Genomic DNA, 115,343 nt, shown 5'->3' on the forward strand with positions numbered 1-115,343 from the left:
CTCCGAGGAACTGCAGGTCCTCGGCTGGCGGCCCGTCCCGGTCGCCGAGTCCGTGGTGGGCCGGTCCGCGCGGGAGGTCATGCCCTACTTCGTGCAGCTCTTCGTTGCCGAGACCACGCCGGCCCCCGAGGACGAGGCCGCCCGGCGGCGCCTGGACCAGAAGGCGTTCCGGCTGCGCAAGCGCGCCCAGAACCGGTCCGGCGTCTACTTCCCCTCGCTGTCCTCGCGCACGATCGTCTACAAGGGCATGCTGACCACCCAGCAGCTCGAGCCCTTCTACCCGGACCTGTCCGACGAGCGGTTCACCACCGAGCTCGCGATCGTGCACTCCCGGTTCTCCACCAACACCTTCCCCTCGTGGCCGCTGGCCCAGCCCATGCGCACGCTCGCGCACAACGGCGAGATCAACACCGTCAAGGGCAACCGGAACTGGATGCGCGCCCGCCAGTCGCAGCTGAAGTCCCCGCTGCTGGGCCGCAACCCCGAGGAGCTGTTCCCGATCTGCTCGGAGGGCGCCTCCGACTCGCAGTCCCTGGACGAGGTCGCCGAGCTGCTCGTGCTCTCCGGCCGGCCCGTCACCCAGGCCATGATGATGATGATCCCGGAGGCCTGGGAGAACCACGAGACCATGGACCCCGCCCGCAAGGCGTTCTACCGCTACCACGCCTCCTTCATGGAGCCGTGGGACGGGCCCGCCGCGGTGGCCTTCACCGACGGCGTGCAGGTCGGGTCCCTGCTGGACCGCAACGGGCTGCGCCCCGGCCGGTTCTGGGTCACGGACGACGGCCTGGTCGTCTTCGCCTCGGAGGTCGGCGTCGTCGACGTCGGCGACCGCAAGATCGTGCGCAAGGGCCGCGTGTCCCCGGGCACGATGTTCCTCGTGGACACCGCGCAGGGCCGGATCGTGGAGGACGCCGAGATCAAGGCCCAGATCGCCTCCGCCGCCCCGTGGGAGGAGTGGGCCGACAGCAACATCGTCGACATCACGGACCTCCCCGAGCGCGAGCACATGATCCACCCGCGCTCCTCCATCACCCTGCGCCAGAAGACCTTCGGGTACACGCAGGAGGAGCTGAAGATGATCGTCGGGCCCATGGCGGCCAAGGGCGCCGAGCCGATCTACGCGATGGGCACCGACACCCCGATCGCCGTGCTCTCCGAGAAGTCCCGCACCCTGTTCGACTACTTCGTGCAGTCCTTCGCCCAGGTCACCAATCCCCCGCTGGACGCCATCCGCGAGGAGCTCGTCACGAGCCTGCGCGGCTCCGTGGGCCCCTCCGGCAACCTACTGACCACCGAGCGGGTGCGCACCCGCCAGGTCGCGGTGGACTTCCCGGTCATCGACAACGACCAGCTGGACCAGTTCCTGCACCTGGAGGGCGAGGACGGGATGCCCGCGGCCCTCAAGGTGCGGGGCCTGTACCGCCCCGACGGCGGCGCGGAGTCCCTGCGCGCCCGGATCGCGGAGATCTGCGAGAAGGTCTCCGCGGCCGTGGCCCGCGGCGTCGAGTACGTGATAGTCTCCGACCGCGACTCCAACGGCGCGTGGGCCCCGATCCCGTCGCTGCTGCTCACATCGGCCGTGCACCACCACCTCCTGCGCTCCGCGACCCGCACCAAGGTGGCGCTCGTCGTGGAGGCGGGCGACGTGCGCGAGGTCCACCACGTGGCGCTGCTCATCGGCTACGGCGCGTCCGCGGTGAACCCCTACCTGGCGATGGAGTCCGCGGAGGAGCTGGTCCGCTCGGGCGACCTCACCGGGATCACCACCGAGCACGCGGTGCACAACCTGATCAAGGCCCTGGGCAAGGGCGTGCAGAAGATCATGTCCAAGATGGGCATCTCCACGGTCTCCTCCTACTGCGGCGCCCAGGTCTTCGAGGCCCTCGGCCTGTCGCGGGAGCTCGTGGACGACTACTTCACCGGCACCCACACCCAGATCGGCGGCATCGGCCTCGACGTGATCGCGGAGGAGACGGCCTCCCGCCACCGCCGGGCGTACCCGGCGGACGGCGTGACCGAGCCCCACCGGGACCTCGAGACCGGCGGCGAGTACGACTGGCGCCGGGACGGCCCGCCGCACCTGTTCAACCCCCAGACCGTCTTCCGGCTGCAGCACGCCACCCGTACCGGCCGCTACGACATCTTCAAGTCCTACACGAAGCTCGTGGACGACCAGACGAAGAAGCTGCTGACCCTGCGCGGGCTGCTCGGCTTCACCGCGGACCGCAAGCCGGTGCCGCTCGAGGAGGTCGAGCCCGTCAGCTCGATCGTCAAGCGCTTCCAGACCGGGGCGATGAGCTACGGCTCCATCTCCCAGGAGGCGCACGAGACCCTGGCGATCGCGATGAACCGGCTCGGCGCGAAGTCCAACACCGGGGAGGGCGGCGAGGACGTCGACCGGCTGCTCGACCCGCAGCGGCGCTCGGCGATCAAGCAGGTGGCCTCCGGCCGGTTCGGCGTCACGAGCCTGTACCTGACCAACGCCGACGACATCCAGATCAAGATGGCCCAGGGCGCCAAGCCCGGCGAGGGCGGCCAGCTCATGGCCCAGAAGCTGTACCCGTGGATCGCCCGCACGCGCCACTCCACCCCGGGAGTGTCCCTGATCTCGCCGCCGCCGCACCACGACATCTACTCGATCGAGGACCTGGCGCAGCTGATCTACGACCTCAAGCGCTCCAACCCGCAGGCCCGGGTGCACGTCAAGCTGGTCTCCGAGATCGGCATCGGCACCGTGGCCTCGGGCGTCACCAAGGCCAAGGCGGACGTGGTGCTCGTCTCCGGGCACGACGGCGGCACGGGCGCGGCCCCGCTGAACTCCCTCAAGCACGCCGGCGCCCCCTGGGAGCTTGGCCTCGCCGAGACCCAGCAGACGCTGATGCTCAACGGGCTGCGGGACCGCGTGGTCGTCCAGGCGGACGGGCAGATGAAGACCGGCCGGGACGTGATCGTCGCCGCGTTGCTCGGGGCGGAGGAGTTCGGCTTCGCCACGGCGCCGCTGATCGTCGAGGGCTGCATCATGATGCGCAAGTGCCACCTGGACACCTGCCCGGTGGGCGTGGCCACCCAGAACCCGGAGCTGCGCAAGCGGTTCACGGGGCGGGCCGAGCACGTGGTGAACTTCTTCGAGTTCATCGCCGAGGAGGTCCGGGAGTACCTGGCCCAGCTCGGGTTCCGCTCGATCGAGGAGGCCGTCGGGCACGCCGAGGTCCTCGAGACCAAGGACGCCATCGACCACTGGAAGGCGCACGGGCTGGACCTCTCGCCGATCCTGCACTCCACGGTGCTCGAGCACCGGGGCGCGGCGGTGCGCAACATGCGCGGCCAGGACCACGAGCTGGAGAAGCACTTCGACAACGAGCTGATCCGGCTCTCCCGGGCCGCCCTCGAGAAGCGCGAGCCCGTGCGGATCCAGCAGCACATCATCAACACGGACCGCGCGGTCGGCACGATGCTCGGCCACGTGGTGACGCGGACGTTCGGCACGGACGTCCTGGCCCACGACACCATCGACGTGACGCTCATGGGCCAGGCCGGCCAGTCCCTCGGCGCGTTCCTCCCGCAGGGCATCACCCTGCGGCTCGAGGGCGACGCCAACGACTACAGCGGCAAGGGCCTGTCCGGGGGGCGGATCATCGTGCGCCCCGAGCGGGACGCGGTGTTCGAGGCCTCCGAGAACGTCATCGCGGGCAACGTGATCGGCTACGGCGCCACGAGCGGGGAGATCTTCCTGCGCGGCACCGTGGGCGAGCGGTTCCTGGTGCGCAACTCGGGCGCCACGGCGGTGGTCGAGGGCATCGGCGACCACGGCTGCGAGTACATGACCGGCGGCACCGCCCTGGTGCTCGGCCGTACCGGGCGCAACTTCGGCGCCGGCATGTCCGGCGGCGTGGCCTACGTCATCGACCTCGCCGAGACCTCGGTCAACAAGCAGGCGCGCGACAGCGGCGAGCTGCAGCTGCTGCCCCTGGACGAGGCGGACGCCGAGGTCGTGCTGGCTCTCATCACGAAGCACGCCGAGGAGACGGGCTCCGAGCTCGCGGACCGGCTCCTGGCCGACCCCGTGGCCACGCTCGGACGTTTCACCAAGGTCCTGCCGCGGGAGTACGCCGCCGTGCAGGGCATCCGCGAAGAGGCCCGGACCCAGGGGCAGGACCCCGACGGCGACGAGGCCTGGCACAAGATCCTGGAGGTGACGACCCGTGGCTGATCCGCGCGGTTTCATGAAGGTGACCGAGCGCGTCGACCGCCCCAAGCGGCCGGTGCCCGTCCGGATCATGGACTGGAAGGAGGTCCAGGAGGCCCAGGACCGGGGGGTCCTGCAGAAGCAGGCCGGCCGGTGCATGGACTGCGGGATCCCCTTCTGCCACGAGGGCTGCCCCCTCGGCAACCTGATCCCCGAGTGGAACGACCTCGTGTGGCGGGGCCTCGACGCCGAGGCGGTCGAGCGCATGCACGCCACCAACAACTTCCCGGAGTTCACCGGGCGGGTCTGCCCGGCCCCGTGCGAGTCCTCGTGCGTGCTCGGCATCAACCAGCCGGCGGTGACCATCAAGCAGATCGAGTACTCGATCGGGGAGATGGGCTTCGACGAGGGCATCGTCAAGCCGTACGTGCCCCAGCGCCTGGTCGGCAAGACCGTGGCGGTCGTGGGCTCCGGTCCCGGCGGCCTCGCGGTCGCCCAGCAGCTGACCCAGGCCGGGTTCACGGTGGCGGTCTACGAGCGCGACGACCGCATCGGCGGGCTGCTGCGCTACGGCATTCCCGACTTCAAGATGGAGAAGGAGGTCCTCGACCGGCGCCTCGACGTCATGCGCGCCGAGGGCACCCGCTTCCGCCCCGGGGTGGAGATCGGCAAGGACATCACCTGGGACCAGCTCAAGCGCCGCTACGACGCCGTGGTGGTCGCCACCGGCGCCACCCGGCCGCGGGATCTCGAGATCCCGGGCCGGGACCTGGACGGCGTCCACTTCGCGATGGACTACCTGGTGCAGGGCAACCGCGTGGTGGCCGGGGACGAGGTCGAGGACCAGATCTCCGCGGCGGGCAAGCACGTCATCGTCCTGGGCGGCGGCGACACCGGCTCGGACTGCATCGGCACCGCCAACCGCCAGGGCGCGGCGTCGATCACGTCCCTGGCGATCGGGCGCAAGCCCGCCGCGGACCGCTCCGACGCCGACCCGTGGCCCATGATGCCCAAGGTCTTCGAGGTGTCGAGCTCCCACGAGGAGGGCGGCGACCGCACCTACATGGCCTCCACCGTGGAGTTCGTGGGCGAGAACGGGAAGCTCACCGGCCTGAAGGTCGCCGAGACCGAGTACCTGCCCGACGGCCGGCGCGCCCCCAAGGGCGGCACCGAGCGGGTGATCCCGGCGGACCTCGTCTTCCTGGCCCTGGGCTTCACCGGCAACGAGTCCGAGGACATCACCGAGCAGATCGGCGCCGAGCTGGACGGCCGGACCAACCTGGCCCGGGACGACCGGTACATGACCAGCGTGGACGGCGTCTTCGCGTGCGGCGACGCCGGCCGCGGCCAGTCCCTCGTCGTCTGGGCGATCGCCGAGGGCCGGGCCTGCGCGGCCGCCGTCGAACGGTTCCTCATGGGCTCGACCCGTCTGCCGGAGCCCGTGGCCCCGACCGACCGGGCCATCGACCTCACCCTGTAGGACGGCACCGGGCCCGACGGTCCCACGGCGCGGGCCGCCCCCTTCCGAGAGGGGGGCGGCACGCGCCGTCGCACGTCCGGGGCGGGCGGACGGGCCGGGCGCCTCGACACCGGCGGCGGCGTTGGTAGGCTGGGAACGACCTCCCGCCCCAGGGCGGACATCCAGGCAGTGCGGCCGGGAGCTGCGTCGTGTCCTGCGCGACGGAGCCCCCGGCCGCAGTGCTGTGCACGTCCTCCCCGGTGGCACCCCTCGACCCAAGGCGGCACACATGCGACGAGCAAAGATCGTGGCCACGATCGGTCCGGCCATCTCCTCGTACGAGAACCTCTCCCAGGCGATCCGGTCCGGCATGAACGTGGCCCGGCTCAACATGAGCCACGGCGACCACTCCGTGCACGACGCGTCCTACGAGAACCTGCGGCGCGCCTCGGCGGACGCCGGGCAGACGGTCGCGATCCTCGCGGACCTGCAGGGACCGAAGATCCGGCTCGGCCGCTTCGCGGACGGCCCGCACGAGCTGCTCCCCGGCGACGTGTTCTCCATCACCGTCGACGACGTCGAGGGCACCGCGAGCCTGTGCTCCACCACGCACAAGGCCCTGCCGGGCGACGTCAACGTGGGCGACCCGCTGCTCATCGACGACGGCCGGGTGGCGCTGCGCGCCACCGCCGTCTCGGACACCACCGTCACGACCGAGGTGGTCGTGGGCGGGGCGGTGTCCAACAACAAGGGCATCAACCTGCCCGGCGTGGCCGTGAACGTCCCGGCCCTGTCCGACAAGGACGAGGACGACCTGCGCTGGGCCCTGCGCCGCGGTGTGGACCTGATCGCCCTGTCCTTCGTGCGCGACGCCAAGGACATCGTGCGGGTGCACGAGATCATGGACGAGGAGGGCCGGCGGCTGCCGGTGATCGCCAAGATCGAGAAGCCGCAGGCGGTGGACTCCCTGCACGAGATCATCGACGCCTTCGACGGCATCATGGTGGCCCGCGGTGACCTGGGCGTGGAGCTGCCGCTGGAGCAGGTCCCGATCGTGCAGAAGCGCGCCATCGAGCTCGCCCGGCGCTGGGCCAAGCCCGTGATCGTCGCCACCCCGTTGCTCGAGTCGATGATCGACAGCCCCCGCCCCACCCGGGCCGAGGCCTCCGACTGCGCCAACGCGGTGCTCGACGGCGCCGACGCGGTCATGCTCTCCGGGGAGACCTCGGTGGGCAAGTACCCGATCGAGACGATCGAGACGATGGCCCGCATCATCGAGGCCATCGAGAGCCAGGCGCTGGAGCGCGTCCCGGCCCTCGGCACGGAGCCGCGCACCCGGGGTGGTGCGGTGACGCGGGCGGCGGTGACCATCGCCCGGCAGCTCGACGTCAGCTACCTCTGCACGTTCACCCAGTCCGGGGACTCCGCCCGCCGGCTGTCCCGGCTGCGCCCGGCCCACCCGATCCTGGCGTTCACCCCGGAGCCCCTCGTCACGGCGCTCATGTCCCTGCTCTGGGGCGTGCAGCCCATCCAGGTCGCGAAGGTCGACCACACGGACGAGATGACCCGGCAGGTCGACCTGCACCTGCAGGAGCAGGGCCTGGCGGGCAAGGACGACCTCGTGGTGATCTGCGCCGGCTCGCCCCCCGGGGTCGCCGGCACCACGAACCTCGTCAAGGTGCACCGCGTGGGCGACGTCGCCGACGCCGGGGAGCTGCTGGGCAGCGGGCAGCGGCGCGAGCGCGTGGGACCGTGGCGGGAGGGGTGAGCAACCCCCCGGCCATGACCCCCGAGGAGCACTCCCGGGACCTGCGCGAGCACGGGGTCCCCGAGGAGCTGCACGCCGCCTTCCCCGGTCACGGGATGGGCGGTCTGGCCCGGGCGATGGGCATCCGGTTCACGGAGCTCACGCCCGGGCGGGCGGTCGCCACGATGCCGGTCGAGCCGAACACGCAGCCGGGCGGGATCCTGCACGGGGGAGCGCACTGCGTCCTCGCCGAGACGCTCGCCTCGACCGCGGCGAGCGTGCACGCCGGCCCCGGGCGGTACGCGGTGGGTGTCGACGTCAACGCGACGCACCAGCGCGGCGTGGCCTCCGGGACGGTCACCGGCACGTGCACGGCGCTGCACCTGGGCGCCACGCTCACCGTCCACGAGGTCGTGATGACCGACGAGCGGGGGCGGCGGCTGTCCACCGCCCGGGTCACCAACCTGGTGCGGGAGCGGGGCGCCGCGGGCTGACGGCACGGGGGTGGGACGAGAAGACCCCGGACCGGGAGGTCCGGGGTGCTGGTGCCCAAGGTGGGACTCGAACCCACACTCCAGGGGAACCGCATTTTGAGTGCGGCGCGTCTGCCAATTCCGCCACTTGGGCCTGCGGTCGCAGTCCGCGCCGCCTCGGGAGGGCGGCTCCTGCGCTCGACCACTCTACAACAGTTATAGGCTGGGGCTGATCGGACGGAACGCGCGGCGCCGGGCAGTCGGGCGCCGCCGGCCCCGTTGCCCGCGCGGCGCGGGCAACGACGCACCAGCAGCCAAGGAGTCAGCGTGACGGAGCAGCCGAACCCCTCCCCGGCGGAGGAGCCCGAGACCCGCGACGACCCGTCCGGCGAGGCGGCGGAGCGCGACCTGCGCCCGGCCCGTCGGGTGGTGGTCGCCGAGGACGAGACCCTGATCCGCCTGGACATCGTGGAGATGCTCCAGGACGCGGGCTACGAGGTGGTCGCGGAGGCCGACAACGGCCAGCGCGCCGTGGAGCTCGCCCGCGAGCACCGCCCCGACCTCGTGCTCATGGACGTGAAGATGCCCGTCCTGGACGGGATCACCGCGGCGGAGCAGATCGCCTCGGACCGGATCGCCCCGGTGGTCCTGCTGACGGCCTTCAGCCAGCGGGAGCTCGTGGAGCGGGCCCGCGAGGCGGGGGCCATGGCCTACGTGGTCAAGCCGTTCACGGTGGACGACCTCGTGCCCGCGATCGAGATCGCGATCTCCCGCGCCGAGGAGATCGCCGCGCTCGAGCGCGAGGTCTCGGACATGAAGGAGCAGTTCGCCACCCGCAAGCTCGTGGAGCGCGCGAAGTCGCTGCTGACCACCAAGATGGGGCTCACCGAGCCCGAGGCGTTCCGCTGGATCCAGAAGACCTCCATGGACCGCCGGCTGTCCATGCGGGAGGTCGCCGAGGCCATCATCAACCAGGTCGCCTGAGCGCACCGTCCGGCCGCGCGGGCTGACCCGCCGGGCCCCGGCAAACCGCCCGCCCCGGCTCCCGCCCGGCCCTAGGATGGGTCCGTGGAGAAAACGACGCAGCACACGCAGACCGACCCGAGCCCCGAGACCGCTGTCCGCACGGTGACCGTCGGGACCGACACCGACCACCCCGTCGACGTCGAGATCCCCCACCCGGTCTCCCGGCCCGAGCGGAAGCTGCTGCTGGTCGACGGCCACTCCCTGGCCTTCCGCGCGTTCTTCGCGCTGTCCCGCGCCGCGGAGTACGGCGGCGGGCCCGCCTTCGTGACCTCCGACGGCCGGCACACCGAGGCGGTCTACGGCTTCGTGAACACGCTCGTGAAGCTGATCCGCGAGCAGAAGCCCACCCACCTGGTGGTCTCCTTCGACCTCGACGGCCCCACCCTGCGCTCCCAGGAGTACGAGGAGTACAAGGGCGGGCGGGACGAGACGCCCGAGGAGTTCCACGGGCAGGTCCCGCAGATCCGCCGGATCCTCGACGCCCTGGGCGTGCCCGTGGTCACCGCCGAGGGCCACGAGGCCGACGACGTCCTCGCCACCCTCGCCCGCCGCGGCGCCGAGCAGGACTACGAGGTGCTGGTCTTCTCCGGGGACCGGGACGCCTTCCAGATGATCGACGAGCACGTCACGGTGGTCTACCCCGGGCGCACCCCGTCCGACCTCAAGCACATGGACGCCGCCGCCGTGGTGGAGAAGTACAAGGTGCCGCCCCAGCACTACCCGGACCTCGCGGCCCTGACCGGGGAGCAGGCCGACAACCTCCCCGGGATCCCCGGCGTGGGTGCGGGGTTCGCGGCCAAGTGGATCCTCGCCTACGGCGGCGTCGACGCGATCCTCGCGCACGCGGACCGCGTCAAGGGCAAGAAGGGCGAGGCGCTGCGCGAGCACCGCGCCGACGTCGAGCGCAACCGCCGGCTCAACCGCCTGATCACCGATCTCGCGCTGGACGTCGACCTCGCCGACGCCGGCCTGCCCGTGCCCGACGCCCAGGCGGTGGGGGAGGTCTTCGACGACCTCGAGTTCGGCGACGGCCTGCGCAACCGGCTCTTCGACGCCTTCGGGCGCCCCGCGGAGGAGGCGGCCCCGCCGGCCGACCTCGGCCTGGGCGAGGTCGAGCGCCCCGGCACCGCCGAGGACCTCGAGCAGTGGCTGGCCGGCGGGGAGGGTCCCGTGGTGCTGCACGCCCTGCACCGCGACGACGACCCCGTGCTGCCGGGCGCCCGCGAGCTCTCCGGGGCGGTCCTCGCCCGCGGCGGCCACCAGCCGTCCGCGCTGTTCCTGGACCTCGCGGCCGCCGACTCCGGCCTCGAGTCCGCGCTGGCCCGCTGGCTGGGCGACGCGGACCGGCCCAAGATCGTGGACGGGCTCAAGGACGTCTGGAAGTCCCTCGCGGTGCGGGGCCTACCGCTGGCAGGGGTCGTGGACGACCCCCAGCTCTCGGCCTACCTGCTGCAGCCGGCGCGGCGCAGCTACGAGCTCCCCGCGCTGCTCGAGGACCGGCTGGGCCTGGCGGTGGCGCCCGCCGCGGACGGCCCCGCCGCCGAGGGGCAGCAGCAGCTCGCCCTGGACGCCGAGCCCTGGCCCGCCCCGGCGGTGCTGCGGCGGGAGGCGGAGCTGGCGGTCGCCACCGTCCAGCTCTCCGAGCACCTGCTGGAGAAGCTGGCCGAGACCCACCAGACCGCCCTCCTCACGGACCTCGAGCTGCCCCTGGCCGTGGTGCTGGGCCGGATGGAGCTCGCCGGGATCGCCGTGGACCCCGAGGGGGTGCAGGTCCTGCTCGACGACTTCGCCCGGGTGATCGAGCAGGCGCAGCAGGAAGCGCACGCCCAGATCGCGGAGCCCGTGAACCTCGGCTCCACCAAGCAGCTGCAGCAGGTGATGTTCGAGGAGCTGGGGCTGCCGAAGACCAAGAAGATCAAGTCCGGCTTCACGACCGACGCCGACGCCGTGGCGGAGCTGCTCACCCGCACCGACCCGGACTCCAAGGGGCACCGCTTCCTCGCCGGCCTGCTGGCCTACCGGGACGCCAACAAGCTCCGCCAGACCGTCGAGGGCCTGCAGAAGGCCATCGCCGAGGACGGCCGCGTGCACACCACCTACATGCAGAACGTCGCCGCCACCGGCCGGCTGTCCTCCACCAACCCCAACCTGCAGAACATCCCCGTGCGCACCGAAGAGGGCCGCCGCATCCGCGGGCTGTTCGTGGTCGGGCGCCCGGAGGACGGGCGGGCCTACGAGCAGCTGCTCACCGCCGACTACTCCCAGATCGAGATGCGCATCATGGCGCACCTGTCCGGGGACGAGGCGCTGATCGAGGCGTTCCGCAGCGGCGAGGACCTGCACCGCTTCGTCGGCTCGAAGATCTTCGGCGTGGCCCCGGAGGAGGTCACCGCGCCCATGCGCTCCAAGGTCAAGGCCATGAGCTACGGGCTGGTCTACGGGCTGAGCTCCTTCGGGCTCTCCAAGCAGCTGCGGATCCCCGTGGACGAGGCCCGCACCCTGATGAGCGACTACTTCACCCGGTTCGGGGCGGTGCGCGACTACCTGCGCGGCGTCGTGGAGCAGGCCCGCGAGGACGGCTACACGGCCACGATCGACGGACGCCGCCGGTACCTCCCGGACCTCTCCAGCGACAACCGGCAGCTGCGCTCCATGGCCGAGCGCGCCGCCCTCAACGCCCCCATCCAGGGCTCGGCCGCCGACATCATCAAAAAGGCGATGCTCGGGGTGGACCGGCGCTTCGCCGACGAGGGCCTCGGCTCCCGGATGCTCCTGCAGGTCCACGACGAGCTCGTGGTGGAGGTCGTGCGCGGGGAGCGCGAGACCGTGGAGCGGGTGCTGCGCGAGGAGATGGGCGGCGCCGCCGAGCTGTCCGTGCCGCTGGAGGTCAACGTCGGCGCGGGCCGCTCCTGGCACGAGGCAGCCCACTGACCGGCCGGACCGGCGCCCCGGCCGGCCCGCTCCCCGACCCCACCGCGAACGAGGAACCCACCATGGACCCCCAGCACGACGCTCCGACGACACCGTCCACCCCCGGCACCGTGACCGAGTCCTACTCGGCCGGCGGGCACGACTACACCTTCGCGGAGTTCGGCGTGGGCCCCGGCGGCGTCGCGGCCAACCCCGCCGCCGTGGAGTGGGTGCGGGCCATCCGGCAGGGCTTCCACCAGGCGGAGCCGACCGACGAGACCCTCGAGCGCACCCTGTCCTGGATGCACGCCGAGCGGGTGCGGCTGCGGGCGGCGTACCCGCACGCCGTGCCGGAGGCGGCGCTCCCCACCCGGCGGCCCGTGGCGACCTTCACCTCCTGGGAGGGCTCGCTCAACGCGGGCCGCGGCCGGCTGCTGCGGGCCCGGCTCATCTCCGAGGTCACCGTGCGGCCCACGCACAGCCGCCGCGGGCTGCTGCGCCGGCTCATGACGGGGGAGCTCGACCGCGCCCGGCGGGACGGCTACCCCGTGGCGCTGCTGACCGCGACCGAGGCCACCATCTACGGCCGGTTCGGCTTCGGCGCGGCCACGTTCAACCGCGAGGTCACCGTGGACGCCACGACCCGCCTCCAGCTCAAGGCGCCGACCGTGGGCAGCGTGGAGATGGCCGACGGCGAGGCGGTGCGCCAGCTCGCCCCCGTGCTCTTCCAGCGCTTCCACGAGAGCTCCCACGGATCGGTGAGCCGGGTGGCCTACCACTGGCCCGAGTACACGGGGGAGTACGCCATCACCCCGCAGAAGGCGGACCCCGAGGTGCGCTGCGCCGTGCACTACGACGACGCGATGCGCCCGGACGGCTACGTGACCTACCGGTTCGAGCCGAACACCTCCTACCCGCTGACCCTGACGGTGCTCGACCTCGTGGGCGCCTCCCCGGACGTGTCGATCGCCCTGTGGGAGTTCGTGACCTCCCTGGACCTCGTGGACCAGGTCCGCTTCGGCCGCGCCCCCGTGGAGGACCCGCTGGTGTGGGCGATGGCGGACCGGGCCAAGTACCGCGTCACCGCGGAGTCCGACAAGGTGTGGGTGCGGGTCCTGGACCCCGCCGCCGCGCTGGAGGCCCGCCCGTACACCTTCCGCGGGCGGATCGTCATCTCCCTCGTGGACTCGATGGGCTACGCCGACGGCGTCTGGGCGCTGGACACCAGCGGCGGGACGCCCGTGGTCGAGCGGCTGGGCGACCGGCCCCGCACCGCCGACGACGACGCCGGGCGCTCGGTCCCCGCGGTGGAGCTGCCCGACGGGGCCGACGTGGCGATGCGGGTGGACGTGCTCGGGTCCCTGTACCTCGGGGCGGTGAAGGCGAGCACCCTCGCGCAGGCGGGGCTGATCGTGGCCCGGGACGAGGACGCGCTGCGGGACCTGCAGGACTTCATGGAGACCCCGACCGCCCCGTACGGCGTCACACAGTTCTGAGCCCGCACGGCGCGGCGGGTCGCGTGTTGCGCCCCTTTTCCTCCGTCCGTAGAATGACCCGGTGCGTGCTCTGCACGTGCCCTGTCCAGCAATCCTTCGGAACGGCCGCGGTCCGGCCGGACAATCTCCGTTCCGACTGATCACAAACTATCCCCATCGGAGCCCCTACTACATGACCACCACCACCCCGCAGGTTGCCGTCAACGACATCGGGTCCGCCGAGGACTTCCTCGCCGCTGTCGACGCGACCATCAAGTACTTCAACGACGGCGACCTCGTCGAGGGCACCGTCGTCAAGGTCGACCGCGACGAGGTCCTTCTCGACATCGGCTACAAGACCGAGGGCGTCATCCCGTCCCGCGAGCTGTCCATCAAGCACGATGTCGACCCGGACGAGGTCGTGACCGTGGGTGATGAGGTCGAGGCTCTGGTCCTCACCAAGGAGGACAAGGAAGGCCGCCTGATCCTGTCCAAGAAGCGGGCTCAGTACGAGCGCGCCTGGGGCGACATCGAGAAGATCAAGGAGGACGACGGCGTCGTCACCGGCACCGTCATCGAGGTCGTCAAGGGTGGCCTCATCCTCGACATCGGCCTGCGCGGCTTCCTCCCGGCCTCCCTCGTCGAGATGCGCCGCGTGCGCGACCTCGCGCCGTACATCGGCCAGCAGATCGAGGCGAAGATCATCGAGCTGGACAAGAACCGCAACAACGTGGTCCTGTCCCGCCGTGCCTGGCTCGAGCAGACCCAGTCCGAGGTCCGCTCCAACTTCCTGCACAAGCTCGAGAAGGGCCAGGTCCGCACGGGCACGGTCTCCTCGATCGTCAACTTCGGTGCCTTCGTGGACCTGGGCGGCGTCGACGGCCTCGTGCACGTCTCCGAGCTGTCCTGGAAGCACATCGACCACCCCTCCGAGGTCGTCGAGGTCGGCCAGGAGGTCACCGTCGAGGTCCTGGACGTCGACATGGACCGCGAGCGCGTCTCCCTGTCGCTGAAGGCGACCCAGGAGGACCCGTGGCAGCTGTTCGCCCGCACCCACGCCCTCGGGCAGGTCGTGCCGGGCAAGGTCACCAAGCTCGTCCCCTTCGGCGCGTTCGTGCGCGTCGAGGACGGCATCGAGGGCCTGGTGCACATCTCCGAGCTGGCCCAGCGCCACGTGGACATGGCCGAGCAGGTCGTCTCCGTGGGCGACGAGCTGTTCGTCAAGGTCATCGACATCGACCTGGACCGCCGCCGCATCTCGCTGTCGCTCAAGCAGGCCAACGAGGGCGTGGACCCGGACTCCACCGAATTCGACCCGGCCCAGTACGGCATGGCCGCCGAGTACGACGACCAGGGCAACTACAAGTACCCCGAGGGCTTCGATCCCGAGACCAACGAGTGGATCGAGGGCTACGAGACCCAGCGCGCCGCCTGGGAGCAGCAGTACGCCGACGCCCAGTCGCGCTGGGAGGCGCACAAGGAGCAGGTCCGGAAGTCGATCGCCGAGGACGCCGAGGCCGCCGCCGGCGGCACGACGAGCTCCTCGTCCTCCTCGTCCTCCTCCTCGTCCGCGCCGGCCCCGACCAGCTACTCCTCCGAGGCCCCGGCCGCCGACTCCGGCACCCTGGCCTCCGACGAGGCCCTGGCCGCTCTGCGCGAGAAGCTGACCGGAGCCTGATCCGACAGGCACCGCCAGGCCGTCCCGCACGGCGCTGACCACGACGGCCCCCACCCTTCGCAGGGCGGGGGCCGTCGTGCTGTCCCCGGGGCCGCCGGACCGGCCGGGCGCCGCTCAGGGCCGGCTGCCGGCGGGGGTGTCCACCCAGTCCGTGCCGACGGGCCGCAGGAGACCGGCGCCGGAGGTCAGCGAGGCCACGCGGGAGTGCAGCGCGGCGACGGCCGCGTCGTCGTCGGGCAGGGCGAGGCCCAGCTCCGCGCCTGCCGCCCCGTAGTCGGTGTCCAGGACCGTGGTCCCGGCCGCGCGCAGCTCGTTCTCGATCCGGCCCGCGTCCGCGTGGGAGGCGGGGAGCCGGTAGAGGCGCTGCCGCCGGCGGACCACCAGGGACACGCCGTCGAGGGCCTGGGACACCGCCTCGGAGTAGGCCCGGACCAGCCCGCCGGCGCCGAGCAGGGTGCCGCCGAACCAGCGGACCACCACGGCGCTCACGTCCGAGAGGTCGGTGACGTCCCGGCCCGCCGCGTCCGTGGCGGTGCGCCGCAGCACGAGGGCCTCGAGCATCGGCAGGCCCGCGGTGCCGGCGGGTTCGCCGTCGTCGGAGGAGCGTTGCACGTCCCGGTCCGGGCCCAGGACGAACGCCGAGCAGTGGTGGCGGGCGTCGTGGAATTCGCGCCGCAGCTCCTCGACCAGGGTCCGGGCCTCGGCCTCCGTGGACGCCCGCCGCAGCACCGCCAGGAAGCGGGAGCGCTTGATCTCCAGCTCGGCCACCGCCTCTGTGCCCGCGGCGAGCGTCGTGTACCGGGTCGCGCGGCTGAGCAGGGGGTCCGGGTCCATGCTCCCCACTCTAGGCCGGGCCCCGCGCGCCCTCGACGGGACCGGGACGGGGTGCTAGACAGGAGAGCAGCCGCGACGGAGGGAGCAGACATGCGCATCGCCGACACCTCCGACCTCTGGTGGAAGCAGGCGGTGGTGTACTGCGTGGACGTCGAGCGGTTCCTGGACACGGACGGCAACGGCGTCGGCGACATCGCCGGGCTGGCCGAGCGGGTGGACTACCTGGCGGAGCTCGGCGTCACCTGCCTGTGGCTCATGCCGTTCTACCCGACGCCGAACCGGGACGACGGCTACGACATCACCGACTTCTACGGCGTCGACCAGCGGCTGGGCAGCTTCGGCGACCTCGTGGAGCTCGTCCGCACCGCCCAGGACCGCGGTCTGCGGGTCATCGCCGACCTCGTGGTCAACCACACCTCCGACCAGCACCCGTGGTTCCAGGCCGCCCGCTCGAGCACGGACAGCCCGTACCGCGACTACTACGTGTGGCGGACCGACGAGCCGCCGGACACCTCCGGGAAGGCCGTGTTCCCCGACCGGGAGGGCGGCATCTGGACCCGGGACGAGATCACCGGGCACTGGTACCTGCACCGCTTCTACCGCCACCAGCCCGACCTCAACCTCTCCCACCCCAAGGTGCGGGACGAGATCGCGAAGATCGTCGGGTTCTGGTTGCACCTGGGCCTCGACGGCTTCCGCGTGGACGGGATCCCCCAGCTGCTCACGCTGGCGCAGGGCGACGACTTCGAGAATCAGGGCGGGTTCACGGACCCGCACGGGTTCCTGCGCTTGCTGCGCAGGTTCGTCAACCGCCGCAACGGCCGGGCCGCCCTGCTGGGCGAGGTCAACCTGCCCTACCAGCAGCAGCTCGAGCTGTTCGGCACCGAGGACGCGGGGGAGCTGACCATGATCTTCGACTTCGTGGCCATGCAGAACCTCTACCTCTCGCTGGCCCGCCGGGACGCCGGGCCGCTGGCGACCGCCCTGAAGAACCAGCCCCGCATCCCGCAGGACGCCCAGTGGGCCAACTTTGTGCGCAACCACGACGAGCTCACCCTCGACCAGCTCTCCGCGTCCGAGCGGGAGGAGGTCTTCGCCGCCTTCGGGCCCGAGGAGCGCATGCAGATCTACGGCCGGGGCCTCACCCGGCGGCTGCCGCCCATGCTGGACGGGGACCGGCAGCGCATCCGGATGGTCTACTCGCTGCTCTTCTCCCTGCCGGGCACCCCGGTGCTGTACTACGGCGAGGAGATCGGCATGGGCGAGAACCTCGCCGCCGAGGGCCGCATGGCCGTCCGCACGCCCATGCAGTGGACCTCCGGGCGCAACGGGGGGTTCTCCTCCGCCGGCGCCGAGGACCTCTCCGGTCCCGTCGTCGAGGGAGAGTTCGGCCCCGCGGCCGTGAACGTGGCCGACGCCAAGCGGGACCCGGACTCCCTGCTGAACTTCGTCACCGCCCTGGCCCGCCGCTACCGCGAGTGCACCGAGCTGGCCTGGGGGCCCGCCGAGGTCCTGGACCAGCCGCGGCGGGAGGTGCTCGCCCACCGGTGCTCGTGGGAGGGCTCCGGCATCGTGGCGCTGCACAACTTCTCCGCCGAGCCCACCACGGTGCCGCTGCTGCTGCCGGACGAGGAGGAGGGCACCGAGCTGCTGGACCTGCTGGGCAACGGGACGTGCACCCTCGACGCCGACTCCTCGGCGGAGCTGGCCCTGGAGGGCTACGGGTACCGCTGGCTGCGGGTGCAGCGGGCGCACGGGCCCGGCACGCTGCCGGACGTCATGACCACCGTGGCCGGGGCCGGAGAGGCGTGAGCGCCCGGCGGGGCGCGGCCGGGACCGGCCGATAGCATGGTCCCATGCTGACCATCGGACTCACCGGCGGGATCGCCTCGGGCAAGTCCACGGTCTCCCGGCGGCTCATGGAGCTCGGGGCCACCGTGGTCGACGCCGACGCGATCGCGCGGGCCCTGCAGGAGCCGGACCGACCCGGTCTCGACGGGATCGTAGAGGAGTTCGGACCCTCCGTGCTGACCCCGGACGGCCGCCTGGACCGGGCCGCGCTCGGCGCCCGCGTGTTCGCGGACCCGGAGGCGCGCGCCCGGCTCAACGCGATCATCCACCCCCTCGTCCGGGCGGAGGCGGAACGGCTCGCGGCCGCGGCCGGGGAGGACGCCGTCCTGGTCGAGGACATCCCCCTGCTCGTGGAGACCGGCCAGCACGGGCGCTTCGACCTCGTCCTCACGGTCCAGGCCCCGGCGGAGGAGCGCGTGCGGCGGATGATCGAGGACCGCGGCATGACGGAGGCCGACGCCCGCGCCCGGATCGCCGCCCAGGCCACCGACGAGGAGCGGGCCGCCGTCTCCAGCACCGTGCTGGTCAACGACGGCACCGTGCAGCGCCTGCTCGACCGCGTGGACGCGTGGTGGGAGTGGCACGTGGAGCCGCGCCTGCCGTCCACGCCGTCCCCGGAGTGAGCCTCCACCTCGGGACGACCACGCGGTAGGGTCTTAGCAACCAGAACGCACCACCGACGCACACGACCGACGCACACAACCGAGACACGGCGGCCGTCCGCTCGTCCGAGGCCGAGGGCAGCCGGGGAAGCACGGCGATGCTGAACAGACTGCACGACTCCCTGCGACTGCGGACCAGTCCCACCATCTTCTTCGGCTCCGCGCTGGTGATCGCCGCGTTCGTGGTCCTGACGCTGGTGTTCACGGAATTCATGGACGCTGTCTTCGCGGACGGCTCCACCTGGGTGATCGAACAGCTCGGCTGGTTCTACATCCTGGGTGTGACCGTCTTCCTGCTGTTCCTGATCTACCTCATGGTCAGCCGCTTCGGTCAGGTCCGGCTCGGGGCCGACGACGAACGGCCCCAGCACACCAACCTGTCCTGGTTCTCGATGCTCTTCGCCGCGGGCATCGGCACGATCCTGATGTTCTGGGCCGTCGCCGAACCGGTGAACCACTTTGCGAACCCGCCCCGGCAGGGCGTCGAGCCAGCCTCCATGGCGGCCGCCACCGAGGCGATGGGCTTCACGCTCTACCACTTCGGGCTGCACACCTGGACGATCTTCACCCTCCCGGCACTGGCCTTCGGCTACTTCATGTACAAGCGCAACCTCCCGCCGCGGGTGAGCTCCATGTTCCAGCCGCTGCTGGGGGAGCGCATCCACGGGCCGGTCGGACGGCTCATCGACATCCTGGCCATCGTCGGCACCCTGTTCGGCGTGGCCGTCTCGATCGGGCTCGGCACGATGCAGATCAACAGCGGCCTGGCACGGCTCTTCGGCATCTCCGAGTCGGCGCTGTCGCAGATCCTCATCATCGCCGCCGTCAGCCTCGTCGCCTCGGTCTCCGTGGCCCTGGGCCTCGACCGGGGCATCAAGCGGCTGTCCAACACCAACATCCTCATCGCGATCGGCCTGCTGGTCTTCATCCTCATCTCTGGACCCACCGTGCTGATGCTCAAGGGCATGGTCGAGTCCGCCGGCACGTACCTGTCGATGCTCCCGGCGCTCGCCTTCTGGAACGACTCGCTCGCGGACACCGGGTGGCAGAGCGGGTGGACCGTCTTCTACTGGGCGTGGACCATCACGTGGTCCCCGTTCGTGGGCATCTTCATCGCCCGCATCTCGCGCGGCCGCACCATCCGCCAGTTCGTCTCCGGGGTGCTCGCGTTCCCCACGCTGTTCTCCGTCATCTGGTTCGGGATCTTCGGCATGGGCGTGTTCGACATCGAGCTCAACGGCGGGGGCGGGCTCGTGGAGGCGGTCGTCGACGAGGGCGACATCCCCGGCGCGATGTTCGTCTTCCTCGAGAACTTCCCGTTCTCCACCGTCACCTCCGCCGTGGGCGTGCTCATCGTGGTGCTGTTCTTCATCACCTCGATCGACTCGGCCGCCCTGGTCATGGACACGATGGGCAGCGGCCACGAGGAGGAGTCCCCGGTGCACCAGCGCGTGTTCTGGGTCGTCGCCATCGGCCTCATCGCCGCGATCCTGCTGACCGCCACCGGCGCCACCGGGCTCGCCGCGTTGCAGAACGTGGCGATCCTCATCGGCCTGCCGTTCTTCGTGCTCGGGTACGTGATGATCTACTCGCTGCTCCGGGCCCTGCGCGAGGACGCCGGGGAGGTGGGTGTCCTGCCCACCCGCCAGTGGCGCCGGGTGCTGCCGCCCGAGGAGTTCCACCGCCGCACCTCCACCGGCGCCGAGGTGGACGAGGAGATCGTCGTGGCCCCGGACTACGTGCACGGCTCGGAGCCGGCCAACGCCCCGGCCATCGAGCACCCGGAGCAGCCCGACTACGTGCGGGAGTACCGCACGAGCACCGGCTCCCTCAAGCAGATCCGCGACGTCGAGTAGCCGCCCGGACAGCTGGGACCGTACGGGCCCACCGGCGTCACACCCGCCGGTGGGCCCGGTTCGTGCCGGCACCCGGGCGCTAGACTGGTGATCACCATCACAGTCGGCAACGGGGGACGTCATGGCGCGGAACAGGCAGAACACCAACCGGGACGGCGAGCAGCAGCACCGCATCCTCGACCGGCTCAACGCCATCGCGATGCGCGTCTACGGGCCGGGGGACCGGCTGGCCCAGGCGCAGGAGGGCGAGAAGATGAGCGAGGCCGCCCAGACCTGGTACCAGGAGGTCCAGGAGCACTTCTACGTGGAGAAGGACGAGCACGGCAACGAGTACCTCTACCACCGGGACGACTCCGGCGAGGGCACGAACACCGGCAGCTCGCGCAACTAGAACTCTCGCGAAGGGCGGGGAGCCCTCCGGAGGCCCCCCCCGCCCTTCTGCGTGCGCTCTCCGGACGGACGGGCGGAGGCGACAGGGTGGCGCCGTGTCGTGACACCGGACCCCCACCCCGTCTCCCGGACCGCCGTGACCGACAGTCCGGTCGTCCACGTCCAGCAGGAGCAGACGGCGGACCTGTTCTGGCGCGGCGCCACGGTGGTCGGCCTGTTCTTCGTCGCGGTCGTCGTCGCGGTGCTCGTCGGCACGCCGGTCCTGCTGATGGTGGAGTTCTGGAACCCCTGGTTGCTGTTCACCCTGGTCTTCGCCGCGGCCGGGGTGCTGCTCCTAGTGAAGACGGTGGTGGCGGTGCGGAGGATGGCCTGGCACGCGCGCCACCGCTCGAGCTACGTCCTGCGCGAGGCCGCCATCGAGACGACCGAGTGGAACACCGTGGGCGCCGAGGCCCCGGTGCGCCGGGTCATCCCCTTGGAGGCGATGGCCTCGGTCGTGGCCTCCTACCGGATCCTGCGCCGCATCATCCTGACCGAGAACGGCGGCGGAACGCTGACCGAGACGGCCCCCGTCCTGCACATCCTGTTCGACCAGGACGGGAGCCGCCGGATCGTCAGCGTCCCCTTCTCCTCGCACCGGGACCCCGCGATTGACGCCCGGATCGCGGCGCTGCGCAAGCACGGCGTGGAACTGGGCTACACCGCCCGGGCGCTCTCGTGGAAGGGCGAGGCCTACCTCGGTCCCGAGGCTCAGCTCGAGTACCTCGCGACCACCGAAGAGGTCATCCCCTTTCCCGCCACCGGCGGCTGGCTGGACAACACGATCCGGCTGGAGAACCAATGGCATCAGAACGCCACGCGGGTCCAGGAGCAGGCGGAGCGCCGGGACCCCGCGCTGCGGGAGGCGCGTCAGAGGCCCACCGGCCGGCACTGGATCCTCGGTGCATGGTTCGCCGGCATGTACGCCCTGGGCGCCGGCTTCCTGCTGCCCTACCTCGTGCAGCACGGGTGGTTGCCCGCCGCCGTCCGGCCGCTGGAGATCCTCGTGGTCCTGCGGGCGGCCGCGCTCTTCTTCCTGCCGCTGCGCCGTGGCCTGCGCTGGTTCCACGGGCTGGTGTGCTGGCTTCTGCTGGTGGTCATCTCCTTCTCCGTCCTGGTGGGCAGCGTGGAGATGGGGCCGGCTGCCGAGCGGACCGCGATGATCGGCTTCGGGCTGACCGTCCTCTCCGCGGCCCTGCTGTGGGCCCCGTACCTGCTCGTGAAGCGCAGCGTGCCCCGGCACGAGCTCGTCAGGGGCTCCGTGTAGTCCGCACGGTGCGCCCGAGCCGGTGCGACAGGGCCGTGGGCGCTCTCCAGGAGGGGGACACCATGGTCACCACCAGGCTGGAACGGCTGGGGCGGTCGACCCGGATCATGCTCGCCTCGGCCGAAGCACGACGAGGCTGAGGACGCCCGGTGGCGAGTGCTGAACCCGGGTGGGGGAGACGTGGACACTTGCATCCCGATGGGTTCGATGGTGTTCACCGCCATGGCTGTCCCGGCGCAGAGGGAGCTGCCGGCAGTCACCGGCTAAGGGGTGGTCGTGGGGTCGATCCTGTGGTCGGCTCCGGGCTGCAGGTAGACGGCCAGATTCGCCAGCGACGAGGCGAATCCTGCGGCGTGATCGTCGGCAGAAATCCCATCGGGGACGTTCTCGGCGCGGACCTCCACGCGGGTGCCGCCCTCGACCCGGGTGAGCTCCCAGGTCATAATCATGGTGCCGGCATAGGCTGGGTCGTCGGAGACGAAGTCCCCGGCCTGCACGACGCGCACCCCCGGAACGAGGTCCACGAAGTGTGCTTCCACGACGTCGGCTGCGGCGGTGGTCTTGCCGGGGGCGCCCGCGGCGTCCTCATAGGTGAGAACCATGCGGTAGGACCCGCCCGGGCGGGCGTCGAAGTGCTCGAAGCGGGCCGTCATTCCCTCCGGTGGCAACCAGGCCGTGAGCGCGTCCGGGTCGATCAGGGCGGCGTAGACCCGTTCGGGGGAGGCGGGGACCACCCGTGCGGCGGTGTCCGTGCGGGCCATGCCGCCATCGTAGACCCCGGCTCTTCCCCGGCTCCAGAGATCGGAGGTCCCCGGGACCAGGCATTCAACCGCGAAACCTCTCGCGGCGAGGCGCGGCTCGACCAGGTGCTGTTCGTGCGCGAGTCGGGCGGCACCGTGGTCGCCACCTCGGTGGGGCGTGTCATCGAGGGAGCGGCAGGGGTCCTGACCGGGGCGAAAGGATCCCGTCCCGCGAGGTGCCGCTTGCCCGGTCCTGGGCCGGCGTGGCGAGGGAGCCGCCTCAGGGGGCAGCGGGGACGGGTGTGGTGCTGGTGCGGGTGACCAGCTGGGCGGGGAGCACCACGTGCTCGCCGCTCACGGCGGTGTCCTCAGCCGTCGCATCCAAGCGGCGCAGCGCCAGGTCCACGGCGGTGTGCGCGAGCAGGCAGGGGTCCTGGGCCAGGGTGGTGAGGTCGAGGTAGGGCAGGGACGCCTGCTCGGAGTCGTCGAAGCCGACCACCGACAGGTCCTCGGGCACGCACCGGCCCAGGACGCGGGCCTGGCTGATCACCCCGACGGCGCAGCGGTCGTTGAAGGCGATGACGGCGGTCGGCGCGGGGTCCTGGGCCAGGAGCCCGGTGATGGCGGTGGCGCCGCCGGCCTCCGAGGCGCCGCCGCGCACGATCAGCATGTCGTCGCCCAGGCCCGCGGCGGCCATGGTGTCCTGGTAGCCGGCCCGGCGCCGCGCCCCGCCGGCCTCGCGGTCGGCGTCGATGTAGGCGATCCGCCGGTGCCCCAGGCCGAGGAGGTGCTCCACGGCCAGCACCGCGCCGCGGTGGTCGTCGGTGGCCACGCTGTCGAAGGCCGCCGCGTCGAAAGCTCGGGTGACGGAGACGACCGGCAGGGTCGCACTGATCTGCTCGAGGCGGGCCTGTGGCAGGGCGCTGCCCAGCAGGACCAGGGCCTCGCACCGGTCGCGCAGCAGGGCCTCCACCGCGGCGTCCTCCGCCCGGTGCGGTGTGACGGCCGATAGCACGACGTCGTAGCCCCGCTGCTGGGCGGCGGTGTGGATACCGTCGAGGATCTCTCCGTGGAAGGGCTGCACCGGCTCGAAGGCCACCCCCAGCAGCCGGGAGCGGCCCTGGCGCAGCAGCCGGGCTCGTTCGTCGCGGCGGTAGCCCAGCTCGGCGGCGACCCGCAGGACGTGGGCCCGGGTCTCCGCGCTGGCGCCGGGGGCGTCGCGGAAGACGATCGAGACCAGGGGCTGGGAGACCCCGGCAGCCCGGGCGACGTCGCGCATGGTGACGCGGCGCCCGGACGGGCGGCCGGGGGCTTCCCGGCCCGGGGCGTCCTGGCTCACGGGCAGGGAACGGTGAAGGCGTCCCGGAATCGTCTCAGCGCCAGCTCGGGGTCGGCGGCGGCAAAGGCCTCCATCGCGATCACTCCTTCGTATCCGGTCTCCGCCAGGGCGGCGGCGATGCGGGGGTAGTGGATCTCCCCGGTGCCCGGCTCGCACCGCCCGGGGACGTCGGCCACCTGGACCTCTCCCACGTACGGGAGGGCTCTCCGGCACAGTTCTACCAGGTTCCCCTCCCCGATCTGCGCGTGGTAGAGGTCCAGGTTCAGCCGCAGGTGCGGGCTGTCCACCGCCGCGACCAGCGCCAGGGTGTCCTCGGCCGCCCCGAAGGGCACCCCCGGGTGGTCGACGGCGCGGTTGAGGTTCTCCAGGGTGAAGACCCGCCCGTGGCGCTCGCCCAGGACGGCCAGCCGCTCCAGGGTGCGGGCCGCTGCCAGCCAGTCCGCCCCGGTGACCACCTCGTGCGGCACCACGGGCAGCCCCTGGGGGTCCAGGCCGGTGCCGTGGACGTTGAGCCGGGGGCAGTCGAGGACCTCGGCGGCGGCCAGGGAGTCCTCGGCGGTGCGCAACAGTTCCGCCGCCCCGTCCGGGTCCACGAGGGCCCCGCGCACGTAGCCGGTCATCGACCCGAACCGGGCCCCGGTGGCGGCCAGGGCGGGCAGGTCCTTGGTGGTCCAGTCCCAGATCTCCACCTCGAACCCGGCCTCGTGCAGCCGGCGCACCCGCTGCTCGAACGGCAGGTCGACGAACAGCATCTCCGCACTCGCTGCCAGGACGAAGCCGCTCATCGGGTCGCTCCCACCGGGTCCAGGCTCACCGGGGCGCCGGTGCGGCAGGACTCGACGCACCCCAGGGCGATCCGCAGCGCGTCCCGGGCGGCCTCCACCCCCGGACCCGGCGAGAGGTGCCCGAGGGCGGTGTCGGTGAAGGCCTGCAGCTCCGCGGTGTAGGCGCCGCGCATGGACTGGGTGTCGGCGCGCACCGTGTCGGCGGCGAGGCCCTCGGGGCCGTAGTAGCGCATGCTCGAGGCCGCCAGGTCCCCGGCGGTGACCATGCCGGCCGAGCCGAAGGCCTCCGCCCGGGTGTCGTAGCCGTAGGCGGCAGCGAAGTTGGCCTCGGCGGTGGCGATCGCCCCGTTGTCGTAGCGGATCGTGACCACGGCGGTGTCCAGCAGCCCGGCGTCCTTGAAGTCCGGGGCCACCAGCGCATCGGCCACCGCGTACACCTGCACGGCCCGGGCGGCGGGGTTGAGGAAGTTAAGGGTGTCGAAGTCGTGGATCAGCGTCTCGAGGAAGATCGTCCACGGGGCCACCGCGCCGGGGTTCGCCAGCCCGGGGTCCCGGGTGATGGAGCGCAGCAGCTGCGGGGTGCCGATTCGCCCGGCCTCGATGGCCGCGCGGGCCTGCGGGAACCCGTCGGCGAAGCGGCGGTTGAACCCGATCCGGAACAGCACTCCGTGGCTCTCGACGGCCTGGTGGACCCGGTCGATCTCCTCCAGGGTCATCCCGGCCGGCTTCTCGCAGAAGATCGCCTTGCCGGCCGCGGCGACCTGCTCCACCAGCTCGGTGTGGAACCGGGCCGGGGCGGTGATCACCACCGCCTCCACCTCCGGGTCGGCCAGCAGCTCCGCGATGTCGGTGTGGGCCGCCGGCACGTGCAACGCCTCCGCCAGGCGCGCCGCGGCGCCCTCGACGGGATCGGCGATCGCGACCAGCCGGGCGTTGGGCACGGTGCGGGTGATCAGGTCGGCATGGCTGGAACCGATGCGGCCGGCGCCGATCAGGCCGATGTTCAAGGTACGGGGGTCCGACACGGGATTCTCCTTCAGATCAGGGATGGAGCGCGGAAGGGGATGCCCGGGAACGGTGTCGTGAACATGTCCTGACAAACCCTTGGCAGAAACACTAGTACGTATTAGTGTGATCGCCAACACCTCTGTCGAACGAATTTGCGGCAGTGCGTCGAAGGGCCGAGGCCCGGCCAGAAGAGGAGACCTTTCATGACTGAAACGCTGTCCCTGCCGATCGACAGGAACTCCCCGGTGCCCCTCTACCACCAACTCGCTCTCCTCCTGGAGGGGGCTGTCCACAGCGGGGCTCTGGCGCCGGGCACCAAGCTGGACAACGAGCTCGAGCTCGCGTCCCGATTGCGCATTGCCCGCGTCACCGTGCGCAGCGCTCTGCAGCATCTGGTCGAGGCCGGCCTGGTGGTACGCACCCCCGGATTCGGCACGCACGTCACCCCGCCCCACCGGTGGGCGCGCCCTCCGGCGCACTCCACGTCGCAGCAGTCGCTGTAGACGTTTCGCGACCGTCGCACCGGATGTCGGGTGCGGCAACCGACCGGAGGAGCCACGAGCCCGTCCGGGCGGCGAAGCGCATTCCGCCTGCACGCCCGCCGGCCCCGAGCGGAGTCCTGCCTTCTCGGCCGATCCCCGATCCACCCGCACGAACAACCCACCATCCGACCGGTGCCGCACACGGTTCGACCGTGCTTCATCAGGTCACCAACAAAGGAATTCCCATGTCACACAACACTACGGGCACCAACCGGGCCGTCCTCCCGCCGTTGACCCAGGGGCCGCATCGGAAGCGGCTCGGACTGATCTCGGTCGTGGCCTGCCTGGGCGGGCTGCTGTTCGGCTACGACACCGGCGTGACCAACGGCGCCGAGGGGCCGATGGCCCAGGACCTGGGGCTGAGTCTGCTCCAGTTGGGCGTGGTGATCAGCTCGCTCATCTTCGCCGCAGCCGTCGGCGCCCTGGTCTGGGGCCGGGTCTCGGATGCCTGGGGCTGGCGCAAGACGATCATCCTGCTGGCCGTGCTGTTCTTCCTCGGCACCGCGCTGGTGGTCCTCACCCCGACGCCTCCGGAGGAGGGAACGTTCTCCCTGACCGGGTACACGGTCCTGGTCTGCGGGCGGATCATGATCGGCCTCGCCGTCGGTGGAGCCTCGACGGTGGTGCCGGTGTACCTGGCCGAGCTCGCCCCCTACGAGATCCGCGGATCGATCACCGGCCGCAACGAGCTGGCGATCGTGTTCGGCCAGCTCTCCGCCTTCGTGATGAACGCGGTCATCGCCGTCACGCTCGGCGACGTCGTGGACGGGGTGTGGCGGATCATGTTCGCCGTCTCCGCGCTGCCGGCGATCGGTTTGTTCATCGGGATGTTGCGCATGCCCGAGTCCCCGCGCTGGCTCACCGAGAAGGGCCGGTACGACGAGGCTCTGGCGGTGCTGGAGACGGTCCGTCCGTCCGACCGGGCCAAGGCCGAGCTGCAGGAGATCGAGCGCATCGCCGCCATCGAGGTCAAGACGCACCAGGTCGGGCTGAAAGCGGTCATGACGAACAAGTGGCTGCTGCGGATCATCCTGATCGGCATCGGGGTGTCCATGACCCAGCAGCTGACCGGCATCAACTCCGTCATGTACTACGGCACCCGCATCCTGGAGGAGTCCGGGATGACAGCGCAGCAGGCCGTGCTGGCCAACATCGCCTTCGGTGCCGTGGCCGTGATCGGCGGACTCATCGCCCTGTACAACATGGACCGGCTCGACCGGCGCAAGACGTTCATCATCGGCCTGAGCCTCACCACGACCTGCCACCTGCTGATCGGGATCGCCGGCAATCTTCATCCCGAAGGCAACCCGGCCCGCCCGATCGTGATCCTGGTCCTCGTGGTCGCCTTCGTGCTCTCGATGCAGACGTTCCTGAACATCGCCGTCTGGGTGTGGCTGGCAGAGATCTTCCCGCTGCACATGCGCGGACTGGGCATCGGCATCTCGGTGTTCTTCGGCTGGACCATGAACGGTTTCCTGGCCCTGTACTTCCCGACCCTGGTGGGCACGGTCGGCATCTCGGGCACGTTCTTCCTCTTCGCCGGCATCGGCGTGTTGGCCCTGATCTTCGTTGCCACCCAGGTCCCCGAGACCCGCAACCGCTCCCTCGAAGACCTCGAGGAAGACGTCTCCACCGGAGCCATCTACCAGGTCGCCAAGCCCGCCGACGCCCACAGGTCCTGAATCCCGCAGCGTGACCCCTCGCAAGCCGGGGGCAGGTGTCCGAGACAGGACAGGTCGCCGTTCTGCTGCCCGTCCAGGAACACCAGCGGGGTTGTGGCGCCGGTGCGGTGCATGCCGGCGATCTCCAGTCGGGGTCCGCACCGTCGATGATCGGTCCGGCGGTCCCGCGCTGGGGGCGGCCGTTCCGCTGTCGGTGCTCGACCGGGCCCGCGACCTCGTGGACGGGTCGCTGTCGTGCGGCATCTTCGCGAGGTGCCATGGGGATCGGGAGCCATTTTCCGCATGATGCCTGGTCTGCCGGAGCTGCTTGTGGTTAGGGTGAGGTGTGGTCGAGCAGCCGGCCCGCAGTGCGCTGCTGTCGATGGAGGAAGCTCCTGTGGACCACACCCTGCTCGTGCCGGCCCAGGCCGCCCGCCGCGATGATGCCTCTGCTGAGGCGACTCCGGGCCGCCTCCGCAGGAGCACTCCTGTTTCCGGCCTCTTGGCCGATGCCCGGTACGTCCTGCCGCTGAAGTGGTCCGACGACACCGGTCTGGCCGATCTCGCCCGCTACCTGGCCGAGGTTGTGACGTGGATCCCCGTCACCGTCGTCGACGGCTCCGCCGAGAAGCTCTTCGCAGACCATCGCGAGGCGCTGCCGGAGACGGTCGAGCACGTGCGCCCCGACCGGTGGCAGGGGGCCAACGGCAAGGTGGCGGGGGTGATGACCGGTGTCCGCCGGGCGGCCGAGGAACGGATCGTGGTGGCCGACGACGACGTGCGCCACACCCGGTGCACCCTGGAACGGATCGTGGGGCTGCTGGGGGAGGCCCAGGTGGTCCGCCCGCAGAACTACTACCTGCAACTGCCCTGGCAGGCCCGCTGGGACACCGGGCGGACCCTGCTCAACCGGGCCCTGGGCGGGGACTGGCCCGGCACCCTGGGAGTGCGCCGGTCGGCCCTGCTGGACGCGGGTGGCTACGACGGGGACGTCCTGTTCGAGAACCTCGAGCTCGTGCGCACCGTGCGGGCGGCCGGTGGGAGAGAGATCGTGGCCCTGGACGTGCTGGTGGGTCGGGTGCCTCCCTCGGTGTCCCACTTCCTCGGCCAGCGCGTCCGTCAGGCCTACGACGACTTCGCCCAGCCCGCCCGTCTGCTCGTCGAGCTGTCGCTGCTGCCCCTGCTGAGCTGGGCTGTGCGGCGCCCGGGGCGGTGGGCGGCCGGAGCCCTGGCCGTGTGCGGGGTGGCCGAGTTCGGCCGACGCCGGGGCGGGGGGGCTGCGGTCTACCCGGGGAGCACGTTGCTGTGGGTTCCGCTGTGGGTGCTGGAGCGGTCGGTGTGCGTGTGGGCGGCCGTGGCCGTCCGGGCGCGCGGCGGGGTGTCCTACGCGGGGTCCCGGCTGCGCACCGCCGGGCACTCCCGGGCCGCCCTGCACCGGCGCCTGAGCCGCCCGGGCGAGAACTCGCTGGTGGTCGACGCCGGCACCGGACGGGCGAGGAGGCGGCGGTGAGCGTGGGGACGGGGGCGGCGGGTGCGGGTCCGGTCATCGAGATCGCCGAGGACGACCTGTACGGGCTGATCGCGGCCCTGACCCACAACGACTGGCAGCCCTCGGGCGGGAGCCTGCGGATCAATGTGGTCTACCGCGGCCACGCGGTGGCCGACCGGGACCTGGACACCAGTCTCTTCCGGCTCCGGGGTGCCTCGAGTGAGCAGATCGAGCCCCACATCCTGCGGAACTTCCGCAAGTACGCCGCCCGGGACACCTCCCCGGGGGACTCGGACTGGAACTGGCTGTCCGTCGCCCAGCACCACGGGCTGCCCACAAGACTGCTGGACTGGTCGAACTCTCCCTATGTGGCGCTGCACTTCGCCACCGCGGACCCGCGCTGCTACGAGGTGCCCGGAGCGGTGTGGTGCGTGGACTACGCGGCAGTCCACGAACTCCTCCCCGACGAGTTGGGCCGCGAGATCACCGCCCACGCCGCGGGTCTGTTCACCACCGGCATGCTGGAGCGGGTCGCGTACGCCATGGCCGACTTCGACCGGTTCCGGGACGCCCACGGGCGGGCGGTGCCGCTGTTCTTCGAGCCTCCGTCGCTGGACGAGCGGATCGTGAACCAGGCCGCGGTGTTCTCCGCCATGTCCGCGGCCACGGGCTCCCTGCACGAGTGGCTCGGCGAGCATCCCGAGCTCTACCGGAAGGTCGTCATCCCGGCGGGTCTCAAGTGGCGGATCCGCGACCATCTCGACCAGGCGAACATGACCGAGCGCGTCCTCTTCCCCGGCCTCGACGGACTGTCCCGCTGGCTGACCCGCTACTACGGGCCGCGCCCGGAGCAGGGCCGCTGGGCGGATCCGGCCTCACCGGCGATGGGCGATGAGCCTGGCCCTCTCCCGGGCTCTGCCCCGGCCGGCTGAGGGCGGACCTCTCGAGTGGTGGTGAGGGCGGTCCAGGGTGTGTACTGGTGCCATGGCTACCGACCCCACCCCCGCGAACCACCCGCTGGTGCTCCAGGACGACGACCGCCCGGTCGACGGCTGGCACGACGAGCGGGGGCGCCTCACGTGGCGCACCCTGTTCTCCGCCGGCGCGACTCCCAGCGACACCCTGGTGACCGGGGTGGCCGAGATTCCCGAGGGTGGTTTCCTCGCCCTGCACCGTCACGACCAGGCCGAGACCTACTACGTCCTCTCCGGGGAGGGCGTGGTCACCCTCGACGGCGTCGAGCACCCGATCCGTCCCGGGTCCAACGTCTTCATCCCGGGCGGCCGCGAGCACGGCGCCCGGAACACCAGTCCTGGGGTGCTGCGCGTGTTCTACGTCCTCGCCGCCGACGACTTCACCGAGGTCGAGTACGTCTTCTCCTGACCACACCCCTGTGACGACGGGGAACGGAGCCCGGCCACCGGGCCTCGTGGGGAGCGGCTCCCCGCCGTCGGTGGAGGGCGCTCCCCACGGAGCGCGGACACGTCCGATGCTCAGCGGTTGACCTCAGGTGCGGGTCCTGCCGGCAGTCGGGGCGTGGGTGCTGCGGTCCAGGAAGGACAGTCCGACCATGGTCAGGCCCAGGAGCAGGTGCAGCCAGTCGTCGGCGGTGTTCAGCGGTACGAAGTTGGCCCCTGAGTCCTTGTCGATGAGCAGGCCGTAGAGCCACAGCAGCAGGTACACGGCCCCGCCCCAGCGCAGGTAGTTCCGCGCCCCGGGAACGGTCCGGGCCAGGGCGATGCCGGCGATGCCGTAGAGCAGGTGGACGAGGTTGTGCAGGATCGAGACCTGGAACAGGCCCATGAGCATGGCCTCGGACTCGTGGCCGGCGACCATGAGCTGGTCGTAGTTCGTGGTGAGGCCGGGGATGAATCCGGCCGCGCCCACGAGCAGGAAGACGGCCCCGTAGAGCAGGGCTGCCGTGCGGACGGGTGAGCGGCGGGTCGTGCGGTCGCCGGGTCGGGCGGCGGGGGTGGTCATGGTCTTGCCTCTGGTTAGCTTGGAGCGGGCAACGAGCGAGAGTCGCCCGGGTCCGTTGTGCCGGTGGATCGTGGTGGCGGAAGTCGTTGCGACGGCCGGTCGTGTCCAGGCGGTGGATCCGGTGCGGTGCACCTGGCAGGCCGGGGACAGGAAGGGCCTGTCGGGCTGTGGTGGTTCGGCCAGGGCGAAACGTACCGGGTGGGGGGAGCAGATCGTGTCCTCGTGCTCGACCTCCCAGCACAGCAGGTCCAGGGCGGCGTCCTCGAGGTGATCGACCGCGGTGAGATCGACGAGGACCTCGGTGTCCCGGGTGAGAGCCCGCAGGCGGTGGATCAACGGGTACAGAATCTGTTGATTCGTTTCCGTCAGCCACCCGGCGGTGATCAGGTGCACGCGTCGTCGGTCCGGGTCGACCCGGACGAGAACGGACAGTTGGCGATCCACGGCAGGACTCCCTGGCCACGAAAGGGGAGGCGCGGCCGGCTGCTGGACCCGTGCTCTCAGGCTAGGCGCGCTTCCTCGGGCCCACCAGAGTTTTCTCCGCCTGATTCCTTTTGATTCCTCGACGCGCGGCGGGACACCTGGTGCCGGTGACTGCGCCGTCGTGCGGCGGCGACCGGCGCACAGGGCAGGTCTCCGGAGGAGGGTCCCGGGTCGTTGCCAGGTTGATCCCATGCGGCAGCGCCGATCCGGTGGAGATGATCCGTGGCCGGCCGGGCCGATGGTGGCCCGGCCCTGGCTGATGGAGCAGACCTGGTCCGAGGCGGTGACCCTGCACTGGCGCCTTCCCGTCCCTGCAGCCGCCCGATTCATGCCGCCGGGGCGGGCAAGCGGCATCGCGTTTCGTCGTCCGCCCGGACCTGTCCGTGCAGGCTGAGGACGAGCTGTCATGGGAACTCACCGCTCGTCTCGGCATGCACACCCGGTGCACCAGGCGGAGCTTCTTCCTGCCCGTCTCACACCGGCCCTGGCCACTGCACCCGGCGGGGCTGGTGCACCTCGAGGACGGGCTGCTGGGCGCGGCCGGCCTGGAGACAGCGGGCCAGCCGGAGTCGGTGCTGTTCTGCCCGGGGGTGGACACCGTGTTCGGCGAACCCTGGAGCTTGCCAGCACCCTGAGCCACTTTGCCTCAGACTCCTCTTCCTCACTGATCCCAGAGGAAATCTGGCCTCAAACGTTCCCGGGACGGACCTGCCCCGTCCCGGCACTCGAGCACTAGCGGAACAGACGGAGCGGGTCTCCCCGGCCCGGTCGCGGAAAGCGTCGTCGAGGTGCTGGTGGGGACCGAGGTTGCGGTGCTGCAGCCGGGCGATGTGGTCGGTGCAGTAACCGATCGCGTGAGCGGCGGTGATCGGGTCGTTGATCCCCGGGGCGCACCCCGAGCAGGAAGGGCACCCCGTGCTCGGCGCAGCCCTCGACCGGGACCCCGGGACGCACGGCCTGGACGAACCCGCTGCGATCCGAGCGCAACAGGGTCCCGCCCTGTGGCCCCGGCAAACCCGGCGCCGGGTCCTTCGAGTGGTCGTCGTAGTCGGGGTAGGCCCGAGCCACGGTCGCGGCGGCCTCCTGGTGGACGGCAACCATCATCGAATCCACCCGCAACGACCGGACGATATGACCCAGGAACATCACCAGCGCGCCCACCGAGGCCAATCCCATGACCATCACCAGGGCCGGCACCAGCACTGGCAACGGCGCCTCCGACCCCATTCCGCGCAACCCGGTCGACGAGATCACGAAGGTGGAGATCAGAGTGGCCAGCACCACCTGGGTCTCGGTGTCCCGGGCGAACTCCCTCTGCACTCTCGGGGAGAACTGCTGGGAAGCCGGCTGAAGGGCCACCACGGTCAGGGAGAAGGTCGAGGTCGTGGCAGTCATGATCGAGGTCGCCACCACCTGCAGCATCGTGACCACCAGGGACGCAGCCGCGGCCACGGCCGGCCAGAATCACAAGCTCGCTCTCAACGCCTCATCCCTGCCACCTCTGCTGGCGCTCATTGCACGCTTCTCCACTCACTCGTTGCACAGACAGCCGCCGGCGGCCCGGCGGTGATTTCTGACTCAGTAGGCTTACTATGACACGGAAGAAACTGGCCGGGGACGGAGTGCTGCCCCGGCGTCGTCCGCCGGCACCGCACTGTGCGTTCACCGGACTCCGGGCCGGTGGCTTTTCGAGAGGACATCATGATGCGATCCATTGCTGAACAGAAGGTCCACGAGCTCGGCGGGCGGTTGAGCGTACTGACCCGGCAGAGACGGGACCACGTGAAGCTGGAGAACCTGCTGGAGGACCTCGAGGACACCACCGGTGAGGACCAAAGGCAGGTGCTGCTGCGGATCTACCGGCTGGTCTTCCCCCACGCCTTCGCCGAGGAGGCCGTGCTGTGGCCGGTGATCCGCCGGGTCCTGCCGGACGGACACGAGCTGACCCTGGAAGTGGAGCGCGAGCACCAGGAGGTCAACGAGCTCGTCACCGCCCTGGAGACCTTGGAGGAGGCCGATCCGGCGCGGAAGCCGGTGCTGGCCCGGTTGATCGACGTGCTGCGGGAAGACGTGCGCGACGAGGAAGACGTGCTGCTCCCGCGGCTGCAGGAGAAGCTGGGCCGGACCCGGCTGCGCGGACTGGGCCTGGCGTGGGAGGTGGTCCGGCGGACCGCGCCCACCAGGGCTCATCCGGTGGTGGCCCGCAGGCCACCGGGCAACGCCGTGGCGGCCCTGCCGCTGTCGGTGCTCGACCGGGTCCGGGACCTGGTGGACGCCGCGGTCCTGCGCGGCCCCGGGCGCGGGGCGCCGGTCTTGCGCTCGGTCAGCACCCACCTCGGTGGCCTCGCCCACCGGATCGAGCAGCTGCCAGTGATGCGCCGAGGAGAGGACCCCTCCACGAAGTCCCACAGCGCCTGATCTCCCGTCGACCCGCAGACGAGGAACGAGGCCACTGAACCGACGCGGAGGAGGAGATCCGAGTTCCCTTCGGTGCACCTGGTCGTTTCTCCGCGGGGATGGTTCTGGCTCTCGTGCGGCTCGTGGCGGGGATCCTTGCCGGGTGGCAGAGCTTCGGCTTCGTCGACTCCGGCGGGCAGTCCAGCGCAGCGGCTTGCCGAAGGCGGCGCAGAGGGGGTGGGCCGTGTGGCCGGCCAGTCGGCGGGCGGTGGGCAGCAGGGCGCGTCTGTTCTTGGGCACGGCTCGCGGCACTTCGTCCGCTGGCAGGACTGACGCGTCGGCGCGGGGAACGCCGAGGGTGGATGCGACCTGGTGGGGCCCAGCCGGGGTCGGTGTGATCTCGAAGTCGAAGATCGCGGTCGGGAGGGAGACGGTCGTGCACGCGTTGAGGATGGCGACGACGCTGGAGAGATGTCCCTCGACGGGTGCGGCCCTCAGCAGCAGGTAGGCCTGTTCGGGGGAGTAGCCGAAGGTGCTGAGGTAGTCGATGGCGTGCAGGCACGCCCGCTGGTAGGCCAGGTAGGGGTCCAGGTATGTCTGGTGATCGTCGACGGTGACCGAGATGCCGGAGAAGGAGATCCGTTCCTCGGAGCGGGGTGCTTCGTTCCCGGGCAGGAAGATCGCATTCTCCCGCACCCGATAGGTGGCCATGCGTCCGGGGATGCGGTCGAGGGGCAGATCCAGGCAACCGCCCATCTCGATCGCTCCGCAGAAGGTGATCTTTCCGTCGCCCTGACAGAAGTGCAGGTCCCCGACCGAGAGGTTCGCGCCGTCGACGAACACCGGGCAGAACACCCGGCTGCCCCGGGCGAGGTCCTTGATGTCCTGGTTGCCGCCGTTCTCCCTCGGTGGGGTGGTCTGGGCGGCCTCCAGCGCCACGCGGGGGAGGTCCGCCTGAGGGACGCTTCCCAGGATTGGGGGCTCATGCAGCCACCCGGACACGACAAGTCGGAACCGGGGCAGTGAAGTGACCCCCATCGTCCCGGACTCCTTGCCTCGGGACTGACTGCGGCCGGCCTCAGCGCTGTGGGTCGCTCCACTGGTGACTGCCGGTGATCATTCTGTGGTGAACCGGTGGGTGGGTGGGGCCGGATCGGGCGCCTGGTCGGTGGTGCCGTGACCACGCAGGGAGGTGGCGCAGGCGACTCCGGCGGCTACGCCCTGGGCCATGGCAATGGGCACGAGTTGCAGGCCCGGGGTGATGTCCCCGGCCGCATAGACCCCTTCAACACTGCTGTGCTGGCACACGTTGACGACGACGTGGCCCTCGTCGTCGAGTTCGCACCCCAGACGGGCGGCGAGGCTGTTGGTGGGGTGGTGGGCGTAGGAGAAGAACACCGTGGTGCCCTCCACCAGGCTCCCGTCGGCCAGCCGGAGGCCCTCCAACGCCCCCGGCGCCCCGAGCAGGGCTTCGGCCACGCCGTCCACGACCTCGATCCCGTGCTCGTGCAGAGACGCGCGCTGGTCCTCGGCGAAGGCCCGGTCGGTGGTGTCGGTGACGACCCGCACGGTGTCGGTCCAATCCAACATCTCAGAGGCATAGGCGGGCATGTGGCTACCCATGCCCAGCGCGATCACCGCCTGGCCCCGGACGTCGAATCCGTCGCAGGCCGGGCAGTGGTAGACATCCGTGCCGTAATGGTCCTCGAAGCCGGCAATGCGCGGGAACTGGTCCCGCACCCCGGTGGCCAGTACGACTCGCTGGGCAGTGATCTCCTCGCTGTCGACGGTGGCCAGGAATCGGCCGTCCTCGGTGCGCTCCAGGGCGGCCACCGTTCCGTCGTGGAGGATCACGTGGGGGTACTGGTCCAGTCCGGCGCGGGCCTGGGCCAGCAGCGTGTGCGGGCTGATGGGGTCCCGGCCCAGCAGGCCGTGGGTGTGGTTGGTGAAGCGGCTGCGGTGCTGCCCGGCATCGATCACCAGGGTGGAGCGCTGGTACCGGCCCAGCCAGGTCGCCGCAGACAGGCCGGCGACACCACCACCGACGACCAGGGCATCCACAGCGGACGGCAGATCATGGCTCATCGTTTCTCCTCAGTATGCAGCCGGGCGCCGGTCGGGCGCTGGTCTTCTTCTGGCCGGTTGCGGCCGTGCCGCGCGGCCAGGAAGTCTTGACGGGTGTCGAGTTCGCCGGCCGGATCGACGTACACGGACTCGATCTGACGGGTGATCCTCGAGTGCAGCGCGTGCAGTCCCACCAGGTCCGGTTCCGCCAGGGCGGAGGAAAACGGGTCATCCGGGGCCGGATCGGTGCTCGAGGTCTCCAGGCCCTGCGGTACCGGGGCCGGCAAAGGACGGGCTGATCCGTCCGCGCGAGCCGTCGTGAGCAGAATCATGCGCCCGGCCCCACCGAGGTGGTGATGTTGTACGGGCCGATGCCGGCCGGCACAAACGATTCATTGTTCATGGGAGCAGCTCCTTGCCACAAGGATGTTCGTGGCCGGCTGCTGGACCTCGCCCTCAGGCTGGAGAGATGAAACGGCCTCTGACCAGGGCTTTGGCTTTGCACGGTTTGCACCCGCCGGGGCCGGGAGCGGGAAGGCGGCCCTGCCCCTGGGGGGCTGTCGGCGTCTCGGCAGGCACCGATCTCACCGGCGCCGCTTGTCCTGCCGAGGGTCATGGGGTCGCCCCCGGGACCGCCCGGGGACGGTCCGGCGTGGCGGTGGGCATGGGTGGGGAGACGCTGGATCTCGGCGTCGGTGACTTCGGCTGCGATCTCGGCCACGGGCCGGTGGGAGTCCTGGGCGGCAGTGCGCAACATGTCCAGGGCCTCCGGGCGGGGGATCCCGTAGCGAGCCATCAGCACGCCCACCGCGGTGCCGATCTCTCCGGCCGGGGCGAGGGCGCGATCCAGGTGCTGGGCTCGCCGGCGGTGCAGCTGGGCCGACACGGCCAAGACCCCGTGGGCGGCCAGCAGGCCCCCGGTGGTCAGGGCGTCGTCGCCGAAGGCCTTCGGGGCGTCGGAGTAGAGGTGCAGGGCCGCGACCGTCTCCGGCTCCCCGACCAGGTGCAGCCGGAAGCTCATCGGGCCGGTCAGTCCCAGCCGCTGGTGCAACCGGGCGCCCAGCACCGGCCAGTGGCACCGGTCCGCCAGGTCCCCGCAGCGGTAGACGTCCTCCCCGGGTCCTGCACCGAGCTCGCGCTGGAGAGCGTCGGCGTGCTGGGCCACCGGGGCGGTGGCGGCCAGGGTGCGGAAGTGCCCGTGGTGGGTCACAGTCACGCTGGCCCACCGGGCGCCGCGGACGTGGTGGGCGCCGGCCCGGGCCACCGCCACCAGCACCGACCCGTCGGTGCCGGTGCGCATCCGCCGACCCAGGCCGATCAGCACCTCGGCGATCTCGGACAGCCCGGCAGAGCTGCTGACCTCAGGGTGCGGCATGAGCGGACACCACCTGGTGGTACCTCGGCGACGTCAGTTCACCGAGGGCACCCGAGACAGGATCGGGGAACAGGAACTCGACCGGGCGCAGCATCTCCGCGCCTGCGTCGTGGTCGGTGGCCTCGCGCAACAGCTCCACCCCGGCAAGCTCCACGTGATGGGCCCCGGTGCAGTCCACGGTGACGTGGATGCCGGGGGTCAGCGTCCGCGCCCGGCGGATCAGCGGGTGCAGCGCCCGCTGGCTGGCTGCCGTCAGGCACCCGGTGGCGAGAACCCGGAGGGCTTGACCGTCCAGATCGACCTGGACGGTCACGGAGAGCTTGTGGGTCACAACAGTAGCTTTCGGCGCGAAGGGGGTCGCGGCCTGTTGCTGGACCGAAGCTCCAGAATAGCTGATCCGCGCACAGATCACCAGCAGGCTTATTATGCGACGGGTCGTCCTTCCGCTGCTCCTCCGGGGCACGAGCCGTGGCGGCCCGAGACGAACCCCGCACCGATCGTGCGCGCCGCCCTCGGGTCTTCCCGCAGGTCACAGCGCTGTCCCGGGGTGGACGCCGGGCCTCGGCGGGCACGACTGCGGGGATGGGCACGCTCTTGGAGGACACCACTGATCCGGCCGGTCAGAACGGAACGGGGCAGCGCGGGAGTCTGGCCGGGCGGCTAAGACCTGGTCTCAGAACCTGATCCGTCGTTGCCACCCGCCGGGGAGCGGTTCACAGTGCCTGCATGACGACGAGGACGCAGTCGTGGATGGTCGATGACCGTCTGTGGGAGCTGATCGTCCCGCTGATCCCTCCCCAGCCACCGCCCCGAGGCCCCGGTGGCAGACCCAGGATCGAGGACAGGGCGGCCCTGGAGGGGATCCTGTTCGTGCTCCACACCGGGTGCCGGTGGCGGGATCTGCCCCCGGCTCTGGGGTGCGGATCCGGGCACACCGCCTGGCGCCGGCTGCGCCACGGGCAGGAAGCCGGGGTGTGGGAGAAGCTGCACCGCGCCGTGCTCGAGGAGCTCTCCGAGCAGGAGATCCTCGACTGGTCGCGGACCAGCATCGACGCGGTCTCCGTACAAGCCAAAAGGGGGGCGAGCTGACCGGCCCGAACCTCACCGACCGCGGAAAACCGGGCACCAAGTACCACTTGCTCACCGACCGGAACGGCCTGCCGCTGCACGTGCTGGCCTCAGCAGCCAACGTCCACTTTCAGCTCGCTCTTCGAGCCGCTGCTGGAGACCAACCCGGCGGTGCGCGGTCGCCGCGGTCGTCGAGGGCGACCGCGCCGCCGGCCGGAGAAGCTGCATGCGGTCAAGGGCTACGACTACCCGAGGTGCCGCCGCTACCTGCACCGGCGGGGCATCAAGGTCCGGATCGCCCGGCGCGGGATCGAGGCCAAGACCCACCCGGGTCGGCACCGCTGGGTCGTGGAGCGCACCATCTCCTGGGTGTTGCGCTTCAAGCGCCTGGAATTGCGCTACGACCGCACCGCAGCCATGCTGCTGCCGTTGCTCCTGCTCGCCGTGACCCTCATCGGCCTCCGCCGACTGCACCAGGCGACCGAGTTATGAGACCAGGTCTTACTGGATCGAAGAGGGGCGCCGTCCTGCCGGAATTCAGGGGGTTGACCCCGACGGGGCGCGGTGGGACGCTGTCGTGCATCGGAAGTCCACTGATGAACCAGGTCGACGAGCCGAGGTGGCGCGGATGCGAGCGATGGTCTATCGGGGGCCGTACAAGATCCGGGTGGAGGAGAAGGACATCCCGCGGATCGAGCACCCCAACGACGCGATCGTGCGGGTCACGCTCGCGGCGATCTGCGGGTCGGACCTGCACCTCTACCACGGGATGATGCCGGACACCCGGGTCGGGATGACCTTCGGCCACGAGTTCGTCGGGGTGGTCCACGAGGTCGGCCCCTCCGTGGAACACCTGAAGCCCGGGGACCGGGTCATGGTGCCGTTCAACGTGTACTGCGGCTCCTGCTGGTTCTGCGCCCGGGGCCTGTACTCCAACTGCCACAACGTCAACCCCAACGCCACCGCGGTAGGCGGGATCTACGGCTACTCGCACACCTGCGGAGGCTACGACGGAGGTCAGGCCGAGTACGTGCGGGTGCCCTTCGCCGACGTCGGGCCCTCGATCATCCCCGACTGGATGGACGAGGAGGACGCGGTGCTGCTCACCGACGCCGTGGCCACCGGCTACTTCGGTGCCCAGCTCGGGGACATCGTCGAAGGCGACACCGTCGTCGTGCTGGGGGCGGGCCCGGTGGGGCTGTACGCCGCGAAGTCGGCGTGGCTGATGGGTGCAGGACGGGTGATCGTGATCGACCATCTGGAGTACCGGCTCGAGAAGGCCCGCCGGTTCGCCCACGCCGAGACGTTGAACTTCGCCGAGCACGACGACATCGTGGTGGAGCTGAAAAGAACCACCGACTACCTGGGCGCGGACGTCGTCATCGAGGCGGTCGGCGCCGAGGCGGACGGCAACTTCATCCAGCACGTGAGCGCGGCCAAGCTCAAGCTGCAGGGCGGGTCGCCGATCGCGCTGAACTGGGCCATCGACTCCGTGCGCAAGGGCGGGACGATCTCGGTGATGGGGGCCTACGGGCCGATGTTCAGCGCCGTGAAGTTCGGCGACGCCCTCAACAAGGGCTTGACCCTGCGGATGAACCAGTGCCCGGTGAAGCGGCAGTGGCCGCGGCTGTTCGAGCACATCCGCAACGGCTACCTCACCCCCAGAGACATCGTCACCCACCGGATCCCCCTGGAGCACATCGCCGAGGGGTACCACATGTTCTCGTCCAAGCTCGACGGCTGCATCAAGACACTCGTCGTCCCCGGCACCGGGTGAGACGGCCAAGGAGGGGAACCGAGACCATGGCGAGCACACCTGAGCACACCCCGTACATCGCTGGTGAGGCCCGGCGCACCGTCTCGCGCGAGGCGCTGCGGGCGCGCATCCCCGGTTGGGGCGCGGACCTGGACCCGGCCGACCGCCCCTCGGTGCCGAAGTTGCGTTACGATCCGGCGGGCACAGGAGCGCATTGGGAGTACCCGGAGGCGCAGCCCGAGAACCGGCCGCGCGAACGGTCGATCGAGCACGCGCACCTGACCCCCGTCTTCGGCACCGCGTGCCCGTCGAAGGGCCTGCCGGGTGCACTGCGCCGGCACGCCTACCAGCGCTACAGCGAGGCACGGGCGGCGCACTGGCTCGTCCTCCTCGCCGCCGACCGCGTCGACGCCTGGCAGAGCCACTTCACCTCATGGGTCACCTTGCGCCCGGACAACCCGGTCACCGAGACCGGAGTGCTGGCCGAGCCCGTCCGGCGCGGCTTGTCTTCACGGATCGAGACCCACCGCGCTGATCTCTCCCACCAATGGCTGGACCCGATCATCGTGGGAGGCCCCTGGGTGTTGAGCGCTGGAGCGGCCGTTGCAGTGATCAGGACGCTGATCCACCGCGGGCGAGGGAGCTGATGGAACCGGGACGGTCGTCCGCCGATCGGCACCAGCAGCATGGGTATGGTCACCGGCTTGCCCTCAGCCAGCGCCCGGCGGTCACGGTGCGGGGGTCTCCGCCGGTGGCCAGGCACTTGAGGACGATGTCGCGATCGGTCACCACGTCACTGAGCCGGTTGTCCTCCCCGCAGATCGGCAGGGCACCGACGTCGAGTACACCTCCTCCTGACAACGTGCCTGGACCCAGGGGGTGTGCGGCTCGGTTGCCGGACCGGTGAGAAGCGGCTCCCCGCCCGTGGTGGGAAGCCGCTTCTCGTTGGTTCATGGGCGCGAATGGTGTCCGTCAGTGGGACTCAGGTGCGGGTCCTGCCGGCAGTCGGGGCGTGGGTGCTGCGGTCCAGGAAGGACAGTCCGACCATGGTCAGGCCCAGGAGCAGGTGCAGCCAGTCGTCGGCGGTGTTCAGCGGTACGAAGTTGGCCCCTGAGTCCTTGTCGATGAGCAGGCCGTAGAGCCACAGCAGCAGGTACACGGCCCCGCCCCAGCGCAGGTAGTTCCGCGCCCCGGGAACGGTCCGGGCCAGGGCGATGCCGGCGATGCCGTAGAGCAGGTGGACGAGGTTGTGCAGGATCGAGACCTGGAACAGGCCCATGAGCATGGCCTCGGACTCGTGGCCGGCGACCATGAGCTGGTCGTAGTTCGTGGTGAGGCCGGGGATGAATCCGGCCGCGCCCACGAGCAGGAAGACGGCCCCGTAGAGCAGGGCTGCCGTGCGGACGGGTGAGCGGCGGGTCGTGCGGTCGCCGGGTCGGGCGGCGGGGGTGGTCATGATCGCTCCTCTCCTCGAGGTGGTTCAGGGCCGTGCGGTGGGCGGCCGGCGGCTATTCCTTCTTGAGCTTGTCCTGGATGGTGCCGGCGGCCTTCTCCATGATGTTGGGCTGTTCGGTGGTGCCGTAGAACCGGGCGTCGGGGTGGGTGGGAGGCGGCATCGGCACCCCCGCCATGGGCTGGTCCTGGTAGCCGAACTGCCCGTTGCCGTCCGGCGTCGGCCCGGAGGCCCACGAGCCCTCCGCGGCGGCGGCACCGTCGGAGAAGTTGTAGTAGTCGTAGGAGAACTCGGTGGCCTCCTTGGCCTGCGGGAAGTTCGAGGGCACCGGCATCTGCTCCAGCCCGTCGGCCTGCAGCTCCTTGACCGCGGCCATCCACTGGTTCTGGTGCATGGTGTCCCGCGCCAGCAGGAACGAGAGCATGTCCCGGATGCCCTTGTCGTCGGTCATGTGGTAGAGCCTCGCCACCTGGGTGCGGCCCTGCATCTCGGCGTTGACGTTGGCGGTCATGTCCGCCAGCAGGTTCCCCGAGGCGGTGACGTAGGACCCGGACCAGGGGTTGCCCATCGAGTCCACCGGCCGCGCGCCGGCCCCGGCCACGATCGCGTGCTGCAGGTCGGTGCCGCCGATCACCGCCGCGACCGCCGGGTCGGACTGAACGGCGTCCTCGGTGATGCCCAGCGGGGCCTTCTCCAGCAGCTGGGCGACCATCGTGGCCAACATCTCGATGTGGCCGAACTCCTCGGCGGCGGTGCCGAAGAGCAGGTCCCGGTACTTGCCGGGGATGTGGGCGTTCCAGGCCTGGAAGCTGTACTGCATGGCCACGGTGATCTCTCCGTACTGGCCGCCGATCACCTCCTGGAGCTTGCGCGCGTAGACCGCGTCCGGGGCCTCCGGGGTGGACTTGTACTGGAGTTTCTGCTGGTGCAAGAACATGCTGACCTCCGTCATCGACTGCTGTGGCCGGTAGCGGCGCGGCACTCCGCGCCCGTGGTCCCCGGCTCTGTACTCCACGCTAGTGATCCGGTCCCCAAAAGGGAAGGCTGCTTATCGAATGAACGGGGCATCAGATGAGCTGAGGCCGGGCGCTCCGGGTCGTCCCGCCCCGGGGTCTGCTGGCGGTGCAGGGCGGGAGCGGGGTAGGCCCGTGGGTCGGCATGCCATCGGGGATCAGCAGTTCGACCGGGCTGCCCCCGTCCAAGGTCTCGTCGTGGTCGATCGCCCAGCGCAACAGGTCCACCGCGTTCGGCTCCACGTGGCCTGCGGTGGCGAGATCAACGCTGACGGTCACCGGGGGCATCAGCGCCCGAGCACGGCGCACCAGCGGATACAGGACGTGCTGGTTGGCCTCGGTCAAACACCCGGTGACGATCAGTCGCACATAGGCGCCGTCCAGGTCGATCTGAACGAGCACGGAGAGCTTGTGGTCCATGAGAGCATCCTTCGTCGCATGCAATCTGTCTCATGGCCATCTTCTTGACCTCTTCCCACGGTACTCGCGTCGTTGCAGGTGGGCCAGGGATCCGTTGAATTAGCACTGTCAGTTCAGGCGTCCCGCGTGCTGCAGGGAGCTCCCCGTCCGCTCCCGTGGGTCGGGGTGCCGGCGCCACGAGAGCCCTTGTCAGGCCTCGAAGTGGGTGGTGGCGGGGCTCTTGCCGACCGTCCCGACGAGCTCGGCGGCCAGATCGCGCAGCTTGACGTTGCGATTGCTGGAGGCCGCCCGCAGGATCTCGAACGCTTTTTCCTGGCTGCAGCGGTTCTGGGCCATGAGGATTCCCACGGCCAGGTCGATGGTGGTGCGGGACTCCATCGCGGACCGCAGATCGGCCTCGGCATCGCGGTGCCGGGCCAGGCGCACGGCCAGCCGCAGGACGGTGGAGGCCTCGGCCACCTGGCGCTCCACGACCTGACGGACCGCCTGGTCGAAGGCATCGGGGACATCGGCGTAGACGTTCAGTCCTGCCGAAGCCTCCTTGCCGAGATCGAAGAGCACCCCCCAGGACCGAGAAGACCCCGTTGGCGGCAGCGGTCTGCCCGTAGGCCGACCACCGGCCATCGCTGCGGGTGTCCCGGAGGTGGCCACCCGGCGCTCCCGGGCTGCGGGCAGGCGGGGGCCGTCACCGTAGTGGTACTGGATCTCGTCCAGGACCTCGGCCCGGGGGCTGCAGGCGGCCACGGTGACGGAGCGCCTGCGGCGCAGCAGCGTCACCGCGCACCACACCTCCTCGTCGTCGGTGGACAGGGCCTGGGCGAGGGTGGTGGTGAAGGCGTCGAGGAAACCGCTGATGTCCTCGGAGACTGGGCCACCGCGGCACTGGTGTCGACCTTGACCCGGGAGCATGCCGTACGGCTGAGCGACGACGGTGCTCGGCCCGCCGAAAGCAGGTTCAGAAGACACGTGGTGCGCCGTTCGGCCGGGACGGTCGGGCAGGCACGATGGCCGCTGCCGAGTCCGTCAGCGAAGAAGCGCTTCGTCTCCCCGACTCCCTCTCGAGGACCAGACTACTGCCCTGCCGGAAGGGCAGGATCGGCCACTGGCCGGCTGCGTCTCGACCCGGGGCGGGCGGGAGAAGGAGGGCCGGTGGGCACCGGGCCGGTGATCGATGTCGTGCTCAGCACGCTGCCGCTCAGGTCTGCTGCGGGGCGGCCCCGGGGGTGTCGCAACCGTCCGGTGCCCTTTCCTCGGTGTCCCCGGTCTGCTCGGCGGGGAGCGTCCTCCCGTCCTGTCCACCGGTCGCGGTCGAACAGATCAGACCGGCCAATGCCTCGGAGGCAGAGGGGGCTCGCGGTGGTGCGGCCTGATCCAGGATCTCATTGGCCGCATGGGCCAACAGGTCCCGTTGGAGCTGAGGCAGCAACAGGGCATGGTGCACGTAGGCGTCGATCTCGAACTCTTCGACGTTCCCACCGAGGCTGAAGGATCCTGGCGGTTGATGAAGGCTGCGGTCGTTGTGGCCCGCAGTCCGCCGGCCTGCTCGTGACCCGTCGCGGCGTCGACCACGGCGGCGGCGATCTCGGCCAGGCCGCGCCCCTGGGTGCCCGCTGCCTCCAGCAGTGTCGCCCGGGCCGTCTCAGGGCTCAGCCGGCCGCGATCCATCAGCACACCGGCGGCGAGTCCGATGAGCCCGTCGGGGTCCGGGGCGTCCTTGCCCGGGGTGCCCCGGTGCACCGGGGTGTCGGGATCCTGGGCCGTCCTCAGCACGGTGGCCGCCGCATCGGCCAGCAGGCCCAGCAGCCGCTCCTCGGCGTCCCCGAAGGCGTCCGGGGTGGTGGCGTACACCGTCAGCGACCCCAGGCGACGGTCGAGACAGGGCAGCGGGACGCTGAGCACCGAGCGGATCCCGGTCGTGGCCGCGCCCGCCTGCCACGGCCCCCATCGGGGGTCGGCTGCGGTGTCGTCGATGCGCTGGACCTGCCCGGTGGTCCACGCGCTCCGGGACAGGCCCATCCCGAGCCGATGATGCAGGGTGTCGGCGACCTCCACGGCCGTGCCGGTGGAGGCGACGGTGCTGCCGGTGCCGTTCTCGTCCAGCAGCGAGATCCCGGCCGCCGACCGCGGTGGGAATCATCTGCTGGGCGGCGCGGACCAGGTGGTGCACCGCGGTGGTGGCGTCCTGGGCGGACACTGTCCTGCGGGTCAGGGGGGTGGAAGCGGTGGGCAGCTCACCGGAAGTGGAATCGGAGGACATGGGGCGCCGTTCGGCAGGGATGGTCAGGTTGGCACAACGGCCGCTGCCGAGTCCGTCAGCAAAGAAAGCGCCATATCCTCACGACTCCTCTTGTGATCAGCTTGCTGCCGTTTCGGCTCCGGGATCCCAGGCGGGCGCCAACTCCCTGGTGGATGGTCCGCGCGCGGGAAGGGGCACGACAACTCCGCCCCCAGCACCTAAAGTGAGCAGTGTGCTGATCATCGGGGGAGCTCGGTGAGCAGCGCCTGCACCGTCCGGAACCCTCGACCACGGAAGGACCACGCCATGAGCCAGCCGAAGCAGCAGCAGGAGGTCCCCGGCGTCCAGGCCGCGATGACCCCCGTCCCGGACTGCGGCGAGCACAGCTACCGCGGCTCAGGCAAGCTCGCGGGCAAGGCAGCCATCATCACCGGCGGGGACAGCGGCATCGGCCGTGCCGCCGCGATCGCCTACGCCCGCGAGGGTGCCGACGTCCTGATCGCCTACCTCGAGGAGGACGACGACGCCCGGGACACCGCCCGCTGGATCGAGGAGGCCGGGCGTCGCGCCGTCCTTGTCCGCGGAGACCTCTCGGACCCGGCCCACTGCCGGGCTGTCGTCGACAGGGCCGTGCAGGAGTTCGGCCGGATCGACGTGCTCGTGTCCAACGCCGCCTACCAGATGAGCCGCGACAGCCTCGACGAGATCAGCGACGAGGAGTGGGACTACACGTTCCGGCTCAACATCGGCGCCATGTTCCACCTCACCAAGGCCGCCGTGCCGCACATGGCACCGGGCTCGGCGATCATCGGCAGCTCCTCGGTCCAGTCCGACCAGCCGTCCCCGCAACTGGCGCCCTACGCGGCCACCAAGGCGGCGATCGCGAACTTCTCCGCCGGGCTCGCGCAGATGCTGGGGGAGAAGGGCATCCGGGTCAACAGCGTGGCCCCGGGCCCGATCTGGACGCCGCTGATCCCGGCGACCATGCCCGCGGAGAAGGTGGGGGCCTTCGGCGACGACGTCCCCCTGGGCCGTGCCGGCCAGCCCGCCGAGCTCGCGCCCGTCTACGTCCTGCTGGCCTCGGACGACGGCAGCTACATCTCCGGCTCGCGGGTCGCCGTCACCGGCGGCAAGCCGATCCTCTGAACCCGGGTCCACCGCGGAGCGGACGGCGCACCTGTCCCGCCGGACCTCAGCGGAAGGACAGGGTTTCCGCCCAGGACGGGGGCGGAGCTGATCACTCGTCGTCCACGATCTCGCGCGCGGTGTCCTCGACGTCCTGGCCGCTTTGCCTGGCATGGCCCACGGCGTTCTGTGCCCGACCTTCGGCGTGCAGATCAGGCTTGTCGATGGCGGCACCGGCGGCCTTGTCCGCGGCGGCACCGACCTGGTTCCCGAGGAAGGGTGGGTCGGATGCGGTGCCCGGCAGAAGAACTCCTCGTCATCACCGAACCGATCCGACCCGCCCCGGGGGCGCTACTGCTCGTTGTCCGGACGGGGGGCGCGTTCGCGCTCCTCCACCGCGGAGCGCACCTCCGGGTCGTCGGTGTCGTCGACCCAGGGCTCGGTCTGGCGGTGCTCCTCCACGTGGTCGGGTTGGATGCCGGCCACCTCGCCGGCGACCTCGTGCTTCATCTGGTCGTCCAGTTCCGCACTGTGCTTGGTGTTGCCTCGCTCGGCCATGTCGTTCTCCTTGTAGGGCTGGGACAGCGTACGTCGGTGGGACGGCCCGTCAGGCGGTCCCATCCTCCTCGAGCAGACCCCGCTGGGCGCGGTCGGCTGCTTCGGAGGCGTCTTCCGGCAGCGGGTCGGTGGCCGGTGGGACCTGGCCGGGCGCGTAGTCGGTCAGCCCGGCGGCCACCCGCTCCTGTTCGGTGGCTGCGGCCAGTGCCTCGTCGTCGAGATGCTCGGGCATCCCGGCGTGGCCCTGGTAGATGGGGTCGGGCAGGGCGTCGCCCTCGGGCTCGATGACGTCGTCGAGGTCCGGGGCGTCGTCGTTGTTCGGGGTGGTCATGCAGAACCTCCTGTGCTGAGCCGTTCTTCCCACCTTAGTGACCTGGCTCACGCAGCGGAACCACCCTGGGACCTGGGTGCACAGACCACGAACAAGCAAAATGCCGTCCACCGGAACAGGGACAGTCCCTCATCCGTGGAACCTGCGGACGCGATCGGTGCCGCTGAGGACATGGTCCCGACTCCCCGAGGAGCGGGAGCTGTCGAGGTCCCGCCCGTGCTCCTCCCGGGCTGCGTTGAGCAGTCGATCGTAGGCTGTTCGTGCGCATCGCCTGCGTGTTTCGAGGCCGCAGGTGCCGATGGGTTCCCCGACATGAGGACAGCCTGATGACTGACGTCGCTCCGGACCGACCAGCGGTTCTGCACCCCGTACCAGCCCAGCGTTCGATCGTCGTGATTCCACGGGTGCACGACGGCTCCGGGGCCCGGACCCGCTACGGGCTGGTCCGGGCCGAACTGGACCCGGGAGGGCAGGCGCTGATCTTCCCGCAGGGCCCGGTGGTCGACCCCGACGAACTGCGCGCCGGGGCCGCGCTGCTGTTGGAGGAGGAGTTCGGGGAGGGCATGTCCGCGGCAGTGATCGCTCCGCTGGGGATCCTGTACGCCGATCAGCGCAGAGAAGAGCGGATCGACGTGATGCTCGCAGTGGCGCGACGGACCGATGCTGAGTACGGCGAGGCGCTGGAGCCGGCCGGCATCCCCGGGGTGGAGTGGGCCGATGAGCAGCAGCTGCTCCAGCACCTGTGCTCCGGGCGGATCACGGACACCACCACCGCCTCAGCCCTGGCTCTGCTGCAGGCCTGTGGTGAGTTCACCCGCTGACCGGCTTACCGCCCCAGAGCCGCCGTGATACGACCGGGACCGACACGGTGCTGCCGCACCCGCCCTCGTCCTCCGGGCCCGGCGGCATCAGGGAAGGAGGATTCCCGGAAGAAGTTGCCGCAGGATGTCGAGATCCCGCCGACCGCTCCGTCCCCGGGGTGAGCACGGCCACCATGGGCCGTACCTCAGCAAGGAGAAGACGATGACCAAGTACCTGCTGCTCAAGCACTACCGGGGCGCTCCGGCACCGGTCAACGACGTGCCGATGGACCGGTGGACGCCGGACGAGGTGTCGGCGCACCTGCAGTACATGTCGGACTTCGCCGCCCGGCTCGAGGGCACCGGCGAGTTCGTCGACGCGCAGGCGCTGTCCCCGGAGGGCACGTTCGTCCGCGACGGCGGCGAGGGGCGGCCGCCGGTCACCGACGGCCCGTTCCCCGAGACCAAGGACCTGGTCGCCGGCTGGATGGTGATCGACGTCGATTGCTACGACCGGGCGCTCGAGCTGGCCGCCGAGCTGTCCGCGGCCCCGGGGGCGGGCGGGAAGCCGATCCACGAGTGGCTCGAGCTCCGCCCGTTCCTGACCGCGCCGCCGATCGTCACGGAGTGACGCCCGGTGGACGAGACCCTGCTGCGGACCCCCATCCCCACCGTGATCGCGATCCTGGACCGCCGTGGAGTCGACTTCACGGCGGCGGCCGAGGACGCAGTGCAGGACGCCCTGCCCGACGCGGTGCGGGTGTGGCCGGATCACACGCCGAGGGACCCGCAGGCCTGGCTGGTCGCCGTGGCCTGGCGCCGGTTCCTCGACACCACCCGCGCCGACACGTCCCGGCGGCGGCGCGGGATGCGGGTCGAGGACGAACCCGCGCCCGGCCCGGGCGCGGCGGCGGAGGACACGCTCCAGCTGTACTTCCTGTGCGCGCACCCGTTCCTGACCCCGGCCTCGGCGGTCGCGCTCACGCTGCGCGCGGTGGGCGGTCTCAGCACGCGGCAGATCGCGCAGGCCTATCTCGTGCCGGAGGCGACCATGGCGCAGCGGATCAGCCGGGCCAAGCGCACCGTCTCGGGTGTGCGGTTCGACCGGCCGGGCGACGTCGCCACGGTGCTGCGCGTGCTCTACCTGGTCTTCAACGAGGGCTACTCCGGGGACGTCGACCTCGCCGCCGTCGCCGGGCTCCGCGCGGACGCCAGCACGGCTGGGGAGACCGACCGGGTCCAGATCGTCGAGTGGTACGACGAGTTCGTGCGGCTCACCGGCTCACCGGCAACCCGGTGGCACGGCTCAACGCGAGGCCGCCCGGTGGGGCGACCGGGCCGCACCGGTCAGGGGCCCCCCGGACCGGTTGACTCCTCGAGGCGCTCGCCGGTGAGGGCGCCGGTGGTGGTCAGCCGCTCGGCGACGTCCCGTAGCTTGGTGTTCGTCTGGGAGCTGGCGGTCGTGAGGAGGACGAAGGCCTGCTGGGGCGTGATCTTGAACCGCTCCATGAGCACGCCCTTCGCCTGACCGATGAGGTCCCGGGTGGCCAGGGCCTCGTGGAGGTGGCCGACCTGCTGGGCGTCGGCGAAGGCCACCGCGGCGTGGGCCGCCACCAGCAGACCGATCTCCTCGGACTCGTCGGTGAATGCGGCGAAGTCGGCGCCGTAGACGTTGAGCGCCCCGAGGACGTCGCCGTCGGTGTAGAGCTGGAACGCGAGCATCGACGTCGCTCCCGCCTCCAGGGCGGCCGGGGCGAACCGGGGCCACCGGTCCTCGTGGCGGAAGTCGGGGACGTGGACGGTCCGCTCCTCGTGGGCCGCGTCCATGCAGGGTCCTTCCCCGGTGTCCTGCTGCAGGCGGTCCACCCGGCGGGGGAGCGCGCCCGAGGCGGCCCGGGACTCGATGCCGCGGTGCCGCCGGGCAACCGAGATCGAGGCCTCCACCACCCCGGGGATGAGCTCCACCGCCGCGCGGACCGTGGCCTCGAGGGTGCCCTGGACGTCGGTCTCGCCCTGCAGGGTGCGGGCCAGGTCGCTCAGCCGCTGGGACAGGTCCGCGTCCACGGCCCCCGTCCGGTCCCGGCGGGGGTCCGACCTGGTCGTTCGTCCTGTGTCCGTGCCCATTCCCTCAGTCTCCCCCGCAAAAGGCCGTCAGAACCCGGGACCGGAGGAACTCGTTGCGGACGGGAACGTCCCGCCCTGTCAAGGGCGGCGGACGGCCGTCTCCGCACCGGTCCGTGCTGCGTCCCGCACAGGATCCCGGCGGGGGAACCCGCTGCTGCGACGAACGGGCTCAGCCCGCGCTCAGGGCCGCGCACGCGGCCTCGATGGACTCCGGGGACAGGACGTGGTCGATGGCCAGCACCGCCGCCCCCATGACGCCGGCGCGCTCCCCGGCGACCGAGGGCGCCACCCTCAGGTGCTCCGTGGCCAGGGGCAGGGACCGCCGGTAGACGACCTCCCGGATGCCGGCCAGCAGGTGCTCCCCGGCCTGGGCGAGGCTGCCGCCGATCACGATCACGGAGGGGTTGATGAGGTTCACGCAGGTGGCCAGGACGTCCCCGATGTCCCGCCCCGCCTGGCGGATCACCTGCACGGCCAGCGGGTCCCCGGAACGGACGAGGTCGATCACGTCCTGGCTGGTGGACAGCGTGCCGGCGGTCTTCTCGTTGAGCGTCCGCACGAGAGCGGGAGCGCCGGCGAGCGCCTCGAGGCAGCCGGTGTTGCCGCAGCGGCAGAGCAGCTCGTCGCCGCGCGGCACCCGGACGTGGCCGAGGTCTCCCGCGGTGCCCTGGGCGCCGCGCTGGAGCGCGCCGCCGGAGATGATCCCCGCGCCGATGCCCGTGGCCACCTTGACGAACATCAGCTCGGTGGTCCCGGGCCAGAAGAAGCTGCGCTCGCCCAGGGCCATGATGTTGACGTCGTTGTCCACCAGCACGGGCACGTCGTAGTGGGCCTGCACGAGAGCCGGGACGTCGACACGGTCCCACCCCGGCATGATGGGCGGGTTGATCGGCCGGCCCGTCTCGTGCTCCACGGGACCGGGCAGCCCGATGCCGATGGCGGCGAGGTCCGCGGCGGGGCGGTCCGCGCGCTCGAGCAGCGCGGCCACCGTGCGCACGAGCCAGCCCAGGACCGCCTCGGGGCCCTCGCCGATCGCGAGCGCCTGGCGCTCCTCGGCGAGCTCGCGGCCGGAGAGGTCCGCGAGGATGGCCCGGGCGTGCGTCGCCCCGACGTCCGCGCCGACCACCACCCGGGCGCCCGGGTTCAGGGCGAAGAGGGAGGGCGGGCGCCCCCCGGTGGAGGCGGCCCCGCCGTAGGGTGCGACGAGCCCCAGGGACATGAGAGTGTCCACACGGGACGCCACGGTGGAGCGGGCCAGCCCGGTCAGCTGGGCGAGCTCCGCCCGGGTCCTCGGGCGGCCGTCGCGCAGCAGCTGGAAGACTTCGCTCGCCCCCGGGGCGGGCGAGTCCGAGGAGCGCGGCGACGGCGCCGACGGAGGAGTCTGCAGCACCTTTTCAGTAGAGCACGCCCCCTTAGGGGGGTCAAGCACGTCACAAACGCACAGTGAGGGAACAACTTTTGCGAGACTGTCGACAGAAGTCTGTGGTGCGTGTCACAGTGACCGCATGAACGAGCGCACGAGCTCCCCGGTGCTGGACGTCACCGGCCTGTCGAAGTCCTTCTTCGGGGTGCCGGTGCTCGAGGACGTGGACCTGCGGCTGCACGCCGGCGAGGTGCACGGGCTCGTCGGCGAGAACGGCGCCGGCAAGTCCACCCTGATGAAGGTGCTCGCCGGGGTGCACGAGCGGGACGCGGGCACCGTGGAGATCGGCGGCACCCCCGTCGAGTTCCACCACCCCACCCAGGCGCACGTGGCCGGGCTGTCGACGGTGTTCCAGGAGTTCAACCTGCTGCCCGACCGCACCGTGGCCGAGAACGTGTTCCTCGGCCGCGAGCCGCGCCGGGGCCTGCTCGTGGACCGGCGGGCCATGAACGCGAGGACGAGCGAGCTGCTCGAGGACCTGGGCATCACCAGCATCCAGCCGACCACGACCGTGAGCTCGCTGTCCGTGGCCCAGCAGCAGATCGTGGAGATCGCCAAGGCCATCAGCTACGACGCCCGCATCATCTCCATGGACGAGCCGACCGCGGCCCTCGCGGGCCCCGAGGTGGACCTGCTCTACGCGATCGTCCGCCGGCTCCGGGCGCGCGGCACCGCCATCCTGTACGTGTCCCACCGGCTGAAGGAGATCTTCGACCTGTGCGACACCATCACCGTCCTCAAGGACGGCCGCGTGGTGGGCACCGAGCCCGCCTCCGCCATGGACGACGCCGCCCTGGTGCGGATGATGGTGGGCCGCCCGATCTCCGCCTACTTCCCGGAGGCGGTGCCCGGCACCGGGGTGGGGCGGGAGCTCCTGAGGATCGACGGCGGCGGCAACGACCAGCTCGACGGCATCGACCTGACGCTGCGCGCCGGGGAGATCGTGGGGGTCGCCGGGCTGCAGGGCTCCGGGCGGACGGAGCTGGTGGAGGCCGTCTTCGGCGTCCACCCCTTCACCCGCGGGTCCATGGCGCTGGACGGCAGGCCGTACACGGCCACCTCGCCCCGGCAGGCCGTCCGGCAGGGCGTGGCCCTGATCACGGAGGACCGCAAGTCCCAGGGGCTGAGCCTCGACCAGTCCATCCTGGACAATGCCCTGGGCGTGATCCGCTCCGTCTTCCCGCGGCGGACCGCCGCGGCCCGGAAGGACGTTTCCGGGGTCCTCTCCTCGCTGGAGGTCGTGGCCCGGGATCTGGACCAGGAGGTCCAGTACCTCTCGGGTGGGAACCAGCAGAAGGTCGTCCTCGCCAAGTGGCTGGCCGTGGACCCGCGGGTCGTGCTGCTCGACGAGCCCACCCGGGGGATCGACGTGGGCGCCAAGATCGCCGTCTACAACCTCATGCGCATGCTCGCCGCGGAGGGCAGGGCCATCCTCATGGTCTCCAGCGAACTGCCGGAGGTCCTCGGCATGTCCAGCCGGATCCTGGTCCTGCGCGACGGCCGGATCGCCGGTGAGCTCCCGCCGGACAGCACCGAGGAGCAGGTACTGCGGCTGGCCACCGGCGCCCGCACGGAAGGGGCGAGACCGTGAACGCGTTCTCGAGGCTCACGTCCACCCACATCGTCTACCTCGTGGTGCTGCTCACCGTCGTGGTCGGCACGGTGCTCGTGGGCGCCACCGGGCGCAGCTTCGTCAGCGCCGGCAACATCTCCGCGATCCTCACCGGGACCAGCGTCCTCGGCTTCATCGCGATCGGCCAGACGCTCGTGATCCTGGTGGGGAGCCTCGACCTCTCCGTGCCGTACGTCATCAGCCTCGCGAGCCTGCTCTCGGCCGGCCTCATGGCGAACCAGCCCGGGAACATCCTGCCCGGTGTGGCGCTGGCACTGGTCGTCTCCGCGGGCATCGGCCTGGTCAACGGCCTGGTGGTGTCCGGGCTGAAGGTCCACGGGTTCATCGCCACGCTGGGCACCGGACTCGTCGTCAGCGGCTACCTCGCCACCAACTACAAGGGCAGCTCGGGGCAGACACCTGTGGCCTTCCGGCTGGTCGGAGCCACCGGCATCGGTCCTGTCCCGGTCTCCACGCTGATCATGCTGGCCTGCGCGGGCGCGGTGCTGCTCATGCTGACCCGCAGCCGCCTGGGCCACCACATGTACGCGGTCGGCGGAGACATCCGGGTGGCCCGGATGTCCGGGATCCGGACCGGCACCCCGATCGTCGCCGCCCACGTCATCTGCTCCGTCATGGCCGGTCTCGCCGGGCTGCTGCTCGCGGCGCGGCTCGGGGTGGGCAGCCCCACGATCGGGTCCCAGGGCGGGTACGACCTGCTCTCCATCGCCGCCGTGGTCCTGGGCGGGACGCTCCTGGCGGGCGGCAAGGGGTCGCTGGTGGGGACGCTGGGCGGGGTCCTCATCTTCGCGATGATCGACAACATCATGAGCGTGATGCAGATCAACCCGTTCCTGAAGGACGTGGTCCGCGGCATCGTCATCGTCGTCGCCGTGGCCGTCTACGCCCGGCGCCGGGTGGTCAGCCGGCCCGCGCGCTTCGACGACCGGAGCGGGCGGACCGAGCAGGAGGTCACGGCATGAGCGCCACCGTCACGGACCGGACCGCGGTCCTGCAGCAGAACCGGTCACGGTGGCACGAGCGTGTGCTGCGCGGGCTGCGGACGCCCGGCGGGGCCGTCTTCGTGCTCCTCCTGGTGCTGCTGGTCGCGGCCGTCGCCGTCAACCCGTCCTTCGGCGAACCGGGCTCGCTGATCCGGTTCGTCGGCCGCACGGCGCCGATCGCCATCGCGGCCATCGGGCAGTACTTCGTGATCGTCTCCGGGGAGTTCGACCTGTCCATGGGCTCGGTGGTCACCGCCCAGGTGTTCGTGGCCGGCAACCTCATCGGCCAGGACGACAGCCGGACGGTGCCCGTCCTGGTCCTGATGCTCGCCCTCGGCGCCCTCGTGGGCCTGGTCAACGGACTGGTCACCACGCTCCTGAAGGTGCCGAGCTTCATCGTCACCCTCGGCACCATGCTCGCCCTGCTCGGGCTGGTGCTCTACTGGACGGGCGGCGCCGCGACGGGGAACCCCGCGGACAGCTTCCGGCAGATCGGCCGCGGCGGCATCCAGGACGTCCCGGTCCTGGGGATCCTGCCCTACCCGGTGGTCCTAGTGACGGTCGTCGCGCTCGCCGCCCTCTGGCTCATGCGCCGGCCCTACGGCCGCACGCTCGTCGCCGTGGGCGACAACCCCCGGGCCGCCGCGCTGACCGGGGCCCGGGTCTGGTGGGTGCGCACCCGGGCGTTCATGCTCTCCTCCCTGGCCGCCACCGTGGCGGGGATCATCCTCGTGGGCTACGCCGGAGTGCACCCGTCCGTGGGGCGCGGCTACGAGTTCACGGCCATCACCGCCGTGGTCCTCGGCGGGGTCGTGCTGGGCGGCGGGCGCGGCTGGGTGCTCTCCGCGGCCGCCGGCGCCTTCGCCCTCGAGACCCTCTTCGCGCTCCTGAACTTCCTGGGGGTCCAGTCGACCTGGCGGGACACCGTCCAGGGCGCGATCATCATCCTCGCCGTCGCCGCCGGCACCAAGACCTGGAAGCGCCGCCGGCGCGGCCGGACCGCGGCGGCGCAGGAGCCGAGACGTGCCATCGCAGCACCGCCCACCCCGGGCACCGACGAGGAAGGAACATGATGCGCCGAAGCATCCAGTCAAGGATCACCGTGGTGGCAGCGGCAGCGCTGCTGGGACTGACCGCCTGCACCACCGACCAGTCGATGGAGGAGCCGCCGCCCGCCGAGACGGGGGGCGCGGAGGCCGCCGCCACGCCGGCCCCGGAGGGCGGTGACGAGTGGTTCGACCAAGCGGAGTACGACCGGCAGCTCGACCAGCGCTCCGCCTCCTTCGAGGGGGACCCGGAGCAGCCCTGGACGCAGTACATCGACGGGGAGACGACCGCCACCGGGGAGTTCGCCGCCGACGGCCCGCAGAAGGTGTGCTTCTCCAACGCCTCCATCTCCAACCCCTGGCGCCAGACCGGGTGGATCACCATGAACGAGCAGCTGAAGGTGCTCCAGGACTCCGGGGTGATCTCCGAGATGGAGACCCGCGACGCTCAGGACGACGACAACACGCAGATCGCCGACATCGACTACTTCATCGCCGAGGGCGAGTGCGATGGGTTCATCATCTCGCCGAACTCGACCGCCGCCTTGACGCCCGCCGTGGAGCGCGCGTGCGAGACCGGCAAACCGGTGGTGGTCTTCGACCGCGGGGTGGAAACCGACTGCGCGACGACGTTCATCCACCCCATCGGCGGCTTCGCCTGGGGCATCGACTCGGCGAACTTCCTGGTGGACAACCTGCAGGAGGGCGACAAGGTGGTGGCCCTGCGCATCCTCCCTGGCGTCGACGTCCTGGAGCAGCGCTGGGCCGCGGCCGAGCGGATCTTCGAGGAGAACGGGATCGAGGCGACGGACTACTTCACCGGCGCCGACCCCACCGAGATCAAGAAGATCATCTCCGACGAGCTCGCCACCGGGGACGTCCAGGGCGTGTGGATGGACGCCGGCGACGGCGCCGTCGCCGCCATCGAGGCGTTCGAGGACGCCGGCGCGGACTACCCGGTGATGACCGGCGAGGACGAGATGAGCTACCTGCGCAAGTGGGAGGACACCGGCCTGACCGGCCTCGCCCCGGTGTACTCGAACTTCCAGTGGCGCACCCCGCTGCTGGCGCTCGAGCAGATCTTCGCCGGCGAGGAGGTCCCCGCCGAGTGGGTCCTGCCGCAGGAGCCGATCACCGAGGAGCAGCGGGCGGACTTCCTCGCCGACAATGAGGGGATGCCGGACGGCCACTACGCCAAGTTCGGCGGCGAGGACCTGCCGGGCTACCCCGACGTCTGGCGGGACCGCGTCATCCCCTGATCCGCCCGACCGCGCCCTGCCCGCCACCGGCCCGACCCCGGGAGACCCCGGCGGCGGGCGGGGCGCCATCCAGCCCACCGCACCGAGAGGAGGCAGACCCGTGCAGCGCCCGATCGCCGTCAACACCTGGGTGTGGGAGTCCCCCCTCACCGACGCGAACCTGCCCCCGCTCCTGGCGAGGATCGCGGACATGGGCTTCGACGCCGTCGAGCTCCCGCTGGAGAACGTCGGCGACCTCTCGGCCGGGGTGGTGCGGCACGCCCTCGGCGGGCTCAGGCCCCTGCTCGTCGGCGCCATGGCGCGCGGGCGCGACCTCGTCCTGGCGGACGACGCCGTGATCGCCCGCACCCAGCACTATCTCAGCGCCTGCATCCGGCTGGCCCACGACATCGGCGCGCCGGCCGTGTGCGGGCCCTTCTACGCGCACACTGGCCGGGTGTGGCGGATGGACGCGGCGGAGCGCGCGGACGCCTACGCGCAACTGCGGCGCCGTCTCGCCCCGCTGGCCGCCGAGGCCGAGGCCGCCGGGGTGGTCCTCGGCATCGAACCGCTCAACCGCTACGAGACGTCCTTGCTCAACACCACCGCCCAGGCGCTCGAGGCCCTCGGGCCGCTGCTCGGCCACGGCGTGGGGCTGGCCCTGGACACCTACCACCTGAACATCGAGGAGCGCTCCTCCGCCGACGCCGTCCGGGCGGCCGGCCGGCACCTCGTCCACGTCCAGGTCTGCGGCAACGACCGGGGAGCACCCGGCGGGGACCAGACGGACTGGACGGGCATCTTCGACGCCCTGGACGCCGTCGGCTACACCGGCGCCCTCAGCATCGAGAGCTTCACCGCCCGCAACGCCAGCATCGCCACCGCCGCCTCGATCTGGCGGCCCCTGGCGGAGAGCCAGGACCAGCTCGCCGAGGACGGACTGGCGTTCCTGCGCTCGTGCGCCGCCCGGTCCCCAGGAGGACACCCATGACCACCACCGTGCCCGACCCCGCCGTTCCCCCCGGCCACGGGAGCGCCGCCCTGGGCGTCGCCGTGCTCGGCCACTCCTTCATGGGCAAGGCCCACTCCAACGCGTGGCGCAACGTCAACGCCTTCTACCCCACGCCCCGCGTGGCGCAGAAGGTGCTGGTGGGCCGGGACGCCGGGCACGTGGCCGAGGCCGCCCGGCGGTACGGCTGGGAGGAGAGCGGCACCGACTGGCGGTCGGTGCTGGAACGGGACGACGTCCACGTCGTCGACATCTGCACGCCCGGCCACCTGCACGCCGACATGGCCGTGGCCGCCCTCGAGGCCGGCAAGCACGTGCTCGTGGAGAAGCCGCTGGCCAACACGGTGGCCGAGGCCGAGCGGATGGCGGCCGCCGCGGCGGCCGCCCGGACCCGCGGCGTCCACTCCATGGTGGGCTTCAACTACCGCCGGGTGCCGGCCCTGGCACTGGCCCGGCAGCTGATCGCGGACGGCCGGGTGGGCCGGGTCCGCCAGGTCCGGGTCAGCTACCTGCAGGACTGGCTCGCCGACGAGCACGCGCCCATGACCTGGCGCCTGCGCCGGGAGACCGCCGGGTCCGGAGCGCTGGGCGACCTCGCCTCCCACGCCGTCGACCAGGTGCGCTTCCTCCTGGACTCGCCGGTCACGTCCGTCTCCGGGACGCTCACCACGTTCGTCCCCACCCGGGCGGGGGCGGACGGCCCCGAGCCGGTGACGGTCGACGACGCCGCCTGGGCCACTCTGCGCACCGCCTCCGGGGCGGTGGTCGGCCTGGAGGTCTCCCGCTGCGCCACCGGCCGCAAGAACGCCCTCGGGATCGAGGTCTACGGATCGCTGGGCGGGCTGCGCTTCGACCTCGAGCGGCTCAACGAGCTGCACCTGTTCGACGCCACCGCGCCGCCGGACACCCAGGGCAGCAGCCGGATCCTCGTCACCGAGGCCACCCACCCCTACGTGGGGGCGTGGTGGCCGGCCGGGCACGTCCTCGGCTGGGACCACACGTTCACCAGCCAGGCCGCCGAGCTCCTGCGGGCCGTCGACACGGGGGTCCCGGCCGCCCCCGGGTTCGAGGACGGCCTGGAGGTCCAGCGGGTGCTCGCCGCCGTGACGGACAGCGCGGCGCGCTCCGGCGCCACCGTCCACCTCTGACCCCGCACGAGCGGAGCACCGCTCTCCCCGACCCGAAGGACCGACGATGGGACACCACCGCTACACGCTGTTCACCGGCCAGTGGGCCGACCTCCCGCTCGAGGAGGTCGCCGAGCTGGCGGCCGGCTGGGGCTACGACGGCCTGGAGATCGCCGTCTCGGGCGAGCACCTCGACGCCTGGCGGTGGGACGACGACGCCTACGTCCGGGACCGGCTCGACATCCTCGAGCGCCACGGCCTCGGGGTGTGGGCCATCTCCAACCACCTCAAGGGCCAGGCTGTCTGCGACGACCCGATCGACTTCCGGCACGAGTCCATCGTGGGACCCCGGGTCTGGGGCGACGGCACGCCCGAGGGAGTGCGCACCCGCGCCGCCGAGGAGCTGCAGCACACCGCACGGCTCGCGCGGAAGCTGGGCGTGGACACCGTGGTCGGCTTCACCGGGTCCTCCGTCTGGCAGTACGTGGCGATGTTCCCGCCCGTCTCCCAGGACGTGATCGACGCCGGGTACCAGGACTTCGCGGACCGGTGGAACCCCATCCTGGACGTCTTCGACGAGTGCGGGGTGCGCTTCGCCCACGAGGTCCACCCCTCCGAGATCGCCTACGACTACTGGTCCACGCACCGGGCGCTGGAGGCCATCGGCCACCGCGCGGCCTTCGGGCTGAACTGGGACCCCAGCCACTTCCTGTGGCAGCAGATCGACCCGGTGGCGTTCATCTCCGACTTCGCGGACCGGATCTACCACGTGGACTGCAAGGACACGAAGATGCGGACCGGCGGTGGGCGCAACGGCATCCTGTCCTCGCACCTGCCCTGGGGCGACCCCCGCCGCGGCTGGGACTTCGTCTCGACCGGGCGGGGCGACGTGCCGTGGGAGGACAGCTTCCGCGCCCTCACCGCCATCGGCTACGACGGACCGATCTCCGTGGAGTGGGAGGACGCCGGCATGGACCGCCTCCGGGGCGCCCCCGAGGCCCTGGCCTTCCTGAAGCGCTTCGACTTCGCCCCCTCCGGCGCCTCGTTCGACGCCGCCTTCCGGCAGTAGCCGGTCCGGGGCGGCACCCGGTCCCGGGGAGGACCCCGGTGTCAGCCGAACGGCGTCGTGGACACCGGCGGTCCGCAGGCGCACGATGGAGACCCACACCGCAGGAGGAACCATGGGCGAGGTCGGCCGGCAGGCCACGAGGGCGGCCGACGCCGCGGACGACGCGACGGATTCCCGCGGGTTCGTCCTCGCGGCCCGCGCCGGGTACGTGGCGGCGGGCCTGCTGCACGTCATGATCGGGGTCATCGCGCTGCGCGTGGCCACCGGCGGCTCGGGCTCGGCGGACCAGTCGGGGGCGGTCGCCGCGCTCGCCGCCAGCCCGGGCGGCACCGTCCTGCTGTGGGCGTGCTTCCTCGGCTGCGCGGCGCTCGCCGTCTTCCTGTTCAGCGAGATCTTCTTCGGCGCGACGCAGCGCTCGGACCGGGACCGGCTCAAGCACCGCGTCAAGATGGGCGGCCAGGCGGTCGTCTACGGCGCCATCGGCGCCGTGTTCGGGACCTACGCCCTCGGCGGCACGAGCGACAGCAGCGGGTCCACCCAGTCGCTCAGCGCCCGGCTCATGGCGCACCCGGCCGGCACGGTCCTGCTGATCGCCGTGGGACTGGGCCTCGTCGTCGCCGGCGCCTTCTTCGTCCACCGGGGCGTGACGAGGTCCTTCCGGGAGAACCTGAAGAGCCTGCCGCCGGGCACGGCCGGCAGGGCGGTCATGTGGCTGGGCACGGCCGGCTACGCGGCCAAGGGCGTGGCCCTGGCGGTGCTCGGGGTGCTCGTCGTGGTCGCCACGGTGCGCAGCGACCCGGAGCAGTCGTCGGGGCTGGACGGTGCGCTGAAGGCCCTCCAGGAGCAGCCCTTCGGGGCATGGATCCTCGGGGCCGTGGCCCTGGGCCTCATCTGCTACGGGGTCTTCATGGTGGTGCGGGCCAGGTACCAGCGGATGTGACCGCGCCCTCCCGGCGCGCCGCCCGGGGTGACCGGAGCTGCCGGCCGACCGGCCTTCGCGGGGCGCGGCACGAGGAATAGAATGGTCCCATCCGCACCGCGGTCACCTGGGGGACGTCATGTCTGAAGAGCAGCACACCGTCAACGAGGACGCGCCGTCGTCGGGCTACCGCCTCCTGGACCGGTTGAACCAGATCGCGCTCAAGGTCTACGGCGCGGCCGATCGCATCGCGCCGGAGACCCACGGCGCCGGGGAGAGCGAACGGGCCCACGCCTGGTACGAGGAGTGCCAGAAGCACTTCGTGATCGAGCGGGACGAGCACGGCAACGAGTACCTCTACCACCGCGACGACTCCCGCGGCGGCCCCCGGGCCGGGACGTCCCGCAACTGACGGCCCCGCGCGTCAGCGCATCGCGCGCAGCGCGTCCACCAGCGCCGTGGTGCGCCGGCCGAGCAGCCGCGACAGGTCCCCGGTGACGAGGTCCAGCGCGCCGTCCTCGATGTTGGCGTCCAGGGCCACCATGAACCGCGCGGTGCTCTCGTCCACGCCGGTCCGCTCCAGCTCCGCCAGATGCTGTTCGGGCGTGAGCCGCCGGTAGGTCACCTCCCGGTCCAGGACCTCGGTCAGCGCGGCGGCCAGCTCGTCGAAGCTCCACGCCACGTCCCCCGAGAGCTCGTAGGTCTGGCCCGCGTGGCCGTCCTGGGCGAGGGCCGCGGCGATCGCCTCCGCGTAGTCCTCGCGGGTGGCGCTGGCCACCCGGCCGTCCCCGGCACTGGCCAGGACCACGCCGGTGGTCTCCGCGTGCCGCAGGGCCGGCTCGAAGTTCTCGGTGTACCAGCCGTTGCGCAGGATCGTGAACGGGAGCCCGGACGCGGCGATCGCCTCCTCCGTGGCCAGGTGCTCGTCGGCGAGCAGCAGCTTCCCGCGGTCGGCGCCGAGGGCGCTGGTGTAGACGAGGCGGGACACCCCGGCCCGGACGGCGGCCTCGACCGCGTTCTGGTGCTGGGGAACCCGGATCCCCACCTCGCTGCTGGAGGTCAGCAGGACCGTGTCCGCCCCCGCGAACGCCTGGTCGAGGGTCGCGGGCTCGGTGTAGTCCGCCCGGACGGTGGCCAGGCCCAGCTCCCGGAGGGCGCCGAGCTTCTCCTCGTCGCGGCCGGCGGCCACGAGGTCCGGCAGCTGCACGTCCAGGCGCAGCAGGGAGCTGATGACGTGGCGGCCCAGCCGGCCGGTCGCGCCGGTGATGACGATGGACACGGTGTTCCTCCCGGTGGTGGCCCGGCCGCTCCCGGGCGGGTGCCAGCGGGACCCGCCGGCACCCGCCCGGCGCGGCGGTGTGTCCTGTGCAACGGGCGGCGCCCGCGGCGTATTTCCGGCGTGCGGTCCCGGCGGCCGCGGGTCCGATCGCCTCCGGAGGAACCCGGCCTCCGTGTCCGGGGCGGCGCGTAGCCTGGTGCCATGAGCCTCGCCCAGAAGATCAACCGTGTCGTCGCCCCCTTCGAGGTCATCTCCGACTACGTGCCCGCCGGCGACCAGCCCAGGGCCATCGAGGAGCTCGCCGCGAGGATCGAGGCGGGGGAGAAGGACGTCGTGCTGCTCGGCGCCACCGGCACCGGCAAGTCCGCGACCGCCGCGTGGCTCATCGAGCGCGTCCAGCGGCCCACCCTCGTCATGGTGCAGAACAAGACGCTCGCCGCGCAGCTCGCCAACGAGCTGCGGGAGCTGCTGCCCAACAACGCCGTCGAGTACTTCGTCTCCTACTACGACTACTACCAGCCCGAGGCCTACGTGCCGCAGACGGACACCTTCATCGAGAAGGACTCCTCCATCAACGAGGAGGTCGAGCGGCTGCGGCACTCCGCGACCAACGCGCTGCTGACCCGCCGGGACGTCGTCGTGGTCGCCACCGTGTCCTGCATCTACGGCCTGGGCACCCCGGAGGAGTACGTGGCGCAGATGGTCACGCTGCGCCGGGGGGAGGAGATGGACCGCGACGAGCTGCTGCGCCGGTTCGTGAACATGCAGTACGCGCGCAACGACGTCGACTTCCACCGCGGCACGTTCCGCGTGCGCGGGGACACCGTGGAGATCATCCCGATGTACGAGGAGCACGCGGTCCGGGTCGAGTTCTTCGGCGACGAGATCGAGTCGATCTACACCCTGCACCCGCTCACCGGGGAGATCATCCGGGAGGAGACGGAGATGTACGTCTTCCCCGCCTCCCACTACGTGGCCGGCGCGGACCGGATGGCCACGGCCGTGAAGTCCATCGAGGACGAGCTCGCCGCGCGGCTGAAGGAGCTGGAGTCCCAGAACAAGCTCGTCGAGGCCCAGCGGCTGCGGATGCGCACCACGTACGACCTCGAGATGATGGAGCAGATGGGTTACTGCAACGGCATCGAGAACTACTCGCTGCACATCGACGGCCGCCCCCGCGGGTCCGCCCCGCACTGCCTCATCGACTACTTCCCGGACGACTTCCTGCTGGTGGTCGACGAGTCCCACGTGACGATCCCGCAGATCGGCGGCATGTACGAGGGCGACATGTCCCGCAAGCGCACCCTCGTGGAGCACGGCTTCCGGCTGCCCTCGGCGATGGACAACCGCCCGCTGAAGTGGGACGAGTTCCTGGGGCGCATCGGCCAGACCGTCTACCTCTCGGCCACGCCGGGCAAGTACGAGCTGTCCCAGGCGGACGGCTACGTGGAGCAGATCATCCGGCCCACCGGGCTGATCGACCCCGAGGTGGTCGTCAAGCCGACCAAGGGGCAGATCGACGACCTCCTCGACGAGATCAACGCGCGGGTCGAGCGAGACGAGCGCGTGCTCGTCACGACCCTCACCAAGCGCATGGCCGAGGACCTCACCGAGTACCTCATGGAGCACGGGGTCAAGGTCCAGTACCTGCACTCGGACGTGGACACCCTCCGCCGCGTGGAGCTGCTGCGCGAGCTGCGGATGGGCACGTTCGACGTCCTCGTGGGCATCAACCTGCTGCGCGAGGGCCTGGACCTGCCCGAGGTCTCCCTGGTGGCGATCCTCGACGCCGACAAGGAGGGCTTCCTGCGCTCCACGACGTCCCTCATCCAGACGATCGGCCGTGCCGCCCGCAACGTCTCCGGCCAGGTGCACATGTACGCGGACCGGATCACCGACTCGATGGCCACGGCCATCGAGGAGACGAACCGGCGCCGGGAGATCCAGGTCGCCTACAACACGGAGCACGGGATCGACCCCCAGCCCCTGCGGAAGAAGATCGCGGACATCACCGACCAGCTCCAGCGCGAGGAGGAGGACACCCGGGAGCTGCTCGCCCGCCGTGCCGCCGCCGGGAAGAAGACCGCGCCGACCGGGGCGAAGGGCGGGCGGGGCGCCGTGGCGGCCGCGGAGGACAAGCTGCGCCGGGACGGGTTCGCGGCCGCGCCGGCCGAGGACCTCACGGACCTCATCGCGCAGATGACGGAGCAGATGCAGGCCGCGGCCGCCGAGCTGCAGTTCGAGCTCGCCGGGCGGATCCGCGACGAGCTCTCGGACCTCAAGAAGGAGCTGCGGCAGATGCAGCAGGCGGGGCACGCCTGAGCCCGCTCCGGCCGAGACCGGGACCCGGGACCACGTCCGTCCCCGGCGTTCTCCCAGGTTCGGGTAAAGTGCTATCCGCGTAGGGGAGTATCCCTCAGCGCTGCGGTCGTCAGCACGCCGGGCAACGGAGCCGGGCCGGTCGCAGCGACCGCGCCTCGGCACCCGGGCCCCGGGCCCGCCGGGGACGGTGGAGAGACTTGCGGCTCATCGTGATGCCCCGGTCCGCCACGTTCCCCGGACGACGCCGGCCCGCGGGCCCACCCATCTCCAAGCGAAAGAACTCGCGTGCACACACAGCTACCCGCGTGGTTCGAGATCGGCTCCTTCGTCGTTCTCGGCTGCATCCTTCTCTTCGACCTGATCATGGTCGCCAAGCGCCCCCACGAGCCCTCCATGAAGGAGGCCGGCATCTGGGTGGGCGTCTACGTGGCCCTCGCCCTCGTCTTCGGCGCCCTGATGTTCGCCTTCGCGGGCGCCGAGCAGGGCACGCAGTTCGTGGCGGGCTGGATCACGGAGTACAGCCTCAGCATCGACAACCTGTTCGTGTTCATCGTGATCATGACCCGGTTCGCGGTGCCGCGGAAGTACCAGCAGGAGGTGCTGATGGTGGGCATCATCATCGCGCTGGTCCTGCGCGGGATCTTCATCTTGCTGGGCGCCACGATCATCGCGAACTTCTCCTGGGTCTTCTACCTCTTCGGCGTCTTCCTGCTCTGGACGGCGTACCACCAGGCCAAGGACGACGGCGAGGACGAGTCGGAGGAGAACGGCCTCATCCGCCGGCTGCGCACCGTGGTCCCCATGACGGACCGGTACGACGGCAACAAGCTGCGCACCACCGTGGACGGCAAGAAGCTCTTCACCCCGATGCTCGTCGTCTTCGTGACCATCGGCGTGACCGACCTGATGTTCGCCTTCGACTCCATCCCGGCGATCTTCGGACTGACCCAGAGCCCGTTCATCGTCTTCACGGCCAACATCTTCGCCCTCATGGGCCTGCGCCAGCTCTACTTCCTGCTCGGCGGGCTCATGGAGCGGCTCATCTACCTCAAGCACGGACTGTCGCTGATCCTGGCGTTCATCGGTGTCAAGCTCATCCTGCACGCCATGCACGAGAACGAGGTGCCCTTCATCAACGGCGGCGAGCACATCGGGTGGGCCCCCGAGATCCCCACCTTCGTGTCCCTGGGCGTGATCGTGGCCATCATCGTGGTCGCCACGGTCGCGTCGATGGTCAGCCCGAAGGGCCGGTCCGCCCACGCCGTCGCCGAGCTGCACCGGGCCATCGAGGTCTACCGGGGCATCCCGGAGGGCACCCCCACCCGGGAGATCCGCATCGTGCAGGCCGAGCTCGTGCAGAAGCACCGTGCGGCCCGCGGCGCCTCGGAACGCTCCGCCGTGGAGCTGCCCAACCTCCACGAGCACACGGGCAAGTCCGCGGAGGAGCACCACACCGAGAGCCGGCACCTGGAGCACGCGGAGCACGGGGAGGCCCGGCACTGAGCACCACCGCGGGCTGAGCGCCCGGGGCCGTCCTCGACGGCTCGCGCGGCCAGGGGCCCGGTCCGCCACACGGCGGACCGGGCCCCTGGCCGTGCGGGCCGGGACGTCCGTATAGACTGGGCCGAGCCTAGGGGAGTATCCCTCAGCGCTGTGGACGTCAGCACGTCGGGTGCCACAACCCGGCCGGACGCAGCGGTCGAGCCCAGCACTGGACCGGAACGGTCCGGCGGGAACGGCGGAGAGACTTACGGCTGTCCCGTACTCGACCCCGAAAGCAGAACCATGGAAGTCTCACTCACCGTCTGGATCGTCACCATCGCGGCCATCATCGGCCTGCTGCTCTTCGACTACGTGTTCCACGTGCGCAAGGCCCACGAACCGCAGCTCAAGGAAGCCGCGATCTGGTCCGCGATCTACGTGGGCATCGCCCTCCTCTTCGGCCTCTTCGTCCTCGTCCAGTGGGGCGGCCGGTACGCCGGCGAGTACTACGCCGGGTACATCACCGAGAAGGCGCTGTCGGTCGACAACCTCTTCGTCTTCCTCATCATCATCGCGTCCTTCAAGGTCCCGCGCGAGGACCAGCAGAAGGTCCTGCTCTTCGGCATCACGTTCGCCCTGATCGCCCGCACCGCCCTGATCTTCGTGGGCGCCGGGCTGATCAACCAGTTCGCCTGGGTCTTCTACCTGTTCGGCCTCATCCTGCTGCTGACGGCCGGCTCCCTGATCAAGGGCGAGCTGTCCGAGTCCGCCCACGACGAGGCGGACAACTTCATCATCCGCACCGCCAAGCGCTTCATGCACACCTCCGACGAGTACGACGGCGACAAGCTGTTCACCATGGAGAACGGCAAGAAGGTCATGACGCCGATGCTGCTGGTCATGGTGGCCATCGGCGGCACCGACGTGCTCTTCGCGCTGGACTCCATCCCCGCGATCTTCGGCCTGACCCAGCAGACCTACCTGGTGTTCACCGCCGTGGCGTTCTCCCTCATGGGCCTGCGCCAGCTCTACTTCCTCATCGACGGGCTCCTGGACCGGCTCATCTACCTCTCCTGGGGCCTGGCGATCATCCTCGGCTTCATCGGCGTCAAGCTCATCCTGCACGCCCTGCACGAGAACAACCTGGGCTTCATCAACAACGGTGAGCACGTGGAGGTCGTCGAGGTCGGCATCAGCCTCTCGCTGACCGTCATCGTGGGGGTGCTGGTCATCACCGTCCTGGCCTCCCTCTACAGCCCCAAGGGCCGGGCCCTGCGCGTGCTCAACGGCCTGCAGACCGTCGCCGAGCGGTACGTGACCCTGCCGCAGGACGCCCCCGCCGGGGAGCGCCAGAAGCTGGCGGAGAAGGCCGCGAAGTACCAGCGGCAGATGCCGAAGATCTCCGACAAGCACCGCCAGGAGTTGCTGGACTCCGAGAAGCAGTTCCACGAGCTCCTGGACCGCGCCCGCGGCAAGCACCGCGAGTTCGAGCGCACCGGGGTGGGCCCGGAGCCGGACGCCGTCCCGGCCCCGGAGGCCGAGGCCCTCTCCGGTGCCCGGGCCGAGACCCAGGAGGCGGCCGGCACCACGACCCCGGACGCCCCCCGCGGCGGCGGCAGCTCCGCCGTCTGAGCCACCCCTCCCGGTGCCCCGCGCACCGGGAGCAGGAGCCCCCGGTGCGCACCGAGCAGGTGCGCACCGGGGGCTCCGTCGTCGTCGGAGGGACCGCCGGGCGGCCCCGGCTCAGCGGCCCGTCTCGGTGATGGGCCCGACGTTGTCCACGACCACCGCGGGGAAGCCGTCCTCGTCCGAGGTCCGCAGGTCGATGCGGGCGTTGATGCCCCAGTCGTGGTGGCCGTCCGGGTCGTCGAAGACCTGCACCACGGTCCAGAACCCCGGCAGGCCCTCGGGCTGCTCGTCGATCCGGATCAGCCCCGGCCCCCTCGACTGGGGGTCCGTGTAGATGTCCTCGTGCTCGCCGAAGTACGCGTCCATGGCGTCCGCCCACCGGTCCCGGTCCCAGCCGTGCTCGCCGTCGAGGGCGCCCAGGACCTTGTCCTTCTCGTCCGCGAACAGCTCGACGCGCTGGAACAGCGCGTTGCGCACCATGACCCGGAACGCCCGCGGGTTGGACGTGATCACGGGGGGCTGCTCGTCGATGAGCTCCTCGAGGGAGTCCGCGGAGGTGCCCATGGGGGACTCCTCCCCGGCGGCCAGCTTCTCCCACTCGTCGAGCAGCGAGTTGTCGGTCTGCCGGATGAGCTCGCCCAGCCACTCCACGAGGTCCTCGAGGTCCTCCCGGAGCAGATCCAGGGGCACGGTCTGGCGCAGCGCCTTGTAGGCGTCGGAGAGGTAGCGCAGCAGGATGCCCTCGGACCGGGCCAGGCCGTAGAACTGCACGTAGTCGCCGAACGTCATGGCGCGCTCGTACATGTCCCGCACCACGGACTTGGGCGTCAGCTCGAACTGCGCCACCCACGGGGCGCCGGTGCGGTACGTCTCGAACGCCTGGGTCAGCAGCTCCTCGAGCGGCTTGGCGTAGCTGACGTCCTCGAGCTCCTTCATCCGCTCGTCGTAGTCGAGGCCCTCAGCCTTCATCGACGCCACGGCCTCCCCGCGGGCCTTCTTCTCCTGCATGTTCAGCACCTGGCGGGGCTTCTCCAGGGTCGCCTCGATCACGGAGACGACGTCCAGGGCGTAGCCTGGGTCCTCCCGGTCCAGCAGGGTGAGGGCGGCGAGGGCGAAGGGGGACAGCGGCTGGTTGAGGGCGAAGTTCTCCTGCAGCTCCACGGTCAGCCGCCAGGTGCGGCCCTCCTCGTCGGGCTCCGGGAGCTTCTCGACGACGCCGGCGGCGCGCAGCTCCTTGAGGATGCCGATGGCCTGCTTCAGCAGGGCGCGCTGCCGCGGCCGCGTCTCGTGGTTGTGGGTCAGCAGGTGCCACGCCGCGAGCACCGGGTCCCCGGGGCGCTGCAGGAGGTTGAGCAGCATCGAGTGGGTCACCGTGAAGGACGAAGTCAGCGGTTCCGGAGCGGAGGCGACCAGGGTCTCGAACGTCGGCTTCCCCCAGGACACGAAGCCCTGCGGCGGCTTCTTCCGCACCACCTGCCGCAGCTTCTTCTGGTCGTCGCCGAACTTGGCGTGGGCCTTCTTCATGGCCTTGTTGTTCTCGATGACGTGCTCGGGCGCCTGGACCACCACGGTGCCCGCGGTGTCGTAGCCGGCCCGCCCGGCCCGGCCGGCGATCTGGTGGAACTCGCGGGCGTTGAGCCGGCGGGTGCGCTCGCCGTCGAACTTGGACAGCGCCGTGATGACCACGGTGCGGATGGGCACGTTGATGCCCACCCCCAGGGTGTCGGTGCCGCAGATGACCTTGAGCAGCCCCGTCTGGGCGAGCTGCTCCACGAGCCGGCGGTACTTGGGCAGCATCCCGGCATGGTGGACCCCGATGCCGTGGCGGACCAGGCGGTTGAGGGTCTTGCCGAAGCCGGCCGAGAAGCGGAACCCGGCGATGAGCTCGCCGATGCGCTCCTTCTCCTCCTTGGTCAGCACGTTGACGGACATCAGGTTCTGAGCCTGGTCCATGGCCTGCAGCTGGGAGAAGTGCACCACGTAGACCGGGGCCTGGTTGGTGCTCAGCAGCTCCTCGAGGGCCTCGTGGATGGGGTCCTCGGACCAGTAGTGGTGCAGCGGGATGGGCCGCTCCGCGGAGGACACCGTCGTGGTCGGGCGGCCCGTGAGCTCCGTGATCCCCTCCTCGAAGCGGGAGACGTCCCCGAGCGTGGCGCTCATGACCAGGAACTGCGCCTGGGGCAGCTGCAGCAGCGGCACCTGCCACGCCCAGCCGCGCTGCGGGTCGGAGTAGAAGTGGAACTCGTCCATCACCACGGGCCCCACGTCCGCGTCCCGGCCCTCGCGCAGGGCGACGTTGGCGAGGATCTCCGCGGTGCAGCAGATGATGGGGGCCGCGGCGTTGACCGCGGAGTCCCCGGTGACCATGCCGACGTTCTCGGCGCCGAAGATCTCCACGAGCGAGAAGAACTTCTCGGACACGAGCGCCTTGATCGGGGCGGTGTAGTACGAGCGCTGCCCGGCGGCGAGACCCGCGAAGTGCGCCGCGACGGCCACCGTGGACTTCCCGGACCCGGTCGGGGTCGCGAGGATCACGTTGGACCCGCTCGCGAACTCGAGCACGGCCTCGTCCTGGGCGGGGTAGAGCTCCATATCCCGGGAGGCGATCCAGCCGAGGAACCCCTCGTAGACCTCGTCCCCGGACAGGGCGTTGGTGGCGAAGTCGCCGCGGTAGTACGGGTGGCCCGGGGTGCCGAGCTCGGGGGAGAGGGCTTCGAGGAGTTTCATCGTCCTCCACTGTATCGGGACGGCGCGTCCCGGCCCGTGCCGGTTCCGCGCCGCGGGGGCCCGCGCGAGGACAGCGGGGCACTGGCCGGGACGCCCCGGGTCCAGCAGACTGGGCCCATGACGCACGTCACCGACCCGATGCCCTCGGACCTGGAGATCGCCCAGGCCGCCCGGCCCCGCCCCGTGAGCGAGATCGCGGCCGCCGCCGGGATCGCCGCCGACCGCCTGGAGCCCTACGGGCGCTTCGTGGCGAAGGTCGACCCGCGCCCGGACGAGGTGTCCACCCCGGAGGAGGCCGCCGAGCGCAAACTCGCCCGCGGCGTGCGGTACGTGGTGGTCACGGCGCTGACCCCCACGCCGCTCGGCGAGGGGAAGACGGCCACGGCGGTGGGCCTGGCGCAGGGCATGGCGGCCACCGGCCGCTCCGCCGCCCTGACGCTGCGCCAGCCGTCCATGGGGCCCACGTTCGGGATCAAGGGCGGGGCGGCGGGGGCGGGGTACGCCCAGCTGCTGCCGATGGACAAGCTGAACCTGCACCTGACCGGGGACTTCCACGCCGTGACGGCCGCCCACAACCTGCTGGCGGCGATGATCGACAACCACCTGCACCACGGCAACGCCCTGGGCCTGGACGCCCGTTCGATCACGTGGCGGCGGGTCCTCGACGTCAACGACCGGGCGCTGCGCACCGTGGTGGTGGGCCTCGGCGACCACCAGGACGGCGTGCCGCGCCAGACCGGCTTCGACATCACGGCCGCGTCCGAGGTGATGGTGATCCTCTCGCTCGCCACGTCCTTCGCCGACCTGCGCCGGCGCCTGGGCCGGATCGTGGTGGGCTCCACGCACGACGGCGAGCCGGTCTCCGCCGAGGACCTCAAGGCCGCCGGGTCCATGGCGGTGCTGCTGCAGGACGCCTTCCAGCCGAACCTGCTGCAGACCGTCGAGGCGACCCCGGCGCTGGTCCACGCCGGACCGTTCGGCAACATCGCGACCGGCAACTCCTCCGTGGTCGCCGACTACGTGGCCATGGCCCACGCCGACTACGTCATCACCGAGGCCGGGTTCGGCGCGGACATGGGCCTCGAGCGCCTGGTCAACGTCAAGGCCAGGGCCTCCGGGCTGACCCCGGACGCGGCGGTGCTCGTGACCACGGTGCGAGCGCTGAAGACCCACTCCGGCCGCTACAGCGTGCGCCCGGGCAGGGCGCTGCCGGCGGAGATGCTCCAGGAGAACCCCGGGGACGTGGAGGCGGGGGCGGCGAACCTGCTCCACCACCTGGCGATCGCCCGGTCCTTCGGGATCTCCCCGGTCGTGGCGATCAACGCGTTCCCCGGGGACCACCCCTCGGAGCACGAGGCGATCCGCCGGATCGCCCGGGCGACCGGGGCGGAGGTGGCCGTGTGCACGGCAGTGTCCGAGGGCGGCGCCGGGGCGGCCGAGCTCGCCGACGCCGTGGCCGCCGCGTGCGAGCACCCGGCCGGGTACACCCCGACCTACGGGCTCACCGAGTCCCTCGAGGACAAGCTCACCGCGGTTGCCACCCGCGTCTACGGCGCGGACGGCCTCGAGATCACCCCGGCCGCAGAGCACCAGCTGGCCCGCTACGAGGAGCTCGGCTACGGGGGGCTGCCGGTCGTCATCGCCAAGACCCACCTGTCCACCACCGCGGACCCGGCCCGCAAGGGAGCGCCCACCGGGTGGTCCCTGCCCGTCCGGGAGCTGCGCGCCGCCGTGGGCGCCGGGTACCTCTACGCGATCTGCGGGACGATGCGCACCATGCCGGGACTGGGCACCTCCCCGGCGGCCGAGCGGATCGGGATCGACGACGACGGGCGAGTCACCGGCCTCTTCTGAGGCCCGCTCCCTCCGGGACCCGCCCCGTCCCGGACCCGGACCGGACAGCTCACCGGCGGGGCAGCAGCTCCTCGCCGGGGTCGTGCCGCCGCAGCATGCCCTCGGCGGGCACCCACCACAGGACGGAGGCCCAGGCGTAGGCGGCCCCGGCCACGGCCGCCAGGTCGGTCCACAGCGCCCCGGGACCGCCGGCCCAGGACCACAGCACCCAGGACGCGGCGCCGCCGACGGCCGCCGCGGCCGGGACGACAGCGAGGGCCCAGGCGGGTCGCACCCACCCCGCCAGGAGCAGGCCACCGACGGCCAGCAGCGCCACGGTCAGCACGGCGGCCCGCGCTCCGGCGCCGTCCGGCACGAGCCCCGGGAGACCAGCCAGGGCCGCCACGGCCCAGACCGCCACCGCGGCCGGCACGACGAGGACCGCCCGCCCGATCTCGTCCAGGCCCTCGCGGCTCGGCACGCGCACCGCGAGCACCGCGCTCAGGCGCTCCAGGGCGAGCACGCCGAGCACCAGCAGCAAAACCGCGGCCGCGCGCCCGGACGGCACGGCCGCCCCGAGGGGGAGCAGCAGGGACAGGGCGGCCGCACCCGCGAGGGCGGACCGCCGCAGAGCGCCGCTGCGGTCGGTAGCGACCTCCGCGGCCGTGACCGCCGGGACGGCCGATCCCGCAGGCTCCCCGGGGGTGGCCCGGGCCCGGGGAGGCGGCCGCTCCCCGGCGGCGTCCCGGACGGCCGCCCACCGTCTCAGCGCGCGCCGCCCCGTCCGCAGGAGGGACAGCACCAGCGCCGCGGCGACCGCCGCGAGCAGGGCGGCACCGGGCCAGGACCACGCCCGTGCCTCCGCGGCGACCGGGCCCGCGGCCGGCCACAGCCCGGCCGTCAGCGCCACGGCGACCAGGGCGGCGCGCACCGGGGTCACCACCGCGGGCACGAGCACGAGCAGGGGCTGGATCACCAGCAGCACGACCTCCCAGACAGGGCGGGGCAGGTCCGGGGTGCCCGCCAGGGCCCGCCCCAGCACGCGCAGCCCGCGCGAGGCCAGCGAGAGGCGGTGCCCCGGGGCCAGCCGGTCCAGTCCGTCGGCGCTCGCGCCGACCGCAGCCCGGCCGCGGGCGGGACAGCCGTGCCCGGCGTCGCGCAGCAGGGCGTCCTGCAGACCGCCGACGACGGGGTCGACCGTCGGGCTGCTCCCGGCCGGGGAACCGCCGGGCGCGCCCGGCGGGCGCGTCGAGGTCGTCGGGGTCGTCGGAGACGACGGGGGAGACGCCGGAGCGGCCGCCGGCAGCCCGCGCAGGAACCCGGCGACCCCGGCCGCCGCGTCGAGGCGTCCCCACCACCAGTCGTGGGCCCGCCAGTCCGCGGCCAGGAACCCCCGGAAGTTCAGCAATCCCGCACCGGCCAGCTTGGCGCCCGCCGGCATCCGCTCCTCGGCGTCCGTGAGCAGGCGGGCGAGCTCCCGGGGATCCGCCCCGGGCGTGTCGAGGGCCTGCTGGAGGCGGTTCCGGGCGAGCGCCGCCCGGAGCGCGGGGAACGCGTCCGGCGCCGCGGGGGCCTGGTCGCCGCGGATCTCCCCGTAGGCCACGGGGGACACCGCGGCGGGGATCCCGGCGGCGGCCAGGAGCGGGGGCAGGTCCGCCGCGGCCGGCGCCCTCTCCCCGGCGGGGATCCTCGACCACGGGGACGCCTCCCAGACCGCGCGGCGGGCCGCCCGACCGGGGACGTCGGCGTCCAGGTGCTCGTCCACCGCGGCGCGCAGGCCCCGGAGCCCGTCCACGGCCGCGTCGAGCTCGGCCCAGGAGGCGTCCGCCGGCCGGTGCCCCGCGCCGGCCGCGCCGAGCCAGGGGTCGACGGCCCCGGTGAGATCGGCCGCCGGGTCCGCGACCGCGGCCAGCACGGCGTGGAAGCGCCGGTCGCGCTCGTGGCGGGCGCGCGCCAGCACCCGGTAGGCGCGCTCGCGGGCGAGGGACCGGTCGAATAGCTCGGCCGGTCCGGCCGGCCCGTCGAGGCCCAGCTCCTCCAGCACGCGCACCCAGGACAGCACGCAGGAGGCGGCGTCGAACAGGGCCTGCGCCCCGCGCAGCACCGCGGCGGCGGCGGGGTCCTCCAGCGGGCCCCGGGAGAGGGCGTCGTAGCGCCGGAGCAGCTCCGCCCGCAGCGGGTCGAGCGCACGGGGCGGCCGGGCCCGCAGGGCGTCGCGCCGGGCCAGGGTCGAGGTGAGCTGCCACTGCGCCGGGCGGGTCAGGAGGCGGGACAGCAGGTCGGCGTCGGTCCGGGCCCGGTAGCGCAGGTAGGCCCGGCGCCGCTCCTCGAGGGAGGCCTCGTCCCAGCCCTCGATCAGCGCCGCGAGCGGGTGCAGGCGGCCGCCGGCCACGAGCTGGGCGTCCAGGTAGTCGGACAGGGCCAGGACCTCGTCGTCGTCCGACTCCCGCCGCGGCAGCCGGGAGACCGTGGCGGCGAGCGTGCCCACGAGCCGCGGCAGATCTCGCACGAAGGGCACGGCACGCCCGCGGTGCGGCGGGTCCGGGTCGAGGTACAGCAGGGCCCGGTCGGCGTGCCGCAGGGACGTCCTGGTGCGCGCGGCCTCCAGGGCCCGGTCGATGGGGATGTTGTCGAACACCCCGCCGTCGACCACGTGGTAGGGCAGCTCCGCGGGGTCGCGGTGGGCGCCGAACGCATGGCTCAGATCCGGGCGCCCGGCCGCCGGGGCCGGGGCGCCCCGCGGGCCCGGGGTCGGGGCGGACCACACCGAGGCCGGCTCGAAGGCGCCGGGGAAGGAGGACGTCGCCCGGGCGGCGTAGGCCAGCCGGGACAGCGCGGCCGCGGCCTGCTCGGGGGCCGTGTCCCGCCCCGGGATGTCGTTGTCCAGGGACGGACCGGGGGAGCCCGGCTCCGGGGAGGAGAAGTGGAAGTCGCTGCGCCCCTCCGCCGACGCGCTGTAGGGGGAGGGGTCGCTGTCCAGGACCGTCGCGGAGAGCTCGACCGTGACGTGCTCGGCCACCAGGTCCGGGTGGTGCTCCGCGCTGCCCCGGAGCACCAGGAGCGCCTCCAGCAGCCGTGGCCACAGGTAGTCGTCGCCGCGCAGCAGGGAGTCCACGGGGTGCCGTCCGAGCGGGCGCAGCAGCCGGCCGAGGGCGCCGTGCTCCGCCCAGATCCGGCCGAGGGCGTCCAGGTCGGAGCCCGCGCGCTGGGCCACGGCGTGCACCACGCCGTTGAGCCCGCCGGCACTGGCCCCGGCGAGGAGGTCAATGTCCACCCGGTCGTAGCCGGCGTCCGCGAGCAGCCGCGCGTACACCGCCGCCCGCTCCTCGAGCGCCGGGTCCGGGGTCGTCGCGGGGTGCAGGAGATAGGCGTGCAACGCTCCGCGGCCGTCCCGGTGGATCCGGATCCGGCGCAGGAGGTCCAGCTCGGCCACCGCGCCGCCGATCCACACGGCGAGGCTCACGCCCCCGCGCATGGCGAGGGCGAGGCGGAGGGTGCGTCCGAACGCCGGCGCCTGCCCGGCCGTCGCCCCGGCCAGCCCCCGGGACGGCGGCAGGACGGTCAGCGGCAGGCCCGGGGGCTCACCCGACAAAGGCCGCGCACGCCCGCCCCGGCCCGGGCCGGCGGGTCAGGTCGTGCCGGAGGCCCTCGAGCGCCCCCCGCCGCTCGTGGCCGTCGTCGAGCAGCCCGGCCACGGCGTCCCGCACCTCGGCGGTCGACAGGGCGTTGGGGTCGAGCACCGTCCCGAGCCCCGCCGCCTCGAGGGCCGCCACCCCGGCGAACTGGTCCGTGGACATCGGCAGCAGCAGGGGCACCCCGGCGGTGAGCGCCTCGGTCACGCTGTTGTTCCCCCCGTGGGAGACCGCGACGCTCGCGCGGCGCAGCAGGGTGACCTGCGGCAGGGTGCCGCGCACGAGCCAGGACTCCGGGACCGGGCCCAGCTCGGCGGGCCGGGTCGCCCCGGCCGCGAGGGCGACCCGCACTTCCAGGCCGCGGAGGGCCTCCGCGACCCGGGCGAGCACGTCCCCGCGCACGCCCCGGCGAGGTCCGTCAGATCGGCCACGGACTCGGCGCCGGCCTGCCGGCGGTCCACCCGGGCCTCGAGGGCGGTCGCGCGGACGTCCTCGTCCTCGCCGGGGCTGCCGGCCAGGGCGCGGAGCCGCGCGGCGGGCCCGGCCCCGAAGACGAGCCCCAGGGTCTCGGCGAGCCGTGCGCGGGGCCCGGGGGCGACGGCTCCCGCGAGGGCGTGCTCAAGGGCGGTCCCTGCCGCGTCCGGTGCCGCCGGGGCCCAGGCCTGCAGGGTGTGCTGGGCCAGCATGCCGGGGAATCCGCCACCGGCCACGAGGTCGGCGAGGTGCGCTGCGGCGCGGCGGACGGCCTCGAGGGCCGCCTGCGTCGCCGCGCCGGTGCGCTCTGGGCTCGTTGTCGGGGCGCGGGGCGCGGCGAACGTCATGGGGCTCACGGTAGCCGAGCCCCGGCCCCGCGCACAGCGGGTCCCCGGGATTCTCAGGCTCCTGGGAGCCGGCGCGCCGCCCGCGCGTCGGCACGGCGGCAGAGCAGGGCGAACAGGGCGCCCGAGAGGTTGTGCCAGACCGAGAACACCGCGGCGGGCAGGGCCGCGAGAGGGTTCATGTACTGGGCGGCGAGCCCGGCGGCCAGCCCGGAGTTCTGCATGCCCACCTCCACGGCGGTGGTGCGGCGCACGGCGATCGGCTGCCGCGTCACCGCCCCCACGAGGTGGCCGAGGGCCAGGCCCAGGACGTTGTGCAGGGCCACGGCCGCGAGCACGAGCAGGCCCGCCTCCACGATCCGGTCGGCGCTGCCCGAGACGACGATGGCCACGATCACGGCGATGGCCGCGACCGACACCCACGGCAGGGCGGGCAGGGCGCGCTCGACCAGGCGGGGCGCGAGCAGTCGGACGGCGAGGCCCGCGACGACGGGCAGGAGGACGATCTTGGTGATCGACCAGGCCATCGCCCCGCCGTCCACCGGCAGGTACTGCCCGGCCAGCCACAGGGTGAGCAGCGGGGTCAGCAGCGGTGCGAGCAGCGTGGAGATCGAGGTCATGGCGACGGACAGGGCCACGTCGCCGCGGGCGAGGTAGGCGACCACGTTGGACGCCGTCCCGCCGGGCGCGCAGCCCACCAGGATCACGCCCGCGGCGAGCTCCGGCGGCAGCCGCAGCAGGAACACCACGAGCAGCGCCACGAGCGGCATGATCACGTACTGGGCCGCGACGCCGAGCAGCACCGGCAGCGGCCGCTTCGCCACGAGCGCGAAGTCCACGGGCCGCAGGGTCAGGCCCATGCCGAACATGACCACCCCCAGCAGGGGGTTGATCCACCCGGACAGCCCGCTCACGGCGCCGGGGGCGAGGAAGCCCACGAGCCCGCCCGCGAGGACGAGCACGGGGAAGAGCAGGACGGCGGTGTAGGCGCCGCGGTCGGGCGCGGCGGTGACGGCCGCCGCGGGTCCGGGACCTACCACCCGCGGGCCCGCCACTCCTCGAGGTGCGGGCGCTCCGCCCCCAGCGTGGTCGGCTTCCCGTGGCCGGGGTGGACCACGGTGTCGTCGTCGAAGCGCGCGAAGACGCGCTCGGTGACGTCGTCCATCAGCTGCCGGAAGTCCTCGGGGCTGTTCGTCCTGCCCACGCCGCCGGGGAAGAGGGAGTCGCCGGAGAAGATGTGCGCCGGGCCCTGCGGGTCGCGGTAGACCAGGGCGATCGAGCCGGGGGTGTGACCGCGCAGGCCGATGACCTCCAGGTCGAAGCCGTCGAACTCCGCCGTGTCCCCGTCCTCGAACGTCAGGTCCATGGGCACGGCGATGTCGGACTCGTCGTCGGCGCCGCACGCCGTCATGGCCTCGGAGCGGGAGCGGACCTCCTCGAGGGCGCGGACGTGGTCCCAGTGCGAATGGGTGGTGATGATGAGCTGGAGATTGCCGTAGGCCTGCGAGCAGTCGCCGTTGCCGGCGCCCACGAGGCCGGCGATGGCCCGGGCGTCGTCGGCCGCGTCGATGAGGACCTGCGTGCCCTCGTCCTTGGACGTGAGGAGGTAGACGTTGTTGTCCATCTCGCTCACGGAGATCCGGCGAATCGTGACCTCGGAGAGGTCGGTGACCTCCGTCTTCGTTGCGATCATGAGGACGAAGGTACTCCCGACTCCTGACACTGGCCAATCGCGGGCGCTCCGGGGCGGCGGGCGGTGTGTCCGACGGCACGGGCGCCGGGGTTGGCTTCCCCGCGCCGTCCGGATAAAGTTGCGTGAGGCAACAAATCATCAGGGCATCCGGTGGCACCAGACCCGCGTCGTCGTCGACGCGGAACCCCGCGAGGAGCGGGGCGTGCGGACCGGTTGCCCCTTCGTTGTCGTCCACCACCGTTCCCGATCCCGGAGGAGCCCCGTTGCCCGTCTCCCACGACACCGCCGTGGAGCTCGTGCGCGACCTGCTCGAGCTGCAGCGCGTCATGAAGCGCGTCACCAAGACCGACGCCGGTCAGCGCCAGCTCAACCCCACGGCGATCGCCCTGCTCTACTACCTCGACGGCAACGGGCCGCGGCGGGCCACCGTGATGGCCTCCGAGACCGGCCTCGGGCCCTCGGGCCTGAGCCGGCAGCTGGCGGCCCTCGAGGGGGAGGGCCACGTGGAGCGCACCCCGGACCCCGACGACGGCCGCGCCGCGCTCGTCGCGATCACGGAACGGGGCCGGGAGCAGGTCCGGACGGTGCTGGAGCAGGACGCCCAGCGTCTCGCCGCGCGGCTCGAGGGCTGGGACGAGGGCCAGGCCCGCACCAGCCGCGGCGCCATCAGCGAGATCACCACCGTCTTCCTGGACTCCCTCGGCGTGGAGCGCACCACGTCCTGCCGGGACCAGCCGGACCGGGACCACACCGACCGAGAGCACGAGGAGCACACCGCACCATGACGTCACAGCAACCGACCGCCGCACCGGGCGGGGGGACCGGCGCCTCCCACCGGGACGTGCTGCGGGCGCTCACCGGGATCCTCTCGGTGTTCTTCATGGCGATGGTCACCCTCACGATCATCGGCACGGCCCTGCCCGTGATCATGGCCGACCTCGGCGGGGACCAGACCTCGCTGTCCTGGACGGTCACCGGCACCCTGCTCGCCAACGCCGCGACCACGCCCGTCTGGGGCAAGCTGGCCGACCTCTTCGACAAGAAGAAGCTGCTGCAGCTGTCCATCGTGATCTTCGTGCTCGGCTCGGCCATGGCCGGGCTGGCCCCGACCATCGAGTTCCTCATCCTGGCCCGCGTGGTCCAGGGCGTGGCCATGGGCGGGATCATGGCCCTGGCCATGACCATCATGGGCACGATCATCCCGCCCCGGGAGCGCGGCCGCTACGCCGGCTACATGGGCGCCGTCATGGCCGTGGCCACCTCGGCCGGCCCGCTGCTGGGCGGGCTCATCGTGGACCTCTTCGGCTGGCGCTGGGTGTTCCTCATCCCCGCCCCGCTGGCGGTCCTGGCGGCCGTGCTCGTCCACCGCACCCTGCGCATCCCGCCGCAGGCACCCCGGAAGGTGAGCATCGACTGGCTCGGCATCGCGCTGCTGGTCCTCTCGGCCTCCGCGCTGCTGCTGTGGGTGTCCCTGGCCGGGCAGCCGGGCATGTTCGAGTGGGTCTCGGCGACCTCCGCGGCCCTCGTGGCCACCGCGCTCGTGGGCTCCGTGCTGTTCGTGCTCGTGGAGCAGCGCGCCGCCGAGCCGGTCCTGCCCATCCGCGTGGTCACCGAGCGCACCACCGCGCTGGCCATCCTCGCGGCCATCGCCACCGGCGGGGCCATGTTCGCCTCGACCACCTACCTCGGCCAGTACTTCCAGCTGGGCCAGGGCTTCAGCCCCACCATGGCCGGGATGCTCATGCTCCCGCAGGTCTTCGGCTCCCTCGTGGGCGCCACGGTCGCCGGGCAGCTGATCACCCGCTACGGGCGGTGGAAGATCATCCTGGTGGTCGCCGCCGTGCTCATGTCCACCGGTCTGTTCCTCGCCGCCACGCTCACGCACGACACCGCGCTGTGGGCCGTGAGCGTCTTCATCTTCCTCGTGGGCCTCGGCATCGGCGCGCTGAACCAGAACCTGGTCCTGGCCGTGCAGAACACCGTGGGGCTCAAGGACATGGGCGCGGCCTCCTCCTCGGTGGCCTTCTTCCGCACCATGGGCGGCGCCGTGGCGGTCGCCGTGTTCGGCGCCCTCATGAGCTCCCACCTGGCCCGGCAGCTCGCCGAGAGCACCCGGGCCCGCGGCGGGGACCCCGCCGCGGTGGACAGCTCCACGATGGACCTGGAGTCGCTGCCGGCGTCCGTCGAGGGCGTGGTGCGCGAGGCCTACGGCACGGGCACCGGACTCGTCTTCCTGGTCGCCGCCGTCGCGTCCCTCGTGACGCTGCTCGCGGTGCTCCTCATCAAGGAGGTCCCGTTGCGCCGCACCGTGGACATCGTGGAGGTGGACCCCGCCACGGGCCGGCTCAAGGTCGTCACCCGCACCCTCGACGCCCGCGAGGTCCGCCGTCGGCAGGAGGCCGCGGCCGGCCCGCACACCGAGGAGACGGATCCGGGCTCCGCCGGCGGACGGGACGAATCCGCCGCCGGAGGAGCGGCCCGGGACCGGGTCCGCGAGGACACCTCCACCGGCCCCGTGGACCGGGTGTGAACCCGCCCACGGACCCAGCCCCGATGTCCGGGCCCGGTACTAGAGTGGAGGGCGTGTCTGAGCCGATCCCCACGTCCACCCTGGTCCTGAACCCGTCGACCGAGCCCTCCGAAGCCCTCGACGGGCCGGTGACCGCCGCCGGCGCCCGGACCGTCCGCAGGTCCGACCTCACCGAGATCGTGGTGCAGGGGGCGCGCGAGCACAACCTCGACAACGTCTCGCTGACCGTGCCGCGGGACGCCATGGTCGTGTTCACGGGGCTCTCCGGCTCCGGGAAGTCGTCGCTGGCTTTCGACACGATCTTCGCCGAGGGCCAGCGCCGCTACGTCGAGTCCCTGTCCTCCTACGCCCGGATGTTCCTGGGCCGGGTGGACAAGCCGGACGTCGACTTCATCGAGGGCCTGTCCCCGGCGGTGTCCATCGACCAGAAGTCGACCTCCCGCAACCCGCGCTCCACCGTGGGCACGATCACCGAGATCTACGACTACATGCGCCTGCTGTGGGCGCGCGTCGGCCACCCGCACTGCCCCGAGTGCGGCGAGGCGATCAAGAAGCAGACCCCCCAGCAGATCGTGGACCAGCTCCTCGAGATGCCGGCCGCGACCCGCTTCCAGGTGCTCGCGCCCGTGGTGCGCGAGCGCAAGGGCGAGTTCGTGGACCTCTTCCAGGAGCTCTCCGCGAAGGGCTTCTCCCGCGCCACCGTGGACGGCGAGACGGTCCAGCTCTCGGACCCGCCCAAGCTCAAGAAGCAGTACAAGCACACCATCGAGGTGGTGGTGGACCGGCTCGTGGTCAAGGAGGGCATCCGCCAGCGCCTGACCGACTCCGTCGAGACGGCGCTGGGCCTCGCCGAGGGGCGCGTCGTCATCGAGCTCGTGCCCCGCTCGGACGAGGAGATCGCCCACCCGCTGGAGCTGCGCCGCCCGTTCTCCGAGAACCTCGCCTGCCCCAACGAGCACCCCCTGCAGGCCGACGAGATCGAGCCCCGGTCCTTCTCCTTCAACGCCCCGTTCGGCGCGTGCCCGGAGTGCGACGGCATCGGCTCGCGGCTCGAGGTCGACGAGGAGCTCGTGGTCCCCAACCCGGACCTCTCCCTCGTGGAGGGCGCGATCGCCCCGTGGTCGCTCGGCAAGGCCACGAGCGAGTACTGGAACCGCCTGCTCGCCGGGCTGGGCCAGGAGCTCGGCTTCGACCTGGTCACCCCGTGGCGGAAGCTGCCCGCCAAGGCGCGCAAGGCGATCCTCGAGGGCAAGGACTACCAGGTCACCGTGGCCTACCGGAACCGGTTCGGCCGGGAGCGCCGCTACACCCAGGGCTTCGAGGGCGTGATCGGCTACATCAAGCGCAAGCACGCGGAGACGGAGTCGGACAACGCCAAGGACCGCTACGAGCAGTACATGCGCCAGGTGGCCTGCCCGGCCTGCGACGGCGCCCGGCTGAACCCGACCATGCTCGCCGTGACCGTGGGCGGGAAGAACATCGCGGAGACCACCCGCATGCCCATGAGGGACGCCCACGCCTTCTTCCGGGACCTGGAGCTCAGCACCCGCGAGACGAAGATCGGCGAGCAGGTGCTCAAGGAGATCCAGGCGCGCCTGACGTTCCTCGTTGACGTGGGCCTGGACTACCTCAACCTGGAGCGCGCCGCCGCGACGCTGTCCGGCGGCGAGGCTCAGCGCATCCGCCTGGCCACCCAGATCGGGGCCGGGCTCGTGGGCGTGCTCTACGTCCTGGACGAGCCCTCGATCGGCCTGCACCAGCGGGACAACCGCCGGCTCATCGGGACCCTCACCAAGCTGCGGGACATGGGCAACACCCTGATCGTCGTCGAGCACGACGAGGACACCATCCGCGAGGCCGACTGGATCGTGGACGTCGGTCCCGGCGCCGGCGAGCGCGGCGGGCGCGTGGTGCACTCCGGGACCTACGCGGAGCTCCTCGCCAACGAGGAGTCCATCACGGCCGCCTACCTCTCCGGCCGCCGGGCCATCCGCGTGCCCGCGCAGCGCCGGGCGATCGACCGCAAGCGGATGCTCAAGGTCGTGGGCGCGCGGGAGAACAACCTGCGCGGCATCGACGTCTCCTTCCCGCTCGGGGTGCTGACCGCGGTGACCGGGGTGTCCGGGTCCGGGAAGTCCACGCTGGTCAACGACATCCTCTACACGGCGCTGGCCAACAAGCTCAACGGGGCCAAGCAGGTCCCCGGCCGGCACAAGCGCATCGACGGCGTGGACCAGCTCGACAAGGTGGTGCACGTGGACCAGAGCCCGATCGGGCGGACCCCGCGCTCCAACCCCGCCACGTACACGGGCGTGTTCGACCACATCCGCAAGCTCTTCGCCGAGACCCCGGAGGCGAAGGTGCGCGGCTACCAGGCCGGCCGGTTCTCCTTCAACGTCAAGGGCGGGCGCTGCGAGGCGTGCTCGGGCGACGGCACGATCAAGATCGAGATGAACTTCCTGCCGGACGTCTACGTCCCGTGCGAGGTGTGCAAGGGCGCCCGGTACAACCGGGAGACCCTCGAGGTGCACTACAAGGGCAAGACGATCGCTGAGGTCCTGGAGATGCCCATCGAGGAGGCCGCCGAGTTCTTCAAGGCGTTCGGCCCCATCGCCCGGCACCTCAACACCCTCGTGGACGTAGGCCTCGGCTACGTCCGGCTGGGCCAGCCCGCCACGACCCTGTCCGGCGGGGAGGCCCAGCGCGTGAAGCTCGGCGCGGAGCTGCAGAAGCGCTCCAACGGCCGGTCCATCTACGTGCTGGACGAGCCCACCACCGGCCTGCACTTCGAGGACATCCGCAAGCTGCTGCTCGTGCTGCAGGGGCTCGTGGACAAGGGCAACACCGTGATGACCATCGAGCACAACCTGGACGTCATCAAGTCCGCCGACTGGATCGTGGACCTCGGCCCGGACGGCGGCTCCGGCGGCGGGCAGGTCGTGGCCGAGGGCACCCCCGAGCAGGTGGCCCGGAACACGAACAGCCATACCGGCCGGTTCCTGGCCGAGGTGCTCGCCGAGCGCCCCGTCCCGGCGGGGGCCGCCCGATGACCGCCCCCGTGGTGCTCTGGGACCTCGACGGCACCCTCCTGGACCCCGCCGGGGCGATCACCGGCGGCATCGCCCGGGCCCTGGCCGAGCACGGCCACGCCGTGCCCGAGGACCTGCGCCGGTTCGTGGGCCCGCCCGTGGGCTTCTCCCTGCGGACCTTCACCGACGTCCCGGAGGAGGACATCCCGGCGGTGGTCGCCACCTACCGGGCCCGCTACCGCACCGAGGGGCTCGCGCAGACTCGCGTCTACCCGGGGGTGGAGGAGCTCCTGGAGCGCCTGCACGGGGCCGGCGTGCGGATGGCCGTGGCCACCCAGAAGCCCGAGCCCACCGCCGAGCTCGCCGTCGAGCGGTTCGGCCTCTCCCGGTGGTTCGAGACCGTCTCGGGGGCCGCCGACGACGCCGCTGCCGCCCCGCGCGACGGACTGGCCCACGACAAGCCCGCGATCATCGCCGAGGCCCTGCGCCGGCTCGGCGTGGCCGCCCCGGACCCCGCGCGCACGGTGATGATCGGGGACCGCCGCTACGACGCCGAGGGCGCGCTCGCCCACGGGATCGACTGTCTGGGCGTCACCTGGGGCTTCGCCGACGAGGACGAGCTAGGGACCGGCTTCGCCGCCGTGGCCCGGGACGCCGCCGAGCTCGGGGAGCTCCTGGCCCGGTACACCGCCCCGGCCCCGACCGGCCGCTGAGGAGGACCGGACCGTGGCCGATCCGGAGAGCTACCGCCCCGCCCGCCAGGACATCCCGACCGCCCCGGGCGTCTACCGCTTCCGCGACGAGTACGGGCGCGTGGTCTACGTGGGCAAGGCCAAGAACCTGCGCAACCGGCTGAGCTCCTACTTCGCGCCCCCGCACGCCCTGAGCCCCAAGACCCGCGCCATGGTCACCACCGCGGCCGGGGTCGAGTGGACCGTGGTGGGCAGCGAGCTGGAGTCCCTGCAGCTCGAGTACACGTGGATCAAGGAGTTCAAGCCCCGGTTCAACATCGCCTACCGGGACGACAAGTCCTACCCCTACCTCGCCGTCACGATGGCCGAGTCCGTACCGCGGGCCCAGGTGGTCCGGGGGGAGAAGAAGAAGGGCAACCGCTACTTCGGCCCCTACTCCCAGGCCTGGGCGATCCGCGAGACCCTCGACGCCCTGCTGCGGGTCTTCCCCGTGCGCACCTGCTCCAAGGGCGTCTACCGGCGCGCTGAGCAGTCCGGGCGCCCGTGCCTGCTGGGCTACATCGACAAGTGCTCCGCCCCGTGCGTGGGGCGGATCTCCGAGGAGGACCACTACGCCCTCGCGGAGGACCTGTGCCGGTTCATGGCCGGGCACGCGACCCCGTTCATTAAGGAGCTGCAGCGGCAGATGCAGGAGGCCGCCGCGGCCATGGACTTCGAGACCGCGGCCGCGCGCCGGGACGACATTGCCGCCCTGGAGAAGGCCTTCGAGCGCAACGCCGTGGTGCTCTCCGACAGCACCGACGCCGACTTCTTCGCGCTCGCCGAGGACGAGCTGGAGGCCGCCGTCCAGGTCTTCCACGTCCGGGGCGGCCGGATCCGCGGCCAGCGCGGCTGGGTCACCGAGAAGGTCGAGGAGGCCGACGGCGGACGCCTGCTCGAGCAGCTGCTCGAGCAGGTCTACGGCGACACCGCCGCGGACGCCGCCGAGAGCGCCCACGCCGCCGCGCCCCCGTCCCCGGGCGGGTCCAAGCACCGGCCCTCCGCGGAGCTCGCCTACCGGGAGGACGCCATCCCGCGCACCGTGCTGCTCTCCGAGCCCGCCGACAGCACCGACCGGCTCGAGGAGTGGCTCTCGGGGCTGCGCGGATCGCGCGTGACGATCGCCGTGCCGCAGCGCGGGGAGAAGGCGCACCTCATGGAGACGGTGCAGGAGAACGCCCGGCAGGCACTGAAGCTGCACAAGTCCCGGCGGGCGGGCGACATCACGACCCGCTCCGCGTCCCTGCAGGAGCTGCAGGAGGCCCTCGACATCCCCGTGCCGCTGATGCGCATCGAGTGCTACGACATCTCGCACGTGCAGGGAACCAACGTCGTCGCCTCCATGGTCGTCTTCGAGGACGGGCTGCCCAAGAAGTCGGACTACCGGAAGTTCTCGGTCACCGGCGAGGCCGCCCGGGACGACACCGCGTCCATGCACGACGTCATCTCCCGGCGCTTCCGCCGCCACCTCGAGGAGCAGGCCGAGCGGGAGGCCGCCGGGCCGCGCACCGGGCAGGTGGATGCCGGCGCCGAGGCCCCCGAGCGGGCGCGCTTCGCGTATCCGCCCAGCCTGGTGGTGGTCGACGGCGGGCCCCCGCAGGTCGCCGCCGCCGCCCGGGCGCTGCGCGAGCTCGGGATCGACGACGTCCACGTGGTGGGCCTGGCCAAGCGGCTCGAGGAGGTGTGGGTGCCGGACGACGAGTTCCCCGTGATCCTGCCGCGCGCGAGCCAGGGCCTCTACCTCCTCCAGCGGATCCGCGACGAGGCCCACCGCTTCGCCATCACCTTCCACCGCAAGAAGCGCTCCTCCGCCATGACGGTCTCCGTGCTCGACGAGCTGCCCGGGGTGGGCCCCGCCAAGCAGAAGGCTTTGCTCAAGCACTTCGGCTCCGTCAAGAAGCTCCGGGCGGCCCGGGTCGAGGAGCTGGAGCAGGTCCCCGGCTTCGGGCGGACCCTCGCCGAGAAGGTGGCCGCCGCGCTGCAGGCCTCCGACGACACCACCGCCCCGGCCGTCAACATGACCACCGGGGAGGTGCTGTCCTGATCCGGGCGCGCCGCCGGGGTCGCGGCGGGGCCCCGCCGACTTCGTTAGGCTGGGGCGGGACCACCGGGCGCAGGCCACCACGACGGGAGACGGAGCGGACATGAGCGAGCACACCGCCGGAGCGGACGTCGGGACGGCGGACGGGACCGACCACGCGAAACCGACCAGCTCGGAGCTGCTCGTCGTGACGGGCATGTCCGGGGCCGGGCGCAGCACGGCCGCGAACGCCCTCGAGGACCTCGGCTGGTACGTGGTCGACAACCTGCCGCCGCAGATGCTGCACACCCTCGCCGACCTCGTCTCCCGGACGCCGCAGGCCCTGCCCAAGCTGGCGGTCGTCATCGACGTGCGCGGCAAGGCCCTGTTCAGCGACATGAAGGAGACGCTGGCCGCCCTCGAGGCGTCCGACGTCGACTTCTCGGTGCTCTTCCTGGACGCCGCCGACGAGGTCCTGGTCTCCCGCTACGAGCACCAGCGCCGGCCCCACCCGCTGCAGGCCGGCGGGCGGATCCTCGACGGGATCCGCGCCGAGCGCGCCCTGCTGACCGACCTGCGGGAGTCGGCCGACGTGGTCCTGGACACCTCCGGGTTCAACGTGCACGCTCTGTCCCGGGCCGTGGCCGACCTGTTCTCCACGAACGGGCCGGTGGTCCTGCGCCTGACCGTGCTCAGCTTCGGCTTCAAGTACGGGGTCCCCGCGGACGCGAACTACGTGGCCGACGTCCGGTTCATCCCCAACCCGCACTGGGTCCCGTCGCTGCGCCCGCGCACCGGCAAGGACGACGAGGTCCGGGACTACGTCTTCCAGGACGACGGTCCCCGGCAGTTCGTGGACCGGTTCGTCGCCATGCTCGAACCCGTCTTCGCGGGATACCGTACGGAGAACAAGCACTACGCCACCATCGCGATCGGCTGCACGGGCGGGAAGCACCGCTCCGTGGCCGTGAGCGAGGAGGTGGCCCGCAGGCTCGCCAAGCTGCCGCTCGTGACGGTCAACATCCAGCACCGGGACATGGGCCGGGAGTGACCGGCTCGCCCTCTCCGCGATGGGACCCCCGATGACCCTTCCTCCCACCGGCGCGTTCCCCCGGCTGCCCCTCAGCAGCGGCGCCGATGCCGACCCCCACCACTCGCCGGATCCCTTCGCTCGACGACCGGGCGGCGCCAGCCCCTCCGTGGTCGCCCTCGGCGGCGGGCACGGGCTCTCGGCCAACCTCGCCGCGCTGCGCCGGATCACCCCGGTGCTCACGGCGGTCGTGACGGTGGCCGACGACGGCGGCTCCTCCGGCCGGCTGCGCGACGAGCTCGGGGTCCTGCCCCCGGGGGACCTGCGGATGGCGCTCGCCGCGCTGTGCGACGACTCCGAGTGGGGCCGGACGTGGCGCGACGTCATGCAGCACCGGTTCAGCTCCTCGGAGGGCCGCCCCACGACCCTCGACAACCACGCGCTGGGCAACCTGCTCATCGTCACGCTGTGGGAGCTGCTGGGGGACCCGGTGGCGGGGCTCGAGTGGGCGGGCGCTCTGCTGGGCGCCCGCGGCCGGGTGCTGCCGATGTCCACGCAGCCGCTGGTCATCGCCGGCGACGTTCCCTGCGCCCCGTCCGGGGTGAGCGCGAGCGGCTGTGCGGGCGAGGCGGGCACGGTGCGCACGATCACCGGGCAGGCGGTCCTGGCGAAGCAGGCCGACGTCTGCAACGTGCGGCTCGTGCCCCCGGACGCCCCGGCCTGCCCGCAGGCGGTCGAGGCGGTCGGGCTCGCCGACTGGGTGATCATGGGGCCGGGCTCGTGGCACACCTCCGTGCTGCCGCACCTGCTGCTGCCCGAGCTGCGCCGGGCGATCTGCGGCTCGCCGGCGCGCCGCTGCGTCACCCTGAACCTCTCGCCGGACACCGAGACGCGCGGCAAGACCGCCGCCGACCACCTGCGGGTCCTGCACGACTACTGCCCCGAGCTGACTCTGGACGTGGTCCTCGCCGACCCCTCGGCCACCGAGGACGGCGCCGACCTCGAGGAGGTCGCCCGCAGCCTGGGCGCCGAGGTCTTCTACGCCGACGTCCGGGCGCACCCCGGCACCGCCGTGCACAACACGCTCCGGCTCGCGGCCGCCTACCAGGAGATCTTCGAGCGCCACCGCTGAGCTTGCCACCCCACCCCCACACACCCCAGCATCCCCAGGAAAGGAACCGCGTGGCCCTGACGTCATCGGTGAAGGAAGAACTGTCCCGCCTCGAGATCAAGAGGTCCTCGGAGCGCCGCGCCGAGCTCTCCGCCCTGCTGCGCTTCGCGGGCGGGCTCCACATCGTCTCGGGACGCATCGTCGTCGAGGCGGAGGTGGACCTCGGCGCCACCGCGCGCCGGGTGCGCCGCGCCGTCCACGAGGTCTTCGGCCACGACAGCGAGATCGTGGTCGTCTCCGGCGGGGGACTGCGGCGCGGGAGCTCCTACGTGGTGCGCGTCGTCGAGGACGGCGAGGCCCTCGCCCGCCAGACGGGACTGCTCGACTCCCGCGGGCGCCCCGTGCGTGGGCTCCCGCCCGCCGTGGTCAACGGGGCCGTGGCCGACGCCGAGGCGGTGCTGCGCGGGGCCTTCCTGGCCCACGGCTCCCTCACGGAGCCCGGCCGCTCCGCCGCGATGGAGTTCACCTGCCCCGGCCCGGAGGCCGCCCTCGCGCTCGTGGGCGCGGCCCGCCGGCTCGGCGTCCTCGCGAAGGCCCGCGAGGTGCGCGGCGTGGATCGGGTGGTCGTGCGGGACGGGGACGCGATCGCCGCGCTGCTCACCCGGATGGGCGCCCACCAGACGCTCCTCCAGTGGGAGGACCGGCGGATGCGCAAGGAGGTGCGCGCCACGGCCAACCGCCTCGCCAACTTCGACGACGCCAACCTCCGCCGCTCCGCGCAGGCCGCCGTGGCCGCCGGCGCCCGGGTCGAGCGCGCCCTGGAGATCCTCGGCGACGAGGTCCCGGAGCACCTGCGGCAGGCGGGGGAGCTGCGGCTGTCCAACAAGCAGGCCAGCCTCGACGAGCTGGGCCGGCTCGCCGACCCCCCGCTCACCAAGGACGCCGTGGCGGGCCGGATCCGCCGGCTGTTGGCCATGGCGGACCGCCGGGCGGAGGAGCTGAATCTCCCCGGCACCGACGCCGGTGTCGCCGCGGAGGCCCTGCCCTCCTGAGCGGGGCGCTCCGGCGGCGCTGCGCCGGCGCGGTCACTCCGGGGCCGCGCCGGAAGAGGGCCTTGGCACCGCGTGGGTTTCCGAGGGTCCACATCCCGCGATGTGGGTTTGTGTGGGTTTGGCGATGAATGCCGAGTGAATCTTTCATGACCCCAAGACAACCCAGGGATAACCACGTAGAATGGGACCTGGTTCAACGATCCAGACCCCGACCAACACAGGAGTACCCAGTGACCATTCGAGTGGGCATCAACGGTTTCGGACGCATCGGACGCAACTTCCTCCGCGCGGCGCGCGAGCAGGGCGAGAACATCGAGGTCGTGGCCGTGAACGACCTCACGGACCCGGAGGCCCTGGTCCACCTCTTCAAGTACGACTCCATCATGGGCCGGTTCCCCGGCGAGGTGACGCTCAACGGCGACACCATGAGCGTCGACGGCCACGAGGTCAAGTTCCTCGCCGAGCCCGACCCCGCCAAGCTGCCCTGGGGCGAGCTCGGCGTGGACGTCGTCGTCGAGTCGACCGGCCGCTTCACCAACGGCTCCAAGGCCAAGGCCCACCTGGACGGCGGCGCCAAGAAGGTCGTCCTGTCCGCCCCCGGCAAGGAGATCGACGGCACGTTCGTGCCCGGCGTCAACCTCGACACCTACGACGCCGCGTCGATGAACATCGTCTCCGCGGCCTCCTGCACCACGAACTGCCTCGCGCCCATGGCGAAGGTCCTCAACGACGCGTTCGGCATCGAGCGGGGTCTGATGACCACCATCCACGCCTACACCGCGGACCAGAACCTGCAGGACGGCCCGCACAGCGACCTGCGCCGCGCCCGCGCCGCCGCCCTCAACATGGTGCCGACCACCACCGGCGCCGCCGCGGCCGTGGGCCTCGTGCTGCCCGAGCTCAAGGGCAAGCTGGACGGTTTCGCCGTGCGCGTGCCCGTGCCCACCGGCTCCGTCGTGGACCTCACCTTCGACGCCCAGAAGGAGGTCACCGTCGAGTCGGTCAACGCCGCCATGAAGGAGGCCGCCGAGGGCCCCATGAAGGGCATCGTCAAGTACACCGAGGACCCCATCGTCTCCTCGGACATCCAGGGCGACAGCATCTCCACGATCTTCGACGCCCCGCTGACGAAGGTCATCGGCAACCAGGTCAAGGTCATCGCCTGGTACGACAACGAGTGGGGCTACACCTCCCGCCTCGTCAACGTCGTCTCCCACGTCGGCGCGCAGCTCTGAGCCCGTCGCCGCGCGACGCCGCCGGGGTAGGGTGAGTGGCATGGCTCATGCACTTGACGAACTGATCGCCGACGGCGTCGCCGGGCGCCGCGTCCTGGTCCGCTCCGACCTCAACGTCCCCCTGGACGGCTCCACCGTGACCGACGACGGGCGCGTCCGCGCGTCCCTGCCGGTCCTGAAGAAGCTGGCCGACGCCGGGGCCCGCGTCATCGTGATGGCGCACCTCGGCCGGCCCAAGGGGCAGGTCGACCCGAAGTACTCGATCGCGCCCGCCGCGCGGAAGCTGGCAGAGCTGGCCGACTTCCCCGTGGCGGTCGCCTCCGACGTCGTCGGGGTGGACGCCCGGGCCAAGGCCGAGGCCCTCGCCGACGGCGAGGTGCTCGTGATCGAGAACGTCCGCTTCGACCCCCGCGAGACCTCGAAGGACGACGCCGAGCGCGGCGCCTTCGCGGACGAGCTCGCCGCCCTGACGGGCGAGAACGGGGCCTACGTGGACGACGCCTTCGGCGCGGTGCACCGCAAGCACGCCTCCGTGTTCGACATCGCCCACCGGCTCCCGGCCTACCTGGGCGACCTCGTCAAGCGGGAGCTGGACGTACTTACCAAGGTGGTCTCCGCCCCCGAGCGCCCCTTCGTGGTGGTCATGGGCGGGTCCAAGGTCTCCGACAAGCTCGCCGTGATCGAGAACCTCATCGGCAAGGCCGACTCGCTGCTCATCGGCGGCGGCATGGTCTTCACGTTCCTCGCCGCCCAGGGGCACTCCGTGGGCGGGTCCCTCCTGGAGCAGGACCAGATCGGGACGGTCAAGGACTACCTCGAGAAGGCCTCCGCGGCCGGCACCGAGATCGTCCTGCCCGTGGACATCGTCTACGCGGCGGAGTTCGCCGCGGACGCCGCGCACGAGGTGCGCCCGGTCGACGCCATCGAGGACGGCGAGATCGGCTCCACCGGTCTCGGCCTGGACATCGGCCCCGAGTCCGCGAAGCTGTTCGCCGAGCGGATCCGCGGCGCGAAGACCGTGTTCTGGAACGGCCCCGCGGGCGTGTTCGAGATGGAGGCCTTCGCCGGGGGCACCCGCGCGGTCGCCGAGGCCGTGGTGGCCTCGGACGCGATGAGCGTCATCGGCGGCGGCGACTCCGCCTCGGCCGTGCGCAACCTCGGGTTCTCCGACGACCAGTTCGGGCACATCTCCACCGGCGGCGGCGCCTCCCTCGAGTTCATCGAGGGCAAGGAGCTCCCCGGGGTCGTGGCCCTGGGCGCCTGACCCGCACGCTCCCCGCCACGGCGGCGGGGGCGCCCGGGGGCCGTACGGCCCGGGGCGCCCCCGACGCCCAGCGCACCACTGCCGAACCGCACGACGAGCGGCGCACCCGCCGCGGACAGGAGTCCCCATGACCTCGCAGACCAACGGTCAGTTCGACCGCACGCCGCTGATCGCCGGCAACTGGAAGATGAACATGGACCACGCCCAGGCGATCACCCTGCTGCAGAAGCTGGCGTGGACCCTGGAGGACGCCAAGCACGACTACTCCCGCGCCGAGGTGGCCGTCTTCCCGCCGTTCACCGACCTCCGCTCCGTCCAGAGTCTCGTGGACGGTGACGACCTGCGCGTCGTCTACGGCGCCCAGGACCTCTCCGACCAGGACTCCGGCGCCTACACCGGCGACATCTCCGGTCAGTTCCTGGCCAAGCTCGGCTGCACCTACGTGCTCGTGGGCCACTCCGAGCGCCGCACGATCCACGGCGAGTCCGACGAGCTGTGCAATGCCAAGATCGCCGCCGCCCACCGCCACGGCCTGGTCCCGGTGCTGTGCGTCGGCGAGGGCCTCGAGGTCCGGCAGGCCGGCGAGCACGTCGCCTTCACGCTCGAGCAGCTGCGCGGCTCCATCGCTGGCCTCGAGGCGGACCGGGTGGCAGAGCTCGTGGTGGCCTACGAGCCCGTCTGGGCGATCGGCACCGGCGAGGTCGCCGGTCCCGAGGACGCCCAGGAGATGGCCGCCGCCATCCGCGCCGAGCTGGCCGGGCTCTACGACGCCGAGACCGCCGCGAAGACCCGCATCGTCTACGGCGGTTCCGCGAAGGCCGCCAACGCCGGCTCGATCCTCAAGGGCAAGGACGTGGACGGCGTCCTCGTCGGCGGCGCCAGCCTCGACGCCGAGGAGTTTGCTAGCATTGCCAGGTTCGAGCAGCACCTCGTGACCGACTGATCACGTCCCCCTGACCGTCCGTGCCCGCCGGGCGCGGCTGCTCGACGGACACCCCCGAGGGAAGGCCCCAGTGGAAATTCTGCAGAACGTGCTCCTGGCGATCATCGTGCTCACGAGCCTCCTGGCCGTTCTCCTCGTCCTGCTCAACAAGGGCAAGGGCGGGGGCCTCTCCGACATGTTCGGCGGCGGCATGACCCAGTCCCTCAACACCTCGGGCGTGGCGCAGAAGAACCTGGTCCGCCTCACCACCACCACGGCCGTGGTCTGGGCCCTGTCCATCGCGGCCTACGCGCTGACCATGCGCTTCGCCGAGGTGGCCGTCTGAGCCGACCGCTCCCCGAACGACCCCGGGCTCCCCGGCCGACCACGACGTTCCGTGGCCAGCCGGAGGACCCGGGGTCGTTCGCACCCGTGCCGCATGTCGCCGTGTGACGGGGTCGATCACGCCGCCGTCACGCAGGTGGCGGAAGGCTGGCGGTGTGCCGTGCCCCGGCCGGGGCACGGTGAGCCGCCCACCTCCCGAGGAGCCGACACCATGGTCCCGACCATTCCTCCGGCGGACGTGGAGGAGCTCGGACGGCAGATCGCCGGACCGGTCCTCACGCCGCAGGACGACGGGTACGAGCGGGAGACCGCCGCCTACAACCTCGCGACACCCATCCGTCCCGACGTGGTGGTGGGGGCCGTGGACGCCGACGACGTGGCCGCCGCCGTCGCCTGGGCCGCCGCCCGCCGCGTGCCCGTCGGGGTGCAGGCCACCGGTCACGGCGCCGACGGCCCGATGCAGGGCGGCCTGCTCATCAGCACGGCCCGGCTGCAGGAGTGCACGGTGGACCCGGAGGCACGCACCGCCCGCGTGGGCGCGGGGGTGAGATGGCGGAGCGTGCTGGAGGCGTCCGTGCCCCACGGCCTCGTGGGCCTCAACGGCTCCACGACGGACGTGGGCGTCGTCGGCTACACCCTCGGCGGGGGTCTCCCGGTCCTGGGGCGGACCTTCGGGTTCGCGGCCGACCACGTGCGCTCCGCCGACGTGGTCACCCCCGACGGCCGGCGCCGGACGGTGGACGCCACGCACGAGCCCGAGCTTTTGGGACTGCTGCGCGGGGGCAAGGGCAACCTGGGCGTCGTGACGGCGATGGAGTTCGAGCTGCTCCCGCTCGACGGCCTCTACGGCGGGGGTATCTTCTATCCCGGCGACGACGCCCGTCAGGTCCTCACCGCGTGGTCGCGGTGGACCGCGGACCTCCCCGAGACGGTGTCCACCTCGATCGCCCTGCTGCGGCTGCCGGCGATGGACATCGTCCCGGAGCCGCTGCGCGACCGGTTCGTGCTCCACCTCCGGTACGCGTGCACGGCCGGGGACGAGGAGGGGGAGCGGCTGCTGGCGCCGATGCGCGCGCTCTCCGACCCGGTCATGGACACAGTCGGGCCCATGAGCTACCGGGACGTCGACGCGATCCACCTGGACCCGCCGGTGCCCATCCCGTACCGGGAGACGGGCCGGCTGCTGGACGACCTGGACGACGCCGCCGTTGACGGCCTCCTGGGGCAGGCGGGTCCGGGCACGGACTGTCCCGTCACCCTCATCGAGATCCGGCTCCTGGGCGGCGCGCTGGCCCGTACCCCGGAGGGCGTGGCGGACCTCGTGGCGGGCCGGGACGGTCGCTACGTGATCGGCCTCGTCGGGCTCGTGGTGCCCCCGGCCGGCGAGCGGGTGCCGGCGGCGATCGAGGGCATCCTGGCGGCCCTGGTCGGCCACGTGTCGGAACGGACGCTGGTCAACTTCCAGGGCTCGGTGGACGGGGACGGGGATTTCTCCCGGTCCTGGACCGAGGAGGGCCACGCCCGGCTGCTGGCGGCCAAGAACGCCTACGACCCCGACAACCTGCTCCGGTTCCAGCACGCCGTGCGCGCCTGAGCGCCGCGTGACGGGTGCTCCTGCGTCGGCGGTTCCCCGGGGCGTTCTCCCCGTCCGCTCCGCCGGCGGTCACCGCGTCACAGGCGCACCACGGGCCCGACGAGCCGGACCAGTTCGTCGGAGGGGCCCGCTCCCGTCTCGGCGACCGCGACGGCGCAGTAGCGGCGGAAGTCCCGCAGTGCCGCGGCCTGGTTGCCGAGGGCGAGATGGGAGCGCACGAGCAGGCGCACGGCGCTCTCCCGCAGCGGATCCGCCCCGCGCACCGTCTCCGCCCACCTCACGGCCCGGGACGGGTCGCCGTGGGCCAGGCACAGCGCCGCGGCGTTCTCGGCCGCGTGGACGTAGAGGCCGCGCAGCTGCTCCTGCTCGGCGAGCACCCAGTCCTCGTACCATCCCGGCAGCAGCGCGGGAACACCCGGTCCGACGAGGTCCGCGGTACCCAGAGCGGCAGGGTCCTCGGTGCGCGCCACCGCGATGAGGCGGGCCCGGAGCACGTGCACGTCCACGGCGAGGGCCGGGGACAGGGCGAGGTCGTGGCCGTCGCGGACCAGGGCGCCGGGCAGGTGGTGGTTCACGCCGCGGATCGCGGCCCGCAGGCTGCCCAGGGCCCGGGCGTCGGGGCAACCGGGCCACAGCAGGCCACCGAGGTATCCCCGGGCCCGGCGCCCGAGCAGGGCGAGAGCCGCGAGGAGCCGCAGCTGCCGGGCGCCGGGGTCCACGCTCCGCCCGCCGCACAGGACCGCGCAGGTGCCCAGCAGCCGCAGCTGCAGGACCGGCTCGGAGGCGGGTCCGGCGACGGGCGCGGGGCCGGGCTCGTGGGTCATGGCGGAGTGCCCCCTCGGCTGACGGCGGCGCGCGGGACGGTGCGCGTGTGCCCATGGTCCCCGTCGCGGACCGGGCCGGTCCACGGGCGTGGCCGGATCGTTAGCCGGCCAGGCAGTCCTCCGTCACGAGCAGCATCGTCTCCTCGGTCCCGCGCACCCCGGCCCCGGGCGTGCGCTCGAGCGGGGCACCGCCGCGGACGGCCGCGACCGCCTCGGCCTTGTCCGCCCCGGCCACGAGGAACCAGACCCGCTCCGCGCTGTTGATCATCGGCAGCGTCATGGTCACCCGCTCCGGCGGGGGCTTGGGGGAGTCCCGCACCCCCAGCACGGTGGCGTCCTGCTCGTGCACGTGCGGCAGCCCCGGGAACAGGGAGGCCACGTGGCCGTCGGGGCCCAGGCCCAGCAGCGAGAGGTCGAACCGGGGGTAGGCCTCCGTCCGGTGCTCCGCGTCGGCCGCCGCCGCCAGCTCGCGCCGGTAGTCGAAGGCGGCGTCCTCGGCGGTGGCGAAGTCGTCCGCGCTGCCTATGTAGTGCACCCGGTCCGGGTCCAGGGCCAGGGCCCCGCCCACGGCCTCCACGGCCTGGACGCAGTTGCGCTCGGCGCTGTCGCCGGCCACGAAGCGCTCGTCCGACCACCACACGTCGACCCTGGTCCAGTCGACCTCGTCCCGGCGGGCGGAGGCGGAGAGGGCCGCGAGCACCGCGGTGCCCATGCTCCCACCGGTGAGCACGAGGCTCGCCTCCCCGCGCTCCTCCTGCGCCGCCACGACCACGTCGAGGACCCGCTCCGCGGCTTCCGCGGCGAGCGACTGCTTGTCCGGGTGGGCGACGGTCTCCAGCTCGGCGCTCATGCGCGCTCCTCCCCGGGGACCGGGACGGATGCCTCGGGGGCCGGGACGGACGCCTCGGCGGCCGGGACCGCACCGGAGACCGGTTCCGCCGGCTCGGCGGCCGGGGCGTCGTCGGGCGTCGTCCGTGCCGGCCGGTCCCGGTCGGGGACGCGGCCGCCGTGCTCGGCCAGGAACCGTGCGGCGCCGGGGGTGAGCTCGCCGGCGGTGTCCACGATCTGCGCGATCCGCACGTCCCGCAGGCCGGTGGTGACCACCTCGCCGTAGACCTCGTCGGGGTCCAGGCGCCGGAGCTCCTCGGCGATGCAGGCGTTGAGGTCCCGCACGGGCATGGCGATCTGCTGGTCGGGCTGACCCGGCTGCCGCAGCATCGCCACGGACCGGCCCGGGCGCTCGAGCACGATCTCGCCGTCGTCCCGAACGAGGGTCACCCGGTCGAGGCGACGGGGCCCGGGGCTGTTGACCAGTGTCACGTCGGCGTCGAGCCGGGTGCCCAGCCACGTGCCGAGCAGCACCACGCTGGGGGATCGGCCGCACCCCTCCACGACGACCTCGCGCACGGGCGCGGGCTCCGCCTGGTCCAGGACCGCGGCCAGCTGGATCCGCCAGTTGGTCACCCGGGTCCAGGCGAGATCCGTATCGCCGGGGACGTACCGGGTGCTCAGCTCGGCGAGCGCCTCGTAGGCGTCGTCGCTGCGCGCGGAGTCCGTGATCCGCCGGTGGGCGATCCCGGCGATGGACGAGGTGTGCGGCGAGGGCGGCGGCACCGTGTGCGCCCACCAGGCGACGATCGGCGCGTCCGGCAGCAGCAGCGCCGAGAACAGTGTCTCGGTGGGCTCGGCGAGCTCGCCGTATCCGTGCAGCACGATGACCTCGGAGGCACCGGCGTCACCGCCCATGCGCAGCTGGGCGTCGAGCCGGGTGCTCTCGGCCTGGGAGTGCGCCACGTGCACGAGGATCCGGCACGGGTGCTCGTGGCTCGCGAAGTTCGCGGCCTCCAGGGCGGCCTCGGAGTGCCCGGCCTGGGCGAGGATCACGAGCGTGAGGACCCGGCCGAGCGTCACGACGCCGTGCTGGTCCCGCAGCTGGCTCAGCTTCTTGTCGATGGCCGAGGTGGTGGTGTTCTCCATCGAAACGATCACGGTCGCCTCCAGACGCGTCCGTCGCGGGCCAGCAGCTCGTCGGCGGCGGCGGGTCCCCAGGACCCGGGCGCGTACGGCTCCGGCATGATCTCCTGCTCCGACCAGCACTGCTCGAAGGGGTCGAGGATCCGCCAGGACAGCTCGACCTCCTCGTGGTCGGGGAACAGCGGTGGTTCCCCGAGCAGCACGTCGAGGATGAGGCGCTCGTAGGCCTCGGGGCTGGACTCGGTGAACGAGTGGCCGTAGCCGAAGTCCATCGTCACGTCCCGGATCTCCGACTGGGTCCCGGGCACCTTGGAGCCCAGCCGGATGGTCACGCCCTCGTCGGGCTGGATCCGGACCACGATGACGTTCTGTCCCAGGTCCTCGTGGCCGTTGTCCCCGAACAGCAGGTTGGGGGAGTTCTTGAACTGCACCGCGATTTCCGTCACCCGTCGGCCCAGGCGCTTGCCGGCGCGCAGGTAGAACGGCACGCCCGCCCACCGGCGGTTGTTGATGTCCAGGCGCAGCGCCGCGTAGGTCTCGGTGCGGGAGTCGGCGGGGATGTCCTGCTCCTCGAGGAAGGCCCGCACGCGCTCACCGCCCTGCAGGCCGGCCTCGTACTGGCCCAGCGCCGAGTGCGCCGCCCGGTCCTCGGGGACGACGACGGAGGCCAGGACCTTCGCCTTCTCGGCGCGCATGTGGTGGGCCTGGAAGGACAGCGGCTCCTCCATGGCGGTGAGGGCCAGCAGCTGCAGCAAGTGGTTCTGGATGACGTCGCGGGCCGCGCCCACGCCGTCGTAGTAGCCGGCGCGGGAGCCGATGCCGATGTCCTCGGCCATGGTGATCTGCACGTGGTCCACGAACTGCGCGTTCCACAGGGGCTCGAACATCTGGTTCGCGAAGCGCAGCGCCAGGATGTTCTGCACCGTCTCCTTGCCCAGGTAGTGGTCGATGCGGAACACCGAGTCCGCCGGGAACACCCGCTCCACGATGGAGTTGAGCTCCTGCGCGGACTCGAGGTCGTGGCCGAAGGGCTTCTCGATGACCACGCGGCGCCACCCGGAGGCGTTCTCGTGCTGGGCCAGGCCGTGGTCGGCGAGCTGCTGGCAGACCGTCTCGAACGCCTTGGGCGGGATCGAGAGGTAGAACGCGTGGTTGCCGCGCGTCCCCGAGTGCACGTCGAGCTCCTTGAGGGTCGACTTGAGCGCCTCGTAGGCCTTGTCCTCGTCGAACTCCCCGCGCACGAACCGGACGCCGGAGGCGAACTGGCGCCACACGTCCTCCTGGAAGGGGGTGCGGGCGTGCGCCTCGACGGATTCGCGCACCACCTCGCGGAACTGCTCGTGGGACCAGTCGCGGCGGCCGAAGCCGACGAGCGCGAAGGACGGCGGCAGCAGACCCCGGTTGACGAGGTCGTACATCGCCGGCAGCAGCTTCTTCTTCGCGAGGTCTCCCGTCACGCCGAAGAGCACGAGCGCCGACGGGGCGGCGACCCGGACGAGCCGCCTGTCCCTCGGGTCCCGCAGGGGATTGCGGGCATTGTTGTCTGGCAACGGTACTCCTTCACGTCTCTGCGGGGCCGTGGCACCCACGGGGGCCTGCACGCGCAACGGTCGGCGCGGGAACTCCCGCGCCGACCGTGGCGTGCTCCCATTCTAGGTCAGCGGTCCGGTCGTGCCGGCCGGGTCAGCCGCCGAGGGCGTCGACGGCCTGGCGCAGCCGGGCCACGCCGGCGGCGCGGTCCGCGAGCCGCAGCCGCAGCACGGGCCGCCCGTGGTCGGCGAGGACCTGGGCGTCCCCGTCGGCCTGGGCCGAGATCAGCTCGCCGAAGCTGAAGGGGCTGTCCGGGATCTCGAGGTCCGTCTCCGAGGCGGCGGTGATCTGCAGGTACACGCCCTCCGCCGGTCCGCCCTTGTGGTACTGGCCGGTGGAGTGCAGGAACCGCGGGCCCCAGCCGAACGTCACGGGCCGGCCGGTGGCCTGTGCCAGGACGGGGCGGACGCTCTCCAGCTCGGCCCACGAGAGCCGGTCGAAGTACGCCTGCACGGACAGGTAGCCGGTCTCCGGCAGCTGCGCGAGCAGCTTGGCCAGCGCGTCCTCGACCGTCTGCGCCCCGTCGAGCAGCTCCTGCGCCCCGCGGATCTCCACGGGCCCGTCCACGACGTCCGCGGCCGTGGGCTGCGGCTTGTCCTCGAGCAGGGCGCGGGTGGCGTTCTTGGCGGACTCCACGTCGGGCTGGTCGTACGGGTTGATGCCGAGCAGTCGCCCGCCCGCCGCGGTGGCGACCTCCCACAGCATGAGCTGGGCGCCGAGGGAGCCGGAGACCCGCACGACGTCGCCCTCGGGGGCCTGCTCCTCGTCCACGCCGACGAGCTCCACGACGAGGACGTCGGTGGCCCCCGAGGAGGCCTCCGGGGCGTCACCGGCGCCGACGACGACGGGCAGCACGCCCTTGCCCTCCTTGCCCGTGGACTCGGCGATCAGCTGCTCCGCCCAGTCGGCGAAGCCGGCGATCCCGGAGCCCAGGTCCCGGAACACGAGCTTGTTGCGCAGCGGCTGCGTGCCGCCGAGCGCCGCGCCCAGGTGCAGGCCGGGGTTGTCCTCGGCGTCCTCGCGCAGCACCTCGCCGGCCTCGTCGGCGTCGTCGAGCAGGGCCCCGACGTCCACGCCGGCCAGACCGGAGGGGACCAGGCCGAAGGCGGTGAGCGCCGAGAAGCGCCCGCCCACGGTCGGGTCGGCGGTGAAGACCCGGCGGTAGCCGGCCTCCCGTGCGGACGCCTCCATGGGCGAGCCGGGGTCGGTGACCACCACGATGCGCGAGGCGGCGTCGATGCCCGCGTCCTCGAACGCCCGGGCGAAGACCCGGCGCGCCGAGTCGGTCTCCACGGTGGAGCCGGACTTGGAGGAGACCACGATCGCGGTGCGCTCGAGGCGGTCGGCGAGGGCCGCGCCCACCATCTCCGGGTCCGTGGAGTCGAGCACGAACAGCTCGACCCCGGCGGTCCGGGTGATCACCTCGGGGGCCAGGGAGGACCCGCCCATGCCCGCCAGCACGAACCGGTCCACGCCCTCCGCCGCGAACTCCTCCCGCAGCGCGGTGATCTCGGCGACGAGCGGGCGGGAGACCTCGGCGGCCTCCACCCACCCCAGCCGCTTGGCGGACTCGTCCTCGGCCGCAGGACCCCACAGGGTGGGGTCCTGCGCGAAGAGCTTCGAGGCGAACCTGTCGCCCACCAGCGAGGGCACGTGCCGATCGACGGCCTCGCGGGCGGCACCGGAGGTCTGGACGGACAGGGAGCTCATGGGTTCTCCTTCGGGTGGGGCGGCACGGACGGTGCTCGGGTCAGGACGGGACGGGCTCAGCGGGCGTTGTCGAGGGCGGCGCGCACGGTGTCGAGCAGCTCCGCCCAGGAGTCCTCGAACTTGGTGAGACCCTCCGCCTCGAGCTTCTCGACGACCTCGTCGTAGGAGATCCCCACGCCGGCGATCCGGTCCAGAAGCTCGTTGGACTCGGCGTAGGTGCCGGTGACGGTGTCCCCGGTGACCTCGGCATGGTCGAACGTGGCCTCGAGGGTCTTCTCCGGCATGGTGTTGACGGTGTTCGGGGCCACCAGCCCGGTCACGTACAGGGTGTCCGGCAGGGACGGGTCCTTGACCCCGGTGGAGGCCCACAGCGGGCGCTGCGGGTTCGCCCCGGCCGAGGCCAGCCGCTCCCAGCGCTCGGTGGTCAGGGCGTCCTCGTAGATCTGGTAGGCGAGCCGGGCGTTGGCCAGACCGGCCTTGCTCTTGAGCGCGGCGGCCTCGTCGGTGCCGATCGCGTCCAGGCGCTTGTCGACCTCGGAGTCCACCCGGGAGACGAAGAAGGACGCCACGGAGTGGATGGTGGAGAGGTCCTTGCCGTTCTCGAGCGCCTGCTCCAGACCCAGCTGGTAGGCGTTGATGACCGCGCGGTAGCGCTCGAGGGAGAAGATCAGCGTCACGTTGACGGAGATCCCCTCGGCGATGGTCGCGGTGATCGAGGGCAGGCCCGCCTCGGTGGCGGGGATCTTGATCAGCGCGTTGGGGCGGTCGATGGTCTGGGACAGGCGCTGGGCCATGGCCGCGGTCGCCTCGGCGTCCTGGGCCAGGCGCGGGTCCACCTCGATGGACACCCGCCCGTCCTCCCCCTGGGTGGCCTCGGCGATGGGGGCGAAGAGGTCGCAGGCGTCGCGCACGTCGTCGGTGGTGATGGCCAGCACGGCCTCGTCCACGTCCGTGCCTGCGGCGGCGAGCTGCTTGACCTGGTCCTCGTAGGCGTCGTGCTTGGCCAGTGCGGCGGCGAAGATCGTCGGGTTCGTGGTCACGCCCACGACGTCCTTCTCGTCGATCAGTCGCTGCAGCCCGCCGGAGGTCAGGCGTTCGCGGGAGAGGTCGTCGAGCCAGATCGAGACACCGGCGTCGGAGAGCTTCTGGGTGGGGGTGGTCATGTGTCTGTCAGTCCTCGTGCTCGGGGAAAGGTGGTCGGTCGGTGCGCGCCGCGGCTCAGCGGCCCACGGAGGCGGTGGCCCGCGCGGCGGTGAGGGACTCCTGGGCGGCGGCGGTGACGGACTCGGCGGTGATGCCGAACTCGCGGTAGAGGGTCTCGTAGTCGGCGGACTCCCCGAAGTGCTCCAGGGACACGGCCCGCCCGTGCTCGCCGAGCAGGTCCCGCCAGGACATCGCGATCCCGGCCTCCACCGACACGCGGGCCCTCACGGCCGCCGGGAGCACGGACTCGCGGTACTCGGCGTCCTGGGCGTCGAACCACTCCCGGCACGGCATGGACACCACGCGGGCGGCCACCCCCTGCGCCTTAAGCTGCTCGCGGGCTTCCACGGCCAGGGAGACCTCGGAGCCGGTGCCGATGAGGATCACGTCCGGGGTGCCCTCGGTGTCGGCCAGGACGTAGCCGCCGCGTGCCACGCCCTCGGCGGAGGCGAACTTCTCCCCGTCGGCCTCGGGGTGCAGGTCCGCCCGGGCGAAGGTGGGCACGTTCTGGCGGGTCAGGGCGATGCCAGCCGGGCCGTGCCGGTTCTCCAGCATCGTCCGCCACGCGATCGCGGTCTCGTTGGCGTCGGCCGGGCGCACCACGTCCAGGCCCGGGATCGCGCGCAGCGCCGAGAGCTGCTCCACGGGCTGGTGGGTGGGTCCGTCCTCGCCGAGGCCGATGGAGTCGTGGGTCCACACGTAGATCGAGGGGACCTTCATCAGCGCGCCCAGGCGCACGGCGGGGCGCTGGTAGTCGGAGAAGATCAGGAACGTCCCGGAGAACGCCCGGGTCTGGGAGGACATGGTGATGCCGTTGACGATGGCCGCCGCGGCGTGCTCGCGGATGCCGAAGTGCAGCACCCGCCCGTAGGGGTTGCCGGTCCACTTCGCGGTGGAGCGGGCCTCGGGGATGAAGGAGGGCGCGGACTCGATGGTGGTGTTGTTGGAGCCGGCCAGGTCGGCCGAGCCGCCCCACAGCTCGGGGAACGTGTCGGCGATCGCGTTGATCACCTTGCCGGAGGCCGAGCGGGTGGCCACGTCCTTGCCGGCCTCGAAGACGGGGAACGCGTCGGCGTAGTCCGCCGGCAGCTCCTCGGCGCGGATCCGGTCGTAGAGCTTCGCCCGCTCCGGGTTGGCCTCCCGCCAGGCCTGGAACTCCCGCTCCCACTCGTCGCGGACCTGCTTCATGCGGTCCTGGATGCCGCGGGTGTGGGCGATGACCTCGTCCTCCACCACGAAGGACTTCTCGGGGTCGAAGCCGAGGATCTCCTTGGTCGCCGCGACCTCGTCGGCGCCGAGCTTGGAGCCGTGGATGCCGCCGGTGTTCTGCTTCTTCGGCGCCGGGTACCCGATGATCGTGCGCAGGGCGATCAGGGAGGGCTTGGCGGTCTCGGCCTTCGCCGCGCGGATCGCGGCGTAGAGCTCCTCGACGTCCTCGACGTAGTCCCCGGTCTTCGTCCAGTCCACCCGGGTCACGTCCCAGCCGTAGGCCTCGTAGCGCTTCAGGACGTCCTCGGTGAACGCCACGTCCGTGTCGTCCTCGATGGAGATGTGGTTCTGGTCGTAGATCACCACGAGGTTGCCCAGCTCCTGCACCCCCGCCAGCGAGGACGCCTCGGAGGTCACGCCCTCCTGGAGGTCCCCGTCGGAGGCGATCACGTAGACCGTGTGGTCGAACGGGGAGGTCCCGGCGGGCGCCTCCGGGTCGAACAGGCCGCGGGTGTAGCGCTGGGCGTAGGCGAAGCCCACGGCCGAGGCCAGGCCCTGGCCCAGCGGGCCCGTGGTGATCTCCACCCCGGTGGTGTGCCGGTACTCCGGGTGCCCCGGGGTCTTCGAGCCCCAGGTCCGCAGGGACTCGATGTCGTCGAGCTCCATGCCGTAGCCGGACAGGAACAGCTGAAGGTACAGCGTCAGCGAGGTGTGCCCGGGGGAGAGGATGAAGCGGTCACGGCCGGTCCACCGGTCGTCGGTGGGGTCGTGGCGCATCACTTTCTGGAACAGCAGGTACGCCGCGGGGGCCAGGGACATCGCCGTGCCGGGGTGGCCGTTGCCCACCTTCTCCACCGCGTCCGCGGCCAGCACCCGCACCGTGTCCACGGCACGCCGGTCCTGCTCGGTCCAGGTCAGCTTCTGATCGAGTTCGGTCGCCAAGATTCGGTGCCCTTTCCATTGGGGTCCGCTGCCGTGCGCAGCGGGTGCCGGTCGTGGACCGGCGGTTTGGGTCCAGCTTAGGTCACCCGCATTTCGGGCGTGTGACCGACGGCACCGGTCCCCGGGGTCCCGGACGTCTTTCCCGTCATGTCCGGAGCGGGAACGGACGCCGCCACGCGCTATGCTGTATAGGACCTTCTTCCGCGCCCGCGACCACCGCGCCGACCGCTCCTGCGTGCCGGCGACGCACCGTCTCCGGGCCGACCTCGCGCACGGAGCCGGGGGAACACCACCGCAACCGGGAGCAATGATTCTGTGAACTCACTCGAGACGTCGGGACCCGCAGGACGAGCCGTCCTCGGCAACGGGCACACGGGTGATGCGGCGGCCCCCCGCAGCGAGGGACGGATGACGGCCTCCCGGAAGGTGCGGGCCTACGTGGCCCTCATGAAGCCGCGGATCATCGAGCTGCTGCTCGTGGCGACCGTGCCGACCATGATCTTCGCCCAGCAGGGCATGCCGAACCTCTGGCTCATCCTCAACACCCTCGTGGGCGGCACGCTTGCGGCGGGTGCGGCCGGCGCCTTCAACTGCTACATCGACCGGGATGAGGACCGGGTGATGAAGCGCACGGCCAAGCGCCCGCTGGTCACCGGCGAGGTCACCGACCGCGAGGCCCTCGTCTTCGCGTGGGTACTCACGGCCGTGTCGGTCGCCTGGCTCACGATTGGGGTCAACGTGCTCGCCGGCGCCCTGGGCGCGGCGGCCATCTTCCTCTACGCGGTCTTCTACTCGATCGTGCTCAAGCGCCGCACCGCCCAGAACATCGTCTGGGGCGGGGTCGCCGGGTGCATGCCGGTGCTGATCGGATGGGCCGCCGTGACGGGCGGCCTCGACTGGCCCGCGCTCGTGCTGTTCCTGTTCATCTTCCTGTGGACCCCGCCGCACTACTGGCCGCTGTCCATGAAGTACGCCGACGACTACTCCCGCGCCGGGGTCCCCATGCTGGGCGCCGTGGCCGGGGCCCGCACCGTGGGCAGCCAGGTGGTCCTCTACGCGTGGGCCACTGTGGTGTGCTCGCTGCTGCTCGTCCCCGTCGGCGGCGCCGGCTGGGTCTACGCCGTGACCGCCCTGGCCTCGGGCGCCTGGTTCGTGGGCCACAGCCACAAGCTGCACGCCCTCGCGGTGGCCGGCCGGCCCACGGACAAGCAGGCGATGCACGTCTTCCACGGCTCCATCGCGTACATCACCTTCGTGTTCCTCGCCCTGGCCGTCGACCCGTTCGTGGGCGGCCCCGTCCTCTGAGCTCGTCGGGGCCGGTGGGCCCCGCGGCGCCCGCGTCCGGCCGGGGGACCGGCCGGACCTAGGATGGTCGCATGCTCAGCATGACCTTCACCGGGCTCGTCGCCTACCCGATCACACCGTTCCAGCAGGGTGGCCGCCTGGACCTGGAGTCCTTCGGGCGCTACGTCGGCCGGCTGTCCCGATCGGGCGTGGACGCCCTGGTGGTCCTGGGCAGCTCGGGCAGCTTCGCGTACCTCTCCGGGGAGGAGCGGGCCGAGGTCGTGGGCGTCGCCGTGGAGGCCGCCCGCGGCTCCGGGGTGCCGGTGGGGGCGGGGATCTCCGCGATGACCACCCGCGAGGTCCTCGAGATGGCCTACGCCGCGGAGAACGGCGGGGCGGACGGGCTCGTGCTCAACCCGCTGTCCTACATCCCGCTCGTCTCCCAGGAGATCGCCGACCAGGTGGAGACGGTCTCGGCGGCCGTGTCCCTGCCGCTGTGCATCTACAACAACCCGACGACGACGGGCTTCACGTACCCGGTGGAGCTCGCCGCCGAGCTGTCCTGGCTGGAGAACGTCAGCGCGTTCAAGGACACCGCGGAATCTTCGGCGGACCTCGCCGCACGGCGGCACCGGTTCGCCGAGCTGGCGGAGCCGGGGACGGCCCACGGGGTCAGCGGGGAGCGGCTGCTCCACGAGGCGGCGCCGGACGCCGCGGCCTGGCACTCCGGGATCGCCGCGGTGCTCCCGCGCCAGTACGCCGCCTTCCGCGCCGCGGTCGTCTCGGGCGACGACCGCGCGGTGCGCACCTGGCAGGCGGCGCTGACCCCGCTGATGGAGATCCTGCGCCAGGAGCGGCCCCTGAGCTCCCTGTACGCCCTGGCGGAGGTGTGCGGCGTCAGCACGGCCCCGCCGCGGCGGCCGCTGCTGCCGATCCCCTCGGCCAGCCGGCAGCGCCTGGCCCAGGCCGTCGAGGAGCTGCTCGACGAGGCGCCCGACGAGCGGGCCTGAGGGCCTCAGCCGCGGGACGGGGCCTCGGCCGACTGCATCCGGTCGGTGCTGCGCAGCACCGGGGCCGGGGTGCGGGTGACCGCGAAGCCCTTCTCCACGGTGCGGGCCGTGGCCCAGATCAGCACCGCGGAGCCCACCAGGTGCAGGGCCACGGCGACGATCGGCACGCCGTTGAAGTACTGGTAGTAGCCGATGAGCGCCTGCAGGACCAGCGCGGCCAGGAGCACGTTGAGGCTCGAGGCCAGCGGCACGGGCCACCGGTGCCGGCGGGCGAGCACGAGGCCGAGGACCACGGCCACGACGATCAGGTACACGGGGACCGCGTGGGCGCGGGTGATGAGGTAGGCGTCGAACGCGTGCCGGGCGGTAGTGTCGTCCCCGGCGTGCGGGCCGGTGCCCGTGACCAGGGTGCCCAGGTAGAGGATCAGCGCGGTGAGCACCCCCAGGCTCACCATGAGCCCGCGGACGGTCCGCCGCTGCCCGTAGGCCTGACCGGGGCGCTCGGCGTCCCGCACGGCCGGCAGGGAGCGCCGCCGGGTGCGGTTGACCAGCACCGTGGCCAGGGCGATCATCGCCCCGGAGATGAGGTAGTGGATGCCCACGATCCACGGGTTGAGCCCGGTGAGCACGGTGATCCCGCCGACCACGGCCTGCAGCGGGATGCCGAGACCCAGCAGCAGGGCGATCCGGAAGAGGTCGCGGTGCTCGTGGCGCAGCCGGAGCACGGCCAGGAACGTCAGCACCGCCACGGCGGCCAGGAGGAAGGTCAGCAGCCGGTTGCCGAACTCGATGAGGCCGTGCATGCCCATCTCGGGGGTGTTGGTCCAGGACTCGTCCGTGCACCGGGGCCAGGTGGGGCAGCCCAGGCCCGAGCCGGTCAGCCGGACGAGCCCGCCGGTGAGGATGAGCACGGAGTTCGCCAGCAGCGACGCGACGGCGAGCCACCGCACCCACGGGGTGATCCGGCTCGGCAGCAGTCCGCCGCCGTTCTCGCGGACGTCGACGTCGCTGGGGTCGCTGGCGCGGTTCATGAGTTCACTTCCGGACGGGGTCGGTGCGGTGGGGTCTCCGCGCCCAGTTTATCCGCCTCCGCGGCCCCCGGGTCCCGCCGGCCGGGACGGGCCCGCGGCCCCGGGTCCGCACCGGCGGCTCAGCTCCAGCGGAACCAGCGCACGGCCCCGGCCCAGGCGGCGGCGGCCCAGACGAGGAGCACCAGCACCGGCAGCGGCGTGGGCGCCCCGGTGAGGAACGTCTCGCGCAGGGCGGTGCCCAGTGCGCCGGAGGGGAGGACCTCCACCACCCAGGTGAGCCCCGCCGGCAGCGTGCTCGAGGGGAACAGGGTGCCGCCCACGGCGGCGAGCAGCACCCACACGAGGTTGGTGACGGCCAGAGTGGCCTCGGCGCGCACCGTCCCGGCGAGGAGCAGCCCCAGCCCGGTGAACGCCGCGGCGCCGAGCAGCAGCACCGGCACGGAGACGAGCACGACGGCCGCGTCCGGGCGCCAGCCGAGGGCCGTGCCGAGCGCGGCCACCAGCACGTACTGCACCACGAGCACCGCGACGATCGCGAGCAGCTTGCCGGCGATCAGCCCGCCGCGGCCCAGGGGAGTGGTGGAGAGGAAGCGCAGGACCCCGTAGCGGCGGTCGAAGCCGGTCTGGATGCCCTGCCCCGAGAAGGCGTTGGAGAGCACGCACAGCGCCAGCACGCCCGGCACGGCGACGTCCACGCGGGAGGCGCCGGCCGGGACGGCGGCGTCCAGCAGGTCGGTGAGAGTCAGGGCCACGAGGGCCATGAGCGGCAGGACGACCAGCAGCAGCAGCTGCTCGCCGTTGCGCAGCACGGCCCGCGTCTCGTAGCGGGCCTGGGCGGCCACCCGGCGCGCCAGGGAGGCCGGCTCCGGGCGAGGGGCGGTGGCGGTGGGCAGGGCGGGGGCGGTCATCGGATCTCCCGTCCGGAGATGTCGAGGAAGACGTCCTCGAGGGTGCGCGGCTGGAGGGACAGGGACTCGGGCAGCGCGCCGGTCGCGGTGAACCACCGGGTCACGGTCTCGAGCATCGGGGGCGTGAGGGCGCCGGTGAGGGTCACGGTGCGGTCGGCGCGGTTCGCCCGGACGCCCTCGAACCCGGGGCCGTCCCACGGGAACGGCCCCGCGCGCAGCTGCTCCGGGGCGAGCGTCAGCACGAGCACGGCGGGGGCGTCGGCGCCGGGGGCCACCAGCTCCGCCACGGACCCCTGGGCCATGACCCGGCCGTGGTCCACGATGTAGACCTGGTCGGCGAGGCGCTGGGCGTCGTCGAGCAGGTGCGTGGTGAGGATGATGCACACCCCCTCCCGGCGCAGCTGCTGGACGAGGTCGAAGACGATGTTGCGGGACTGCGGGTCCATCCCGGCCGAGGGCTCGTCGAGGAAGAGCACCTCCGGATTGCCCGCGAGGGCCGCCGCCAGGGCCACGCGCTGGCGCTGGCCGCCGGAGAGCCGGCGGACCACGGTGCGGTCGAAGCTGCTGATGCCGAGCCGCTCCACGAGCTCGTCCATGTCCCGGGGGCCGCGGTAGAGGGAGGCCACGTGCCGGAGCAGCTCCAGCGGGCGCACCGCCTGGGGGAGCCCGCCGTCCTGGAGCATCACGCCCACGCGGGCGCGCAGCGCCGGGCTGGCCCGCCACGGGTCCTGCCCCAGCAGCCGGACGGTGCCGCCCGTGGGCCGCTGCAGGCCCTGGGCGCACTCCAGGGTGGTCGTCTTGCCCGCCCCGTTGGGGCCCAGCAGCGCCGTGATCTCGCCGTGCCGCGCGGTGAGGGACAGGCCGTCGACGGCGTGCACCACGTCGGCGCGCACCGCGCCCGGTCCGGCCGGGCGGCGGGAGCGGCGCCGGCGGACCGGGAACTCCTTCACGAGGCGCTCGATCGAGAGTGCGGGCGAGGACGCGGGGGGACTCTGGGCGGGCACCGGACCAGTGTAGTGCGGGCGCGCCCGCGGCCCGGCCCCCTTGGCCCCACCGCGTCCGGGGGTTATTATGAGTAAGTCGTAATTCTTGGGTGGGGCCCGGTAAGGCTCCACTTACTGGTCAGACCGGAATGAATTACGACATACTCCGGTTGTGTATTAGAAGCGCCCTTGCGGGTCGCGCGATGCACCACGAGAGCCTCCACCCCCGACCAGGAAGCGAACGGTTCACCCATGACTCAGACCACGGACGCCCGGAGCAGGTCCCGCTCCGGCCCGCGGGCGGAGCAGGAGGAGAACACCCGCTCGCGCGTGCTCGGCGCCGTCCTGGAGCACGGTCCCGTCTCCGCCGCGGACCTCGGCGAGATGCTCGAGCTGACCCCGGCCGCCGTGCGACGGCACCTGGACGCCCTCGAGCAGCAGCACTTCATCGAGGTCACCATGGTCCGCCGCCGCAGCGGGGGCGCCGGCCGCCCCGCGCGGCGCTACGTCGTGGCCCCCGAGGGCCACGCCAAGCTCGGCGACGACTACCTCGAGATCGCGACCGACGCGCTGGAGTCCATCCGCCGCATCGCCGGCCCGGACGCCGTGCACTCCTTCATCCAGGAGCGCGTGGACCGCCTGGAGGCCTCCTACCGCCCGGAGGTCGAGGCCGCCGGGGACGACGTCGCCGACCGCCTGCCCGTCCTGGTGCGGCTGCTCAGCCGCGACGGGTTCGCCGCCTCCACCAACGAGGTGGCCGTCGGCCGCGGCGAGTCCCGCACCATCGTCTCGGCGCAGCTGTGCCAGGGGCACTGCCCCGTGCGCGAGCTGGCCGCCCGCTACCCGCAGTTCTGCGAGCTGGAGACCGAGCTCATCGCCCGGCTGCTCGGCACCGACGTCCGCCGGCTCTCGACCCAGGCCGCCGGCGCGCACGTGTGCACCACGCACGTGCCCCTCACGCGGCCGGGACCCGCCGCGGCACCGACTTCCGTGGACCGCACCGCGGCCCACGCCACAGACCAGACAACAGAGGAAGGCCGTCATGACTGACCAGATCGCCAGCGGCAACGACACTGTCATCGCCGACATCCTGGAGAAGAACCCCGAGCTCGAGGGCATCGGCACCTACGAGTACGGCTGGGCCGACTCCGACGTGGCCGGCGCCTCCGCGCGCCGCGGTGTCGACGAGGACGTCGTCCGGGACATCTCCGCGAAGAAGAGTGAACCGCAGTGGATGACCGACCTGCGGCTGAAGGGCCTGAAGTTCTTCGACCGCAAGCCCATGCCCACGTGGGGCGCGGACCTGTCCGGGATCGACTTCGACAACATCAAGTACTTCGTGCGCTCCACGGAGAAGCAGGCCGCCACCTGGGAGGACCTGCCCGAGGACATCCGCAACACCTACGAGAAGCTGGGCATCCCCGAGGCCGAGCGCGGACGGCTCGTCTCCGGCGTGGCCGCCCAGTACGAGTCCGAGGTCGTCTACCACCAGATCCGCGAGGACCTGGAGGAGCAGGGCGTCATCTTCCTCGACACCGACACCGCGCTCAAGGAGCACCCGGAGCTCTTCGCGGAGTACTTCGGCACGGTCATCCCCGTGGGCGACAACAAGTTCGCGTCCCTGAACACGGCCGTGTGGTCCGGCGGCTCGTTCGTCTACGTCCCCAAGGGCGTGCACGTCGAGATCCCGCTGCAGGCCTACTTCCGGATCAACACGGAGAACATGGGCCAGTTCGAGCGGACGCTCATCATCGCGGACGAGGACTCCTACGTCCACTACATCGAGGGCTGCACCGCGCCGATCTACAAGACCGACTCGCTGCACTCCGCCGTCGTGGAGATCATCGTCAAGAAGAACGCCCGCGTGCGCTACACGACCATCCAGAACTGGTCGAACAACGTGTACAACCTCGTGACCAAGCGTGCGATCGCCCACGAGGGCGCCACCATGGAGTGGATCGACGGCAACATCGGCTCGAAGGTCACCCAGAAGTACCCGGCGGTCTACATGACCGGCGAGCACGCCCGCGGCGAGACCCTCTCGATCGCGTTCGCCGGCGAGGGGCAGCACCAGGACACCGGGTCCAAGATGGTTCACATCGCCCCGAACACGTCGTCGTCGATCGTGTCGAAGTCCGTGGCCCGCAACGGCGGCCGCGCCGCCTACCGCGGTCTCGTGCAGGTGCGCGAGGGCGCCCACGGCTCGAGGTCCAACGTGGTCTGCGACGCCCTGCTGGTGGACACGATCTCCCGCTCCGACACGTACCCGTACGTCGACATCCGCGAGGACGACGTCACCATGGGCCACGAGGCGACCGTCTCGCGCGTCTCCGAGGAGCAGCTGTTCTACCTCATGCAGCGCGGGATGGCCGAGGACGAGGCCATGGCGATGATCGTGCGCGGGTTCGTGGAGCCGATCGCCCGCGAGCTGCCCATGGAGTACGCGCTCGAACTCAACCGCCTCATCGAACTGCAGATGGAAGGATCCGTTGGCTGACATGTCCAAGCTGAACGAAACGATTCGCAACGCCACGGAGGCCGCCGCCTCCGCGGCCACCGCGGTGGCCGACAAGGCCGTCGGCGCGGCCAAGGACGCCTACGGCAACCTGGGCGAGAAGGTCGACGGGGTCCGCACCGGGGAGGGGCGCGTCGCCATCCCGGGCATGGACCTGGAGGGGGAGCGGCTGGCCCGCGACAAGGTCGAGAACGACACCCTGGTGCGGCACACCGCCCACGGCGACATCTCCGGCGTGCCCGACTCCTCCCGGGCCGGGCGGCGCACGTCCTACGACGTCGCCGACTTCCCGAAGCTCACCGGCCGGGAGGAGGACTTCCGGTTCACCCCGCTCAAGCGCCTCAAGGGGCTGCACGCCGACGCCCTGTCCGGCCCCGCGCCCGCGGTGACCGTGGACTCGGACGCCGTGCGCGTCGAGACCGTGGGCCGGGACGACGCCCGCATCGGCAGCGCCGGGATCCCCGAGGACCGCGTCTCCGCCAACGCGTGGAGCAGCGTCACCGAGGCCACGGTGCTCACCGTGCCGCAGGAGACCGAGGTCGCCGCGCCCGTGCTCGTCGACATCCACGGCTCGGACGCCACCCCGGCGGCCCAGCACCTCGTGATCGACGCCCAGCCCTTCTCTAAGGCCCTCGTGGTCCTGCGCCACCACGGCAGCGCCGTGCTCTCGCAGAACGTCGAGTTCCGGGTCGCCGACTCGGCGAACCTCACCGTGGTGACCCTCCAGGAGTGGGACGACGACGCCGTGCACGCCTCCTCCCAGCAGGCGCGCCTCGGGAAATCCGCGACCTTCAAGCACGTGCTCGTCAGCCTCGGCGGCGACCTCGTGCGGGTCACCCCGTCCACCCGCTTCGACGCCCCGGGCGGCTCCGTGGAGATGTACGGGCTGACCTTCGTGGACGCCGGCCAGCACCTGGAGTCCCGGCTGTTCGTGGACCACTCCCAGCCGCACTGCACCTCGCGGGTGACCTACAAGTCCGCGCTGCAGGGCGAGAACGCGCACGGCGTGTGGATCGGCGACGTCCTCATCCGCGCCACCGCGGAGGCCACCGACACCTACGAGCTCAACCGGAACCTGATCCTCAACGACGGCCCGCGGATGGACTCCGTGCCGAACTTGGAGATCGAGACCGGCCTCATCACCGGTGCGGGCCACGCCTCCACCACGGGCCAGCTGGACGACGAGCACCTGTACTACCTCATGTCCCGGGGCATCCCCGAGGACGAGGCGCGCCGGCTCGTGGTCCGCGGGTTCCTCTTCGAGATCATCCAGCAGATCGGTGTCCCGGACATCGAGGAGCGGCTGCGCGGGTCCGTCCAGGACGAGCTCGCCTCCGCGAACTACTGATCCGCCGCGCCCGCACGCACCCTTCCGACCCCAGACTTTTTCGACCACAGGAGAACCATCCATGGCAACTCTCGAGATCAAGGACCTGCACGCGTCCGTCGTGCTCGACGACGAGACCACCAAGCCGATCCTCAAGGGCGTGAACCTGACCATCACCTCCGGTGAGGTGCACGCGATCATGGGCCCCAACGGCTCCGGCAAGTCCACGCTGGCCTCCACCATCGCCGGGCACCCCAAATACGTCGTCGACTCCGGCGAGGTCCTCCTCGACGGCCAGAACGTCCTGGAGATGTCCGTGGACGAGCGCGCCCGCGCCGGGCTCTTCCTGGCCATGCAGTACCCGGTGGAGATCCCCGGCGTGACGACCTCCAACTTCCTGCGCACGGCCAAGACCGCGATCGACGGCGAGGCCCCCTCGCTGCGCACGTGGACCAAGGACGTCAAGGCCGCCATGGAGCAGCTGAAGATCAGCCCCGACATGATCCAGCGCAACGTCAACGAGGGCTTCTCCGGCGGCGAGAAGAAGCGCCACGAGATCCTCCAGCTCGAGCTGCTCAAGCCGAAGATCGCCCTGCTGGACGAGACCGACTCCGGGCTCGACGTGGATGCGCTCAAGGTCGTCTCCGAGGGCGTCAACCGCGCCCTGGAGACCAACGACATGGGCGTCATGCTCATCACCCACTACACCCGCATCCTGCGCTACATCAAGCCGCAGTTCGTGCACGTGTTCCACGACGGCCGCGTGGTCGACGAGGGCGGTCCCGAGCTCGCCGACCGGCTCGAGAACGAGGGCTACGACCGCTACCTGGCCCCGGCCAAGTAAGCGGTCCCGACCCCACCAGCTTTCGAAAGGAGGCCAGCGATGGCCGACACCCCCGCTGAGACCACCGCCGACCCCGCGACCGCGGGCCGGCCCTCCGCCGAGGAGGTCGAGGAGGCGCTCAAGAACGTCATCGACCCCGAGCTCGGCGTCAACATCGTGGACCTGGGCCTGCTCTACGGCTCCAAGTGGGCCGAGGACGGCGCCCTGGTGCTCGACATGACCCTGACCACGGCCGCGTGCCCGCTGCAGGACGTCATCGAGGAGCAGTGCGCGCAGAACCTCGACCCCATGGTGGACGAGTGGCGCGTCAACTGGGTCTGGATGCCGCCGTGGGGTCCCGACCGGATCACCGAGGACGGCCGCGACCAGATGCGGGCCCTGGGCTTCAACATCTGAGTCCTCCTCCGCACCGACACCGCCCCGCCCACCTCGCACGAGGTGGGCGGGGCGGTGTCGTCGTGCCGCGCCCCGCTCGCTAAGTAACCTTGTGAATTGTGGGTGCGCCGCCGCCGCGCGCTCCTACACTGCCGTCATGGGCCAGACCTTGCTGTTCGGGATCGTCGCCTCGAGCGCGCTCGTCATCGGGGCGCTGGTCGGCGTGCGCTTCGAGCTCCCCAAGCGGCTGCTCGCCATCCTGCTGTCCTTCGCCGCGGGCGCGCTC

Annotated in this window: 94 protein-coding genes, 1 tRNA gene and 5 pseudogenes (2 of these 100 cut by a window edge); 61 read left to right on the top strand and 39 right to left on the bottom strand. The window is 72.0% G+C overall.

Annotation, left to right across the window (positions count from 1 at the left end):
* From gltB to RF647_RS07825, 4 genes are all read left to right on the top strand, one after another.
* Window positions 1-4,213, top strand: partial view of a glutamate synthase large subunit gene (gltB, locus tag RF647_RS07810; protein ID WP_368811236.1) — the 3' portion only. The gene continues 458 nt to the left of window position 1, outside the view; only the last 4,213 of its 4,671 coding nucleotides appear in the window; its start codon lies beyond the left edge, outside the window; the stop codon is at window positions 4,211-4,213.
* Window positions 4,206-5,669 carry a glutamate synthase subunit beta gene (locus tag RF647_RS07815; protein WP_368811237.1) on the top strand — a complete coding sequence of 488 codons (1,464 nt, stop codon included), beginning with the start codon at window positions 4,206-4,208 and terminating at the stop codon, window positions 5,667-5,669. The genes gltB and RF647_RS07815 overlap by 8 nt, the downstream gene beginning before the upstream one ends.
* 268 nt (window positions 5,670-5,937) lie before the next feature.
* Window positions 5,938-7,416: a pyruvate kinase gene (pyk, locus tag RF647_RS07820; protein ID WP_368811238.1), complete on the top strand. Its 1,479-nt coding sequence runs from the start codon at window positions 5,938-5,940 to the stop codon at window positions 7,414-7,416.
* Entirely contained in the window at window positions 7,413-7,889 is a 477-nt protein-coding gene (locus RF647_RS07825) for a PaaI family thioesterase (protein ID WP_095651001.1), read from the top strand. Before pyk ends, RF647_RS07825 begins: the two co-directional genes overlap by 4 nt.
* A 49-nt stretch (window positions 7,890-7,938) precedes the next feature.
* Here the strand turns inward: RF647_RS07825 and RF647_RS07830 are convergent.
* A tRNA-Leu gene (locus RF647_RS07830) sits at window positions 7,939-8,022 on the bottom strand.
* Between the two features lie 254 nt (window positions 8,023-8,276).
* Here RF647_RS07830 and RF647_RS07835 point away from each other — a divergent pair.
* The 4 genes from RF647_RS07835 to rpsA all read left to right on the top strand — a co-directional run bounded on the left by RF647_RS07835 (window position 8,277) and on the right by rpsA (window position 14,957).
* Complete coding sequence (locus tag RF647_RS07835; protein ID WP_133410381.1) at window positions 8,277-8,852, top strand: ANTAR domain-containing response regulator; 576 nt, start codon at window positions 8,277-8,279, stop codon at window positions 8,850-8,852.
* Between the two features lie 84 nt (window positions 8,853-8,936).
* Window positions 8,937-11,825 carry a DNA polymerase I gene (polA, locus tag RF647_RS07840; RefSeq protein ID WP_368811239.1) on the top strand — a complete coding sequence of 963 codons (2,889 nt, stop codon included), beginning with the start codon at window positions 8,937-8,939 and terminating at the stop codon, window positions 11,823-11,825.
* A gap of 62 nt (window positions 11,826-11,887) precedes the next feature.
* Window positions 11,888-13,300, top strand: a complete 1,413-nt coding sequence (locus RF647_RS07845; RefSeq protein WP_109222610.1) for a GNAT family N-acetyltransferase — start codon at window positions 11,888-11,890, stop codon at window positions 13,298-13,300.
* A gap of 172 nt (window positions 13,301-13,472) precedes the next feature.
* On the top strand, window positions 13,473-14,957 hold the full coding sequence (gene rpsA / locus RF647_RS07850) for a 30S ribosomal protein S1 (protein ID WP_144836584.1): 1,485 nt from the start codon (window positions 13,473-13,475) through the stop codon (window positions 14,955-14,957).
* Window positions 14,958-15,071: 114 nt separating this feature from the next.
* Here rpsA and RF647_RS07855 read toward each other — a convergent pair whose 3' ends face one another.
* Window positions 15,072-15,791, bottom strand: a complete 720-nt coding sequence (locus RF647_RS07855) for a YigZ family protein (RefSeq protein WP_368811240.1) — start codon at window positions 15,789-15,791, stop codon at window positions 15,072-15,074.
* A 90-nt stretch (window positions 15,792-15,881) separates the two neighbouring features.
* On the opposite strand from RF647_RS07855, the gene RF647_RS07860 reads away from it, so the two are divergent.
* The 5 genes from RF647_RS07860 (at window position 15,882) to RF647_RS07880 (ending at window position 21,856) form a co-directional block, all read left to right on the top strand.
* Window positions 15,882-17,603: an alpha-amylase family protein gene (locus RF647_RS07860; RefSeq protein ID WP_368811241.1), complete on the top strand. Its 1,722-nt coding sequence runs from the start codon at window positions 15,882-15,884 to the stop codon at window positions 17,601-17,603.
* A gap of 44 nt (window positions 17,604-17,647) precedes the next feature.
* A complete protein-coding gene (gene coaE, locus RF647_RS07865) occupies window positions 17,648-18,265 on the top strand; it encodes a dephospho-CoA kinase (protein WP_368811242.1) in 618 nt (205 codons plus the stop codon).
* Window positions 18,266-18,402: 137 nt separating this feature from the next.
* Window positions 18,403-20,160 carry a BCCT family transporter gene (locus RF647_RS07870; protein WP_368811243.1) on the top strand — a complete coding sequence of 586 codons (1,758 nt, stop codon included), beginning with the start codon at window positions 18,403-18,405 and terminating at the stop codon, window positions 20,158-20,160.
* Between the two features lie 121 nt (window positions 20,161-20,281).
* The gene (locus RF647_RS07875) at window positions 20,282-20,551 is read left to right on the top strand and encodes a hypothetical protein (RefSeq protein ID WP_126346359.1); all 270 of its coding nucleotides are present in this window, start codon (window positions 20,282-20,284) and stop codon (window positions 20,549-20,551) included.
* A 135-nt stretch (window positions 20,552-20,686) separates the two neighbouring features.
* A complete protein-coding gene (locus RF647_RS07880) occupies window positions 20,687-21,856 on the top strand; it encodes a hypothetical protein (RefSeq protein WP_368811244.1) in 1,170 nt (389 codons plus the stop codon).
* Window positions 21,857-22,119: 263 nt separating this feature from the next.
* Here RF647_RS07880 and RF647_RS07885 read toward each other — a convergent pair whose 3' ends face one another.
* The 4 genes from RF647_RS07885 to RF647_RS07900 form a co-directional block, all read right to left on the bottom strand.
* The gene (locus RF647_RS07885; RefSeq protein ID WP_368811245.1) at window positions 22,120-22,617 is read right to left on the bottom strand and encodes an SRPBCC family protein; all 498 of its coding nucleotides are present in this window, start codon (window positions 22,615-22,617) and stop codon (window positions 22,120-22,122) included.
* Window positions 22,618-22,876: 259 nt separating this feature from the next.
* Window positions 22,877-23,935 (bottom strand): LacI family DNA-binding transcriptional regulator, encoded by a 1,059-nt coding sequence (locus tag RF647_RS07890; protein ID WP_368811246.1) that lies wholly within the window; start codon window positions 23,933-23,935, stop codon window positions 22,877-22,879.
* The gene (locus RF647_RS07895) at window positions 23,932-24,720 is read right to left on the bottom strand and encodes a TIM barrel protein (RefSeq protein WP_368811247.1); all 789 of its coding nucleotides are present in this window, start codon (window positions 24,718-24,720) and stop codon (window positions 23,932-23,934) included. The genes RF647_RS07890 and RF647_RS07895 overlap by 4 nt, the downstream gene beginning before the upstream one ends.
* Window positions 24,717-25,745, bottom strand: a complete 1,029-nt coding sequence (locus RF647_RS07900; protein ID WP_368811248.1) for a Gfo/Idh/MocA family oxidoreductase — start codon at window positions 25,743-25,745, stop codon at window positions 24,717-24,719. The genes RF647_RS07895 and RF647_RS07900 overlap by 4 nt, the downstream gene beginning before the upstream one ends.
* A 186-nt stretch (window positions 25,746-25,931) precedes the next feature.
* Here RF647_RS07900 and RF647_RS07905 point away from each other — a divergent pair, with 186 nt between their 5' ends.
* The 5 genes from RF647_RS07905 (at window position 25,932) to RF647_RS07925 (ending at window position 30,803) form a co-directional block, all read left to right on the top strand.
* Window positions 25,932-26,231, top strand: a complete 300-nt coding sequence (locus RF647_RS07905) for a GntR family transcriptional regulator (RefSeq protein WP_368811249.1) — start codon at window positions 25,932-25,934, stop codon at window positions 26,229-26,231.
* A gap of 224 nt (window positions 26,232-26,455) precedes the next feature.
* Window positions 26,456-27,952, top strand: a complete 1,497-nt coding sequence (locus RF647_RS07910) for a sugar porter family MFS transporter (protein ID WP_368811251.1) — start codon at window positions 26,456-26,458, stop codon at window positions 27,950-27,952.
* 376 nt (window positions 27,953-28,328) lie between these two features.
* The gene (locus tag RF647_RS07915) at window positions 28,329-29,441 is read left to right on the top strand and encodes a glycosyltransferase family 2 protein (RefSeq protein WP_368811252.1); all 1,113 of its coding nucleotides are present in this window, start codon (window positions 28,329-28,331) and stop codon (window positions 29,439-29,441) included.
* Window positions 29,438-30,352 (top strand): FRG domain-containing protein, encoded by a 915-nt coding sequence (locus RF647_RS07920; protein WP_368811253.1) that lies wholly within the window; start codon window positions 29,438-29,440, stop codon window positions 30,350-30,352. Before RF647_RS07915 ends, RF647_RS07920 begins: the two co-directional genes overlap by 4 nt.
* 52 nt (window positions 30,353-30,404) lie before the next feature.
* A complete protein-coding gene (locus tag RF647_RS07925) occupies window positions 30,405-30,803 on the top strand; it encodes a cupin domain-containing protein (RefSeq protein ID WP_368811254.1) in 399 nt (132 codons plus the stop codon).
* A gap of 123 nt (window positions 30,804-30,926) precedes the next feature.
* Here RF647_RS07925 and RF647_RS07930 read toward each other — a convergent pair whose 3' ends face one another.
* Window positions 30,927-31,844, bottom strand: a complete 918-nt coding sequence (locus tag RF647_RS07930; RefSeq protein ID WP_368811255.1) for a DUF4383 domain-containing protein — start codon at window positions 31,842-31,844, stop codon at window positions 30,927-30,929.
* Window positions 31,845-32,266: 422 nt separating this feature from the next.
* Between RF647_RS07930 and RF647_RS07935 the strand changes: the two genes are divergently transcribed.
* Window positions 32,267-32,518 carry a DUF2071 domain-containing protein gene (locus RF647_RS07935; protein ID WP_368811256.1) on the top strand — a complete coding sequence of 84 codons (252 nt, stop codon included), beginning with the start codon at window positions 32,267-32,269 and terminating at the stop codon, window positions 32,516-32,518.
* A gap of 97 nt (window positions 32,519-32,615) precedes the next feature.
* Here RF647_RS07935 and RF647_RS07940 read toward each other — a convergent pair whose 3' ends face one another.
* Entirely contained in the window at window positions 32,616-33,335 is a 720-nt protein-coding gene (locus tag RF647_RS07940; RefSeq protein ID WP_368811257.1) for a DUF2254 family protein, read from the bottom strand.
* 249 nt (window positions 33,336-33,584) lie between these two features.
* On the opposite strand from RF647_RS07940, the gene RF647_RS07945 reads away from it, so the two are divergent.
* A complete protein-coding gene (locus tag RF647_RS07945) occupies window positions 33,585-34,301 on the top strand; it encodes a hemerythrin domain-containing protein (RefSeq protein ID WP_368811258.1) in 717 nt (238 codons plus the stop codon).
* Window positions 34,302-34,619: 318 nt separating this feature from the next.
* Here the strand turns inward: RF647_RS07945 and RF647_RS07950 are convergent.
* The 5 genes and pseudogenes from RF647_RS07950 to RF647_RS07970 form a co-directional block, all read right to left on the bottom strand.
* Window positions 34,620-35,255 (bottom strand): annotated as a pseudogene (locus tag RF647_RS07950) (acetamidase/formamidase family protein); the annotation flags it as partial.
* Window positions 35,256-35,396: 141 nt separating this feature from the next.
* Entirely contained in the window at window positions 35,397-36,365 is a 969-nt protein-coding gene (locus tag RF647_RS07955; protein WP_368811259.1) for an NAD(P)/FAD-dependent oxidoreductase, read from the bottom strand.
* Window positions 36,362-36,676 (bottom strand): hypothetical protein, encoded by a 315-nt coding sequence (locus tag RF647_RS07960; protein WP_368811260.1) that lies wholly within the window; start codon window positions 36,674-36,676, stop codon window positions 36,362-36,364. Before RF647_RS07960 ends, RF647_RS07955 begins: the two co-directional genes overlap by 4 nt.
* On the bottom strand, window positions 36,673-37,719 hold the full coding sequence (locus RF647_RS07965; RefSeq protein WP_368811261.1) for an ANTAR domain-containing protein: 1,047 nt from the start codon (window positions 37,717-37,719) through the stop codon (window positions 36,673-36,675). The genes RF647_RS07960 and RF647_RS07965 overlap by 4 nt, the downstream gene beginning before the upstream one ends.
* Window positions 37,706-38,032, bottom strand: coding sequence for a hypothetical protein (locus tag RF647_RS07970; protein WP_368811262.1), 327 nt, complete (start codon window positions 38,030-38,032; stop codon window positions 37,706-37,708). Before RF647_RS07970 ends, RF647_RS07965 begins: the two co-directional genes overlap by 14 nt.
* A 413-nt stretch (window positions 38,033-38,445) precedes the next feature.
* Here RF647_RS07970 and RF647_RS07975 point away from each other — a divergent pair.
* From RF647_RS07975 to RF647_RS07985, 3 genes and pseudogenes are all read left to right on the top strand, one after another.
* Window positions 38,446-39,279: pseudogene (locus RF647_RS07975) on the top strand (IS5 family transposase).
* Window positions 39,280-39,415: 136 nt separating this feature from the next.
* On the top strand, window positions 39,416-40,564 hold the full coding sequence (locus tag RF647_RS07980; RefSeq protein WP_368811263.1) for a zinc-dependent alcohol dehydrogenase: 1,149 nt from the start codon (window positions 39,416-39,418) through the stop codon (window positions 40,562-40,564).
* Window positions 40,565-40,590: 26 nt separating this feature from the next.
* A complete protein-coding gene (locus tag RF647_RS07985) occupies window positions 40,591-41,190 on the top strand; it encodes a hypothetical protein (RefSeq protein ID WP_368811264.1) in 600 nt (199 codons plus the stop codon).
* Window positions 41,191-41,234: 44 nt separating this feature from the next.
* Here the strand turns inward: RF647_RS07985 and RF647_RS07990 are convergent.
* The 6 genes and pseudogenes from RF647_RS07990 to RF647_RS08015 form a co-directional block, all read right to left on the bottom strand.
* Window positions 41,235-41,386, bottom strand: a pseudogene (locus RF647_RS07990) (CBS domain-containing protein); the annotation flags it as partial.
* A gap of 139 nt (window positions 41,387-41,525) precedes the next feature.
* Entirely contained in the window at window positions 41,526-41,999 is a 474-nt protein-coding gene (locus tag RF647_RS07995; protein WP_368811265.1) for a DUF4383 domain-containing protein, read from the bottom strand.
* A 52-nt stretch (window positions 42,000-42,051) separates the two neighbouring features.
* Complete coding sequence (locus tag RF647_RS08000; protein WP_368811399.1) at window positions 42,052-42,933, bottom strand: manganese catalase family protein; 882 nt, start codon at window positions 42,931-42,933, stop codon at window positions 42,052-42,054.
* Window positions 42,934-43,063: 130 nt separating this feature from the next.
* Entirely contained in the window at window positions 43,064-43,429 is a 366-nt protein-coding gene (locus tag RF647_RS08005) for a hypothetical protein (protein ID WP_368811266.1), read from the bottom strand.
* A 189-nt stretch (window positions 43,430-43,618) separates the two neighbouring features.
* The gene (locus RF647_RS08010) at window positions 43,619-44,395 is read right to left on the bottom strand and encodes an ANTAR domain-containing protein (protein ID WP_368811267.1); all 777 of its coding nucleotides are present in this window, start codon (window positions 44,393-44,395) and stop codon (window positions 43,619-43,621) included.
* Window positions 44,396-44,746: 351 nt separating this feature from the next.
* Entirely contained in the window at window positions 44,747-45,538 is a 792-nt protein-coding gene (locus tag RF647_RS08015; protein WP_368811400.1) for a GAF and ANTAR domain-containing protein, read from the bottom strand.
* 433 nt (window positions 45,539-45,971) lie between these two features.
* On the opposite strand from RF647_RS08015, the gene RF647_RS08020 reads away from it, so the two are divergent.
* Window positions 45,972-46,811, top strand: coding sequence for an SDR family oxidoreductase (locus tag RF647_RS08020; RefSeq protein WP_368811268.1), 840 nt, complete (start codon window positions 45,972-45,974; stop codon window positions 46,809-46,811).
* A 330-nt stretch (window positions 46,812-47,141) separates the two neighbouring features.
* Here RF647_RS08020 and RF647_RS08025 read toward each other — a convergent pair whose 3' ends face one another.
* Window positions 47,142-47,348: a hypothetical protein gene (locus RF647_RS08025; RefSeq protein WP_284562354.1), complete on the bottom strand. Its 207-nt coding sequence runs from the start codon at window positions 47,346-47,348 to the stop codon at window positions 47,142-47,144.
* 49 nt (window positions 47,349-47,397) lie between these two features.
* Window positions 47,398-47,679, bottom strand: a complete 282-nt coding sequence (locus tag RF647_RS08030) for a hypothetical protein (protein ID WP_368811269.1) — start codon at window positions 47,677-47,679, stop codon at window positions 47,398-47,400.
* 326 nt (window positions 47,680-48,005) lie between these two features.
* On the opposite strand from RF647_RS08030, the gene RF647_RS08035 reads away from it, so the two are divergent.
* The 3 genes from RF647_RS08035 to RF647_RS08045 all read left to right on the top strand — a co-directional run bounded on the left by RF647_RS08035 (window position 48,006) and on the right by RF647_RS08045 (window position 50,007).
* Complete coding sequence (locus RF647_RS08035; protein ID WP_368811270.1) at window positions 48,006-48,500, top strand: hypothetical protein; 495 nt, start codon at window positions 48,006-48,008, stop codon at window positions 48,498-48,500.
* 202 nt (window positions 48,501-48,702) lie between these two features.
* Window positions 48,703-49,110, top strand: a complete 408-nt coding sequence (locus tag RF647_RS08040) for a YciI family protein (RefSeq protein WP_368811271.1) — start codon at window positions 48,703-48,705, stop codon at window positions 49,108-49,110.
* 6 nt (window positions 49,111-49,116) lie between these two features.
* On the top strand, window positions 49,117-50,007 hold the full coding sequence (locus tag RF647_RS08045; protein WP_368811272.1) for a sigma factor-like helix-turn-helix DNA-binding protein: 891 nt from the start codon (window positions 49,117-49,119) through the stop codon (window positions 50,005-50,007).
* On the opposite strand, the pseudogene RF647_RS08050 reads toward RF647_RS08045, so the two are convergent.
* Together RF647_RS08050 and RF647_RS08055 are read right to left on the bottom strand one after the other, a co-directional pair.
* A pseudogene (locus tag RF647_RS08050) lies at window positions 49,950-50,603 on the bottom strand (GAF and ANTAR domain-containing protein); the annotation flags it as partial. The gene RF647_RS08045 and the pseudogene RF647_RS08050 overlap by 58 nt on opposite strands.
* A 169-nt stretch (window positions 50,604-50,772) precedes the next feature.
* Window positions 50,773-51,993 carry an ROK family protein gene (locus RF647_RS08055; RefSeq protein ID WP_368811273.1) on the bottom strand — a complete coding sequence of 407 codons (1,221 nt, stop codon included), beginning with the start codon at window positions 51,991-51,993 and terminating at the stop codon, window positions 50,773-50,775.
* Window positions 51,994-52,108: 115 nt separating this feature from the next.
* On the opposite strand from RF647_RS08055, the gene RF647_RS08060 reads away from it, so the two are divergent.
* From RF647_RS08060 to RF647_RS08100, 9 genes are all read left to right on the top strand, one after another.
* Window positions 52,109-53,617: a sugar ABC transporter ATP-binding protein gene (locus RF647_RS08060; RefSeq protein ID WP_368811274.1), complete on the top strand. Its 1,509-nt coding sequence runs from the start codon at window positions 52,109-52,111 to the stop codon at window positions 53,615-53,617.
* On the top strand, window positions 53,614-54,621 hold the full coding sequence (locus tag RF647_RS08065) for an ABC transporter permease (protein WP_368811275.1): 1,008 nt from the start codon (window positions 53,614-53,616) through the stop codon (window positions 54,619-54,621). The genes RF647_RS08060 and RF647_RS08065 overlap by 4 nt, the downstream gene beginning before the upstream one ends.
* Complete coding sequence (locus RF647_RS08070; RefSeq protein ID WP_368811276.1) at window positions 54,618-55,715, top strand: ABC transporter permease; 1,098 nt, start codon at window positions 54,618-54,620, stop codon at window positions 55,713-55,715. Before RF647_RS08065 ends, RF647_RS08070 begins: the two co-directional genes overlap by 4 nt.
* Window positions 55,715-56,947, top strand: coding sequence for a substrate-binding domain-containing protein (locus RF647_RS08075; protein ID WP_095651023.1), 1,233 nt, complete (start codon window positions 55,715-55,717; stop codon window positions 56,945-56,947). Before RF647_RS08070 ends, RF647_RS08075 begins: the two co-directional genes overlap by 1 nt.
* Window positions 56,948-57,047: 100 nt before the next feature.
* Entirely contained in the window at window positions 57,048-57,917 is an 870-nt protein-coding gene (locus tag RF647_RS08080) for a sugar phosphate isomerase/epimerase family protein (protein WP_368811277.1), read from the top strand.
* Window positions 57,914-59,083, top strand: a complete 1,170-nt coding sequence (locus tag RF647_RS08085) for a Gfo/Idh/MocA family protein (protein ID WP_368811278.1) — start codon at window positions 57,914-57,916, stop codon at window positions 59,081-59,083. Before RF647_RS08080 ends, RF647_RS08085 begins: the two co-directional genes overlap by 4 nt.
* Before the next feature lie 46 nt (window positions 59,084-59,129).
* Entirely contained in the window at window positions 59,130-60,131 is a 1,002-nt protein-coding gene (locus RF647_RS08090; protein ID WP_368811279.1) for a sugar phosphate isomerase/epimerase family protein, read from the top strand.
* 112 nt (window positions 60,132-60,243) lie between these two features.
* On the top strand, window positions 60,244-61,071 hold the full coding sequence (locus RF647_RS08095; RefSeq protein WP_368811280.1) for a DUF1206 domain-containing protein: 828 nt from the start codon (window positions 60,244-60,246) through the stop codon (window positions 61,069-61,071).
* A gap of 118 nt (window positions 61,072-61,189) precedes the next feature.
* On the top strand, window positions 61,190-61,462 hold the full coding sequence (locus tag RF647_RS08100) for a hypothetical protein (RefSeq protein WP_133410042.1): 273 nt from the start codon (window positions 61,190-61,192) through the stop codon (window positions 61,460-61,462).
* Window positions 61,463-61,474: 12 nt separating this feature from the next.
* Here RF647_RS08100 and RF647_RS08105 read toward each other — a convergent pair whose 3' ends face one another.
* Window positions 61,475-62,329: an SDR family oxidoreductase gene (locus RF647_RS08105; RefSeq protein ID WP_368811281.1), complete on the bottom strand. Its 855-nt coding sequence runs from the start codon at window positions 62,327-62,329 to the stop codon at window positions 61,475-61,477.
* A gap of 201 nt (window positions 62,330-62,530) precedes the next feature.
* On the opposite strand from RF647_RS08105, the gene uvrB reads away from it, so the two are divergent.
* The 3 genes and pseudogenes from uvrB to RF647_RS08120 all read left to right on the top strand — a co-directional run bounded on the left by uvrB (window position 62,531) and on the right by RF647_RS08120 (window position 67,765).
* Complete coding sequence (uvrB, locus tag RF647_RS08110) at window positions 62,531-64,651, top strand: excinuclease ABC subunit UvrB (RefSeq protein ID WP_368811282.1); 2,121 nt, start codon at window positions 62,531-62,533, stop codon at window positions 64,649-64,651.
* 285 nt (window positions 64,652-64,936) lie between these two features.
* Window positions 64,937-65,896, top strand: a pseudogene (locus tag RF647_RS08115) (TerC family protein); the annotation flags it as partial.
* A gap of 540 nt (window positions 65,897-66,436) precedes the next feature.
* A complete protein-coding gene (locus RF647_RS08120; protein ID WP_368811283.1) occupies window positions 66,437-67,765 on the top strand; it encodes a TerC family protein in 1,329 nt (442 codons plus the stop codon).
* 111 nt (window positions 67,766-67,876) lie between these two features.
* Here the strand turns inward: RF647_RS08120 and RF647_RS08125 are convergent, their stop codons facing one another.
* Entirely contained in the window at window positions 67,877-70,489 is a 2,613-nt protein-coding gene (locus tag RF647_RS08125) for a DEAD/DEAH box helicase (protein WP_368811284.1), read from the bottom strand.
* A gap of 117 nt (window positions 70,490-70,606) precedes the next feature.
* On the opposite strand from RF647_RS08125, the gene RF647_RS08130 reads away from it, so the two are divergent.
* Window positions 70,607-72,343, top strand: a complete 1,737-nt coding sequence (locus RF647_RS08130) for a formate--tetrahydrofolate ligase (RefSeq protein WP_368811285.1) — start codon at window positions 70,607-70,609, stop codon at window positions 72,341-72,343.
* Window positions 72,344-72,392: 49 nt separating this feature from the next.
* Here the strand turns inward: RF647_RS08130 and RF647_RS08135 are convergent, their stop codons facing one another.
* From RF647_RS08135 to RF647_RS08150, 4 genes are all read right to left on the bottom strand, one after another.
* A complete protein-coding gene (locus RF647_RS08135) occupies window positions 72,393-75,914 on the bottom strand; it encodes a DUF3376 domain-containing protein (RefSeq protein ID WP_368811286.1) in 3,522 nt (1,173 codons plus the stop codon).
* Window positions 75,904-76,356 (bottom strand): glycosyltransferase, encoded by a 453-nt coding sequence (locus RF647_RS08140; RefSeq protein WP_368811287.1) that lies wholly within the window; start codon window positions 76,354-76,356, stop codon window positions 75,904-75,906. The genes RF647_RS08135 and RF647_RS08140 overlap by 11 nt, the downstream gene beginning before the upstream one ends.
* Before the next feature lie 472 nt (window positions 76,357-76,828).
* Window positions 76,829-77,812 (bottom strand): bile acid:sodium symporter family protein, encoded by a 984-nt coding sequence (locus RF647_RS08145; RefSeq protein WP_241975566.1) that lies wholly within the window; start codon window positions 77,810-77,812, stop codon window positions 76,829-76,831.
* Window positions 77,806-78,465, bottom strand: coding sequence for an MBL fold metallo-hydrolase (locus RF647_RS08150; protein ID WP_368811288.1), 660 nt, complete (start codon window positions 78,463-78,465; stop codon window positions 77,806-77,808). Before RF647_RS08150 ends, RF647_RS08145 begins: the two co-directional genes overlap by 7 nt.
* Before the next feature lie 263 nt (window positions 78,466-78,728).
* Here RF647_RS08150 and RF647_RS08155 point away from each other — a divergent pair, with 263 nt between their 5' ends.
* The 13 genes from RF647_RS08155 (at window position 78,729) to RF647_RS08215 (ending at window position 95,328) form a co-directional block, all read left to right on the top strand.
* Window positions 78,729-79,250 (top strand): MarR family winged helix-turn-helix transcriptional regulator, encoded by a 522-nt coding sequence (locus RF647_RS08155; protein WP_368811289.1) that lies wholly within the window; start codon window positions 78,729-78,731, stop codon window positions 79,248-79,250.
* A complete protein-coding gene (locus tag RF647_RS08160) occupies window positions 79,247-80,995 on the top strand; it encodes an MDR family MFS transporter (RefSeq protein ID WP_368811290.1) in 1,749 nt (582 codons plus the stop codon). Before RF647_RS08155 ends, RF647_RS08160 begins: the two co-directional genes overlap by 4 nt.
* 44 nt (window positions 80,996-81,039) lie before the next feature.
* Window positions 81,040-84,045 (top strand): excinuclease ABC subunit UvrA, encoded by a 3,006-nt coding sequence (uvrA, locus tag RF647_RS08165; protein WP_368811401.1) that lies wholly within the window; start codon window positions 81,040-81,042, stop codon window positions 84,043-84,045.
* Window positions 84,042-84,737 (top strand): HAD hydrolase-like protein, encoded by a 696-nt coding sequence (locus tag RF647_RS08170; protein WP_368811291.1) that lies wholly within the window; start codon window positions 84,042-84,044, stop codon window positions 84,735-84,737. The genes uvrA and RF647_RS08170 overlap by 4 nt, the downstream gene beginning before the upstream one ends.
* A gap of 13 nt (window positions 84,738-84,750) precedes the next feature.
* Entirely contained in the window at window positions 84,751-86,799 is a 2,049-nt protein-coding gene (uvrC, locus tag RF647_RS08175) for an excinuclease ABC subunit UvrC (RefSeq protein ID WP_126346346.1), read from the top strand.
* A gap of 100 nt (window positions 86,800-86,899) precedes the next feature.
* The gene (rapZ, locus tag RF647_RS08180) at window positions 86,900-87,826 is read left to right on the top strand and encodes an RNase adapter RapZ (RefSeq protein WP_017832809.1); all 927 of its coding nucleotides are present in this window, start codon (window positions 86,900-86,902) and stop codon (window positions 87,824-87,826) included.
* A gap of 31 nt (window positions 87,827-87,857) precedes the next feature.
* Window positions 87,858-88,937 carry a uridine diphosphate-N-acetylglucosamine-binding protein YvcK gene (gene yvcK, locus RF647_RS08185; RefSeq protein WP_368811292.1) on the top strand — a complete coding sequence of 360 codons (1,080 nt, stop codon included), beginning with the start codon at window positions 87,858-87,860 and terminating at the stop codon, window positions 88,935-88,937.
* Between the two features lie 50 nt (window positions 88,938-88,987).
* Complete coding sequence (gene whiA / locus RF647_RS08190; RefSeq protein ID WP_031282663.1) at window positions 88,988-89,968, top strand: DNA-binding protein WhiA; 981 nt, start codon at window positions 88,988-88,990, stop codon at window positions 89,966-89,968.
* Window positions 89,969-90,198: 230 nt separating this feature from the next.
* Entirely contained in the window at window positions 90,199-91,203 is a 1,005-nt protein-coding gene (gene gap / locus RF647_RS08195; protein WP_031282661.1) for a type I glyceraldehyde-3-phosphate dehydrogenase, read from the top strand.
* A gap of 40 nt (window positions 91,204-91,243) precedes the next feature.
* Complete coding sequence (gene pgk, locus RF647_RS08200) at window positions 91,244-92,467, top strand: phosphoglycerate kinase (protein WP_368811293.1); 1,224 nt, start codon at window positions 91,244-91,246, stop codon at window positions 92,465-92,467.
* Between the two features lie 127 nt (window positions 92,468-92,594).
* Window positions 92,595-93,410: a triose-phosphate isomerase gene (tpiA, locus tag RF647_RS08205; RefSeq protein ID WP_368811294.1), complete on the top strand. Its 816-nt coding sequence runs from the start codon at window positions 92,595-92,597 to the stop codon at window positions 93,408-93,410.
* A gap of 70 nt (window positions 93,411-93,480) precedes the next feature.
* Window positions 93,481-93,735 (top strand): preprotein translocase subunit SecG, encoded by a 255-nt coding sequence (gene secG, locus RF647_RS08210; RefSeq protein ID WP_035923973.1) that lies wholly within the window; start codon window positions 93,481-93,483, stop codon window positions 93,733-93,735.
* A gap of 210 nt (window positions 93,736-93,945) precedes the next feature.
* On the top strand, window positions 93,946-95,328 hold the full coding sequence (locus RF647_RS08215; protein ID WP_368811295.1) for an FAD-binding oxidoreductase: 1,383 nt from the start codon (window positions 93,946-93,948) through the stop codon (window positions 95,326-95,328).
* 77 nt (window positions 95,329-95,405) lie between these two features.
* Here the strand turns inward: RF647_RS08215 and RF647_RS08220 are convergent, their stop codons facing one another.
* From RF647_RS08220 to tkt, 7 genes are all read right to left on the bottom strand, one after another.
* Window positions 95,406-96,152, bottom strand: a complete 747-nt coding sequence (locus RF647_RS08220; RefSeq protein WP_368811296.1) for a BTAD domain-containing putative transcriptional regulator — start codon at window positions 96,150-96,152, stop codon at window positions 95,406-95,408.
* Window positions 96,153-96,252: 100 nt separating this feature from the next.
* Window positions 96,253-97,002, bottom strand: coding sequence for a 6-phosphogluconolactonase (gene pgl / locus RF647_RS08225; protein ID WP_368811297.1), 750 nt, complete (start codon window positions 97,000-97,002; stop codon window positions 96,253-96,255).
* Complete coding sequence (locus RF647_RS08230; RefSeq protein ID WP_368811298.1) at window positions 96,999-98,141, bottom strand: glucose-6-phosphate dehydrogenase assembly protein OpcA; 1,143 nt, start codon at window positions 98,139-98,141, stop codon at window positions 96,999-97,001. Before RF647_RS08230 ends, pgl begins: the two co-directional genes overlap by 4 nt.
* Entirely contained in the window at window positions 98,138-99,649 is a 1,512-nt protein-coding gene (zwf, locus tag RF647_RS08235) for a glucose-6-phosphate dehydrogenase (RefSeq protein ID WP_368811402.1), read from the bottom strand. The genes RF647_RS08230 and zwf overlap by 4 nt, the downstream gene beginning before the upstream one ends.
* A 160-nt stretch (window positions 99,650-99,809) precedes the next feature.
* Complete coding sequence (locus RF647_RS08240; RefSeq protein ID WP_368811299.1) at window positions 99,810-101,426, bottom strand: glucose-6-phosphate isomerase; 1,617 nt, start codon at window positions 101,424-101,426, stop codon at window positions 99,810-99,812.
* Window positions 101,427-101,482: 56 nt separating this feature from the next.
* Window positions 101,483-102,589, bottom strand: a complete 1,107-nt coding sequence (gene tal, locus RF647_RS08245; protein ID WP_368811300.1) for a transaldolase — start codon at window positions 102,587-102,589, stop codon at window positions 101,483-101,485.
* A gap of 55 nt (window positions 102,590-102,644) precedes the next feature.
* Window positions 102,645-104,780: a transketolase gene (gene tkt / locus RF647_RS08250; RefSeq protein ID WP_368811301.1), complete on the bottom strand. Its 2,136-nt coding sequence runs from the start codon at window positions 104,778-104,780 to the stop codon at window positions 102,645-102,647.
* Between the two features lie 408 nt (window positions 104,781-105,188).
* On the opposite strand from tkt, the gene RF647_RS08255 reads away from it, so the two are divergent.
* Both RF647_RS08255 and RF647_RS08260 read left to right on the top strand, forming a co-directional pair.
* Complete coding sequence (locus RF647_RS08255) at window positions 105,189-106,085, top strand: heme o synthase (RefSeq protein ID WP_017832795.1); 897 nt, start codon at window positions 105,189-105,191, stop codon at window positions 106,083-106,085.
* A 71-nt stretch (window positions 106,086-106,156) separates the two neighbouring features.
* Window positions 106,157-107,074 (top strand): dihydrodipicolinate synthase family protein, encoded by a 918-nt coding sequence (locus RF647_RS08260; protein ID WP_368811302.1) that lies wholly within the window; start codon window positions 106,157-106,159, stop codon window positions 107,072-107,074.
* A gap of 5 nt (window positions 107,075-107,079) precedes the next feature.
* On the opposite strand, the gene RF647_RS08265 is transcribed toward RF647_RS08260, so the two are convergent.
* From RF647_RS08265 to RF647_RS08275, 3 genes are all read right to left on the bottom strand, one after another.
* Window positions 107,080-108,105, bottom strand: coding sequence for a heme A synthase (locus RF647_RS08265; protein WP_368811303.1), 1,026 nt, complete (start codon window positions 108,103-108,105; stop codon window positions 107,080-107,082).
* A gap of 119 nt (window positions 108,106-108,224) precedes the next feature.
* Complete coding sequence (locus tag RF647_RS08270; protein WP_368811304.1) at window positions 108,225-109,013, bottom strand: ABC transporter permease; 789 nt, start codon at window positions 109,011-109,013, stop codon at window positions 108,225-108,227.
* Window positions 109,010-110,017, bottom strand: a complete 1,008-nt coding sequence (locus tag RF647_RS08275) for an ABC transporter ATP-binding protein (protein WP_368811305.1) — start codon at window positions 110,015-110,017, stop codon at window positions 109,010-109,012. The genes RF647_RS08270 and RF647_RS08275 overlap by 4 nt, the downstream gene beginning before the upstream one ends.
* A 231-nt stretch (window positions 110,018-110,248) precedes the next feature.
* Between RF647_RS08275 and RF647_RS08280 the strand changes: the two genes are divergently transcribed.
* The 6 genes from RF647_RS08280 to RF647_RS08305 form a co-directional block, all read left to right on the top strand.
* Window positions 110,249-111,046 (top strand): metalloregulator ArsR/SmtB family transcription factor, encoded by a 798-nt coding sequence (locus RF647_RS08280; RefSeq protein WP_126346340.1) that lies wholly within the window; start codon window positions 110,249-110,251, stop codon window positions 111,044-111,046.
* The gene (gene sufB, locus RF647_RS08285; RefSeq protein ID WP_035923965.1) at window positions 111,039-112,493 is read left to right on the top strand and encodes a Fe-S cluster assembly protein SufB; all 1,455 of its coding nucleotides are present in this window, start codon (window positions 111,039-111,041) and stop codon (window positions 112,491-112,493) included. The genes RF647_RS08280 and sufB overlap by 8 nt, the downstream gene beginning before the upstream one ends.
* 166 nt (window positions 112,494-112,659) lie before the next feature.
* Entirely contained in the window at window positions 112,660-113,859 is a 1,200-nt protein-coding gene (gene sufD, locus RF647_RS08290; RefSeq protein WP_368811403.1) for a Fe-S cluster assembly protein SufD, read from the top strand.
* Between the two features lie 61 nt (window positions 113,860-113,920).
* Window positions 113,921-114,682, top strand: a complete 762-nt coding sequence (gene sufC, locus RF647_RS08295) for a Fe-S cluster assembly ATPase SufC (protein WP_109222866.1) — start codon at window positions 113,921-113,923, stop codon at window positions 114,680-114,682.
* Between the two features lie 39 nt (window positions 114,683-114,721).
* Window positions 114,722-115,078, top strand: a complete 357-nt coding sequence (locus tag RF647_RS08300) for a metal-sulfur cluster assembly factor (RefSeq protein ID WP_035923963.1) — start codon at window positions 114,722-114,724, stop codon at window positions 115,076-115,078.
* A 136-nt stretch (window positions 115,079-115,214) separates the two neighbouring features.
* Window positions 115,215-115,343 carry the beginning of a ZIP family metal transporter gene (locus RF647_RS08305; RefSeq protein ID WP_368811306.1) on the top strand. The gene runs 663 nt beyond the window's last position, so 129 of the gene's 792 nt are visible here — the first part of the coding sequence; it begins with the start codon at window positions 115,215-115,217; the stop codon falls past the right edge of the window.

The sequence above is a fragment of the Kocuria sp. CPCC 205263 genome, from assembly GCF_040981075.1.
GTDB lineage: Bacteria > Actinomycetota > Actinomycetes > Actinomycetales > Micrococcaceae > Kocuria > Kocuria rosea.

Coding starts and splice junctions, on each gene's coding strand:
- RF647_RS08160 (WP_368811290.1), top strand. CDS start 79,247: ATGACGTCACAGCAACCGACCGCCGCACCGGGCGGGGGGACCGGCGCC.
- RF647_RS07905 (WP_368811249.1), top strand. CDS start 25,932: ATGACTGAAACGCTGTCCCTGCCGATCGACAGGAACTCCCCGGTGCCC.
- pgl (WP_368811297.1), bottom strand. CDS start 97,002: ATGAGCGCCGAGCTGGAGACCGTCGCCCACCCGGACAAGCAGTCGCTC.
- coaE (WP_368811242.1), top strand. CDS start 17,648: ATGCTGACCATCGGACTCACCGGCGGGATCGCCTCGGGCAAGTCCACG.
- RF647_RS08060 (WP_368811274.1), top strand. CDS start 52,109: ATGAACGAGCGCACGAGCTCCCCGGTGCTGGACGTCACCGGCCTGTCG.
- pgk (WP_368811293.1), top strand. CDS start 91,244: ATGGCTCATGCACTTGACGAACTGATCGCCGACGGCGTCGCCGGGCGC.
- RF647_RS08085 (WP_368811278.1), top strand. CDS start 57,914: ATGACCACCACCGTGCCCGACCCCGCCGTTCCCCCCGGCCACGGGAGC.
- RF647_RS07925 (WP_368811254.1), top strand. CDS start 30,405: ATGGCTACCGACCCCACCCCCGCGAACCACCCGCTGGTGCTCCAGGAC.
- RF647_RS08120 (WP_368811283.1), top strand. CDS start 66,437: ATGGAAGTCTCACTCACCGTCTGGATCGTCACCATCGCGGCCATCATC.
- RF647_RS08280 (WP_126346340.1), top strand. CDS start 110,249: ATGACTCAGACCACGGACGCCCGGAGCAGGTCCCGCTCCGGCCCGCGG.
- RF647_RS08150 (WP_368811288.1), bottom strand. CDS start 78,465: ATGATCGCAACGAAGACGGAGGTCACCGACCTCTCCGAGGTCACGATT.
- RF647_RS07960 (WP_368811260.1), bottom strand. CDS start 36,676: ATGATTCTGCTCACGACGGCTCGCGCGGACGGATCAGCCCGTCCTTTG.
- RF647_RS08255 (WP_017832795.1), top strand. CDS start 105,189: ATGACGGCCTCCCGGAAGGTGCGGGCCTACGTGGCCCTCATGAAGCCG.
- RF647_RS07945 (WP_368811258.1), top strand. CDS start 33,585: ATGATGCGATCCATTGCTGAACAGAAGGTCCACGAGCTCGGCGGGCGG.
- RF647_RS07995 (WP_368811265.1), bottom strand. CDS start 41,999: ATGACCACCCCCGCCGCCCGACCCGGCGACCGCACGACCCGCCGCTCA.
- tal (WP_368811300.1), bottom strand. CDS start 102,589: ATGACCACCCCCACCCAGAAGCTCTCCGACGCCGGTGTCTCGATCTGG.
- uvrB (WP_368811282.1), top strand. CDS start 62,531: ATGAGCCTCGCCCAGAAGATCAACCGTGTCGTCGCCCCCTTCGAGGTC.
- RF647_RS08130 (WP_368811285.1), top strand. CDS start 70,607: ATGACGCACGTCACCGACCCGATGCCCTCGGACCTGGAGATCGCCCAG.
- RF647_RS08025 (WP_284562354.1), bottom strand. CDS start 47,348: ATGGCCGAGCGAGGCAACACCAAGCACAGTGCGGAACTGGACGACCAG.
- RF647_RS08100 (WP_133410042.1), top strand. CDS start 61,190: ATGTCTGAAGAGCAGCACACCGTCAACGAGGACGCGCCGTCGTCGGGC.
- pyk (WP_368811238.1), top strand. CDS start 5,938: ATGCGACGAGCAAAGATCGTGGCCACGATCGGTCCGGCCATCTCCTCG.
- RF647_RS08125 (WP_368811284.1), bottom strand. CDS start 70,489: ATGAAACTCCTCGAAGCCCTCTCCCCCGAGCTCGGCACCCCGGGCCAC.
- RF647_RS08260 (WP_368811302.1), top strand. CDS start 106,157: ATGCTCAGCATGACCTTCACCGGGCTCGTCGCCTACCCGATCACACCG.
- RF647_RS08265 (WP_368811303.1), bottom strand. CDS start 108,105: ATGAACCGCGCCAGCGACCCCAGCGACGTCGACGTCCGCGAGAACGGC.
- yvcK (WP_368811292.1), top strand. CDS start 87,858: ATGACCCTTCCTCCCACCGGCGCGTTCCCCCGGCTGCCCCTCAGCAGC.
- sufD (WP_368811403.1), top strand. CDS start 112,660: ATGGACCTGGAGGGGGAGCGGCTGGCCCGCGACAAGGTCGAGAACGAC.
- RF647_RS07870 (WP_368811243.1), top strand. CDS start 18,403: ATGCTGAACAGACTGCACGACTCCCTGCGACTGCGGACCAGTCCCACC.
- RF647_RS07855 (WP_368811240.1), bottom strand. CDS start 15,791: ATGGACCCGGACCCCCTGCTCAGCCGCGCGACCCGGTACACGACGCTC.
- RF647_RS07965 (WP_368811261.1), bottom strand. CDS start 37,719: ATGCCGCACCCTGAGGTCAGCAGCTCTGCCGGGCTGTCCGAGATCGCC.
- RF647_RS08215 (WP_368811295.1), top strand. CDS start 93,946: ATGGTCCCGACCATTCCTCCGGCGGACGTGGAGGAGCTCGGACGGCAG.
- RF647_RS08035 (WP_368811270.1), top strand. CDS start 48,006: ATGACTGACGTCGCTCCGGACCGACCAGCGGTTCTGCACCCCGTACCA.
- RF647_RS08300 (WP_035923963.1), top strand. CDS start 114,722: ATGGCCGACACCCCCGCTGAGACCACCGCCGACCCCGCGACCGCGGGC.
- RF647_RS08095 (WP_368811280.1), top strand. CDS start 60,244: ATGGGCGAGGTCGGCCGGCAGGCCACGAGGGCGGCCGACGCCGCGGAC.
- sufB (WP_035923965.1), top strand. CDS start 111,039: ATGACTGACCAGATCGCCAGCGGCAACGACACTGTCATCGCCGACATC.
- RF647_RS08005 (WP_368811266.1), bottom strand. CDS start 43,429: ATGGACCACAAGCTCTCCGTGCTCGTTCAGATCGACCTGGACGGCGCC.
- sufC (WP_109222866.1), top strand. CDS start 113,921: ATGGCAACTCTCGAGATCAAGGACCTGCACGCGTCCGTCGTGCTCGAC.
- RF647_RS08070 (WP_368811276.1), top strand. CDS start 54,618: ATGAGCGCCACCGTCACGGACCGGACCGCGGTCCTGCAGCAGAACCGG.
- RF647_RS07895 (WP_368811247.1), bottom strand. CDS start 24,720: ATGAGCGGCTTCGTCCTGGCAGCGAGTGCGGAGATGCTGTTCGTCGAC.
- RF647_RS08220 (WP_368811296.1), bottom strand. CDS start 96,152: ATGACCCACGAGCCCGGCCCCGCGCCCGTCGCCGGACCCGCCTCCGAG.
- RF647_RS08020 (WP_368811268.1), top strand. CDS start 45,972: ATGAGCCAGCCGAAGCAGCAGCAGGAGGTCCCCGGCGTCCAGGCCGCG.
- RF647_RS08030 (WP_368811269.1), bottom strand. CDS start 47,679: ATGACCACCCCGAACAACGACGACGCCCCGGACCTCGACGACGTCATC.
- RF647_RS07860 (WP_368811241.1), top strand. CDS start 15,882: ATGCGCATCGCCGACACCTCCGACCTCTGGTGGAAGCAGGCGGTGGTG.
- RF647_RS07955 (WP_368811259.1), bottom strand. CDS start 36,365: ATGAGCCATGATCTGCCGTCCGCTGTGGATGCCCTGGTCGTCGGTGGT.
- RF647_RS08170 (WP_368811291.1), top strand. CDS start 84,042: ATGACCGCCCCCGTGGTGCTCTGGGACCTCGACGGCACCCTCCTGGAC.
- RF647_RS07985 (WP_368811264.1), top strand. CDS start 40,591: ATGGCGAGCACACCTGAGCACACCCCGTACATCGCTGGTGAGGCCCGG.
- RF647_RS08075 (WP_095651023.1), top strand. CDS start 55,715: ATGCGCCGAAGCATCCAGTCAAGGATCACCGTGGTGGCAGCGGCAGCG.
- RF647_RS07885 (WP_368811245.1), bottom strand. CDS start 22,617: ATGGCCCGCACGGACACCGCCGCACGGGTGGTCCCCGCCTCCCCCGAA.
- RF647_RS07875 (WP_126346359.1), top strand. CDS start 20,282: ATGGCGCGGAACAGGCAGAACACCAACCGGGACGGCGAGCAGCAGCAC.
- RF647_RS08240 (WP_368811299.1), bottom strand. CDS start 101,426: ATGAGCTCCCTGTCCGTCCAGACCTCCGGTGCCGCCCGCGAGGCCGTC.
- rapZ (WP_017832809.1), top strand. CDS start 86,900: ATGAGCGAGCACACCGCCGGAGCGGACGTCGGGACGGCGGACGGGACC.
- RF647_RS08090 (WP_368811279.1), top strand. CDS start 59,130: ATGGGACACCACCGCTACACGCTGTTCACCGGCCAGTGGGCCGACCTC.
- RF647_RS08270 (WP_368811304.1), bottom strand. CDS start 109,013: ATGACCGCCCCCGCCCTGCCCACCGCCACCGCCCCTCGCCCGGAGCCG.
- RF647_RS07845 (WP_109222610.1), top strand. CDS start 11,888: ATGGACCCCCAGCACGACGCTCCGACGACACCGTCCACCCCCGGCACC.
- rpsA (WP_144836584.1), top strand. CDS start 13,473: ATGACCACCACCACCCCGCAGGTTGCCGTCAACGACATCGGGTCCGCC.
- RF647_RS07980 (WP_368811263.1), top strand. CDS start 39,416: ATGCGAGCGATGGTCTATCGGGGGCCGTACAAGATCCGGGTGGAGGAG.
- RF647_RS08040 (WP_368811271.1), top strand. CDS start 48,703: ATGACCAAGTACCTGCTGCTCAAGCACTACCGGGGCGCTCCGGCACCG.
- RF647_RS08000 (WP_368811399.1), bottom strand. CDS start 42,933: ATGTTCTTGCACCAGCAGAAACTCCAGTACAAGTCCACCCCGGAGGCC.
- tpiA (WP_368811294.1), top strand. CDS start 92,595: ATGACCTCGCAGACCAACGGTCAGTTCGACCGCACGCCGCTGATCGCC.
- RF647_RS07910 (WP_368811251.1), top strand. CDS start 26,456: ATGTCACACAACACTACGGGCACCAACCGGGCCGTCCTCCCGCCGTTG.